Consider the following 111301-nt stretch of genomic DNA (forward strand, 5'->3'; position numbering starts at 1 on the left):
CCCCTCCCCCCCCCCCCCCCGCCACTTTCCGAGGACATTATGGCAAATACCATCCACGTAGACGTGGTTTCGGCCGAAGAGCAGATCTTCTCGGGCGAAGCGACCTTCGTCGCCTTGCCGGGCGAACAGGGCGAGCTGGGCATCTACCCCAAGCACACGCCGCTGATCACCCGTATCCGTCCTGGCGCGGTGCGCATCCAGGTGCCGGGCCAGGCGGAGGAGGAATTCGTGTTCGTCGCCGGCGGCCTGCTGGAAGTCCAGCCGAACGCCGTGACGGTGCTGGCCGATACCGCCATCCGCGGTCACGACCTGGACGAAGCCAAGGCTGCGGCCGCCAAGAAACTGGCGGAAGAAGCCCTGGCCAACACCAACACCGGCATCGACTACGCGAAAGCGCAAGCCGAACTGGCCGCCGCGATCGGCCAGCTGGCCGCCATCGCCAAACTGCGCGCCAAGCACTGAGCACAGCCGTAACACAGCAAAAAGGCAGCCGTTTGGCTGCCTTTTTTATGTCTGGCTCACGTTGGATGACGTGTGCGGCTCCGGAGACTTGCTATGTATCGCCAGTAAGATCTTTGGATGCTCGCGGGCGATCGCCAACACAGTGATAGCGGCACCGCTTGGCTGTTTGCGGCCTTGTTCCCACGCTCTCAAGGTACGCAGGGAGACGCCCAGCAATGATGCGAAATCAGCCTCGGACAGGCCGGTGTTTTTTCGTGCCGCGATCACTGGAGAGTAGACCACTTTGCCTCTGCCCGCTCGAATATCCGCCGCACCCTCCATCAGTTCAGAAAAAAGATCGCGTCCCGCCTCAAACTCAATCAGATCCTCGTCGCTCAGGGGGAGACCTTTCTTCGTATGCATGGCGTAGCTCCTTCAACTGTGCGCTGCTCAAAGTGGCGATGGATGACTTGGCGAACATGGTCAGCAGGATGACTTCGCCCGCCTGGTTGCGGACAAAATAGATAACCCTGACCCCTCCCAGCTTACCCGAACCTGCACGACTCCAGCGCACTTTCCTGACGCCTCCTGCTCCGGGCACGACATCTCTGGCTTCGGGGTGTGTGGCAATGAAGCTTGTGAACATATCGTGGTCCTCCTCCGACCAATAATTTGGCCAGAGGCGCTGGAATCTCGGTGTTTCTACGATAGTGAGCATCCATCGACGTTACGCCGACAGAAAATTTCGGATTTGTTTTGCCGCAAATGTGCGCTTAAGCGGATCGTGTGCAGCTGCGCCGGTACTCGGCTGGCGGCTGCCCCACCAGTTTTTCGAAGTCGCTGGTGAAGTGGGCCTGGTCGTAATAGCCCAGGCGCTGCGCCAGTTCGGACAGGTCGAGCTCGGCGCCGCTGGCCAGCTGGTCGGCCGCCTCGTGCAGGCGCTTGCGGCAGATGGCCCACTTCGGGCTCACGCCCACATAGTCCTGGAACAGCAGCTGCAGGGTGCGCACGCCCATGCCGGCGCGCTCGGCCCACTGCTGCACGCGCGTGACCGCCATATCGTCCAGCAGCGCCAGCACGGCGTTGATGCGCTCCACTTCGGGATCGGGCGCCGGCAGCACGCGGCGCAGGATGGCGCTGGCGGCCTCCACCATGGCGGCATCGTCCGCACCGGACAGCACCTGGCGCTCGGCCTCGCGGTCGTCGATGCCGAAGATGGGCGCCAGCGCCTCGATGCGGTCGGTGATGGTGTTCAGCGGCCGCCGCAGGACGGGCCGGAAGCCGCCCGGCCGGAAGCGCACGCCCAGCACCCGGCTGCTGCCCTCCAGGTGGTAATCGAAGGCGCCGGTCACCACGCCGAACACGCCGGTACGGGCCGGATCGAACGCCAGGTTGACGCAAGGGTAGGGCAGCACCCGCTGGTCGTGGCTGGCGCCGGCCGGGAAATGCCACTCCACTACCCAGAAGTGGTCGAGAAAGGGCGCCAGGTCCGGCTCCGGCAGATAGCGCGCGAGACGGAAGGCCTGGCGGGCGGCGGCGGGATGGACCACGCCCTTGGGACGTTCCGTGACTGGCTGCAGCGTGCTCATGCTTCTCCCCGCGTATGGTTTTTGCCACATTCGCATTTTTACAAGACGAATATCATAGCAAGGCTTATCGTGGCGTTTTGCCTTTTTCGATGGAGATGACGCGATGAGCAAGCACGTGACCCTGTTCCACTGCACCCACTCCCGCTCCGGCGGGGTGCTGGCGCTGCTGGAGGAACTCCAGGCCGACTACGAGCTGCGTGTGCTGGACATGCGCGCAGGCGAGTTGCGCCAGCCGGAATACCTGAAGATCAACCCCATGGGCAAGGTGCCCGCCATCCTGCACGACGGCGCGCTGGTGACGGAGCAGGTGGCCATCTACATTTACCTGGCCGACCTGTACGCCGAGGCCGGTATGGCGCCGGCCATCGGCGATCCGCTGCGCGGTCCCTACCTGCGCTGGATCGCGTTCTATGGTTCCTGCTTCGAGCCGGCCCTGATCGACAAATCGCTCAAGCAGGTGCCGCCGCCTAGCATGTCTCCTTACGGCGACTACGATACCGTGCTGGCCACCTTGACCGGCCAGCTGGAAAAAGGGCCCTACCTGCTGGGCGATACCTACAGCGCGGCCGACGTCCTGTGGGGCTCGGCGCTGAACTGGACCACCATGTTCGAGCTGGTCCCGAAGACCCCGCTGATCGCCGCCTATATCGAGCGCGTCACCCAGCGGCCCCGCTACCAGGCCTCGGTGGCCAAGGATGCCGCGCTGCTGGCCAGGCAGGGCTGACGGCTGCGGTTAGTGCGGCATTTGCGCGATTGGATCTTGGCGTGATCAGGTTCGGGGTATGTTATACACTTCCCGATACCGTCTTCACGAGGCCCGTCATGCACCGAGTCGCTGTCGAATTGGATGATCCAGAGATGCAAAAGCTAGGGCAATCCCTTCGTGCGCGTCCCTTACGAACTCCAGGGTGGCGAAGCCGTCAACATACAGCCGCTACCGCCGGAAATTTAGCGCAGCGGCTTGGCGGTGCTGGTAAGGGTCAGCGCGCCCGGCGCTGCGCGGTATGCGTGTCGCTGAACGAGGGCCGCAAGCCAGCTTCTATGTGAGCGAGCGCTAACTCAGGCTGGGCACCGCCACACATGAAGATATCCACCGCCGCAAAGCCGTGCTCCGGCCAGGTGTGGATGGAGATGTGGGACTCGGCCAGCAGCACCACCCCGGTCACCCCGGCGCTCTCGCCGAAGCCGTGGAACTGGCTGTGCAGCACGCGCGCGCCGGCCGCCGCCGCCGCGTCCCGCAGCAGCGCTTCCAGCGCCACGCAGTCGCCCAGTTTGCTGACATCGGCGATGCCGCTCAGGTCCGCCAGCAGATGCAGGCCGGCCGGCTGGTGCAGGGACAGCGGCAGGGTGTCGTGCTTCATATTGCGTGCTTCATGTTTCGCGCTTCATTTGTGGCCCCCGCCGCCGCCCGAACCGCCGCCATAGCTGCCGCCGCCACCGCCCGTGTGCGAGCTCCAGGTGCTGCCGCGATAGCCGCTGCTGCTGCTGCCGGTCCCGCCGCTGAAGGCGCGTATCCAGCTGGCGCCGGAGGTCAGCACGCTGACCACGATGGCGTAGACCAGGTATTTGCTCATGATTTGTCGTCGTTGGTATCGAGGAACAGGGCAGGGAGGTAAATCGCCAGCGCGCCTATCGCGCTGAGGAACCAGGTGCCCTGGAAATTGGCCAGCAGCGGAATGGCGTTAAACGCCAGCATCACCATCATGATGGTCTTGGCGGTGCGCTTGTAGCGTCCATCCTGTGCCAGCTTGCGCTGGGGTGGCGCCTCGCCGCTGAATTTGTCGCCGAACCAGGCCCGCATCTGGTCGAACGGCACCGGCGCCGAGCGCGACCAGGTCAGCTCCTCGGCCGTGCCTTCGGCAGCCAGTTTGGTCTGGCCGTTTTCATATTCGCTGACCTGCACGGTGTCGCCCATCGCCACCTGCCAGTTGAAGGCGCCGGCCGCGAACGTCACCCGCGCCTGGTAGTCGTACAGCTTGCGGAAGCTGGCCGGCCCCAGCTGCACCACCGGCGCGCCCGGTCCCTGCGACAGCGGCCACATATCGAGCACGCTGGAGCGCGACCATCCCTCATCGGTCTCCACCAGCCAGGTAAAGCCGGCGCGCACGCCGTACAGCAGGTATTCGGTCCACTGCGTGCCCTCGTCGTCGGCGCGGCGCATCACGCCGATCACGGTGTATTCCTCGGCATTCAGGGTCGATTGCGCGCCCAGCTCCAGCGAGGTGCGCACCGCCGCCACCCGTTCGCCGGCCTGCAGTACCTCGACCTTGGGACTGGCCGCATCGAGCTGCGCGCCGCACGAGGGACACAGCAAATGCGCCGTCATCCCCGGCAGGTACTTGATGGCGCCGCCGCAGGACGGGCAATCGAGCGCGGTCAGCTTGCCGCGATAGCGCCCGGCGCTGCGCTGTATGGCGTCGTCGTCGCGCAGCAGCTGGCACTGCAGCGCCTCCAGCGTGACGGCGCTGCCGCTGTAGGCCTTGGGCGGACCGTCGTCCGAATAATCGAGGGTGAGGAACTGGCCGCCGCTGCGCAGGTCGGCCGTGCGGGTCTGGTAGCCTGCGCCCACCTTGAACGGCAGTTCGCCCTGGCCGCCTATGCACTCGGCCACGCGCACGTCGGCCGCCGTGTAGATCAGGCCATCGAGCACTACGTTGCGGCCGGGCGCCAGCTGCTCGAAGGCGGGCAGGGGGCCGGACAGCTGGCGCTCGGCAGTGACCATGTACTGGCCGGAAGCATCGCCCAGCCAGCCGCTGGCGCCGTCGTCGAACAGCAGATGCCATTCATTCCACATGCCGGCCGGGTAGCGCAGCTGCAAGCGGCCCACCACGGTGAACGGCCGCCCGCCCAGCACACCGGAGGTGCCGATTTGCACCCGCGTGTAATCCTCCAGCACGGACGACATCCTGCCCAGGTCCTTGACGCCGTCGGCATCCTTCAATACCCCGGTGCCGCAATACTCGCACACGGCCATGACCGAGGCGTGCGAGCGGAACGTGACTTCCGCGCCGCAGCTGGGACAGGAAACAGTCTGCATGTATGCGCGCTTAGCCTATCAGTTTCTTGAGCAGCTCGGCCTTGGTGCTGTCGTAGTCGGCGGCCGAGATCAGGCCCTTGTCCAGCAGGCCTTTCAGCTTGGCCAGGCGCGCTTCGATGGAGTCCTCGGCGGGCGCCGCAGCAGTGGTAGCAGGTGCGGCTGCAGGAGCTACACCGGGCGCCAGGCCGGCCGCCATGGCCTGGCCCATGGCTTGTCCGATGCTGACGCCGGCCCCCAGGCCCGCGCCCAGGCCGGCCACGCCGCCTTCGTTCTGGGCCGCCAGCGGAATCGAACTGGCGACCTGGAACTGGGTGTAGCCGGCCAGCTTGTCCTTGCCCAGGCCGCCCTTCATGCCGGCCGAGATGCGCTCGTCCAGGGCCGCCTGCAGTTCTTCCGGCAGGCTGACGCTGGAGACGTTGAATTCATCGAGCGCCACGCCGTAGCGGGCGAAGGCCGTCACCAGGTCGGCCTTGACCTGCTGCGCCATCAGGCCCTGGTTGGCGGCCATGTCCAGGAACGGCACGCTGGAGGAACCCAGCGAACTGGCCATGCTGGCCATCAGGATGCCGCGCAGCTGTTCCTCGACCTGCTCGCGGGTGTAGATTTCGCGCGTGCCGCTGATCTCCGTGAAGAAGGCGCGCGCATTGGCCACGCGGTAGGCATACATGCCGAAGGCGCGCACCCGCACCATGTCGAAATCCTTGTCCCGGATGGTGATGGGTTGCGGCGTGCCCCATTTGCGGCCGGTCTGGATGCGGGTGCTGAAGAAGTACACGTCCGACTTGAACGGCGAGGCAAACAACTTGTCCCAGTTTTTCAGGTTGGTCAGCAGCGGCAGGGTATGCGTGGTCAGGGTGTGGGTGCCTGGGCCGAACACGTCGGCGATCTGGCCTTCGTTGACGAACACCGCCACCTGCGACTCGCGCACCACCAGCACGCCGCCGTTCTGGATCTCCTGGTCCTGCATGGGATAGCGCCAGGCCAGCACGCCCTCGGTATCCTCGTTCCATTCCAGTACGTCGATAAACTGCTTCTTGATAAAGCTGCCGATACCCATGATGAATCCTCGCAGAAGAATGAGCGAATTAAGAAACGCAGGCGCCGTTGATCAGGCCGACCGACAGCGAAATCGCGCCCAGCAGGCCGCCGAAGGCGCAGTTATTGGCCTCGATATGGTCCTTGGACATGCGCAGCAGCCGCGTGGTGACGGCGTACACCACGATTTGCGTGGCCATTGCGCCGGCGGCCCAGCCAAAGAATTGCTGGTAGTCGCCGGTGTGCACCAGCGCCGAGGCGATGGTGGCGGAAAAGCCCAGCAGCGCCCCGCCCAGCGAGAGCGCGGCCGCGTGGTTGCCCTGGCGTATCAGCAGCACCTCGTCGAACGGCGTCACGCGCGTGTAGATCTTGAAGAAGACCATGAGCATGACGGCGGCGGTCAGCAGGTGCAGCAGATAATTTAGGATGGCGGGCACGGCGCACTCTCGGTTAAAGTGGTGAACTTGATAACGCAGCAAGCATATTAGTGCAAAAGAGGCCAATGAACAAAAAGATTCTGATACTGTCCGTGTTCGTGGTGGCTTCCTGCGGACTGGCCTACGAACTGATCGCAGGCGCACTGTCCAGCTACCTGCTGGGCGACTCCATCCTGCAGTTCTCCACCATTATCGGGTGCTACCTGTTCGCCATGGGCGTCGGCGCCCACGTTTCCAAGTATGTGAAGGACGAGGACGTGCTGTCGCGCTTCGTGGACATCGAACTGGCCGTGGGCCTGGTGGGCGGCGTGTCGGCGGCGGCCCTGTTCCTGACGTTTTCCTGGATGGCGGCGCCGTTCCGCACCCTGCTGTACGTGATGGTGTTCCTGGTCGGCGCCCTGGTCGGCATGGAGGTGCCGCTGGTGATGCGCGCCCTGAACGCGCGCCAGACCGCCTTCAATGAACTGGTCAGCAAGGTGCTGACCTTCGATTACCTGGGGGCGCTGGCGGTCTCGCTGCTGTTCCCGCTGGTGCTGGCGCCGTATCTCGGGCTGGTGCGCACCGGCTTCCTGTTCGGGATGCTCAACGTGGGCGTGGCCCTGTGGACCATCCTGGTGTTCCGCAGCGAGCTGAAAAACGCGGCTGGCCGCATGCTGCGCGCCAGTGCCGTGCTGTGCGTGCTGGTGCTGGGCTTCGCCCTGGCCGACCGCATGACGCACTGGGGCGAACATGGCCTGTTCGGCGACGAGATCGTGTATTCCACCACCACGCCCTACCAGCGCCTGGTGATCACGCGCTGGCAGGACGATTTGCGCCTGTACATCAACGGCAACCTGCAATTCTCCTCGCGCGACGAGTACCGCTACCACGAGGCGCTGGTGCATCCGGTGCTGCAAGCCCTGCCATGGGCGCGCCGGGTGCTGGTGCTGGGCGGTGGCGACGGCCTGGCCATGCGCGAAATCCTGCGCTATCCGAACATCGAGCAGGCCACCCTGGTGGACCTGGACCCGGCCATGACGCATGCCTTCGCCACCCGCGCGGAACTGGTCAGACTGAACGCCAATTCGCTCAACGACAAGCGCGCCCGCGTGATCAACGCCGATGCCGCCATCTGGCTGGAGCACAACCGCGAGATGTTCGACGCCATCATCATCGACTTCCCCGATCCATCCAGCTTCGCGCTCGGCAAGCTGTATTCGGTGCCGTTCTACGGCATGGCGCGCAAGCACCTGGCGGCCAACGGCTTGCTGGTGGTGCAATCGACCTCACCCTTCTTTGCGCCGCACGCCTACTGGACCATCAACGCCACCCTGCGCGAAGTCGGCATGCGCACCTGGCCCTACCATGCCTATGTGCCCTCGTTCGGCGAGTGGGGCTTCATCCTGGCCTCGCCGCAGGCCGACTACCAGCCACCCACCAGCTACCGCCTGCCCATGCGCTACCTGAACGCCGACACCACGCGCGAAATGTTCATCTTCCCGCCCGACATGCAGCCGCTGGCCATGCCGCCCAACCGCCTCAACACGCAGTCGCTGGTGCACGAGTTCGAGCAGGACTGGCGCCGGGTGATACGCTGATGCTGCGCCGCTCCTTCCTGCTGTGGGCCGGGGCCAGCGGCGCGCTGGCGGCGGGCAGCGTGGCCGGCTTCCGGCGCTGGCAGGAAATCACGCCGCAGCTGTCCTATCCGGGCCGCGACGAGGGCCACTTCCTGCGCGACCGCAAGGCGCTGCCGCCGCCTTCCCAAACCTTGCGCGCCGACGTGGTGATACTGGGCTCCGGCGCGGCCGGCATGGCGGCCGCGTGGAAGCTGAAGCAACTGGCGCATACCGATGTGCTGATGGTGGACGGCCCCCAGCCCTACGGCAACGCGGCCGGCGGCGTCTACGGTGAGCTGGACGAGTTGGCATATCCGACCGGCGCCCACTACCTGCCGATACCGTCCATGGAGTCGACCCATGTGCGCGAGATCCTGGCCGACATCGGCGTGATACTCAAGGACGCGCAATCGGAGACGCCCTACTACGACGAGCGCCGCATCGTGCACGCGCCCGAGGAACGGCTGCTGTATCAGGGCCGCTGGCAGGAAGGCCATGTGCCCACCGAGGGCGTGGCGGCCTGGGAGCTGGCAGAGCACCAGCGCTTTTTCGCCGAAATGAAGCGCTTGCGCCAGCTGCGCGGCGGCGACGGACGGCGCGTGTTCGCGCTGCCGTCCGCGCTGTCCTCGCAGGATGCCGAGTGGCTGGCGCTGGACCGCATCACGCTCAAGCAATGGCTGGCGCAGCAGGGCTACCGCGCGCCCACGCTGCACTGGTATCTGAACTACTGCTGCCGCGACGATTACGGCACCAGCTACGACCAGGTCTCGGCCTGGGCCGGGTTGCACTACTTCTGCAGCCGTGGCGGCCACGCCGCCAATGCGGGAGAGGGCGCGCTGCTGACCTGGCCGGGCGGCCTGCAGCCGCTGCTCTCGGCCATGGAACAGTCGGCGGCCATCAAGCGCGCCAGCGGCACCGCGGTCTCGCTGAAGGAAAGCGACGATGGCGTGGAGGCGCTGTGCTTCCGGCTGGAGCGCGGCCAGCCGGTCAGCTACCTGGTGCGGGCCCGCAAGGCAATCTGCGCCATGCCGGTGTACGTGGCGGCGCGCGTGGTGGAGAACATCGCCGCGTATGGCTTCGATGCGCAGCGCGACCTGCCCGAGTACGCGCCCTGGATGGTGGCCAACTTCCTGCTCAAGCGCTTTCCGGACGAGCTGCCGGACCAGCCGCTATGCTGGGACAACGTGGTCTACCAGGAGCCGGGACTGGGCTATGTGGTGTCCACCCACCAGGACATCCGTGTGCGGCCGCCGGAGCGGTCCGTATTCACTTCCTACGTGGCGCTGTCCGACCGCAAGGCCGGCAGTGCGCGCCACTGGATGGCGTCGGCCAGGCCGGAAGAATTGCTGGCGCTGGCCAGCGCCGATCTGCAGGCCGCCTATGGCAAGCAGTTTGCCTCCTGCGTGGAACGGATCGACATCACCCTGCGCGGCCACGCCATGGCGGCGCCCTGGCCCCACTTCCGCAGCAACGCCGGCATGCAGGCGCTGCGCGAGGCCGATGGCCCCATCCTGTTCGCCCATGCCGATTTGTCTGGCTTCTCGGTGTTCGAGGAAGCCGCCTGGTGGGGCTGCCGGGCCGCGCAACTGGCGGCCGGCTAAAACCCGTCACTCCCGCGACGGCGGGAGTCCATGCTGAGTTCGCGTCGACGCGACGCATAGTCAGCATAGGCTCCTGCCTCCGCAGGAGCGACGCTGGTCGAGGACATCTGGTAGTCTGGCGTTTTTGCCTCAGGGACACTTTATGAAGGTACGTGAGATTTTCCGCGCCGCGCCCAAGCTCAAGCTGCGCGAGGAGGACGCCGGCCGCCGCCTGGTGGGCGCCGCGCTGCATCCCGGTAACGCTGAACTGGGCAAGAGCGAACTGAAAACCCTGGACCGCGAGCAGACCGCGACCCTGATCGGCCGCATCGCCCACCTGCAGCAAATGCTGTACGCGGAACACGGCCGCAAGGTGCTGCTGGTCCTGCAGGGCATGGACACCTCCGGCAAGGATGGCACGGTGCGCGCCATGTTCGCCCAGATCAATCCCATGGGCGTGCGCGCCGCCGCCTTCAAGGGACCGACGAGCGCCGAACTGGCGCACGACTACCTGTGGCGCGTGCACCAGCAGGTGCCGGGCAAGGGCGAGATCGCCATCTTCAACCGCAGCCATTACGAGGATGTGCTGATCACCCTGGTGCAGGGCTGGATCACGCCCAAGGAGGCGCAGCGCCGCTATGCCCACATCCGCGATTTCGAGCGCATGCTGGCGGAAACCGGCACCACCATCGTCAAGGTGTTCCTGCACATCTCCAAGGAAGAGCAGCGCGAGCGCCTGCAGGCGCGCCTGGACGATCCCGACAAGCAGTGGAAGTTCGACCTGGCCGACCTGGAGCAGCGCAAGAAGTGGGACGAGTACCAGCGCGCCTACGAGGCCGCCATCCGCGAGACCGACGCCGGCCATGCGCCGTGGTATGTGGTGCCGGCCAACTCCAAGACCCACCGCAACCTGGCCATCGCCCACATCCTGCTGGAGACGCTGGAGGGCATGAAACTGTCCTTCCCCAAGCCGACCGAAAAGCTCAGCAGCATCAAGGTGGACTAAAAGGGCGTTTCAAAATGGCCATGGCGTTGTTGCAGCTCCTCGCCGTGCAGGCGCACTGTCTTCGTCGCTGCGCCTAGCCACGCCCATTTTGAACACCCTTTAACTCCGCTATCGTACATCGGCGTGTTGGACCCTGTGGCATAGTCGGATTTTCCACCTGTGTTGGAGCATCCCATGCCACAGCTGAAAGACCCCTCCCTGCTGCGCCAGCAGGCCTACCTCAACGGCGTCTGGAGCGACGCCGACGGCGGCGCCACCGTGCCCGTCACCAATCCCGCCACCGGCGAACAACTGGGCAGCGTTCCGCGCATGGGCGCGGCCGAAACCCGCCGCGCCATCGAGGCCGCGCAAGCCGCCTGGCCGGCCTGGCGCAAGAAGACCGCCAGGGAGCGCGCCGCCATCCTGCGCAAGTGGAATGACCTGATCCTGGAAAACACGGAAGACCTGGCCCAGCTGATGACGGCCGAGCAGGGCAAGCCGCTGGCCGAGTCGCGCGGCGAGGTGGCCTATGGCGCCTCCTTCATCGAATGGTTTGCGGAACAAGGCAAGCGAGTGGCGGGCGACACCCTGGCCACGCCGGCCAACGACCGCCGCATCATCGTCACCAAGGAACCCATCGGCGTGTGCGCCGCCATCACGCCGTGGAACTTCCCGATCGCCATGATCACCCGCAAGGCCGGCCCGGCGCTGGCGGCCGGCTGCCCCATGGTGCTGAAACCGGCCGAGGCCACGCCCTTCAGCGCGCTGGCGCTGGCGGTCCTGGCCGAGCGCGCCGGGGTGCCGCCCGGCGTGTTCAGTGTGGTAACCGGCCCGGCCAAGGAGATAGGCGCCGAGATGACGGCCAATCCCATCGTGCGCAAGCTCAGTTTTACCGGCTCGACCGCCGTCGGACGGCTGTTGATGGAGCAGAGCGCCGCCACCATCAAGAAGCTGTCGCTGGAACTGGGCGGCAACGCGCCCTTCATCGTATTCGACGACGCCGACCTGGACGCGGCCGTGGAGGGCGCCATCGCTTCCAAGTTCCGCAACTCCGGCCAGACCTGCGTGTGCGCCAACCGCATCTATGTGCAGGATGGCGTCTACCAGCAGTTCGCCGAAAAGCTGGTGGCGGCCGTCGCCAAACTCAAGGTCGGCAATGGCGCCGAGCCGGACGTGGAACAGGGACCGCTGATCGACGTGAAAGCGGTGCAAAAGGTCGAGCAGCACGTGGCGGACGCCCTGTCCAAGGGCGCCCGCCTGCTGCTGGGCGGGGAGCGCCATCCGCTGGGCCACAGCTTCTTCGAGCCCACCGTGATCGCCAACGTCACTGGCGAAATGCTGCTGGCGCGCGAGGAAACCTTCGGCCCGCTGGCGCCGCTGTTCCGCTTCCATACGGACGAGGAGGCCGTGGCGCTGGCCAACGACACCGAGTTCGGCCTGGCCGCCTATTTCTATTCGCGCGACGTGGGCCGCATCTGGCGCGTGGCCGAAGGGCTGGAAACCGGCATGGTGGGCGTCAACACAGGGCTGATCTCGAACGAGATCGCACCCTTCGGCGGCGTCAAGCAATCGGGCCTGGGACGCGAGGGCTCGCACTATGGAATCGACGACTACCTGGTGATCAAGTACATCTGCCTGGCCGGTTTGTAACACCCGTGCGGGGGCGCGTGCTTTGGCATAGAATGAAAATCTCACCAACTCCCACACGCCCTTCGCCATGTCCAAGACCATAGCCGCACTGAGCCTGATTTCCTCGCTGTCCCTGATGGCCGCCATCCCCGCGCCTGTCCGCGCGCAGGCGCCGGCGCCGGCTGCCGCCCCTGCGGCGGGCAGCTGCCCGGCCATCCTCAAGCAGACTTTCAACCGCCTGCAGGACGATGCGCCGCAGGACCTGTGCCAGTACGCCGGCAAGGTGGTGCTGGTGGTGAACACGGCCAGCTACTGCGGCTTTACCAACCAGTACGAGGGACTGGAGCAGCTGTACGCCAAGTACGGCAGCAAAGGCTTGGTGGTGCTGGGCTTCCCGTCGAATGACTTCGGCAAGCAGGAACCCGGCAGCAGCAAGGAAATCGCCGACTTCTGCTACAACACCTATGGCGTGAAATTCCCCATGTTCGCCAAGTCGGTGGTATCGGGTCCGAACCCGAACCCGCTGTACGCCAACCTGATCAAGATCACCGGCAAGGCGCCGGGCTGGAACTTCCATAAATACCTGATCGACCGCAACGGCAAGGTGGTCGACAACTTCCCCAGCAAAGTCACGCCCGCCGACAAGCAACTGGTCGGCGCCGTGGAGAAAGCGCTGGCCATGTAAGCAAAGGAGAACGTCATGCCCTACGTTGATGGATTCGTGATTCCCGTCCCCCGGGACAAGTTGGAAGCGTACAAGACGATGGCGCTGGCCTGCGCCGCCGTGTGGAAGGAGTACGGCGCGCTGGAATTCCGGGAAAACGTGGCGGATGACGCTCCCCCAGGCAAGCTCACCTCCTTCCCCCAGAGCGTGCTGCTGGAGGAAGGGGAGGTGGTGGTGTTTTCATGGATAGTCTACGAGTCGCGCGCCCGCCGCGACGAGATCAACGCCAAGGTCATGAACGATGTTCGCGTGAAGGACTACATGGACCCCAGGAACATGCCGTTTGACGGCAAGCGCATGATCTATGGCGGCTTCGAAATGATGATCGATCAGTAGATCAACCGGGCCGGTATGGCGCCGCGCAAGGCATTGCACAGCACGACTTCCTGCGCCGCCAATAACATCTCGCGGGTAATCACGGTCTCGCTGGCGTTCCACTGCGCCAGCAGCACGCCGCGCATCACGCCCGGCAGCAGGCCGCTGGACAGCGGCGGCGTGTGCCAGTGGCCGTCCAGCTTGACGAACACGTTGCTGCGCCCGCCCTCGGTCAGCTCCCCGCGCTCGTTGAAGAACAGGGTGTCGAAGGCGCCCCGGGCGTCGGCGTCCTGCCAGGCGGCGTCGTAGCGCTGGCGTATGCTGGTTTTGTGGCGCAGGAACAGGTCGTCCGCCCGGGTGGCGTCCGCCGCCAGCAGCACGCCCACCGGCGACTGCGCCAGCGGCGCCAGCACCGCCTGCTGCACCGAGAACGCGCCGGAGGGCTGCAGCGACAGCTTCAATCGATAGGCCGGCTGCGCCGGGTCCAGCATGGCGCAGGCCGCGTCCAGGTAGGCGTGGGCCGCTCGTTCATCCCAGGGGAAGCCGAAGTAGGCCGCCGACGCCGCCAGCCGCGCCAGGTGGCGCGCGCGGTGGCGTATGCCATCGGCCGCCGTGGCGTACATGGTTTCGAAAATGTCGAATTCGTTTTTCAGCCCGGTCAGGAAGCGCGCCTTGAGGCTGCACTCGGCATATTCGGCCTGGGCGCCGCTGTCGTGCACGATGCCGGCGCCCACGCCCATCTCGCCATGGCGCAGGCCCAACGCGGAGTCCGGTGCGGACAGGGCCAGGGTACGGATAGGCACCGACAGGCAGAAGTCGCCCACGCCTTCCTCGGTGGGCGCGAACCAGCCGATGGCGCCGGTGTAGATGCCGCGCGGCGCCGCTTCCAGCTCGGCGATGATTTCCATGCTGCGGCGCTTGGGCGCGCCGGTGATGGAGCCGCAAGGGTACAGCGCATCGAACACCTGCGCCAGGGTGGCGTCCGTGCGCAGGCGGGCCTGCACGGTGGAGGTCATCTGCAGCACCCTGCCGTAGCGGCGCACCTCGAACAGCTCGGGCACTTGCACCGTGCCGGTCTGCGCGATGCGGCCCAGGTCGTTGCGCAGCAGGTCGACGATCATCAGGTTTTCGGCGCGGTTCTTGGGGTCGTTGGCGAGGGCCTGGGCGCGCTCGCGGTTCTGCTCCTGCTGCTCCGGACCCGGCGGCGCGGCCGGCGCCGTGCCCTTCATGGGACGCGCGGTCAGCATGCCATCCGCGTGGCGCGCAAACAGCTCGGGCGACAGCGACAGCACGGCGCTGCCATCCTCCAGCGCCACCAGCGCGCCGTAAGGCACCGGCTGGCGCGCGCGCAGGCGGGCGTACAGCGCGTGCAGCGAGCCGTAGGCGTCGAAGCGCAGGCGCAAGGTGTAGTTGACCTGGTAGGTGTCGCCCGCTTCGATGTAGCCGTGGATGCGCGCCAGCGCCTGCGCGAATTCCTGTTCGCTGACGTTGGCGCGCACGTTGGCGATGCCGGCCGGGCGGTCGATGGGGAAGGAGCGCGCCGCCAGCCAGTCGCCCACCTCGGCCGGCGACAGCAGCCGGCAATCGCTGAAGACCAGCACCTGCGCCAGCGGACCATCGAGCTTGGGCACGGGTAGCTGCTGCAGGCCCGCGCCCAGTTCGTAGGCGCACAGGGTGACGGCGTGGCGGCCCAGGGCCAGCTCCTGGCGCATTTGCTCCAGCACGCCGGGCCAGGCGGCGATGTCCTCGCAGCGCAGGGTGGCGAGGTGGCCGGTGTACAGGCGCGAGCGCGGCGCCTCGTGCGCATCGGTGCTGGCGTCATCCAGCAGGGCGAAAACGTCGGTGTTCATGGTGCGATCTCAGGCCAGCAGCATGGCCAGCTGCAGTGCTGCGTCGTGGGTGGGATGGTGGTGGAAACCGCTGCGCGCGTAGCGGTGCCAGCGGCCCAGCACAAAGCTGAGCAGCAGCGAGGCGCGCGCCACCACTTGCGCTTCGTCGCCATGGCCTTCGCTGGCGGCCAGGCGCAGCGCCTGTTTCAGCCCCAGCTCGACGCGGTCATAGAACTGGTTCATGCGCGCCTGCAGGCGCTCGTCCTCATTGAGCAGGGCGTCGCCGGTCAGTACCCGCGTCATGCCAGGGTTCTGGGCCGCGAACTGCAGCAGCATGGCGGTGATATCACGCGCCTGCGCCAGGCCGTCGGCCCGGCGTTCGGCGATCTGGTTGACCAGGCCGAACACGCTGGACTCGATGAACTCGATCAGTCCCTCGAACATTTGCGCCTTGCTGGCGAAATGGCGGTACAGCGCGGCCTCGGAGCATTCCAGCCTGCGCGCCAGCGCGGCGGTGGTGATCTTGTCGCCCTTGGGCTGTTCCAGCATCTCGGCCAGGGCCTGCAGGATCTGCAGCCGGCGCTGTCCGGGCGGTGTGCTTGCCATGTCGGTGTCCTGAAAGAGTTAGCGTAGCCGGTGCAGGGATGCGTGCAGCTGCCGGACGGATTTTACTTTGACATCGACATAAGCGGGGCGATTCATGCGCTGCTGCGGCCTTGCCAGTCCGGCCACGTCGCCCGGCTTCAGGTACTGCGTGACCCAGGCCGTGCCCATGCCCAGCTGGTGCGCCGTGCGCAGGTTGGCCAGCGTATCCTCGACCAGGATGCAGCGCCCCGGTGTCAGGCGGTGATGGCGCATCAGCTTGTGCAGCAGCAGCTTGGACGGCTTGGGCCGCATCTGGCGGTGCACCCGCATCGATTCCACCGCCACATGGTGGCTGAACTGGCGCTGCAAGCCCAGGTGGCGCAGCACGCGCGACGAATACTGGTGCGGCGCATTGGTCAGAAGGATCTTGCGGCCGGGCAGGCGGCGCAGCGCAACCCGCAGGCCGCGCTCCGCGCGTATCAGGCTTTCCAGGCTGTCGAAGCGGTGGGTCTCGGCCAGGAAGTGCTCGGCCTTGACGCCGTGGTGCTTCACCAGTCCCAGCATGGTGGCGCCGTAGCGCTGCCAGTACAGGGTGCGCGCCGCGTTCACCGCTTCCTGGCTGGCCGGCGTCACCCCGTCGCCCAGCACCCGCGCGATGTAGGTGTTCATCTGCGCCATGATGGAGGGGAAGATGGCGTGCGAGGCATAGTGCAAGGTGTTGTCGAGATCGAACAGCCACACGGGCGCGGAGCGGGTAAGATGCAGCACCGGTACCACCGATTCAAAGAGTGAAGGAAGACATGCGCCAGATTATAGTGATGTTTGTCGGTTTGTTCTGCTTTGCCCTCGGCCAGGTCCGGGCCGAACCCGGCGGCGCAGCCCAGGTCCAGCCGCCACGCGGCGCGCTGTTCCAGGTCACCCAGGACGGCCACACGCTGTACCTGTTCGGCACCATCCACGTGGGCGCGCCGGATTTCTTCCCGCTGGAGCCGCGCCTGACGGCGGCGCTGGAGCAAAGCAGGGTGCTGGCGCTGGAAATCGATCCGCTTGGCGACGAGACCCGCATGGCGCAGGCCATCCAGCGCCACGGCATGGTGGCGCGCGGCGCCCAGCGCAGCGAACTGTCGGCGGCCTACCGCGCGCGCCTGGCGCGTTTGCTGCAGCAGTACCGGATCTCGCCGGAGTCGGTGGCGATGATGAAGCCCTGGCTGCTGGCTAGCCTCCTGACGGTGAACGAGTTCGCGGCCCAGGGCTACGACGTGACGCTGGCGGTGGACGCCTGGCTGGCGCGCCAGGCCCACGAGCGCAAGCAGCAGGTGCTGGAGCTGGAATCGCCGGACAGCCAGATGGCCCTGTTCAACCGCATGACCTCGTCCGAGCAGCTGCGCTTCCTGGAAGAGTCCATCGATGGCATCGATGACAAGGAACAGGCCGACCAGGCGCGCCAGATCGCGCAAGCCTGGCGCAACGCCGACCGCGCCGGCCTGGATGCAGTGGCGGCCAAGGCCGAACAGGACCAGACCTTCTCCGGACGCTTCGTGCAGCGCGTGCTGCTCGATGGCCGCAACCCTGCGCTGGCGGACGGCATCGCCAGGCTGCTGCAACAGGAGAACATCAGCGTAGCGGCGATCGGCGTACTGCATCTGCTGGGAACCAACAGCGTGCCGGAACTGCTGCGCAAGCGCGGCCTGACGGTGGAGCGTGTGTACTAAGCGGGGGAGGGTGAAACAGGAGTGGTGCCCTTGACGTGGATTGAACACGTGGCCTCTCCCTTACCAAGGGAGTGCTCTACCACTGAGCTACAAGGGCATTTGAAACGTGGCGATACACCGTTGAACAGCTAGCGAGTGCATCGCCGTTTTTTCAGTGAGACCGGATCATAGTGCCAAAAGCCTGTTCGGTCAAGACCTCCAGCAACAAAGAGTGCTCGATGCGGCCATCGATGATGTGGACCGTGTTCACGCCCGACTTGGCGGCGTCCAGCGCCGACGAGATTTTGGGCAGCATGCCGCCCGAGATGGTGCCGTCGGCGAACATCTCGTCGATCTCGCGCGCGGACAGGTCGGTGACCAGGTTGCCGTTCTTGTCCTGCACGCCGGCGATATTGGTCATCATGATCAGCTTTTCCGCTTTCAGGATTTCGGCGATCTTGCCGGCCACTACGTCGGCGTTGATGTTGTAGGCCTGGCCATCCTGGCCGAAGCCGATCGGCGAGATGATGGGGATGAAGGCGTCGTCCTGCAGGGCCTTGACCACGGCCGGGTTGATGGCGTCGATCTCGCCGACGAAGCCGATGTCCAGGTACTGGCCCGGATTGTCCTTGTCCGGCATGGACATCTTGCGGGCGCGGATCAGGCCACCGTCCTTGCCGGTCAGGCCCACGGCCTGGCCGCCGTAGTGATTAATCAGCATCACGATATCCTGCTGCACTTCGCCGCCCAGCACCCATTCCACCACTTCCATGGTTTCCTCGTCGGTGATGCGCATGCCTTGCACGAAGGTGCCCTGCTTGCCGATTTTCTTGAGCGCGTTGTCGATCTGCGGACCGCCGCCGTGCACCACCACCGGATTCATGCCCACCAGTTTCAGCAGGATGACGTCGCGCGCGAAGCCGTGCTTGAGGCGCTCGTCGGTCATCGCATTGCCGCCGTACTTGATGACGATGGTCTTGCCGTGGAAGTTGCGGATGTACGGCAGGGCCTCGGCCAGGATCTGGGCCTTGATCTGCGGCGCCACCGCGGTCAGGTCGTCGTTCATGCCGAGATTCAGGTTGGTCAGTTGGGTCATGGCGGGTCCGGGGTAAGAAATGTGTGCGATTTTACAGCCAGCTGCTGCAATAATGTAGGCATTATAGGGCTATACCGGCGTATTTTCATGAGCACTTGCACGCGCTGCGGCGCCACCTTCCACTGCGGCATGGCCGATGCGGCCGATGCGGCGAACAGCCAGCCGTGCTGGTGCGCGGCGCTGCCGGCGGTGCTGCCCGTGCCGGATGCGGCGGCGTTGTCCGAAGATCAACCCAGGCCGGGCTGCTGGTGCCCGGCCTGCCTGCAGCGCTTCATCGAGACCAGGCGCTCGCTTTAGAACCCGTTTCAACATGAGCAGGGCCGGGCGCGGCGACGCCATGGCCTTTTTGAAACGGTTTCTTAGCGTAGGGTGGAGAAGAAGCGCAGCATCTCGCGGCTGGCGTCCGGCCCCTTGCCGTCGGTGTAGCTGCCCGAGGCGCTGCCGCCCGACCAGGCGTGGCCGGCGCCGTGCACCACCCAGTGTTCGCCCAGCGTGCTGCCGTCCGGGTGGCGGTGCGTGGTGCGGGTGTACTGGTAGCCGTCCGGCACCGCGCCGGACGACACCGAGGGCCTGGCCTTGCCGCCGTGGCGCCCCAGGCCCTGCTCCATCACCTGCTCCCCGTTGAGCGGATGGACGGTGCTGTCCTGGTCCCCGTGGAACACAATGATGGGCAGCGCCTTGCCGGCCGGCTGCTGCGCGTGTGCGGCGCCGCGCTTCATGGCGCCCAGCGCCGACGGCAAGTCCTTGGCCGAGGCGAACGGCAGCCCCGAATGCACGCCCACCGCCGCGAAGATGTCGGGATACAGGGTGCCGACGATGACCGCCATGGCGCCGCCGGCCGACAGCCCGGCCACGTACACCTGGCGCTCGTTGACCGGGTATTCGTCGATTACCTGCTGGGCGATGCCGGCGATGATGGACGGTTCGCCCTGGCCGCGGGTCTGGTCGATCTCGTTGAACCAGTTCCAGCACTTGGAATGGTTGGCCTGGCGGTTCTGCTCTGGATACACGACGAAGTATTGCTGCTCCTCGGCGATCTGGTTCATGCGGGTGCCGGCTGCGAAATCGTCCGGGTCCTGGGTGCAGCCGTGCAGCATCACCAGGAGCGGCATGGCCTGGCCATGGTAGCTGGACGGGATGTACAGCTTGTAGGCGCGGCTGCCCGCGTGGTTGACATAGCTGCCGCTGATGAATTGCGCGCCTTCCGGCAGCGGCGCGGGCGGCGTGGCCGGGTTCTGCATGCCGGGCAGGTCCAGCCCGGAAAAATCGAAGCGGGGCAGTTCGAAGCCAGCCGGGATGCCATTCGGTCCCGGCCGCAGTCCGGGGGGCAGGGCGGCCTCCATGCTGGCCTGCAGGTTGATGTTGATGCCCATGCGGTTCAGCATGTCCTGCGCCATATCGGTCGGATGCGGCGCGGCGGCCGCCGTTTCGGTCCGGGCCTGCGGCCCGGATGGCGCCGGTCCCTGCCGCTCAGGTGCGGGTTGAGGAGGTGCGGCTGGCCGAGGTGCGGCTGGCGGAGTTGCTGGGGGAGGCGTCGCTGGCGACAGTGGCTGCTGGGCCGCTTGCGGCGGCGGGTTGATGTCGCGCATGGCCGGCCCGGGGGCGGGCGGCGCCGCCTTGGCGCGCTTGCCGAGATTTTCCTGGATGGCCGCCGTGGCGGCCACGGGGCCGCGCGAGAGCAGCTGCTGGGCCGCCTCGCGCATGGTCTTCAATAGCGGTATCTTCATGTGTGCCCTTCGTGTCTGCGTACGGGCAGCAGCCCCGCCGCGTTAATGGATGCGCTGGGCCAGGGCCGTCTTCAGCACGGCGCTGGCATGCAGCGAGCCCAGTACAAAAATGGATTCGATGGTGGCCAGCGCCAGTTCCACCGAGACGTCGCTGGCAATGCTGGCCAGTCCCAGTACCTGTATCTGCAAGCGTTCCCCGGCGGCCTGCAGCGCCTCCAGGTCGGCGCGCGAATAGTGCTGCATGCCGAGCACCAGGCTCTTGCGCGCCACGGTCTGTTTCACCACCTCCGCGTGGCCGTTCAGCTGGTTGCGGATCGCGGTGCGTATCAGGTCGGTGCGGTTGGCGTAAAAGCCTTCCTGTACCAGCAGGTCGATCTGTCCCAGGTCGATGGGGCCCAGGTTGATGGTAATCTTTTCCGACTCGCTGGTCTTGAGCTTGAGTTCTTGCTTGGCCATTGTCTCCATCCATTCGCCATCCATATGGATGGTGAGTATAGGCTCATGGGCGGCCCGGTCAAGCGCGTTTCGCTGGCTATGTGGTTTCGCGCGCATAATGCCGGGATTGCTGTCGTGACTCCGCCCTATGAATATGAATGTTGAAACCCCGGTCCCGTCGCCCTGTGTCAGCCTGTGCAAGATGGACGAGGACAGGCGCTATTGCATGGGCTGCCTGCGCACCCTCGAGGAAATCCGCAACTGGCGCAATGCCGACGACAATTACAAGCGCGCCGTGTGGTCGCAGCTGGCCTGGCGCCGCGAGCAAGTGGTGTTTGAAAGAGAGTGAGCGCTCACAAACGTTGAATGGAGTCCATCCTCTAAGATAAGTACGATCGTACTATTTATAATGGCCCGGTTCACCCCACCCGAAAGCGAGTACGCCATGGCCCTGCCTGCAGCCCTGCAAAACCTGTCCCTCCCCGTGATAGCCTCCCCGATGTTCATCGCCAGCGGCCCGGCCCTGGTGGCGGCCCAGTGCAAGGCCGGCATCGTCGGCTCCTTCCCGGCCTTGAACGCCCGCCCGGCCGAGCTGCTGGACACCTGGCTGACCGACCTGCAGGCCGAGCTGGCCGCCTGGCAGGCCGGGCATCCGGAACAAAAAGTGGGACCGATCGCCGTCAACCAGATCGTGCACCAATCCAACACCCGCCTGGAGCATGACGTCGAAGTCTGCGTGAAGCACCAGGTGCCCATCATCATTTCCTCGCTGCGCGCGCCGCCGAAGGAGATGCTGGACGCCATCCACAGCTACGGCGGCATCGTGCTGCACGACGTGATCTCGATCCGCCACGCCGAGAAGGCGCTGGAAGCCGGCGTGGATGGCCTGATACTGGTGGCGGCCGGCGCCGGCGGCCATGCCGGCACGCTGTCGCCGTTTGCCCTGGTGGGCGAGGTGCGCAAGTTCTTCAGCGGCCCCGTGGCGCTGTCCGGTTCCATCGCCACCGGCGACGCCATCCTGGCGGCCCAGGCCATGGGCGCCGACTTCGCCTACATCGGCTCGCGCTGGCTGGCCACCCAGGAATCGAATGTCTCGGACGCCTACCGCGACGCCATCCTGGAATCGGCCGCCGCCGACGTGGTGTACACCAATCTGTTCACCGGCGTGCACGGCAACTACCTGAAGAAATCCATTGTTGCCGCCGGCCTGGATCCGGACGCGCTGCCGGAATCGGACAAGAGCAAGATGAGTTTTGGCGACGGCACCGCCAAGGCCTGGCGCGACATCTGGGGCGCCGGCCAGGGCGTGGGCCTGATGGACGACGTGCCGACCACGGCCGAGATGGTGGCCCGCCTCAAGGCCGAGTACGACGCCGCCCGCGCCCGCCTGAATCTGCGTTAAACGCTGCGCCAGGCTATTTTTTGCCCCGGCCCGGCCCCAGCAGGCTGGCCGGGTAGTGGCGCCGGTATTCCTCCTCCACCTCGCCCGATTCCGCAACGGCGCGCAGCTGCTCGGCCAGCACGCGCCGGTCTTCCGGCGTAAGCGACTTGCGCGACAAATACACCCCGCTGTGGCGCGCCGGCAGTTCCGGCAATACCTCGATGCGCAACTGGTCCAGCAGCGGCTTGACGCGCGCGTCGTCCTTGATGGCCTCGCCCAGCGTGGTGGGGGTGAGGATGGCGGCGTCGGCCATGCCGCCGCCCAGCAGCCGAGCCACCCGCAGTGGATCCGGTTCCTGGTACAAGCGGCCCTGGCGGGTCAGCTCGGCCACGGCGGCCTGGTAGGCTTCGCCGTAATCATTCCCGCGCACCACCGCCACCCGCAGTTCGCGCCGCTCCAGGAGCTCGGCCAGCGAGCGCACCGGCGCGCGTTTTTGGTCCACCGATACCAGCATGGCGCGCGAGGTGGCCAGGGAGATGAATTCGCCCAGCTGGTCGCGGTGCGGCGTCTGGCTGGCCGGCGCCAGCATATCGGCAAGACCCAGCTCGAACATGGATTCCAGCCGCGCGCGCGGCACCACCGAGGTCTTGAATTCGCAGCCGGTGCGCGCCGTGATGGATTTCAGCAGGCGCGGGTAGATGCCGCCCAGCTTGTCGCCATCCACGGTGACGCTGATCCCCAGCGGCGACATGGGCACGACCAGCGCGCGGCTGCAGCCGGCCGCCGTGGCTGGCGCGGCCACCGCCAGCAGCAGGCCCACGAGCGCGCCACGCAGCGGTAATGGTAAGCAAGTCAACATGGCCGGTATCGTGACAGGAGTTGAGCCGCTAGGCAACAGCCCGTTAGCTAGTGCTATGATTGCAAAATCGGCCATGTTAACGGAGAGGTAAGCCATGTTGAAGACCTTGCTGGCGCTGCTGTGCGCCGCCATGCTGGCCGCGCCGGCCGGCGCCGTCGTCCTGGGCAACCCTGCCTGCCAGGCCTTGCTGCAGGAAGGCCGCGCCCTGGCCGCCAGCGGCCGCTTCAAGGAAGCGATGGACAAGTTCATGGCCGCCAAGAATGCCGATCCCAGCGCGTCCGCACCGCTGGCCGCCGTCGGCCACCTGCTGTGGATGCTGTCCGAAGACAGCGCCAACCCCAATGCCGCCAAGGCGCGCCAGCAGGCCGAACTGTCGATACAGATGGCGCTCAAGCTCGATGCCGAGGATCCGCTGGCGCAGGAAGTGCAGCGGCTGATGAGCGAAGAAAAGCCGGCGCCGCTGCACCAGCCCAGCCGCGAGGCCAACGCCGCCGCCGCCGAGGGCGAAGCGCTGTTCCAGGCCGGGAAATATGCGGAGGCGCTGGTCCGCTTCCAGCGCGCCGCCGAGCTGGACCCGGCCTTTTCCACCGCTTATGTGTATGCCGGCGACTGCTATTTCGCGCAAAAGCAATATGCCCCGGCCGAAGCCCTGTTCCGCAAGGCCACCGAGGTCGAGCCGCTGAACGGCCAGGCCTGGCGCTTCCTGTCGGATGCGCTGGCGCTGCAGGGCAGGATGGAAGCGGCGCAGCAGGCGCTGCTGAACGGCATCGCGGCCCAGCCCAGCCAGCGCCCCAGCTGGGACAAGCTGGCCTACCTGCGCAAGGCCGCCGGCAAGCCGCTGCAACCGCTGCAGCTGGTGCGCAAGGTGCGCCTCAAGCAGGACGGCGACAGCGGCAAGTACAGCATGGTGCTCGACGCCAGCCTGGCGGACAAGGACCAGGCCAGCACGCCCGACAGCGCCCTGTGGATCGCGCTGGGGGCCATCGAAGCCAACCTGCGCAACCAGAAGGATGGCCCGCCGCTGTCGCCCTACCAGCTGGAACTGGAATCGTGGCGTAAAACGATGACGGTGGCCGACGAGCTGAGCGTCAAGCCGGACTTCAAGCTGACCGATCCCGGCCTGCTGCACATGCGCGAACTGGCTAAAGCCGGCCAGCTGGAAACTGCCGTGCTGCTGCTGCTGTACAAGGAAAGCTACCGTCCCGAGCTGGAAGCCTGGAAGGCCGCCAACCCGAACGGAGTGAAAAAATTCATCGACACGGTTGCGCTGCGGCCCTGAGGGCCCGGGCCGCGCTCAGTTCTCGGTGCGGATGGCCCACAGGCCGGGCAGGTTGCGCCAGTAGCCGTAGGCGTCCATGCCGAAGCCGACCACGAAGCGGTTGGGGATGGTGATGCCGACAATGTCGGCGTAGCAGGGCTTGGCCTTGCCGATGTCCTTGTCCGCGAACACGGCCAGTATCACTTCCCTGGCGCCCATGTCCAGCAGGCGTTGCTTGACGTGGGCCAGGGTTTCGCCCTCGTCCAGGATATCGTCCAGCACGATCACGGTGCGGCCCGCCACGTTCGAGCGCGGCACCACTTTCCACACCACCTGGCCGCCGCGGTCCTCGTCGCCGTAGCGGCTGACGTGGATGTAGTCGAACTCCAGCGGGAAGGCCAGCTGCGGCAGCAGGTTGCCGGTAAAGACCACGGCGCCGCCCATCACGCCCAGCACCAGCGGGAATTCCTCGCTGTCGTCGGCGTTGAAGCGGGCGTTCAGGGTGTCGGCCATGCGGGTGACGGCCTGGTCCACCTGTTCCTTGGTGTAGAGTTCTTCGGCGCTGGCTAGCAGGGCGCGGGCGCGGCTGTGATGGAAGTCTTGCATGGTTCGCTACGGGGTCTGAAACGGAAGGGAGCGCTATTATCGTCCATATCCCGGCGCCGTGCTCGCAGTTGGGTTTACGCCACAGGCCGGATTTCGCGCTGCAGCTTGCGGGTCAGCTTGGCAAACACCAGTTCGTAGGAGCGCTTGAGCAGCTCGGCCGCCTCGGCGTCGCTGACGGCGTGCAGGTCCGTGATGCGCACCCATTTGGCGCGCGCCAGGTAGGGCGAGGGTACGATGCCGGGCCGGTCGGTCAGTTCCAGGAAGCGCTCGTCGTCGACCTTGAAGCTGATGCCGTCGGCATCGTCGCCGTTGCCGGTGACGGCAAACATCTTCTGGCCGACCGAGAACACCAGGTCGGCGCCCCATTTCACGTCCTCGGTGGCGCCCGGCAGGGAACGGCATAGTTCCTTGGCCTTTTTCAAATTCATCGCAGCTCCTGCATGAAAAAGCAATCGCGGTATCATAGCAACAATCATGACGACTTCCTCCCCCCACGACGTCGCGGAGCGCCTGGCGCGGCTGCGGCTTGCGATGCGCACGCATCAGGTCGACGCGCTGCTGGTGCCCTCGGCCGATCCCCATCTGTCCGAATACCTGCCGCCGCGCTGGCAGGGCCGCGAATGGATTACCGGCTTCACTGGCTCGGTGGGCACCTTCATCATCACGGCCGATTTCGCCGGCGTGTGGACCGACGCGCGCTACTGGACCCAGGCTGAACGCGAGCTGGAAGGCACGGCCGTGCAGCTGATGAAAATCCCGTCCGGCGCCAGCGTGATCTACATAGCCTGGCTGGCCGCCCATCTGCAGGCAGGGCAAACGGTGGCGGTTGACGGCGCCGTGCTGGGCCTGGCCACTGCGCGCCAGCTGGCGCAGGCGCTGGAGACGCGCGGCGTGGCGCTGCGCACCGGGCTCGATCTGCTGGACGGGGTGTGGGACGGCAGGCCCGCGCTGCCGGACGCGCCTGTCTACGAACACCTGCCTCCCTACGCCGTCCAGTCCCGCGGCGACAAGCTGGCGGCGCTGCGCGCCGCCATGCGCCAGCATGGCGCCAGCCACCATGTGATCTCCACACTGGACGATATCGCCTACCTGTTCAACCTGCGCGGGTCGGATGTGAGTTTCAATCCCATCTTCCTGGCGCACGCGCTGGTGGCGCCCGATCGCGCCACGCTGTTTGTCGCCGATGGCAAGATCGCGCCGGAACTGCGCGCCACGCTGGCGGATCAGGGCGTCGATCTTGCCCCGTATGCCGGCGCCGCCGCCGCGCTGGGCGCGCTGCCGGCGGACGCCGTCCTGCTGCTGGACCCGCGCCGCATCACGCATGGTACGCGGCAAGCCGTGCCGCCTGCCGTCAAGGTGGTGGAAGCCATCAACCCGACCACCTACGCCAAGTCGACCAAGAGCGAGGCCGAGGCGGCCCACGTGCGCGCCGCCATGGAGCAGGACGGCGCCGCCCTGTGCACATTCTTCGCCTGGCTGGACGCCGCCCTGGCCGATACCCGGCGGGCGCCGCTGACCGAACTCGATATCGACGTCCGCCTGACCGCCGAGCGCGCGCGCCGGCCCGGTTTTGTCAGCCGCAGCTTCGGCACCATTGCCGGCTTTGGCGCCAACGGCGCCGTGATGCATTACCGCGCCACCGCAGCCCACCACGCCGTGATCGAGGGCGACGGCCTGCTGCTGATCGATTCCGGCGGCCAGTACCTGGGCGGCACCACCGACATCACGCGCGTGGTCGGCGTCGGCAAGGTCAGTGCGCAGCAGCGCCGCGACGTCACCCTGGTGCTGAAGGGGATGATCGCGTTGTCGCGGGCCCGCTTCCCGCGCGGCACCCGCTCGCCCATGCTGGACGCCATCGCCCGCGCGCCGCTGTGGGCCGAGGGGCTGGACTTCGGCCACGGCACCGGCCACGGGGTCGGCTACTTCCTCAATGTGCACGAGGGGCCGCAATCGATTTCGCCCTCGGCCATGCCGGAACCGCACACCGCCATGGAACCCGGCATGATCACCTCCATCGAGCCGGGCCTGTACCGTCCGGGACAGTGGGGCATACGGATAGAAAACCTGGTGCTCAATTGCCCGGCGGGACAGACCGAGTTCGGCGACTTCCTGCAGTTCGAAACCCTGACCCTGTGCCCGATCGACACCCGCTGCCTGGACGCCTCGCTGCTGCGCGCGGATGAAGTCCAGTGGCTCAACGCCTACCACGCCACGGTGCGCGCGCGCCTGGCGCCCCTGCTGTCCGGCCCCGCGCTGGACTGGCTCCACCAACGAACGGAGGCCTTATGAGCGCACGCTCGACCCGCGCCTCGAACGCCGTCGACCGCCTGAAAAAACGCAGCGGCAACGGCAAGTACAGCATGTCCATCACCGGCAGCGGCCACTTCTTCCTGACCGAGGGCGCCGGCCAGCCGCCGCTGTGCGCGCCCATGGAGCTCGATGATTTCGTCGCCTACGTCAACGGCTTGGGGCCGCAGACGCCCAGGCGCGTCAGCAAGCTCGATGTGGCGTTCGAAAAGCAGCTGGTCAAGAAAAGCTGACGCCGCGCCATGCCCACGCTTGAATTCCTGACCGCCTACTGGTCTCACGGCGAACTCGCCACCAATGGCGTGATCCTGCTTAACCTGCTGGGGGCGCTGGCGCTGGGCCTGCTGGTCGGCTACGAGCGCTCCTACCACGGCCGCGCGGCCGGCATGCGTACCTATGGCCTGGTGTGCATGGCCTCGGCCGCGCTGACCGTGATCGGCGGCTATCCGGCCCACTGGTTCGGCGGCCATGTCTCGCAATACCTGGTCAGCTCCGACCCGACCCGCATCGTGCAGGGCATCGTGACCGGCATCGGCTTTTTGGGCGCCGGCGTGATCATGCGCGAGGGCTTCAACATCAGCGGCCTGACCACGGCGGCCTCGATCTGGGCCTCGTCCGTGATCGGCGTGATGGTGGGTGTGGGCTTCTACATGGGCGCCATGGGGCTGGCGCTGCTGTGCGCCTTTTCCATGATCTATATTTCGAAGCTGGAAGCCTGGCTGCCGTCGCGCCACGCGGTGGCCATCACCATGCGCTTCAAGCCCGGCTTCCTGCCCAAGGAGCAGGCCCTGCGCGCCATGGCGCTGGAGCGCGGCTACGAAATCGCCGGCGGTTCGCTGATGATCGCCTGCGACCACGGCCAGCAGGAATGGCGCTTCGTCGCCATCGCCCTGGGCAAGCGCAGCGGGGCGCCGCTGTCGGCCCTGTCGGCCGAACTGAACGCCTTCGAAGGCATCGCCAGCTTCCAGCTGACCCATGCCCGCAACTGACAGGAGAGCGCCATGAACGCACAGGCACGCGAGGTGCTGGATTTCTGGTTCCCGGACCCGCAGCCGCAACGCGCCTGGTTCGTGAAGGATGAACAGTTCGACCACCAAATACGGCAGCGCTTCGGCGAACTGGTCGGGCAGGCGCTGGCGGGCGGCCTGCAATCCTGGGATGCGGAAGGCCCGCCATCGGCGCTGGCGCGCATCCTGCTGCTGGACCAGTTCACGCGCAATATCCACCGCGGGACCCCGCTCTCGTTCGCCGGCGACGCCCAGGCCCTGGCGGCCGCGCTGGACATGGTGGACGCCGGCCGCGACCTGGCCCTGCCGCCGCTGCAGCGCGCCTTCGTCTACCTGCCGCTGGAGCATGCTGAGGACCTGGCCATGCAGAAACGCTGCGTCGCGCTGTTCTCTCGCCTGGCCGGGGAGGAGGGTGGCGAACACCTGGCCGGCATGCTCGATTACGCGCGCCGCCACTGCGACGTGATTGCCCGCTTCGGCCGCTTCCCGCACCGCAACCGCATCCTGGGCCGCGCTTCCACGCCCGAGGAAAGCGCCTTCCTGCAGCAACCGGGATCGTCGTTCTGATGCCCACCCTGAACCTGATCGGCGCCGGCCACGTGGGCCGGGTGATGGGCCGCTTGTTTGCCGCCAGCGGCGCGTTCCAGCTGCAGGACGTGCTGACCCGCTCGCCGCAGTCGGCCGCCGACGCGCTGGATTTCATGGGCGCCGGGCGCGCCGCCGCCTCTTGGTCGGACTTGCGTGCCGCCGACGTGCATCTGCTGGCCGTGGGCGACGACCAGATCGCGCCGGCCTGCGCCTCGCTGGCGGCGGCCGTGCCGCTGGACGGCAGCATCGTGTTCCATTGCAGCGGGGCGCTGCCGTCCGCCCAGCTGCAAACGGCGCGCGAGGCTGGCGCGCTGCTGGCCAGCGTCCACCCCATCCGCAGCTTTGCCGATCCGGCCGCCGTGGCTGAGCGCTTCCACGGCACTTTTTGCGGCGTCGAGGGCGACGCGCAGGCGCTGGCCGTGCTGGTCCCGGCGCTGCAAGTGATAGGCGCCGAGCCGGTCGCCATCGACGCCGCCGCCAAGACCGTGTACCACGCGGCCGCCGTCTTTGCCAGCAATTACCTGGTCACGGTGCTGGACGCCGCCCTGCGCGCCTACCAGGCGGCCGGCATCCCGGAAGCGGTGGCGCGCCGCCTGGCCGAACCCCTGGCGCGCGAATCCATGGACAATGTGTTCCGCCTGGGCGCCGCCGCCGCCCTCAGCGGCCCGGTGGTGCGCGGCGACATGGCCACGGTGGCGCGCCAGCAGGCCGCCGTGGGCGCCTGGGACCCGGCCACCGGCGAGCTCTACCAGAACCTGGTGCCGCCCACGGCGGCGCTGGCGCGACGGAAAAACCACAGCTGAGCGGCGCGCTGCGGCCCCGCTTGCGGTTTGCGGGATTAAAACTATAGTTGATGATGTTACTGACAGGATTTTGTTGGCCTCAGGACACAACTCGGCACACAAATGTCCCGGTGCTTATCGACAAAGCGCCCAAGAAGCAATAAGCTTGACTCTCAGAATCTTTTCTTCAAGAACTATAAGCCGCGGTAAAGATAGGGGTAAGAACCATGTTATTTTTGAAATCGACGACCGTCACCAAGGCGCCTGGCATTTACGATGTGGACGTAGCGGCCAAGCCGCCGGGCAAGACCTACGGCGTGTTCATCGCTACCGACCCCGATCATCCGCCCACCGACGTGCTGACCGCGCTGGCCAACCTGGGCTTCGTCAACACCCACAGCTCGGGTTACACCCACAAGGACCGCGGCAAGGTGCTGGACCTGCACTTCCACAAGGATGGCACCGACCTGTTCAAGGGCTGGAAGGCCGAGGAATGCGAGGCCAACCTGGCCGCCATCAATGCCCTGTTCAATGGCGTCGGCATCACCATCACGCCGCGCGTAATGTCCCTGGCCGAAGCCTACGCCTGAGGGCGCCCTCTGCGGGCTCGGGCCCGGAGTTCGCTCAGGCCTGTATCTCGATGTAATACAAGCCCCACGGACAGCTGCCGTAGCGGTCCGGCAGGGGCTTGTTTGCCATTTCCGGTATCGAGTCCGGTTCATACACGGCCCATAGCGGCCCCACCCCGCCCAGCGCCATCGGTTCGCCATCCATGCTGGCTGCCACGATGTAGCGCAGCGCGCGTGCCTGGGCCACCGTCAGCGCCGCCACATAGCCATCCACGGCGCGCATCAGCAGCGTGGCCTTGTCGGGCGGGACCTTGCCGGTGGCGGCCGCCACCACGTCCAGCAGCAGCGGCCCGCGCAGGGTATGGCGCTTGCCGTCGTATTCCAGGGTGGGCTTGATGGTCACCGCCGGCAGCGCCTGGATGGCGGCATAGTCGAACACGTGGGCGCGCTCGAAAGTCACCTTGTGCTTGGCCATCATCTCGTCGCGGCCGGGATCGAACTTGCCCCGGTTGGGCTGCACGCTGGCGCCGCTGATGGTCAGCAGCACCGGGCCGGACGGCTTGGCCGCCGCCCGCGCGACCAGCGGCAGCGGCAGGGCGCCGGCGGCGGCGAGGGTGGTCAGGAACTGGCGTTTTTTCATGTCACTTTGCGGAAGGTGAGGTTGATGCGCTGCTGCCCGGTCAGCGGGTGCTCATCTTGTTTGAGCGTCAACACGCCATGGAAGTATAGCCGCGCCGGGCCGCCCCAGACCACGATGTCGCCATGAGACAACGGAATTTTCACCACGGGATCGCTGCGACGCGCGCCGCCGAACTGGAAGGTGGCCGGCACGCCCAGCGAGACCGAGACGATGGGATGGCGCAGGTCGCGCTCGTCGCGGTCCTGGTGCAAGCCCATTTTCGCGCCCGGTTCATAGCGGTTGATCAGGCAGGCGTCCGGCTCGAAGCCGGGGAAGCCGGCGGCGTCGGCCGCCGCGCGCGCTAGGCCGCGCCAGTCTTCCGGCATGGGCGGCCACGGCATGCGTGTCAGGGGATCGAGGGGATCGTAGCGGTAGCCGGTCTTGTCGCTGACCCAGCCAACCAAGCCGCAATTGCTCATCGCCACCGACATGGCGCCGCTGGCGGTCTGCATGTGGCGGAACGGCGCCACCTGGGTCAGGCGCCCGACGTCGGCCAGCAAGCCGGGCGCTTGCTGGCGGGCGTGGCCGCGCAGCACCACCGCGCCATCGGTGATGGCTTGCTGCCAGGGCTGGTCGTCAAACAGGTCGCGAGTCATTATCGGAGTACCATCAGGTGCTCCGATTATAGCTGCCGCCGTTAGCGGTAGCGCGCGGCCGGTTTGGTGCCGGACAAATCGTTGGCCATGGCCAGGCGGGCGTTGTTGAAGTTGTCCCACAAGCCGTCCGGCAAGGCCGGCACGGTGACCAGCTCACCCAGGTCCAGGCCGGCCAGGGCGGCGTCCACCATGTCCTCGGCCGTCATCACGATGGCGCTGGGCAGGTGCTGTACCGGCAGCCCGGCGCGGTCCCAGAACGGGGTGCTGGTGGCGCCCGGCAGCACGGCCTGCACGCGCACGCCCTTGTCCTTGAGCTCATGGTGCATGGACTGGCTCAGCACCATCACATAGCTCTTGCTGGCCGAGTACACGCCATTGAGGATTTCCGGCGCCAGCGCGGCAATGGAGGCGATGTTGATGATGGTGCCGTTGCGGCGCGCGGCAAACTCGGCCATCGCGGCGTGGCCCAGGCGGGTCAGGGCGGTGACGTTGATGTCGATCAGGGTGGACATGGCCTCGGCCGACGATTCCAGCAGCGGCTTGGTGGCGCCCAGGCCGGCGTTGTTGACCAGCGCCGTGATGGAACTGTCCTCACGCAGGCGCTGCTCGACCACGGCCAGGTCGGCCGCGCGGGTCAGGTCGGCGCGTATGGTGCTGATCTTGCGCCCGGTTGCCGCCTGGCGGGCTGCCACCTGTTCCAGGTTGGCCTGGTCGCGCCCGGTGAGTATCAGGTCGTAGCCGCGCGCCGCCAAGCGGTCAGCGTAAACGGCGCCGATACCCGAAGATGCGCCAGTGATCAATGCAGTACCGAGGTTTTTCATGATGTTCTTCCTTCTGTGGTTGAGTTGACAGGAAGCAGTGTAGGCCCCTAAGCTATGGCCTGTGTGACATAGAAACCTCGAATTGGGACATCATGAGCAAATCCGTCGCGTTTATCGTTTTTCCCGGCTTCCAAGTGGTGGACATGGCTGCCGTGACCGTCTTTGAAATGGCCAATACCCTGCCGGGCGGCCCGGTCTATGACATCCTGATGGTGTCCGAGCACGGCGGGCCGGTGCGCAGTTCGGCCGGCATCGCGGTCGATACGCTGCCCTTGGCCCAATTCGAGGGCCAGGCTTTCGACACCGTGGTGCTGTTCGGCGCCAGCGACGAGGACATCGATTGCACGCCCGGCCTGGTGGACCTGCTGCGCATCCATGGGGCCCAGGCTCGCCGCACCGCCACCATCTGTACCGGCGCATTGTTGATGGCCAGGACCGGCCTGCTGGAAGGCCGCCGCGTCACCACGCATTGGGCGGCGGCGCGCGGCCTGCAGCGCAATCATCCGAAAATACGGGTGGAAGAGGACAGGATCTTCATCAATGACGGCAAGTTCTGGAGTTCGGCCGGCATGACGGCCTGCATAGACCTGGGCCTGGCGCTGGTCGAGCAGGACCTGGGCGTGCAGGCCTCGCGCATGATCGCCAAGAAAATGGTGGTCTACCACCGCCGCAGCGGCGGCCAGTCGCAGTTCTCCGCGCTGCTGGAGCTGGAACCCAAGTCCGACCGCATCCAGACCGCGCTCAGCTACGCCAAGCAGAACCTGCGGCGCGAACTGTCCGTCGACGAGCTGGCCGATGCGGCCAACCTGAGCCGGCGCCAGTTCACGCGCGCCTTCCGCCTGGAAACGGGCCAGTCGCCGGCCAAGGCGGTCGAGACGCTGCGGGTGGAGGCGGCCCGCTACATGATAGAAAGCAGCGCCCATTCCATCGAGGTGGTGGCGCGCGAGACCGGCTTTACCGATACGGAGCGCATGCGGCGCGCCTTCCTGCGCGCCTTTGGCATGCCGCCTCAGGCCATCAAACGGGCGGCCAGATTGCAGTTGGCCTGAAACGAGGTTTCTATGTCCTTCAGGACATGGTGCTTGGCCGTATTCTGTCTCCATAGCCAACCAACTGGAGCACACCATGCAACTGACCGACAACACCATCTTCGTCACCGGCGGCACCTCCGGCATAGGCCGCGCCCTGGCCGAGGCCTTCCATCGCCTGGGCAACCGCGTCATCATCGGCGGCCGCCGCAAGGCATTGCTGGACGAGGTGACGGCCGCCAACCCCGGCATGGCCGCCATCGAACTGGACATCGAGGACCCGGCCAGCATACAGGCCGCCGCAGCCCGCCTGAAAGCCGAACACCCCAGCCTGAACGTGCTGGTCAACAACGCCGGCATCATGCGCTTCGACGATGCGGCCGGCCAGATCGACGAGGCCACCATGCTGTCCTCGGTGGCCACCAATTTGTTGGGCCCGGTGCGCCTGACTTCGGCCCTGATCGAACACCTCAAAGCCCAGCCGCGCGCCGCCATCATCAACAATACCTCGGTGCTGGCCTTTACGCCGCTGGCGGCCACGGCGGTGTACTCGGCCACCAAGGCCGCGCTGCACTCGTACACGCTGTCACAGCGCTTCGCCCTGCGCAATACTTCGGTCCAGGTGCGCGAGATCGCGCCGCCGTGGGTGAATACGGATCTGATCAAGAAAAGCGACGATCCTCGCGCGATGCCGCTCGATGCCTTCATCGAGCAAACCCTGGCCGGGCTCGCGGGCGATGCGGAGGAAGTGGTGGTGGAGGCCGCGCGTCCGCTGCGCGACAACGCCGGCCCGCATGAACACGCTCTCGTGAACGGATTCAACGAGGCGCTGGTGGCCGAGCCTATCCCTGCCTAAGCCTTTAAGTTTCGCTTAAGTCTGCTAATTTCGCCCTATATGGGGTCAACTTCGTCCAGTTCGACCCCCTTTACATCTCGTCACACTTCTTACTGAAAGCATGAGGACGTGGGTTTCCAAAAGCGCTATCTTGGCTCCATCGCACTTCCTCGAACGAATTGCGATCCCTGGCAAGTCTGTTAAAAACCAACAAGCTGAGAGATCCATATCATGAAAAAAATCATCCTTGCAGTCGCTACCGCCGCTTCCGCCCTGTCGGGTATTTCCCTGGCCCATGCTGACGAAGCCGGTACCGGCTATGTCGGCGTCGGCATCGTGGGCAGCCGCTTCAAGTACGACGTGCCCGCCACCGGTGGCGACGACAACAGCGTCAACAAGGCCGGCGGCAAAATCTACGGCGGCTACAACATCGACAAGACCTGGGCCATCGAAGGCGGCTATACCGACTTCGGCAGCAAGGGTTACAACTACAACCTGAACGGCGCCAATGGCCGCATCGAAAGCGATGCGCACTCGTTCTACCTGGCCGGCAAGGGCACGGTGCCCGTCAACGAGCAATTCAATGTGTTCGGTAAGCTGGGCGTGGCGCGCAACCACAATAGCGTGGACGCCACCGGCGCCGCCGCCGGCCTGGGTGGCAGCGGCAACAAGAACGCCCTGTACGCCTCGGTGGGCGGCGAATATGCGATCAACAAGCAAGTGTCGCTGTCGCTGGAGTATGAACACTACGGCAAGAACGACAACGACCTGGGCCGCAAAACCGGCGCCATCACTGGCGGCCTGCGTTACAGCTTCTAAGGCTGCCTAGCTGCGGTCCGATGCGCGCGGAAGCCCAGTCACTGCCTGGGCTTCCGCTTTTGTCTCAAGGGATTTCGTCGATGCGGGTGAACAGTATCTGCGGATCGGACGCCAGCGGTGTAAAACCGTATTTCCGGTAGAAGCCAGCTTGTCCGTCTTTGGCATCGACAAATAGCAGTACATCACCATTTCCGGCGGAAACCTGTTTTATACGCTGCATCGCTTCTTTGAGCAGCAGGGCGCCGACTCCTCTTCCTTGTGCCGTGAGATCGACAGCCAGACGGGCCAGGAGCGCCGTGGGTACATGGACCGGAAATTTTTCTAAAAATTCATCGGGAAGCAAGCTGGTTGGAAAAGGCCGGCGCGCCACCAGCGCGTAGTAGCCCTTCACGACTTGACGCTGGTCGGCAATCACATAGGTCATCGAGCGTCCTTTGCTTGCCGCTTGGCCTGCCTGTGTTTTGAGCCAGACGTTTAGCGCGGCAACGCCGCAATCGAACTGCTCGATGTCATGCCGTTTTTGCTCTTTGTCCAGCGGTTCCGTTAAGTAGCTCATTCTTGTCTACTTCCTTGTAGCGCTCGAACAGATCTACCAGCGCTGGATTAGGCTGCGCTGGTCTCTCCAATGCCTTCATTATTAAATCAGCATCGGCATCGGTAATCTTGATAAAGCGCTCCCTGTCGAGGATACGCTGCGCCTTTTCCAGCGATGCTTGAACGATAAACTGGTTGAGCATCACGCCGCTCAACTCGGCTGCTTCCTTCAGGGTTTCTTCTACGGCTGCAGTAACCCTGGCCGTAATCCGGCCGCGCTCAACTGTGGGATTAGCCATTTTTAATCCTTCCGGCGAGGGTCGCCTATGTTGGCCACTATAGGCTTGCCGAATGCTGGTGTCAAGTTGACACCAGGGAGTCCCGGGCACAAAAAAGCCCGGTCCTTGACCGGGCTTCCGTATGCTTACACCGTGAGCGGCTTGTAGCGGATGCGCTTGGGTTTCGCGCCTTCCTCGCCCAGGCGTTTTTTCTTGTCCGCCTCGTATTCCTGGTAGTTACCGTCAAAGAAGGTCACCTGCGAGTTGCCCTCGAAGGCCAGGATGTGGGTGGCGATGCGGTCCAGGAACCAGCGGTCGTGGGAAATCACCATGACCGAACCGGCGAATTCCAGCAGCGCATCTTCCAGCGCGCGCAGGGTTTCCACGTCCAGGTCGTTGGACGGTTCGTCCAGCAGCAGCACGTTGCCGCCCTTGAGCAGGGTCTTGGCCAGGTGCAAACGGCCGCGCTCACCGCCGGACAGGTTGCCGACGATCTTTTGCTGGTCGCCGCCCTTGAAGTTGAAGCGGCCCAGGTAGGCGCGCGAGGGCATTTCGAAGCGGCCCACGCTCAGCACGTCGGCGCCGCCGGATACGTCCTCGAACACGGTCTTGCTGTCGCTCAGCTTGTCGCGACTCTGGTCCACCAGCGAGATGCGGGCGGTCTGGCCGATCACCACTTCGCCGCTGTCCGGCTTGTCGATGCCGGCGATCATCTTGAACAGCGTCGATTTACCGGCGCCGTTGGGGCCGATAATGCCGACGATGGCGCCCGGCGGGATGGTGAAGGACACGTTATCGAGCAGCAGGCGGTCGCCAAAGCCCTTGGTCACGTTCTTGAACTCGATCACTTCATTGCCCAGGCGCTCGGCCACGGGAATGAAGATTTCCTGGGTTTCGTTGCGCTTCTGGTATTCGTATTCGCTCAGCTCGTTGAAGCGGGCCAGACGGGCCTTGGACTTGGCCTGGCGCGCCTTGGGATTCTGGCGCGACCATTCCAGTTCCTTCTGCAGCGCCTTCTGGCGCGCCGATTCGGTGGCTTCTTCCTGCTTCAAACGGGCCTGTTTCTGGTCCAGCCAGGACGAGTAATTGCCTTTCCACGGAATGCCGTGGCCGCGGTCCAGTTCCAATATCCATTCGGCCGCGTTGTCCAGGAAGTAGCGGTCGTGGGTGATGCCGACCACGGTGCCAGGGAAGCGCACCAGGAATTGCTCCAGCCATTCGACTGATTCGGCGTCCAGGTGGTTGGTGGGCTCGTCCAGCAGCAGCATGTCGGGCTTGGACAGCAGCAGCTTGCACAGCGCCACGCGGCGCTTTTCACCGCCGGACAGCACGCCGATCTTCTGGTCCCAGGGCGGCAGGCGCAGCGCGTCGGCGGCCATTTCCAGCTGCAGGTTGAGGTTGCCGCCATCGGAGGCGGCAATGATGGCTTCCAGGCGCGCCTGCTCGGCGGCCAGGGCGTCGAAGTCGGCGTCTTCCTCGGCGTAGGCGGCGTACACGGCGTCCAGCTTGGCTTGCGCCTCGAAGGCTTCGCCCAGGCCGGATTCCACTTCCTGGCGCACGGTCTTTTCCGGGTCCAGCTGCGGTTCCTGCGGCAGATAGCCGATGTTCAGGCCCGGCATCGGGCGCGCTTCGCCCTGGATGTCGGTATCGATGCCTGCCATAATTTTCAGCAAGGTCGACTTACCGGAGCCGTTCAGGCCCAGCACGCCGATTTTCGCGCCCGGGAAGAAGGACAGCGAGATATCTTTCAAAATCTGGCGCTTGGGCGGGACGATTTTGCCCACGCGGTTCATGGTATAGACGTAATTTGCCATTGAGAATCTCGGTTGATGATAAAAAGACAGGGAAGGACGACAGGATACGATAAATCCCGCCCCCCGCCCACTATTTAGCCTGGCGCGCGACCCACAGGCCTTCGGCCATGTACAGCAGCAGGGCGGCCCAGATGATGACAAAGCCCAGCAGCCGTGCCGGCGGGAAGGCTTCGTGGAAGAACCACACGCCCAGCAGCGCCTGCATGGTGGGCGAGATGTATTGCAGCAGGCCCAGCACCGCCATGGGTATCTTGCGTGCGCCGGCCGCGAACAGCAGCAGTGGGATGGCGGTGATGGGGCCGGCGGCCGCCAGCAGCCAGCGGGTGGTGTCGGACGGTGTGTTGAGGAAGCTGTTGTTGCCGTTCGAGCTCAGCCACAACACATAGGCCAGCGCAGCCGGGAACAGTATCATGGTTTCCAGCGACAAGCCTTCCAGCGCGGCCAGGGCGGCGGTCTTGCGCAGCAGGCCGTAGGCGCCAAAGGTGAGGCCCAGGATCAGGGCAATCCACGGCACCTGGCCGGCCTGCCAGCTGAGCCAGGCCACCCCGGCGGCCGCCACCATGATGGCCATCCACTGTCCCCGTCGCAGCTTTTCCTTCAGCACGAGCAGGCCCAGCAGCACATTCACCAGGGGATTGATGAAGTATCCCAGGCTGGCGTCGATCACATGGCCATTGTTGACCGACCAGATATACACGAACCAGTTGGTGGACAGCAGGATGGCGCTGGCCGCGAAACTGGCCAGCACCCGGGGAGTGGCCAGCACGCGCGGCAGCCACTTCCATTGCTGGCGCACGGTCAGCACCACCACCAGGAAAGCCAGCGACCACAGGATGCGGTGGCCGAGGATTTCCTGGGGCGGCACGCCGCTGATGGCGTGAAAGTACAACGGGAACAAACCCCACAGGAAGAAGGCGAGGGCGGCGTAGAGGATACCTGGATTCATGCGGTGCGTGCGGCGTATGCGGGGAAAAGCCTGCCATTATCTCCCATCCGGACGCTACCTGCCGGGAACGCACCGCATGCTGTCTTTTTGCCATGGAGCGGGCGCTCGGCGTACACTGCGGCTATCGGCCCACAGGACCTGTCAGGCATGCCAAAATATTCTTGCTATTTGCGAAAACCTATCCTATTGTGCAATGCACCAAAACAACAACAGGTGCAATCTTGACCGCGCAACACAAGAAAAGCAGTCTCGCCGCGCTCACGCTGGCGGCCGTCGGCATCGTCTACGGCGACATCGGTACCAGCCCCCTCTACACCCTCAAGACCATCTTCGACCCGGAACACGGGCTCGCGCTGAACACCCCCAACCTGCTCGGCATCGTGTCCCTGATCTTCTGGGGCCTGACCATGATCGTCTCGCTCAAGTACGTGACCCTGGTGCTGCGCGCCGATAACCGCGGCGAGGGCGGCATCATGGCGCTGATGGCGCTGGCCCTGAATTCCGTGCCCAAGCGTTCGCACTGGTCGTACACCCTGATGCTGCTGGGCGTGTTCGGCGCCACCATGTTCTATGGCGACAGCGTGGTCACGCCGGCCATCTCGGTGCTGGGCGCCATCGAGGGCCTGGAAGTGGCGGCGCCGGGGCTGGAGCAGTACATCGTGCCGCTCACCATCATCGTGCTGGTCACCCTGTATTCCGTGCAGCGCCACGGCACGGCCGGCATCGGCCGCTTCTTCGGCCCCATCATGGTGGTGTGGTTCGCGGCGCTGGCCATCATGGGCGTGATCAACATCGCCAAGTCGCCCGAAATCCTGACCGCTTTGAATCCCCTGCACGCCTTCCGCTTCATGCTGGAAAACCGCTACACCGCCTTCGTCGCCCTGGGCGCCGTGGTGCTGGCCTTCACCGGCGCAGAAGCCCTGTATGCCGACATGGGCCACTTCGGCAAGACGCCGATCCGCGCGGCCTGGTTCCTGATCACCTTCCCGGCGCTGGCGCTGAACTACCTGGGCCAGGGCGGCCTGCTGATCGCCCACCCGGATGCGATTTCCAATCCCTTCTTCCAGCAGCTGGGCGCCTGGAGCGTGTACCCGCTGGTGATCCTGTCCACCATGGCGGCGGTGATCGCCTCCCAGGCCACCATTTCCGGCACCTTCTCCATGACCAAGCAGGCCATCGCCCTGGGCCTGCTGCCGCGCATGCGGGTGCTGCACACCTCCGAGAGCGAGATCGGCCAGATCTACATCCCGGTGGTGAACTGGCTGCAGCTGATCGTGGTGCTGATTGCCGTGGTCGGCTTCGGCTCGTCCGACCGCCTGGCCGGCGCCTACGGCATCGCCGTCACCGCCACCATGCTGGCCACCACCTTCATCACCTTCTTCGTGGTGCGCTTCCGCTGGAACTTCCCGCTGTGGGTGGCGCTCAGCGCGACCGGCTTCTTCATCGTGATGGACATCATGCTGTTCTCGGCCAGCACCCTGAAGCTGTTCCACGGCGGCTTCTTCCCGCTGCTGCTGGGTTCCATCCTGTTCACCATCATGCTGACCTGGAAGCATGGCCGCAGGCTGGTGTTCCAGAACCTGCAGAAGCACGCCATTCCGCTGGAGGAGTTCCTGTCCTCGCTGTTCGTGGCCCCGCCCACGCGCGTGTACGGCACCGCCATCTTCCTGCGCGGCGAGAGCGACGGCGTGCCGCATGCGCTGCTGCACAACCTGTCGCACAACAAGGTGCTGCACGAGCGGGTGGTGTTCATCACCGTGCACATCGTGGAAGAGCCCTTCGTGGTCGAGGCCGAGCAGGTCAAGGTGACCGACCTGGGCCACCAGTGCTACCAGCTCAACGTCTACTACGGGTTCAAGGACGAGCCGGACATCCCCAAGGCCCTGCGCCTGTGCGAATGCCTGGGGCTGCCCTTTGAAATGATGGAAACCTCGTTCTTCATCGCCCGCCAGACCGTGATCTCGACGCCAGGTTCCGGCATGGCGCCGTGGCGCGAGCACTTGTTCGTGGCCATGTCGCGCAACGCCCGGGCGGCGGCCGATTACTACCAGATTCCGCCCAACCGGGTAATCGAGCTGGGCACCCAGGTCGAAATCTGACACTAAAATATGTAACCGAATGTAGTGGCCGGGAGGCCGGCGTGACGTTCTGCTAAACTTCTGCTCCGAATGGCGCGCAGGAATGCGGGCGGAAGAGACCAAACAGACAAAGGTAACCATGAAATCGATGTTCCAAGTTATAGCTGCCGTGGCGTGCGCAGTGGTCCTGGCGGCCTGCGGCGGCGGCAGTTCCAAGACCAGCACCGGCACCACCACGACGGTAGCGCAGCCGGCCTTCAAGACCATCGACACCGTGACCGGCACCGGCCTGACGGCGTCCTACGGCGACGTGCTGGTGGTCGATTACGTGGGCTACCTGTACGACGCGACCAAATCGGACTTCAAGGGTTCCAAGATCGACAGCAGCATAGACCGCGCCCAGCCCGAGACCTTCACCCTGGGCGTGGGCGCGCGCCTGGTGGGCTGGGACCAGGGCATCGTCGGCATGCTGGTGGGCGGCAAGCGCACCCTGATCCTGCCGTCGTCGCTGGCCTACGGCGCCACCGCGCGCACCGCGCTGGCCTCGGTCAACGGCAACACCTATGCCCCGATTCCGGCCAATTCGCCGGTGGTGTATGACATTACCCTGATCAGCGTGGTGAAAGCGACCACGCCCGTGACCGTGCCGCCGCCGACCGCGTTGCTGATCCATGACGATACCGTTGGTACCGGCGACGAAGCGGTTGCTGGTAAAACCGTCACGATCAATTACGCCGTATGGCTGTATGATGGCACCCGCGCTAACCTGAAGGGTACGCAAATCGATTCGAGCACCACTTCTGGCGCTTTCACTTTTGTTGTGGATGCAAGCCCGCTGGGCGCGATCGTCGGTGTGAACACAGGCGTGAAAGGATTGAAGGTAGGTGGTACCCGGACCTTGACCATTCCTTCCGACCAAGCTTACGGTACTACCGGTAACAGTTCTGTTCCGCCTAACACAGCGCTGATCTTCACGATGACGCTGACGGCTGTGAAGTAATTGCCGGATCTGCGCAAAAAAAAGCGGCCTGGGCCGCTTTTTTTACGCCTGCAAACCGTCGTGCAAACCGTCGGGGTCAGATCTCTCGTTAGTACATGAGTCCGCTTCTGCTTTGGGATGGTGGATAATTCGGCTGACAGTTTTATAGGAGATGCCAAAATGTGCCGCGATTTCGCGCATCGAGTACACGGTTGAGAGATATGCGTGGACAATGGCTTCGTTCCTGTCTGGATAGCGTAATTCGTATTCCGGCAGTGATAATGCCATGCTGCGGCGCTGTGAACGCGCAACCTCGAATGGCGCGGGCGGCTCGGGGTGTGCAAGATATCGAGCGCAAAAAGCCTCATCCCCAAGCAAAAGCTGGTGGCGCATGGCGCGCAGCGGACTGGGGCGTCCGGAGCCTGCGCGGACAAAATCGGTATATACCGCCCGCGCCGCCGCCGTATCCTGGCTGAACTGCGCCCATATCCATTGCTGATCCAGCCATGACGGAAGGTGCCTCCCATGCAGGGCCAGGTAGTGGCTGCTCCAGCGCCAGTCATCTGCCGAGCACACCAGCTGAGCGCGGACGGGATTCAGAGCGATATAGCGTATCAGCTCCAGCAGGTAAGTCTGCTTTTGCACCAGTATCGCCTTATAGCGGCCCTGGAAAAGATGGCCGACGACTTTATGGCGCCGGTTGAAGTACTGGGTGTAGGCGCCGTTCAGGTCGCGCATGGCACGTGACAGGTTTGCTTCCGGCGTTTCGAGTAGCAGATGGTAGTGATTGGTCATCTCGCAATAGCTGTAGATGATCAGGTTGTGCCTGAGGCACATGGTGTCGAACATCTCTAGCCATCGCTTGCGATCGGCATCATCGCGATAGATTGCGTCTTGCCGGTCGCCACGTGAGGTAACGTGGTAGACGGCATCAGTACATTCGAGTCGGAGTGGACGGACCATCCCGCCATCATATGGAAAGGCCTGCTGGACCTGTTTGATAAAGCTCAGCAGGCGTCTCCAACGGTCTCATGTACTAACGAGAGATCTGACCCCGGTGTTGTCTTAGTCGCGCAGGGCAGCGGCAGGAGCGATGCGTAGCGCGCTCAAGGTGTGGCGGGCGGCGGCCAGTGCCACCACGGCGATGGCGGCCAGCAGGGTCACGGCGATCGGCCACCAGCCCAGCGGCGCGCGTTCGGCAAAGCCGGCCAGATAGCGCTGTACGGCCACCATCGCCGGCGCCAGGCCGAGCAGGGCGGCGGCGGCCGTCAGCCACAGGAATTCGCGTCCCAGCAGCAGCGCGATGGCGCGGCGGCCGGCGCCGTGCAGCTTGCGCATCACGATCTCGCGCGCGCGGCGCTGCACTGCCTGCGCCGCCAGCACATACACGCCGCAGGCCGCCAGCGCGAACACCACGCCGCTGGACCAGGCCAGCAGGCGCGCCACCCGCACATCTTCCGCATAGCCCTGAGCAAGATAGCTGGAGGCGTGCTGCGCCGCCAGCGGCTGGCCGGGAAAGTGGCGCTGCCACGCCGCTTCGATGGCGGCCAGCGCCGCCGTATCGCGGATGTCGGCCATGCGCAGCGTCAGCGTGCGGTCGCCGCTGCCTATCCTGTACATGGTGGGTCGTACCGGATCGCGCAGGGTCTGCCAGCGCAGCTCGGGCGCCACGCCCACGATCTGCAGTTCCCTGCCGTTCAGCCATGTGCCGAGCGCCTGCAGCGGCGACGCGATCCCCAGCGCCCTCACGGCCGCCATGTTGACCACGATGCCGCTGGCGCTGGCGTCCCGCTCGATGCGCGTATCGAGCATGCGCCCGGCCAGTGGGCGCACGCCGTAGACGCCGAAGAATTCCGCGCCCACCTGGCGTATCGACATCGGCACGGCGCGGCCATCCGGACCTTGCACGGTCTGGCTGGCGCGGGTGCCGCCATCCTCGTCGCGGCCCGGCACGGTGCGGCTCAGCGCCGCGCCCAGCACGCCCGGGACGCGGGCCGCGGCCTCGCGCAAGGCGCCGTTGGCGGCGTCGTCGGCCTGCCGGGGCAGTTCCAGCACCAGCAGCGGCGCCGGATCGAAGCCGGCCGGCGCCTGGCTCGCATAGCGCGTCTGCCAGGCGATGGACAGCGCGATGCTGCCCAGCCCCATAGCCGCCGCCAGCTGCAGCACCGCCAGCGTGCGGCGCAGGCGTGCGCCGCCTGGCGTGTCGCCGCTGCGGCGCGACAGCGCCTGGAGCATGTCCACGCCGCGCGCCAGCCAGCCGGGATAGGCGCCCGCCAGCAGGCCCACTGCGGCGCCCAGCAGCAGGAAGAGGGTCACCGCACCGGGGGTGTACAGGCCATCCAGCTGGCGCTCCACCAGCGCGGCAAAGGAGGGCAGCAGCAGCCACGCCAGCAGCATGCCCAGTACAGTCGCGCACAGCGCCACCAGCAGGGCCTCGGCCATGAATTGCGCCAGCAGCTGCGGGGCCGAGGCGCCCAGAACGCGGCGCATGGCGATCTCGCGCTGGCGCCGCAGCGTGCGCACCGCCGCCAGGCTGACGTAGTTGAACACCGCCAGCGCCAGTATCAGCAAGCCGACCGCGCCCAGGCCCAGCACCACGCGGCGGTCGCCGCGCTGCCCGGCGCCTATGGTGTTGGCGACCGAGGTGTCGAAGTAGGCGTCCTTGAGCGAGCCGAGTCCGATGTCCACCAGCTTGCGCCCGCCCAGCCCCACGCGCTGCTCGGGCGGAATGGCGCTCTGCCACGGCGCGTGGTCGGTGGCGTTCTGCAGGGCGGCGGCCAGCGCCTCTGCCGTCAGCCCGGGACCGGCCTTGAGGTAGATCTTGCCGTTGATGCCCATCCAGTTGGCCAGCGCCGCATCGCGCTCGGCAGCCGGCCATAGCGATGTGCCCATGCCCACCAGCGCCGTGTAGGGCACGACGGTGTTGGACGGCGGATCGTGCAGGATGGCGCGCACCCGCAGCAGCTGCCGGTCCAGCTGCACGGTGCGGTCCAGCGCATCAATGCGGCCGAACAGGCGCAGCGCGGCCTGTTCGGTGAGGGCCAGGCCATCCGGCCGGGTCAGCGCCGCATGCAGGTCGCCGGCCTTGGCGCGCAGCCCGAAGATCTGCTCGAAAGCGGGATCGACCACGGTCAGTTCCGCCTCCTGCTCGCGGCCATCCTGCCGCAGCGTGGCCTTGCGCGGCCAGTACGCGCTGGCTTCCAGCGGCAGGCCGCTGCGCAGCGCCACCTCGCGCAGCGCGAACGGGGTGTACTCCAGCCACTGCGGCTGCGGGATGAAATTGAGCCTGTGCTTGACCACGTAGATGCGCTCGCGTTCCGGCACATGCTCGTCGTAGCTGTAGCAATAGCGCACATAGCCGAGCAGCAGGAAGCAGACCGCAAACCCCAGCGCCAGTCCCAGGATGGCGATGGCGGAAAACGCCGGCTGCTGCCTGAGCAGCCGCCAGCCGATACGAAAATCGCGTAAGTGCATGTTCTCTCCTCTGTTCAGTCGCGCAGGGCCAGCGCGGGAGACAGCCGCAGCGCGGCCAGCGTGTGCCGTGCCGTGGCCAGCAGCGCCACCAGCATGGCCAAGAGCAGCGCCGCCGCCAGCGACCAGTGGCCGGCGGGCGCGCGCTCCACGAAGCCGTCCAGGTAGCGCTGGATGGCGGCCGCCGCCAGCGGTAGTCCGAGCAGCGCGCCCATACCCACCAGCAGGGCGAACTCGCGTCCTACCAGGCGCGCGATGGCGCCCTTGCCCGCGCCGTGCAGCTTGCGCATCACGATCTGCCGCTCCTGGCGCTGTACGCTGCTGGCTGACAGCACATAGATGCCGAATGCCGCCAGCACGATCGCAAGCGCGCTGCCGACCGCCAGGATGATGGCCAGTCGCCGGTCCTGGTCGTACTGCGCGCCCAGCAGACCCGCTTCCGTGTGCAGCTCCATGATCTGGTCAGGAAAGTGCTGCCGCCACAGCGGTTCGATGGCGTGGTACAGCTGCGCCGCACTGGTACTGCTGCGTATCGTCAGCACGTTTTGCTGCTCCAGCCTGTACATGATGGGGCCGCCGGCCTGGCGCATGGACTGGAAGCGGATTTCCGGTGCGATGCCGATGATGGTGCTGCCGTCTCGCGCCAGCTTGCCGACCGCCTCGTATGGCGTGGCAAAGCCCAGCAGCCGCGCGGCGGCGGCGTTGAGCACCACCGCCTTGCTGTCTTCCCGGTCCTGGTCCGGATCGAACAGGCGGCCGGACACGGGATGCAGCTGGTGCTGGCTGAACCAGGAGGCGCTGACCGACTTGTATTCGAGCCGGACGTCGCGTCCATCGCGCGTGGTCAGGCTGCCGATCATCTTCAGGCCGTCGCGCCCCACCGCATCGGAAATCGAGGCCACGCCTTGAATGCCGGGCAGGCGCTCCAGCGCCCGCTGGAAGGCCCGCGCCTGCTGGCGGCTGGCGTCCGACAGGTCCGGCGGCAGGTCCAGCACCAGCAGTCCGGCGGGATCGAAACCGGGTGACGCAGTACTGGCATACCAGGTCTGCCACCCCACCGCCAGCGTGGTGGCGCCGAGCGCGATGGCGGCCGCGAACTGCGCCACGGTCAGCGCGCGCCGCAGCCAGCGCCCGCTGCCGCGCTCCGCATTGCCGCGCCCTGCCAGCGCCAAGCCGGGCCATATGCCCAGCGCGCACCAGGCCGGATAAGCGCCCGCCAGCATCCCGGTCAGCAGCGCCGCCAGCAGCATGGCGGCGCAGTGCTGCGGGGTGAAAATGCCGGCCAGCGGGCGCTGCACCAGCTCGGAAAGCAGCGGCAGCGCCAGCCACGCCAGCAGCAGTCCGGCAACCACCGCCAGCAGCGCCACCAGCACCGACTCCGCCAGGAACTGCCGCACCAGCGGCCCGGTACCCGCGCCCAGCACCTTGCGCAGGGCGATCTCGCGCTGGCGCCGCAGCATGCGCACGGTGGTCAGGTTGACGTAGTTGATGGCTGCCAGCGCCAGTATCAGCAGGGCCAGCGCGGCCAGGCCGTAGACGGTGGCGCGCTGGCCGTGCTGGCCGGCGTTGCGTCCCGTGGCCAGGCCGGGATCGAAGTACAGCTGCGCCAGCGGCAGCAGGGCGATATCGGTCACATTGCGCTCGCCCAGCGAACGGCCCATGGCGGAGGCGCGCGCCTGGCGCTCGTGCGGCGTATCGTTCAGGGCTTGCTGCAACAGGCGCGTGAGGGTGGCGGCATCGGCGCCCCGGTTCAGCTTCAGGTACAGCGTGGCGCGGCCATTGCCCTCATATGCCTGGGCGCGCTGCGCTGCAGGCCACAGCACGCTGGCGCTGCCCACCAGCGCTTCGTAGGGTATCGATGTGTTGGCCGGATGGTCGGGCAGGATGGCGCGCACCTGCAGCGCCTTGCCGTCCACGTGCAGCACCCGGCCCAGCGGTGGTGCGGACCCGAACAGCCTGGCGGCGGCAGAGCGCGTCAGCGCCACGCCATCGGGACTGGCCAGCGTGGCGCGCAGGTCGCCCTGCAGCGCGGCGACGCCAAAGATATCGGCGAAATCGCCATCGACCATGCGCAGGTTCAGGCGCGACAGGCGCCCGCCATGGCGCACCGGCTGCTCCACATCCCGAACGATGGTGCTGGCCTCCACCATGCCGCTGCGCTGCGCATCGCGCTGCACGGACAGGAAGGCATAGTTCTGCCAGTCGGGACGCGGGAATACATTGATGCGCTGCGTGACCGCGAACACGCGCTCGCGCTGCGGCACCTGGCTGTCGTAATCCAGGCAGTAGCGCACATAGCCCAGCAGCAGGAAGCAAGCGGCAAAGCCCAGCGCCAGGCCGCACAGCACCACGGCCGTGTAGGCCGGCTGCTGCACTAGCTGCCGCCAGCCGATGCGGAAGTCGGACAGCCTCATGCCGCTTGCAGGGCGTCGACCATGATGCGGCCATCCAGCAGGCGCAGGGTGCGCGAGGCTTGCGCCGCGTGGTCCGGCGAGTGCGTCACCATCACCACGGTGGTGCCTTCGGCGTTGATGTCGCGCAGCAGGCGCATCACCTCGTTGCCGTGGGCCGTGTCCAGGTTGCCGGTCGGTTCGTCGGCCAGCAGCACGGCCGGACCGGCCACCAGCGCGCGCGCGATGGCCACGCGCTGCTGCTGGCCGCCGGACAGCTGCGAAGGACGGTGCCCGGCGCGGTGCGCCACGCCCAGCTTGTCCAGCATGGCCGAGACCCGCTCGCGCCGCTCGCGCGCCGGCGTGCCGTTGTATTCCAGCGCCAGTTCCACGTTCTCGAACACGGTCAGTTCCTCGATCAGGTTGAAGCTCTGGAAAATGAAGCCGATGCGGCCGCGCCGCAGCGCGTTCAGGCGCGATTCGCTCCAGCCGGCCACGTTCTGGCCTTCGAACCAGTAGTCGCCCTCGGTCGGCACGTCGAGCAGGCCGAGTAGCCCGAGCAGCGTCGATTTGCCGCAGCCGGAAGGGCCGGTGATGGCGAGGTATTCGCCTGCCTCGATATCCAGGTCGATGCGGTCCAGCGCCCTGGTCTGGATTTCCCCTGCCTGGTGGATTTTGCTGACGCCTGCGAGTTTGAGCATGTGCTGAGCCTCTGGTTGGTAGTGGGTGAGAATTTACTGTGTAATCTGCAGCCTGGGTGAATTTCCGTAGGCCGCGTAGCTGGACAGGATCACCTTGTCGCCCGGCGCCAGCCCTTGCAGCACTTCGATCTGCGCGTTGTTGCGGCGGCCGGTGCGGATCGCGCGCCGCACCACCTGGCCATCGCCTTCCAGCACGTAGACCCAGGCGCCGCCGCTGTCGTTGATGAAGGCCCCATTGGGCAGCAGCAGGGCGGGCGAGGGCTGGCCCAGCGTGACCTGCGCATCCAGGCTCTGGCCGGGATTGAGCACGGGCGGCTGGCCGGCCGTGAACACCAGCTCCACGGTAAAGCGGCCGTCCTTGATCTGGGGGTAGATGGTACGCACCTCGACCGGGTAGCTGCGGCCATCCTGCTGCACGCTGCCGCGCCGCCCGATGGCCACGCGGTTCAGGTAAAACTCGTCCACCCTGGCGGACAGCTTGAAACGCGCGGGATCGTCGATGCGGCCCACGTTCTTGCCGGTGGCGATGGATTCGCCCACCTGCAGGCGGAAGTCGGTCAGGCGGCCCGCGACCGGCGCGCGCACGGCCAGCGCATCCACGGTGGCGCTGACCAGCTTCAAGCCGGTGCTGAGGCCATCGATGGCGGTCTTCAACTGGCGCAAGGCGTCGCGCCGCACGCCGGATTCGGTGCATTCGGCGCGCACTTCCTGGTCCAGCACATGCTGCTGCTGCGCCAGCCGGTCGCCGGATTCTTCCAGCGCGACGGCGGAGATAAACCCTTGCGCCGCCAGCCGCACGTTGCGCGCGTGCTGCTTGCGCGCCTGCTCCAGCGCAAAGCGCAAGTCGTCCAGGCGGCGCTGGTGGTCGCTGCCGGACGCCTCCTGGGCCACGCGCAGGTTGGACAGGTTGGAAATCTGCTGCGCATGCTCGGCCTGGCGCGCCAGCAGTTCCAGGTTGCGCTGCGGGTTGGAGATGCGGAACAGCAGTTGTCCCTGTTTCACCAGTGCGCCATCGCTGGCATAGACTTCCTCGATGCGGCCCGATTCCACCGAATCGAGTATCACGGAGCTGAGCGGCTCGGCGCTGGCGCGCACCACGATATCGTCCACGAACACGCCGCGCTCGGCCACGCCCATGCGCAGCTCGGCGGCAGGCACCTGCAGCCCGCGCGGCATGGCTAGCCATAGCGCGTAGGCGGCCACGCACAGCGCGACGACGCCGGCCGCCGCCAGGGCGATGGCCTTGCCGCGCTTGCGCGGCACCACGGTATCCATGGCGGCGCCGCTGGCGGGAGGTGGAAGCTTGGGGTGCGGTGTGCTCATGGCCGCTGTTCTGCAAGGCCTGTGCCAGGGCCGAAAAGCCCGTATTTGCGGGCGTTGCGTGGCGCCGCTGTTCATTTCCGGACACTAGCGGCACCGGCCCGATGTCCGCTGTCGAACACACGGCAAAAGCCCTGTCACAAGCGCAAAAGCTGCTGCTAGAATGCGTCACCAACCACCCGCAAGCACACCGATGGCCGATGCATCTTCCCACGTTCTGATACTGGACGACGACGCCGATGTCGCCTGCGCGGCCCAGCTGCTGCTGCGGCGCCGCCACGGCAAGGTGGAGACGCTGAGCGATCCGGCGCGCCTGGCCGCGCTGCTGGCGCAGACCGTGCCGGACGTGGTGCTGCTGGACCTCAATTTCACACCCGGCCTGATCGACGGCGCCGAAGGCCTGGCGCTGCTGGACCTGCTGCGCGGCCGTCCGCATCCGCCGGCCGTGATCGCGATGACGGCGTATGCCGGCGTGCCGCTGGCGGTGGAGGCGCTCAAGCGCGGCGCCAGCGATTTCATCACCAAGCCCTGGGACAATGCGCGCCTGGTTGCGGCCGTGGACAGCGCGCTGGCGCGCCGCGCAGCCACCGCCGGCGCGGGCAAGGCGATACCGGAGCTGATGGGCGATGCCGCCCCCATGCGCGAGCTGAAAGCCATGATTGCCAGCGTGGCGCCGACCGAGGCCAATGTCATGGTGCTGGGCGAGAACGGCGTCGGCAAGGAGCTTGTGGCGCGCGCCATCCATGCCGCCTCGCGCCGCGCTTCCGGCACGCTGCTGGCGGTGGACATGGGCGCGCTGCCGGAATCGACGTTCGAGAGCGAGTTGTTCGGCCACCGCAAGGGCGCCTTCACCGACGCGCGCTCGGACCGCGCCGGACGCTTCCAGGCCGCGCGCGGCGGCACGCTGTTCCTGGACGAGATAGGCAACATGCCGCTGGCCGCGCAAGCCAAGCTGCTGACGGCGCTGGAGCGGCGCGAAGTGACGCCGGTCGGTGCCGACAAGCCGGAAGCCATCGACGTGCGCATCATCAGCGCCACCAACCTGGAGGAGGCGCGGCTGTTCGATCCGTCCGTGTTCCGCGCCGACCTGCTGTTCCGGCTCAACACCATCGTGCTGCGCGTACCGCCGCTGCGCGAACGGCGCGAGGATATCGCCATGCTGCTGCGGCATTACCTGTCGCTGTACGAGCAGCAGTACCAGCGCCCGCCGCGCGGGATCGATGCGGCGGCGCTGGCCGCGCTGCAGCGCCACGACTGGCCCGGCAACGTACGCGCGCTGCGCCATGCCTGCGAACGCGCCGTCATCCTGGGCCGCGATGCGCAATACGTCATCACTGATTTCGGCCTGCCCGGTGCGTCACTGTCATCTGCTGGTGTCACTGCACCGGAAGACATTCCTGTTTCGACCGCTGCCGAAGTCGCCCATGTCCTGCGCGCCGACCAGACGCTGGATGCGCTGGAGCGCGACGCCATCGCCGCTGCGCTGCGCCAGTTCAACGGCAATATCAGCCATGCCGCCAAAATGCTGGGCATCAGCCGCGCGGCGCTGTACCGCAAGCTGGAAAAGCATGGCATCTGAACGCGGCCTGAAGTCCGCCATCCTTGGCAGCGCTGCCGCGATGGCGGCGGCGGCTGGCGGTGCAGGCTACTTCATCGCACTGTCCTCTCCGCGCGCCGCCGTGCTGTGCGGATTGGCAGCGCTGCTGCCGCTGCCCCTGCTGGCCCGCGCCCTGGCCGGTCTGAGCGTGCGCCTGCCGCGCATGGAAGATGGTCCATCGCCAGTCCGTGTTGAAGACGCCCAATCCGCGAGTGATACGGCAGCTTTGCTGGAAGCCACGCTGGAACATGCTCCCATCGCCTTGTTCCGCATTGAGGCCGCCGGCGCCGCCACCGCTCCCGCCGCCACCGCCGGCACTGCTATCGCCACTGCGGACCACGGCACCACCACCATCGGCACGGCCAACACCAGCATGGCCAACACCAGCATGGCCACCACCACTGCCACCACCACCGTCGCGCCGCTGAATACCAGCGCGCGCCGCCTGCTGGCGCCCGGGCGCGCCGCCGAGCCGCAAGCCCTGTACCAGCTGTTGTCCGCCCAGCCAGCCGGGCAGCGCACCCTGGTCAGCTTCGACACCGAGCGCGGCGTCGAGCGCGCCCTGCTGGCCGTTTCCGCCTTGAGCGTGCAGGGCAGCGCCCAGCGCCTGGCCGCGCTGATGCCGGTGGAAAGCGAGCTGGAAGCGGAAGCGATGAACGCCTGGCGCGAACTGGTGCAGGTGCTGACCCACGAAATCATGAATTCGCTCACGCCGGTGGCTTCGCTGTCGCGCACCGCGCGCGACCTGGTGGAGGAAATCAGGCCGCAGCTGCAGCCGGACTTGCACGCTGACCTTGATACCGCGCTGGACGCCGTCGCGCGCCGCGCCGCCAGCCTGGTGGACTTCGTGGCGGGCTACCGCAGCCTGTCGACGCTGCCGCCGCCGCAAGCAGAGCCGGTGCGGCTGGAACACCTGTTCCAGCGCCTGCACGCGCTGCTGGCGCCGGAATGGCTGCAGCGCGGCGGCCGCCTCGGCTTCTCGGTGGAGCCCGCGTCACTGGAATTGATGGCCGATCCCGGCCAACTGGAACAGGCCCTGATCAACCTGCTGAAGAATGCAGCCGACGCCACCCAGGCCGTGGCCCAACCCATGGTCAGCGTGAGTGCGCGCCTCGTCCGGGGCGGGCGGCTGCGCATCGAAGTGCTGGATAACGGGTCCGGCGTGCCCGATGCGCTGGCTTCGCACATCTTCACGCCCTTCTTCTCGACCAAAAAGCAGGGCCGGGGCATAGGCCTGGCGCTGGTGCGCCGCCTGGTGCACGGCAATGGCGGCACGGTGCGCTACGCGCGTTCGGTCAGCGCCGGCGCGCGCTTCCTGCTGACGTTTTAATCGGCCGCGCGCAGCATATCGATGTGCATGATGCCGTCCTCATCGTACGGTTCCGTGACGGTCACGAAGCCGAATCCCTGGTAGAACTTCTCCAGCCGGTGCTGGGCGCCGATGCGGATCGCGTGGCCGGGATACTGCGCCACCGCGCGCCGTATGCCCTCGGCCACCAGCTGGCGGCCGATGCCGGTACCGCGCGAGGAAGCGGGCGTCAGGATGCGGCCCAACGACATTTCCTCGTATTTCAAGCCGGGCGGCAGGCAGCGCAGGTAGGCGGCCAGTTCGCGCTTGCCCTCCACTTCGCGCCATGCCATCAGGTGGTGGCAATGCGGATCGAGGCCGTCCATGTCGGGATACAAGCAGGTTTGCTCCAGCACGAACACCTGCTGGCGCTGCAGCAGGACCTCGTACAGGTCGGATGGGGAGATGTCGTTGAAGGCGAGCCAGTGCCAGGAGATCATGGGCGTTCCGCGCGTGAGTCGAAACGCCCATTGTAAGGCACGGCCCCGGGGAGGGGCCGGATGTGTTGCTTAGACGATGGTCAGGGTCACGTCGATGTTGCCACGGGTGGCGTTCGAGTACGGGCACACGATGTGGGCGGCGTCCACCAGTTTCTGGGCGGTTTCGCGGTCCACGCCGGGCAGCGAGATTTTCAGTTCGGCTTCGATGCCGAAACCGGTCGGGAGCGGGCCGATGCCCACGGTGGCTTCGATCGAAGCATCGGCCGGCACGGCGATCTTGTCGCGGGCGCCGACGAATTTCAGGGCGCCGATGAAGCAGGCCGAGTAGCCGGCGGCGAACAGCTGTTCCGGGTTGGTGCCGACCGCGCCGGCGCCGCCCAGTTCTTTCGGGGTGGTCAGTTTGACGTCCAGCACGCCATCGGACGAGACGGACTTGCCTTCACGGCCGCCGGTGGAGGTGGAAGTTGCGCGGTACAGGACTTTTTCGAGCGACATGATGAATCTCCTTTTCGGGGTGAGTGTCTGACTACTTAGGTTCAGCGCCGTGTTTGCAGCGCCCATGTGCACACTATAAATCGCTCACAATTGAATAGCAAGCGATTTATATATGAATTTTTACTATGGCAAGCATAGCCTTTTGCTACTGGAGTTCAATGCCTCTTTGGTGGGGACTTGCGCGGGCGGAGCAAACGTAGCAACATGCCTACATGAACGACAGGGCGAGAGGCATACATGACCATTACGACGCTGTCCAGCCGCGAGCTGAACCAAGACGTGGCGCGCGCCAAGAAGGCGGCCAGGGATGGCCCGGTCTTCATCACGGATCGGGGCAAGCCGGCCCACGTACTGCTGACCTTTGAAGATTACCAGCGGCTTACCGGGCAGCGTCGCAATATCGCGGATGCCTTGGCCATGCCTGATGCCGCAGACATCGAGTTCGATACTCCGCCCGTCGATCTCGGCATCCGTGCTGCTGATTTCTCATGATGTACGTTCTCGATACTAACGTCGTATCGGAGTTGCGCAAGGTCGCGGCAGGCAAGGCCGATCCGAATGTAAAGGCTTGGGCTGAAAGCGTTGACGCCAGCCAGCTGTACATATCCGCTATCACCGTCATGGAGTTGGAGCTCGGGGTCCTGGCGCTGGAGCGCAAGGACCCAGTCCAGGGGGCTGTTCTTCGAACATGGTTGGAGCGGCATGTCCTGCCCGAGTTTGTAGGGAGAGTAGTCGCGGTGGATACTGCCGCGGCACAGCGCTGGGCCAGGCTGCATGTTCCCAATAAGCGTAGTGAACGGGACGCCTTGATTGCCGCCACGGCGCTGCAGCACGGCATGACGGTTGTCACCCGCAATGTCGGCGATTTCCTGTCCACGGGCGCGGCCATCCTCAATCCGTGGGACCAACAACTTTGATGCGCATCCGCCCAGGAGTAATCGATGCTGAAACACTGGTTGTGCGGCTTGTTGGCGTGCGCCGGCTTGTGTGCTGCCGCCAGAATCAGCCGCATTTCATCAAACAACGCAACAGGAGAACAGAGTGGGCTTGATTCAGGAACAACTGGTGCTGCGCAAGTGCGCACTGGCGGTGGGCATGGCGCTGGCGGGCATGGCGGCGGCGCAGGAGCAGGTGGTGGTGACGGCGCAAAGCCGCAGCCAGCAGATACAGAACGTGCCGATCGCGGTGCAGACCATGAGCGGCGATTCGCTCAAGGACATGGGCATCTCCAGCCTGGCCGACGTGGACGCCTTCGTGCCCGGCCTGGCCATCGACACTTCGCAATCGACCCGGCCCCAGGTGTTCCTGCGCGGCGTGGGCACCGAGGACTTCGGCATCGGCACCGATTCGCCGGTCGGCATCTACACCGACGGTGTCTACGCCGGCAAGACAGGCGGCTCCCTGCTGAACTTTAACGATATCAAGCGCGTCGAAGTGCTGAAAGGCCCGCAGGGCACGCTGTTCGGCCGCAATGCGGCGGCCGGCGCCATTTCCATCGTCACCAATGCGCCGGTCGACCGGGTCGAGGCCAGCGCCTTGCTGCGCCTGGGCGACCGTGGCACCAAGCATGCGGAAGTCATGTATAACACGCCGTTGTCGGACAGCGTGGCCTTCCGCCTTTCGGCCGTCAACCAGCAGGACGACGGCTGGGTCACCAACGCCTACAATGGCATGCGCATGGGCGACGACGGCGACCGCGGCCTGCGCGCCGCGCTGCGCTGGCATGGCGAGCAAGCCTCGGCCACCCTGAGCTGGGAGCATGAGGTGATGCGCGCCGCCGGTCCGCCCATCCTGTCCGTCACGGGCGGAAAGATCAACTTCGGCTCGCCCACCACCTGGAGCAATCCGCTGGCCCAGACCCTGTCCAACGACGCCGCCGTCAACGCCCAGTCGCGCACCTTCGACGGCGTGACCTTGAAGGTGGAAAAGCCGCTGTCCTTCGCCACCCTCACCAGCACCACGGCCTACCGCCGCTTCAACACCAGCAACTACCAGGACGCCGACGCGTCCTCCAACCCGGCCACCTACCTGGCCCTGGGCCACACCGAGGCCGACACCACCTGGCAGCAGGAATTCAAGCTGAGCGGCCAGACCGGCGCCTTCGACTGGGTCAGCGGCGTGAGCGCCTTCCGCGAGCGCGCCGACGACATGCAAAGCCTCTCGGTCACCACCACTTCGCTGGACACCATCTTCTCCAACGCGGCCGGCTTGAAGCCCTACGCCACCCTGACCCAGCTGGTGCAGGGCGTGGGCAAGGCCACCGGCAACAGCGCCCTGCAAGCCATGAACCTGGGCGGCCTGCCGTGGACCGAGGCCATGACCGACCGCGGCGAATACCGCGCCTACGCCGCCTATGGTGACGTGATCTGGCACGCCACGCCCAGCACCAACCTGACCCTGGGTGGGCGCTACACCCACGACCAGAAGAGCTTCAGCTGGTACAACCCGCCGCGCACCGCCGGCGCGCTGGACACCCAGCTGGCCGCGCTCAAGGCCGCCAACCTGTACACCACCCTGGTCGCCATGAAGCTGCTGACCGCCACCCAGGCCGCCACCTTCCAGAGCGTGATGGCCAACAACCTCAACTTCAACAACCCCGGCTCGAGCACCAAGCCGTTCACCTCGTCCAACAGCTGGAACAACTTCAGCCCGCGCGTGGTGCTGGACCATCACCTGGCGGCCGACCACATGGTGTACGGCTCGTGGAGCAAGGGCTACCAGGCCGGCGGCTACGACGCCGTGGGCGTCAACGGCCACTACGACGAGGAACTGGTGACCAATGTGGAGCTGGGCGCCAAAGGCCAGCTGCGCACGCTGGGCCTGAGCTACGGCGCCTCGCTGTTCCGCTACGAATATACCAACCTGCAAAGCCTGACATTGATCCCGGCCAGCGCCAGCACCGGCATCCCCAGCTATCAGATCGTCAACAGCGACCAGCGCGCCACCGGCATCGACCTGGAAGCGCAGTGGAAGCTGAACCGCATCTGGCGCCTGAACGGCGCCGTGGAATACCTGGACCAGACCTATTCCAGGTACACGGCGCCGTCCGGCGTCAACCTGCGCGGCCAGCCGGCCGGCGCGCCTTACCTGTCGGCCTCGGTGGGCGTGGCGGCCAAGTGGCCGGTGCTCGACGGCCAGGGCGACTTCAACCTGATGTACGGCTACCAGGGCGAAAAGCGCTGCAACGCCGATACTCGCGGCGACGGCACCTGTTTGCAGAGCAACGGCGTCGGCGCCGGCGCCCAGCGCGAAAAGGTCGACGTGCGCCTGGGCTGGAGTGCGCCCACCGGCAACTGGGGCGTGGCCCTGGTGGTGAACAATGCGCTCGACAAGCAGTACGTGTCCATCAGCAACCTGGGCAGCGCGGTCGGTTCGCCTTACGCCTATGTCACCAAGCCCCGTGTGATCGCGCTCGAACTGCGCGGCCGCCTGTAAGCGGGGGGCGACGGCATGCGTAGGCTGGCCAAGACCGGCTGAGGGGCCAGGCACGGAGCAGCGGCGAAGACGGCGCGCGGGCAAGGCGCGGCGCCGACAGCGACGCCATGGCGCCTCAGGCGGCCGCCCTACAGCGCGGTCTCGTAGCCTTCCAGCACGTTGACCACGTTCACGCCCAGTTCCTTGACCGCGTAGCCGCCTTCGAAGATGAAGGCGGTGGGCAGGTTGAGCCAGGCCAGGCGCTCGCCCACCTTGAGGTAATCGGCGCTCTGCAGGGCAAAGCGCGACAGCGGATCGCCGGCAAAGGTATCCACGCCCAGCGACACCACCAGCGCATCCGGCGCAAAGCTGCCGATGCGGATGCAGGCCGTCTCCAGCGCCGCGAACCAGGCGCTGGCCGAGGTGCCTGCCGCCAGCGGCAGGTTCAGGTTGCAGCCCAGGCCCGCGCCCGCGCCGCGCTCGTCGGCATGGCCCAGGTAGAACGGATATTCGTGGCGCGGATCGGCGTGGATGGAGATGAACAGCACGTCGTCGCGGCCGTAGAAGATGCTCTGGGTGCCGTTGCCGTGGTGGTAGTCGATATCGAGGATGGCGACCTTGCGCGCGCCATCGTCCAGCATGTGCTGGGCCGCCAGCGCCGCATTGTTGAGGAAGCAGTAGCCGCCGAAGAAGTCGGCGCCCGCGTGGTGGCCCGGCGGGCGGCTCAGCACGAAGGCGGCGCGCTCGCCCAGGCGCAGCGCGTGGGCCGCGTTGACGGCGCAATCGGCGCCGGTCTTGGCGGCGGTCCAGGTGCCGGCCGTCAGCGGGGTGCCGCTGTCCATGGAATACAGGCCCAGGCGGGCGCAGAAATTCTCCGGCTCCACGTCGTCGCGCAGGGTGCGCACCGGCCACACGGCGGGAAAGGCGTCCTTGCCGGCGTTGGCCGGGTCCAGCGCCAGCCATTCGCTCCAGGCGTTGCGCAGGAAGTGCAGGTAGCGCGGGGTGTGGATGCGTTCCAGCGACATCAGGGGCACACCATGCGGCGTGACGATGCGGCCCAGGCCGCGCCGTCCCAGCTCGGCCAGCACGGCGTCGGCCCGCTCCGGCTTCTCGAAGCAGGGTACCATCTCGCCGCGGAAGATCTCGTGGCGGCCCCGGTGTTGGGCGTGCTGTTCGTTATAAAAGGTAAGCACGCGGGCCTGGTCCGTTCAATGGCAGTCGGGCAGCGATTTGCACAGGTTGCTGGCGCGGTAGGCCGCCACGTAATCGTCGAAATCCGATTGCGGTTCCGCTTCCATGGCGGCCTGCTGGGCCAGCGATTCTGCCGCCTGGCGGTCGAAGTCGGCCGCTTGCTCCGCCGTGGGCGGATGGCTGCGGAAGTAGGCCGCGTGGCGCTCGCTCTGGGCCAGGCCGAAGGCGGCAAACGAGCCGCCATGTTCGCGTTGCAGCGTGTCCAGCACGCGCGCCGAGGGCGTCAGGGACGGGTCGGCCAGCTTGGCGGCGGCGGCGGCCAGCGCCTCGGCGTGCTCGCTGCCGCCGCGCCGTTCGTCCAGCAGGGCGGCCACCGGCGCCATCAGCTCCAGCAACTGTTCGCCCCACTCGCGCAGGCCGATGTCGCGCTCGCCGTTGTGCAGCATCAGGCCGGGACGGCGGCCTTCCTTGACGGTGCGGCCGAAGTTGGCCAGGAACAGCCGGCCTTGTTCATCCGTGATGGACGGACTTTCGCGCAGGGCGCAGAACAGCAGGAACACGTCCAGGAAGCGGCCGGTGGCCACGCTGATGCCGACCGGCTCGAACGGGTCCACGTCCATGCAGCGCACCTCGATGTACTGCACGCCGCGCGCGCACAAGGCCTGGATGGGACGCTCGCCGGTGCGGATCACGCGCTTGGGGCGGATGGTCGAGTAGTACTCGTTCTCGATCTGCAGCACGTTGGTGCTCAGCTGTATCCACTCGCCATCCTTCTTGGTGCCCAGCCTGGCGTAGGGTTCATAGGGCTGGTTGACGGCGCGCGTCAGGGTGGCGACATAGCTGTCCAGGCAGTTCTCGCGCGGGATCAGGCCGGACTGGGCGTCGTTCTGGTAGCCCAGGTCGCTCATGCGCAGGCTGGTGGCGTAGGGCAGGTACAGGGTGTCGTCCGACAGGCGTTCCAGCTTGTGCGGCTTGCCGCGCAGGAAGCCGGCGTCCAGCGCCGGCGAGGCGCCGAACAAATACATGAGGAACCAGCTGTGGCGGCGGAAGTTGCGGATGGTGGCCAGGTAGGCTTCCGACTGGTAGGACATGGGCGTCAGGCGCTTGCCGCTGACCTCGTTGGCGGCCAGCACCTTCCACAAATCCTCATTCAGTGAGAAGTTGTAATGGATGCCGGCGATGCATTGCATGGCCTTGCCATAGCGCAGCGCCAGGCCGCGCCGGTACACATGCTTGAGCGTGCCCAGGTTGGACGTGCCGTACCAGGCGATTTCGATTTTGTCTTCAGCGGGCAGCGCGCAGGGCATGGACTGGCTCCACAGCAGCTCGCCGTCCAGCTTGCTGTAGGCGTAGCGGTGGATGCCGTCCAGTTTGGCGATGGTGGCGGCAATGTCGGGCTCGGCCGGGGTGATGAATTCCAGCAGCGTCTCGGCATAGTCGGTGGTGATCTGTTCGTGCGTCAGGGCGCTGCCGAGTGCAACCGGGTGCGGCGTGGCGGCCAGCTGCCCGCGCGCATCGACGCGCAGGGTTTCCCGTTCGATGCCGCGCAAGCCTCCCAGTACCGCACGGTGCTGTGGCTGGGCCAGCAGGGCCAGGCGGCGTTTCAAAAGATGGGGCACTGGACTTTCCTTTCTTGTGCAGCAAATAAATGTTTGGTGCAGAGAGTAACCGAAAATCGCCAAGCGCGCCGAAGCGCCGCAAAACCCGCATTTTAGCAAAGGCCGGGGCCGCGCCCCGCCCCGCAAGACCAGGGAGGTCAGGCCAGCCGGCCGCCCGTGACACGCTCGATGCCGGCCAGGTCGCGCCAGCTTTGTACCTCGCCATAGCCCAGCTGGACCAGTAGCTCGCGCACGGCGGCGGCCTGGTCGTAGCCGTGCTCCATCAGCAGCCAGCCACCCGCCAGCAGGTGGGCCGGGGCGCCGGTTGCGATGCTGCGCAGGGCCGTCAGGCCGTCGGCAAAATCGGTCAGGGCGCCGGACGGCTCATAGCGCAAATCACCTTGCGCCAGGTGGCTGTCGCCGGCCGCGATGTAGGGAGGATTGGACACCACCAGTTGGTAGCGCTGGTCCGCTTCCAGGGCGCCATACCAGTCGCTGCGCAGGAAGCGCACGGCCGCGCCGTGGCGGGCGGCGTTGCGGGCGGCCACGGCCAGGGCTTGCTCGCTGACGTCCAGGGCCGTGACGGACGCGTCCGGGCGGCTGTGCGCCAGCGAGACGGCGATGGCGCCGCTGCCGGTGCCCAGGTCCAGCACCCGGCCGCGCGGCGGCAGCCGTTCCAGCGCCAGTTCCACCAGCAATTCCGTATCGGGGCGGGGGATCAGCACTGCCGGTCCGACCTCGAACGCCAGGCCGTAGAACTCGCGGCTGCCGGTCAGGTAGGCCACCGGCTCGCCGTCCAGGCGGCGCTGCAGCAGGGCCGACAGGCGCCCGGCCTCGTCCGCCGTCAGCACCCGCTCCGCTTGCGTGATCAGGGCCACGCGTGGCAGGCCCAGCGCGTGGCAGACCAGGATGCGCTGGTCGACCGGGTCGAGCAGGGGGCGGCGCTGCAGGGCGCCCAGGGTGTCGCCGGCTTGGACCAGGGGCCTGCTCATGCGCGGCGGCGGCGCACCAGCAGCCATACCAGGGCCACGCTCAGCAGGCCGAACCACAGGAACGACCACTGCGGGATGGACAGGCCGAACCAGGGCGCGGTGGCGTCCTCGCACAGGCCGTCGGCGCGGAACAGGGACGGCAGCAGGGTGGCGGTGGGGATCTTGTTAAGGAAGGTTTCCATGGGGTCGATGCCGCACGACAGGCCGGGATGGGCCAGCACCCACAAATGCTTGCCGGCCGTGCCCAGGCCGCCCAGCGCCGCCAGCAGGGCCAGGCCGGCGGCCGTGCGCGGCTTGCTGTAGGCGCCCACCAGGCAGATCACGCCCACCGCGATGAACAGGTAGCGCTGGATCACGCACAGCGGGCAGGGCAGCATGTCCAGCCCGTGTTGCAGGTAGAGGGCGACGCCGATCAGGCCGAAACAGGCCACGGCGATGGTCAGCAGCAGGGAGCGGTGTTGCGTCATGGGGGTGTCCGGTGGGTTGAATCGGGCGATTTTCGCATAAAGTTGCCAACATCGCCTTAGGCCGTGGTTAAGAACCCGTTTCAAAATGAGCAGGGCTAGGCACGGCGATGAAGACAGTGCGCCTGCACGGCTAGGAGCCGTAACGACGCCATGGTCATTTTGAAACGGGTTCTAAGCCGCAGGCCTCGGTCCCTTGCTCAATCACCGAGGGCGGCCAGCATCTCGGCCTGGTGCTCGGCCTGCAGCGCCGTGGTCAGCTCGGCCAGGTCGCCGTCCATGATGAAGTCCAGCTTGTACAGGGTCAGGTTGATGCGGTGGTCGGTCATGCGGCCCTGGGGGAAGTTGTAGGTGCGGATGCGCTCGCTGCGGTCACCCGAGCCGATCAGGCTCTTGCGGGTGGCCGCCTCCTTCGATTGCTGCTCGCGCAGCTGCACGTCCTTGATGCGCGCGGCCAGCACCTTCATGGCCTGGGCCTTGTTCTTGTGCTGGCTGCGGTCGTCCTGGCACTCGACCACGATGCCGGTCGGCAGGTGGGTCAGGCGCACGGCCGAATCGGTCTTGTTGATGTGCTGGCCGCCGGCGCCCGAGGCGCGGAAGGTGTCGATGCGCAGATCGGCCGGGTTGATGTGCACGTCCTCCACTTCATCGGCTTCCGGCATCACGGCCACGGTGCAGGCCGAGGTGTGGATGCGGCCCTGGGTCTCGGTGGCCGGCACCCGCTGCACGCGATGGCCGCCCGATTCGAACTTCAGCTTGGAGTACACGCCGTTGCCCACCAGGCGCACGATCACCTCGCGGTAGCCGCCCAGGTCGGACGGCGATTCGGACACCATCTCCACCTGCCAGCGGTTGCGCTCCGCGTAGCGGGTGTACATGCGCAGCAGGTCGCCGGCAAACAGGGCCGACTCGTCGCCGCCGGTGCCGGCGCGGATTTCCAGGAAGATGTTGCGCTCGTCGTTGGCGTCCTTGGGCAGCAGCATTTTCTGCAGGTCCAGCTCCAGGCCCGCCATGCGTTCTTTTGCTGCCGCGACTTCCTCCTGGGCGAATTCCTTCATGTCGGGATCGGCCAGCATGTCCTGGGCGGCGGCGATGTCGGCCTCGGCCTGCTGGTAGTCGCGGTAGACCGCCACCAGCGGGCCCAGTTCGGCGTGCTCGCGCGTCATCTTGCGGTAGTTGTCCATGTTCGCGGTGGCGTCCTCGGACATCAGCAGTTGATCCAGTTCGACCAGGCGGTTCGCCAATTGGTCCAGCTTGGACAGCATAGAAGGTTTCATAGCATTCCGGTGTGTCAGTGTTCGGGAGGGATGCCGCGCGCGGGCGGCTGCCGCAAAGGGAGACGGCGGGGCAGGGCGGCAGGGCCGCTAACGGCGGCTGCGGAACAGCTGCGGCAGCAGCTGGGCCAGCTGGGCGCGCTCTTCGCCCTGGGCCCGGTGCAGGGCTTGCTGCGGGCCGTGCATGAACTTGGCGGTCAGGCCGCGCGACAGGGCTTCCAGCACGGCGTCCACGTCCTCGCCCTTGGCCAGCATCTTGCGGGCCCGCTCCAGTTCCAGCTGGCGCAGTGCCTCGCCATTCTCGTGCAGGCTCTGGATCACCGGCACCACGGCGCGGTCGTCTATCCAGTGCATGAACGATTGTACCCGGGTCTCGATGATGGCTTCGGCCTGGGCCACGGCGGCCTGGCGGTTTTCCAGGCCCGTCTGGACCACCTTGCCCAGGTCGTCCACGGTGTACAGGAAGGCGTCGTTCAAACGGCCCACTTCCGGTTCGATATCGCGCGGCACGGCCAGGTCGACCATGAACATGGGCTTGTGGCGGCGCGCCTTGATGGCCCGCTCCACCATGCCCAGGCCGATCAGCGGCAGCGAGGAGGCGGTGCAGGAAATCACGATGTCGTAGTTGTGCAGCTGGTGCTGCAGGTCGGCCAGGCGGATGGCGCGGCCGTTGTAGCGGTGCGCCAGCTGCTCGCCGCGCTCCAGGGTGCGGTTGGCGATGGTGATGGACTTCGGGTTCTGCGCCGCGAAGTGGGTGGCGCACAGCTCTATCATTTCGCCGGCGCCGATGAACAGCACGTTCTGGGCCGAGATCTTGTCGAAGATGCGCTGCGACAGGCGCACGGCGGCGGCCGCCATGGACACGCTGTGGGCGCCGATCTCGGTGGTGCTGCGCACTTCCTTGGCCACCGAGAAGCTGCGTTGGAACAGCTGGTGCAAATAGGTGCCCAGGCCGCCGGCTTCGTCGGCGGTGCGGATGGCGTCCTTGATCTGGCCCAGGATCTGGGTTTCGCCCAGCACCATGGAGTCCAGCCCGGAAGCGACGCGGAAGGTGTGGCGCACGGCGTCGTGCTGGGGCAGCAGGTACAGGTGGGGGCGCAGCTCGGCGTGGTTCAGGTGGTGGAAATCGGCCAGGAAATGGGCCGCCGCGTCCAGTGGCTGTGGCGCCTCGCTGGCCGCGTATAGTTCCGTGCGGTTGCAGGTGGACAGGATGGCGGCTTCCTCGCCGCCACGGCCGTCGGCCCGCTCGAACCAGGCCCGGGCCGCGCGCACCGCCACACCGAGCTGCTCGGGCGCGAACGCCAGCCGTTCGCGCAGGGCGACCGGAGCGGTATGGTGGTTGAGGCCGACGGCAAGGAGTTGCATTTCGGAACGTGTTTGGGTGGGATAGGGCGCATTATACCGTGATCTCCGCCCATCTTGCCCGAGCATTGCCCTAAGGTATAGCTCGCTATCCCTATATGGGATATCAGTTTGGGGACCGGGTATGCGGACTCAGGCGCCGAGTTTTTCCAGCCGGTAGCCGTAGCTGTAGACCGGCACCAGGCGGAAGCCGTTCTCGGGCTTGAGCTGCAGCTTGTTGCGCACGCGCGAGACGTGGGTATCCATGGTGCGCGAGGGCACGGCGGTTTCGCGTATCCATACCGCCTCATGGATGTAGGCGCGCGACAGCGGACGGCCGATGTTGCGGAAAAACAGCAGCGCCAGGTAGAACTCCTTGTGCGTGACATCCAGCACCGCGCCATCCATCAGCAGCCGCCCGGGCCGGGTCTCGAACACGTATTGGCCGAACTGGAGCTGCTCGGCGCCGTTCTGGGCCGGATAGGCAATGCGCAGCAGGGCTTGCACCCGCGCCACCAGTTCGCTGCGCCGCAGCGGCTTGATCATGTAATCGTTGGCGCCGGCCGTCACGCCGGCCACGATGTCATCCTCGCCCGAGGCGCTGGTGAGAAACATCACGGGCGCCGTTTCCGGCAATCTTTCGCGCGCGCGCTTGAGGACTTCGGACCCGCCCATATCTGCCACCTGCCAGTCCATGATCAGCATGTCGTAGCTTTCCTTGCGCAGCTGCGCCAGCAATTCCTTTCCAGTGGCGAAAGTGTGGCACACGTGACCGGCGGAGCCCAGCACCTGGCTGATCAGTTCAGCCTGGCTGCGGTCGGTATCAAGGACGGCGATTCTCATGGCGGCATTGTTAAGGAATAGTCACTTTGAATATAACAGAGATTTACATTCTTAGTTAGCAAATTGGCCAACTATTTTTCCTCTGATACACAAATTTACCACAAGATACAACAGTTACACTGCGCCGGCCACTGATGCCGTTCCACGGTACACTGGAAAAACGCTTAATTCAATCAATAAGCTGGACGCAGGCAACATGCCCGGCGTCCGTGCGCGGGAGGATGGATATGCCGAAAAAAGACACAGTCTGGACCCTGGTTCCGGCCTCGCAGGCGGAGATCGATGCGGTGCGCGCGCGCTGCCGCGACCTGGTGCGCAAACGCGCCCTGCTGTCGGCCGGCGTGGCGGCGGTGCCCATCCCGGGCCTGGACGTGGTGTCGGACCTGCGCCTGTTCGTCGAGCTGATCGAGGACATCAACCGCGAGTTCGGCCTGACGGAGCAGCAGATCGAGCGCCTGCATCCGCGCCTGCGCATCCTGGCCTACCAGGCGGCGGTGGGGGCCGGCAGCGTGCTGATCGGGAAAGTGGTGACGCGCCAGCTGGTGTGGCAGCTGATCAGGCGCAGCGGCGTGAAGATGCTCACGCGCCAGGCCGGCAAGCTGGTGCCGCTGGCCGGGCAGGTGGCCTCGGCCGCGCTCGGCTATGCAGCCTTCCGCAAGATAGGCGACCAGCACGTGGAGGCTTGCGCGGCCGTGGCCGGCGAACTGCTGGCAGCCGGCGCGCCGCAGGCGGCGGCAGCGTCTTAGGGCTAGCGGCGCACCATGGCCGGCGTTGCCTCAACGCAGGCGATCTCCTCACGCCGGCGCTGCACCGGCCGCAGCGGCGCGGCGGCGCCTACGCCGCGGGCCGCGCCCGGGGCCACAAGCGGCAACGCCGGCGTGAGGCCGGCGTTGCTGGAAGGAGGAAGACGGCGCTCAGGCGTCCGGCAGCACCACGTTCACGTCCAGCACCTCCAGGTTGCCCTGGCGGTCCAGCGAAATCTTGATGTCGTCGGCGTTGACCTTGGTGTACTTGGAAATCACTTCGATCAGCTCCTTGTGCAGGGCCGGCAGGAAGTCGGGGCCGGCGCGGCCGCTGCGTTCGCGGGCGATGATGATCTGCAGGCGCTCCTTGGCCGCGTTGGCGCTCTTGGCCTTGGGCGGGAACAGGAAAGACAGCAATGCCATGTCACTTGCCTCCAAAAATGCGCTGCAGCAGGCCGGGCTTTTCGTAGGTGGTGAAGCGCAGCGGCACGTCCTGGCCCAGGAAGCGGCTGACCACGTCCTCGTAGGCGGCGGCCACGTCGGTACCCTTGAAGTGGATGGCCGGATTGCCCTGGTTGGAGGCGTGCAGCACCGATTCCGACTCGGGGATGATGCCGATCAGCGGGATGCGCAGGATGTCCTTGACGTCGTCGTAGGACAGCATTTCGTCGGCCTCGACCCGCTTGGGCGAGTAGCGCGTGATCAAGAGGTGTTCCTTGACCGGCTCGCCGCCGCTCTGGGCGCGGCGCGACTTGGCCTGCAGGATGCCCAGGATGCGGTCGGAGTCGCGCACCGAGGACACTTCCGGGTTGGTCACGATCAGGGCCTCGTCGGCAAAGGTCAGCGCCATCAGGGCGCCGTGCTCGATGCCGGCTGGCGAGTCGCAGATGATGTATTCGAAGCCCATGTTGATCAGCTCGTGCAGCACGGCTTCCACGCCTTCCTCCGAGAGCGCGTCCTTGTCGCGCGTCTGCGAGGCCGGCAGGATGAACAGGTTGTCGCAGTGCTTGTCCTTGATCAGGGCCTGGTTCAGGGTGGCTTCCTTGTTGATCACGTTGATCAGGTCGTACACCACGCGGCGTTCGCAGCCCATGATCAGGTCCAGGTTGCGCAGGCCCACGTCGAAGTCGATGACCACGGTCTTGTGGCCGCGCAGGGCCAGGCCGGTGGAGAAGCTGGCGCTGGTGGTGGTCTTGCCCACACCGCCCTTGCCGGACGTTACTACAATAATTCTTGCCACGAATAATCCTTTAAAGAGTAGGAACAGCAGACTGTCTTAAGTGCGGGTTGGTGGATTGACAGATGATATATCGATTCTGTCACCAGCCAAACGAATTTGCGTGGGTTTGCGCGCGTGTTCGGCCGGGAAACCATCCTCGAAAGTACGGTAGACACCAGCGATGGACACCAGTTCCGGCGCCAGGTCCAGGCCGAAGATGCGGGCTTCGGCATTGCCGGAGGCGCCGGCCAGGGCGCGCCCGTTCAGGGTGTTATAGATGTGGATGCTGCCGTCGGCGATGATCTCGGCGCCGTGGTTGACCACGGCCGTCACGATCAGGTCGCCGCCGCGCGCATAGATGCGCTGGCCGGCCCGCACCGGGGTGTCGATGATGGTCACCGGCGCCACATGAGGCGTCGGGGTGGGCGCATTCACGGCGGCGGCGGGGGCCGGGGCCGGCCGGGGCGCGGGCGCCTCGGCTTCCTTCTGCGGGCCGGTGGCCGTTTCCAGGCTCAGGCCGTGGGCGGCGATGGCGGCCGCCATGGCCACCGGGGCGTTGCGCACCGCCACCGGGTTCAAGCGGTATTTCTTGAGCAGGGCGATCAGGCCGGCCCAGTCGATATCGGCGCCTTCCGGCAGCGCGGCGACGTCGATCACGGTCAGGTCATCCTCGAAAAAGTCGTTGCTGCCGCCGGTCATTTCGGCCAGGGCCGCGTCCAGCGCCAGGCGGTCGGCGGTGGACAGGATGGCGGAGACGGCGACAACGGTGGAAATCTTGATCTCTATGGGCTTTTGAAACAGGCTTTTGGACATGGGCGACCGTAGTAATGGTTAGCAGCGCAGGGCGCTAGCATTTTACTGTGGAATATACCTGCCGGGGAGGGCGTGCAAGCGTGCGCGTGGCCGGGCATCGGGCGTAACCATTGTCATTTTGCTGTCATCCGCATTTCATATTGATACGCTAAAGTATGCAGCGTATTCATCTATAATCAAAACGCAAGCATACGCGCTTCATCATGAAAACCATTCAACCACATGCTTGAGATACGCCACCTGCGCACCCTGAGCGCGCTGCGCTCGGCCGGCAGCCTGGTGCGCGCCGCCCAGCTGCTGAACCTGACACAGTCGGCCCTGTCGCACCAGATCAAGCTGCTGGAGGACCGCTATGGCGCGCCGCTGTTCGAGCGCAAGTCGGTGCCGATCGGCTTCACCGCCACCGGCGCCCGCCTGCTCAAGCTGGCCGACCTGCTGCTGCCCGAGATCGAGGCCGCCGAGCGCGAGGTGGCGCGCCTGAGCCAGGGCGACCACGGGCAGCTTCGGGTGGCGCTGGAATGCCATGCCTGCTACGACTGGCTGATGCCGGTCATGGACCAGTTTCGCCAGCGCTGGCCGGAAGTGGAGACCGACCTGGTGTCCGGCCTGCCGGGCGAACCGGCTGCGCTGCTGCGCCAGGGCGAGGCCGACCTGGTCATCGGCGCCGCCCACGGCCCGGATTTGGCCACCTTCCCCCTGTTCCGCTACGAAACCCTGGTGGCCATGGCGCCCCGGCACCGGCTGCAGGCCCGGCGCCGCCTGGCGCCGTCCGACTTCGAGGGCGAAACCCTGATCACCTACCCTGGCCCCGAGCAGGGCGTGGACCTGATACGCGAGGTGCTGCAGCCGGCCCGCATCCACTACCGGCGCCGCACTGCGGAACTGACCGTGGCCATGCTGCAGCTGGTGGCCAGCCGGCGCGGCATCGCCGCCCTGCCCAGCTGGGCCATCAGGCAGCATATCCAGGACGACTACGTGGCGGCCCGTCCGGTGGGCGAGCAGGGCTTGTGGAGCGACTTGTTCGTGACGGTGCCGGAAGCCCTGCGGCACCAGGCCTACGTGCTGGATTTCGTCAATGTGATACGGGAACAGTGCGCGGCATCCCTGGATGGTATCAAATTATTGTCGTGACAAATTGATACTGTTTCTTCAGAATGGTGATGCTGCTTTTGATATAGGTCAAAGGCAACAGTGTTTACCGCGCTTACGATGAGCTTGTCCATTCATCCACTTTGAGGAGCATCAACATGTTCTACTTTGCGGAATCGTACGCCCGCGCCGCCGCGCTGCTGCTGCAGGCGCCTTTGCAAGCGCTGCAGGCCTGGGGCGCTGTCCTGGCCGATGGCGGCCTGGAAGCGGCCGAGCGCCAGCGCGACGCGCTGCTCACATCACTGGCCTGTGGCACGGTTGCTGCTAAGGAGTTATGGGCCGGTCCTGGTGGCAGCGCACAATAGGAAACCCTGGCCCGGCCCCACGCCACGGGGGTATGATCGGGAACTTGCAACAAGGTTTGTGCTTGAGTTTTGCTTAACTAAGCCGGCTTGCCGGCGTACTGGAGAAACACATGGATGATGTAGTTATCGTGGCCGCCGGCCGCACCGCGGTCGGCAAATTCGGCGGCAGCCTGGCCAAGATCCCCGCTTCCGAGCTGGGCGCGCACGTGATCAAGGGCCTGCTGGCCAAGACCGGCATCGATCCCAACCTGATCGGCGAGGCCATCCTGGGCCAGGTGCTGACCGCCGGCGTGGGCCAGAACCCGGCCCGCCAGGCCGTGATCAAGGCCGGCCTGCCCAACACCATCCCTGCCTACACCATCAACAAGGTGTGCGGCAGCGGCCTCAAGGCCACCCATCTGGCGGCCCAGTCCATCAAGTGCGGCGACGCCAACATCATCATTGCCGGCGGCCAGGAAAACATGAGCGCCTCGCCGCACGTACTGAACAATTCGCGCGACGGCTTCCGCATGGGCGACGCCAAGCTGGTCGACACCATGATCGTGGACGGCCTGTGGGACGTGTACAACCAGTACCACATGGGCATCACGGCCGAGAACGTGGCCAAGAAATACGAAATCTCGCGCGCCGAGCAGGATGAATTCGCCCTGCAGTCGCAGCTGAAGGCCGAGGCGGCCCAGAAGGAAGGCAAGTTCAAGGACGAGATCCTGCCGCTGGAAATCGTGCAGAAGAAGGGCAGCGTCGTGTTCGACACCGATGAATACGTCAAGCCCGGCTCCACCCTGGAAGCCCTGTCCGGCCTGCGTCCCGCCTTCAACAAGGAAGGCACGGTCACCGCCGGCAACGCTTCCGGCATCAACGACGGCGCCGCCGCCGTCATCATGATGTCGGCCACCCAGGCCAAGGAACTGGGCCTGCCGGTGCTGGCCAAGGTGAAAGCCTACGCCTCGTCCGGCCTGGACCCCGCCTTCATGGGCATGGGCCCGGTGTCGGCCACCAAGCTGTGCCTGAAAAAAGCCGGCTGGACCCCGGACGACCTGGACCTGATGGAAATCAACGAAGCCTTTGCTGCCCAGGCCATCGCCGTCAACAAGGAAATCGGCTGGGACACCAGCAAGATCAACGTCAACGGCGGCGCCATCGCCATCGGGCACCCTATCGGTGCATCGGGCGCGCGCATCCTGGTGACCCTGCTGCACGAAATGGTGCGCCGCGACGCCAAGAAAGGCCTGGCCTCGCTGTGCATAGGCGGCGGCATGGGCGTGGCCCTGGCCGTGGAACGCGCCTGAGTTGGATAAGCCCGCCGCCGCGCATGGTTAGCGGGGCGGCGGGAACGGTTTTTACTGCAGTGACTTAGTTTGAGGGGACAATAATATGGCAAGAGTTGCATTGGTAACCGGCGGCATGGGTGGTTTGGGCGAAGCGATTTGCTACAAACTGGCCGCGCTGGGCTATAACGTGGTAACGACTTACTCCCCTGGCAACCCCAAGGTGGAACAATGGCTGGCCACCACCCGCGATCAGGGCTATAACTTCCGCGCCTATCCCTGCGATGTGTCCGACTACGAGTCGGCGCAAGCCTGCATCGCCGCCATCCAGAGCGAAATCGGTCCGGTGGACGTGCTGGTGAATAACGCCGGCATCACCCGCGACATGACCTTCAAGAAAATGGACAAGACCAATTGGGACGCCGTCATGGGCACCAATCTGGATTCCGTGTTCAACATGACCAAGCCGGTGTGCGACGGCATGGTGGAGCGCGGCTGGGGCCGCATCATCAATATTTCGTCGGTAAATGGCCAGAAGGGCGCCTTCGGCCAGACCAATTATTCGGCCGCCAAGGCCGGCATGCACGGCTTCACCAAGGCGCTGGCGCTGGAAGTGGCGCGCAAGGGCGTGACCGTCAACACCATCTCGCCCGGCTACATCGGCACCAAGATGGTGATGGAAATCCCTCAGGACGTGCTGGACACCAAGATCATCCCGCAAATCCCCATGGCCCGCCTGGGCAAGCCGGAGGAAGTGGCGGGCCTGGTGGCTTACCTGTCCTCGGACGAAGCGGCCTTCGTGACCGGCGCCAACATCGCCATCAACGGCGGCCAGCACATGTCCTGATACGGACTGCTGTCCGCGAGACCAGCACCGCTGCGGCGGTGCTTTTTTTATGCTGCAACGCGGCACACTGGAAAATCCAGCCGCGCCTGTGTACATTGCAGCCACCCAGACCACACGAGGACCGCCATGAGCATCGCCCCCACCGCCCTGTTTCCCCCCATCGCCCCGCTGCGCCAGGGCATGCTGCCGGTCGATGAGATCCACACCCTGTACTGGGAGGAAGTGGGCAATCCCGATGGCGTACCGGTGATCTTCCTGCACGGCGGCCCCGGCGCCGGCCTGTCGCCCCGGCATCGCCGCTTCTTCGATCCCCGGCATTACCGCGTGATCCTGTTCGACCAGCGCGGCGCCGGCAAGTCCACCCCGCTGGGCGAAACCCGCGCCAACACCACCCAGCTGCTGGTGCAGGACATCGAACGCCTGCGTGTATTGTTTGGCATCGAGCAATGGCTGGTATTCGGCGGCTCCTGGGGCTCGACGCTGGCGCTGGCTTACGGCCAGGCCCATCCCGAGCGCTGCCTGGGCTTCGTGCTGCGCGGCGTGTTCCTGTGCACCAGGGCCGAAATCGACTGGTTCATAGACGGTATCCGCTGGTTCTATCCCGAGCTGCACGAGGAATTCGCCAACGCCATTCCCGAGGCCGAGCGCGGCGACCTGCTGCAAGCGTATGTGAAACGCATCCTCAGCGACGATCCGGCCGTATATTGGCCGGCCGCGCGGGCCTGGAGCCGCTTCGAGAACCGCCGCGTGTTCCTGCTGCCGCAGCCCGAGGAAGCGCCGTCCGACAGCCTGGACCTGGGCGTGGGCCGCCTGGAATCGCACTACATGGCCAAGCTGGGCTTCTTCGAGGAAGGCCAGCTGCTGCGCGATGTCGGCCGGATTGCCCACCTGCCTGCCACCATCGTGCAGGGCCGCTACGACGTGATCTGCCCGCCGGTATCGGCCTGGGAGCTGCACCGCGCCTGGCCCGGCTCGGTGCTCCACATGGTGCCGGACGGCGGCCACGGCGCCATGGAGCACGGCATCGCGGCGGCGCTGGTGGCGGCCACCGAACAGTTCAAGCGCAGCGGGTCCTTCAGCGCCGCCTAGAAGCTGTTTAAAAATGAACGGGGCGAGCCGCCGCAACGACGCCCTGGTCTTCTTTGAAACAGCTGCTTAAACTTTGGGACGGCTGGTCCGGGCTGTTACACTGTCGCCTGGAGCAGCCCATGTCCACAGAGGCGCGTATCAAACCCAGCTTACATACCCTGATGAATATCCAGATCGGCGACATCGGCCACATCATCCAACTGGCGATCGCGCCGGTTTTCCTGCTGACCGGCGTCTGCACCAACCTGACCGTGCTGACCAACCGCCTGGCGCGCATCATCGACCGCTCGCGGGTGCTGGAGGACCGCCTCGACATAGGCTATAACGACAACTACCTGAACGAGCTCGATGTGCTGTACCGGCGCTCGCACCTGATCAATGTCGCCATTGCCTCCTCGACCGCCTGCGGCCTGCTGATCTGCCTGGTGATCGCCATGCTGTTCCTCGGCGACATCACCAACATCGGGCTGGATAAATACATCGCGGGCATGTTCGTGGTGGCCATGGTCTGTTTGATTGCCAGTTTCGTCTACCTGCTGCGCGAAATCTTCATCGCCTCGGCCTCCATGCGGTCGCACCGCCACGTGCGCCAGCCCACTCCACGCTAATTCCGGACCTATCATGCACGACTATCAACGCCCCCCCACCCTGTACCGCTACGGCGTGCGCGAAGACCTGGAACTGGCCCTGGCCCAGGGCCAGTTCGTGCTGCGCCCGGCCGCCGGCTGCCTGACCCTGAGCTTCTCGCAAGCCTGGGAACCCAAGCTGTTCGAACTGTTCAACGCCGACGCCTGCCTGATCATCCATAACACCGAGGAATTCGGTGAGCGCATCCACCGCGCCGTGCAGCGCGCGCTGCCGGCCTGGGCCGGCATCGATGGCGCGGTCGAATACGGCGCCCGCGCGGCCCTGGGCGCGGCCTTCACCAAGACCGCCGCCGAAGCGGTGGAACAGGAATGGCAGTTCGCCTGGCGCGCCATGCAGGGCACCAAGCTGAGCTTGAATCCGCTGATGGTCAAGATCGGCAGCATCGAGCAGTACGCCGAGCTGCGCGCCCGCGATACCTATCTGGCCTAACTGCCTGGCCTCGCTTATCTGGCTGGCGCCGGCGCCGGCTTGGCCGCATCGCCGTCGCGCCGGTCCAGGCGCGCCAGCACGGCCGCCATCATGCGCTCGATATCGTGCCGTATCATCTTCGCGCCCAGCATGCCGGGCACATAGAAGTTGGGCACCATCTTGCCGCTGTAGACCACCTTGGTGCCGCCCGTTTCCGGCACCGGCACCAGTTCCCAGCGCGATTCATAGTGCTTCATGTCGCCCGAGATCAGCGCAATATCGATCGACGATACCGGCTGCTCCGTGGCCCGCACGATCAGGTGGATGGACTTGGACATGAACAAAAAGCGCGCCACCCCGAACTGCTCGATGATGGCCTCATTGCCATTGCGCGACAGGACCTTGCACGATTCCAGGTCCGGCACGAACTCGCTCATGCGCTCGTAGGTGGTCAGGATGCGCCACACGGCCGGCGGCGAGGCCGCCACCGTGCCGACCGCGTTGACCTCGAACATATGCTGCGAGTCCACGTCCACCCGGTTGACCGATACCTCCAGCTTGGGCAGTTCAGGCTTGGGAGCCTGGGCCCACGCCGGTGCCATTGTGGCAAGCAACAGTAACAGGAGGAATTGCGTCATGGAGGCCAGCGTACGGGAAAGGGTGGCAGAATACAAGAGCGGCACTTTAGTGGCCGAGGTCTAGGATTTTCGGGTTTTAATCCGGCCACCATTCCTCCATTACTGGCGCTCAAGCTGATAACGACTATGACCACCGCGAGCTACCCCCACCTGCTGGCGCCCCTGGACCTGGGTCACACCACCCTGCGCAACCGCGTCATCATGGGTTCCATGCACACCGGCCTGGAAGACCGCTATTACAACTACGGCAAGCTTGCCGCCTTCTACCGCGAGCGGGCGCGCGGCGGCGTGGGCCTGATCGTCACCGGCGGCATCTCGCCCAACCGGCAGGGCTGGCTGCTGCCCTTCGGCGGCACCCTGAACATGCGCGGCGACCTGCGCAACCACCGTCGCGTCACGGCCGCCGTGCACGAGGAGGGCGGCAAGATACTGCTGCAAATCCTGCATTCCGGGCGCTACGGCTACCAGCCGCTGGTGGTGTCGGCCTCGGCGCGCAAGTCGCCGATCTCTCCGTTCAAGCCGCGCGCGCTGAGCGAGGCCGGGATCGAATCGACCATCCGCGACTACGTGCGCTGCGCGCGCCTGGCGCGCGATGCCGGCTACGACGGCGTGGAAGTGATGGGCAGCGAAGGCTATCTGCTCAACCAGTTCCTGTGCGCGCGCACCAACCACCGCACCGACCGCTGGGGCGGCGCCATCGAGAACCGCATGCGCCTGCCGGTGGAGATCGTGCGCCGCATCCGCGCCGAGGTGGGGACGGACTTCATCATCATGTACCGCCACTCGCTGCTGGACCTGGTCGACGGCGGCAACAGCTGGGACGAGGTGGCCACGGTGGCGCGCGCCCTGCAGCAGGCCGGCGCCAGCATCCTGAACACGGGCTATGGCTGGCACGAGGCGCGCGTGCCCACCATCGTCACCTCGGTGCCGCGCGCCGCCTTTGCCGGTCTGGCCGGGCGTCTGCGCCAGGAGGTCAGCATACCGGTGGTGGCGTCCAACCGCATCAACATGCCGCAGGAAGCGGAGGCGGTGCTGCAGCGGGGCGAGGCCGACCTGATCTCCATGGCGCGGCCCTTCCTGGCCGATGCGCACTTCGTCGCCAAGGCGGCGCAGGGCAGGGCGGACGAGATCAACACCTGCATAGGCTGCAACCAGGCCTGTCTGGACCACACCTTCGCCAATAAGCGCGCCAGCTGCCTGGTCAACCCGCGCGCCTGCCATGAGACGGAGCTGGTGTATGCGCCTGCCGCCCGTCCACGGCGAGTGGCCGTGGTGGGCGCCGGACCGGCCGGCTTGTCGGCCGCCACCGTGGCCGCCGAGTGCGGGCACGATGTCACCCTGTACGAGTCCGGCGACAGCATAGGCGGCCAGTTCAAGGTCGCCATGCGCATCCCCGGCAAGGAGGAATTCGCCGAAACCCTGCGCTACTTCGGCCGCAAGCTGGAAACCACGGGCGTCAAGCTGCGCCTGGGCGTGCGCGCCACGCGCGAACAGCTGCTGGCCGAAGGCTATGAGGAGGTGATCGTCGCCACCGGCATCCAGGTGCGCAAGCCGGCCATTCCCGGGATAGATCATCCCAAGGTGCTCAGCTACCTGGACGTGCTGCGCGACGGGGCGCCCGTGGGCAAGCGCGTGGCCATCATCGGCGCGGGCGGCATCGGTTTTGATGTCGGCGAATTCCTGCTGCACGACCCCCGGCACGCGCTGCCGCTGGCGCCGGACCTGTGGGCCAGGGAATGGGGCGTGGACCTGCGCGGCGAGCACAATGGCGGCCTGCTGCCGCCGGCCGCGCCGCAGCCGGTGCGCCAGCTGTATCTGCTGCAGCGCAAGACCAGCAAGCCGGGCGCGGGCCTGGGCAAGACTACCGGCTGGGTACACCGCGCCACCCTGGCGCGCAATGGCGTGGTGATGCTGTCCGGTGTCGAGTACCGCAAGATAGACGACGCCGGCCTGCATATCGCCGTGAACGGGGAAGAAAGGCTGCTGGCAGTGGATAATGTGGTCATTTGCGCCGGCCAGGACAGCCTGGCGGAACTGATGCCGCCAGAAGGCCAGCAAGGCGGCCCGCGCTTCCACAAGATAGGCGGGGCCGCGCTGGCTTCGGAGCTGGACGCCAAGCGGGCCATCCGCGAAGGGGCGGAGCTGGCGGCGCGCTTATGAGGATGACTAATGAAAAGTAGGGGTCTGGTCTATTCGACCGAAGTGGGGCGCACCTGTCCCGAATGCCGCCAGGCGCTGGCGCAGTGCGTGTGCAAGGCCCGGGCCCAGTCCGTGCCCAGGGGCGATGGCGTGGTGCGGGTAGCGCTGCAGACCAAGGGGCGCGGCGGCAAGGCCGTCACCCTGGTCAAGGGCGTGCCGCTGGACGCCGTCGCGCTGGCGGCCCTCGGCAAGCAGCTGCGCAGCGCCTGCGGCAGTGGCGGCACCGTCAAGGATGGCGTGATCGAGATCCAGGGCGACCACTGCGAGCGCGTGCTGGAAGCGCTGAAAAAGCAGGGCTACGGCAACGCCAAGCGGGCCGGAGGCTGAGGCGTGGGCATTGCCGGCGTCATATTCGATAGCGATGGCACGCTGGTGGACAGCGAGTCGCTGTCGGCGCGCGTCCTCAGCGACATCCTGCGCGAGGCCGGGGCGCCCCTCTCTGCCGAAGCGGTGCTGGAGCGCTTCCGCGGCTGCCGGTTCGCGGCGTTCGCGCAATCCATCCTGGCCGAGTACCCGGTCATGGGCATGGATGAACTGACCTTGGCGTTCCGCGAGCGCGGCGCCGAACTGTATGCGCGCGAATTGAAGCCCATGAACGGGGCCGTGGAGCTGGTCAGCTCCCTCGCCATCGAGAAGTGCGTGGCGTCCAACGGACCCCGCTTCAAGATCGAGCAGTGCCTGGAGCTGACCGGCCTGCTGCCTTACTTCACCAACCGCATCGCCAGCGCCTACGAGGTCCAGTCCTGGAAGCCGGCCCCCGGCCTGATCCTGCACGCGGCCGCCATGATGGGCGTGGCGCCAGAGCGCTGCCTGCTGGTGGAAGACAGCCTGGCCGGCGTCCAGGCCGGCTTGGCGGCTGGCGTGCAAGTGGTGGGCTACCGCTTGGCCGCAGATGCCGTGCGCATGCTGGACCGCCAGGTCCCTGTCATCCAGGAACTGGCCGACATAAACCAATTTATACAGGCCAGTTGACATGAACAGCCAGAAGATCAGAAGCAGCATGGGCGGCGCCCTGGGCGTGGGCGCCGGTTCAGCCATCTACGATGGCTACTACCACGGCTTTTCAGGCATAGCCTGGACCAAGGCCGGCATCGTGGCCGCGATCGTCCTCATCATCTCACTCCTGCTGGCCAAGATGCGTCCGCCAAAACCGTGAGGGTCAACCGTGAGGGGCAGATCTGCCATTAGTACATGGGCTCGCTGCAACCGTGAGGGTCAGATCTGCCATTAGCAACCGTGAGGGTCAGATCTGCAGCAACCGTGAGGGTCAGATCTGCCATTAGTACATGGGCTCGCTGCGAAAAGGCGGCCTCATGTACTAATGGCAGATCTGACACCGGGGTGTAGACACCGAGGTTTATCAGGACTGCCCGGCCACCCACACCAGGTTCCACAAGTGCCCGTCCAGGTCTTCGAAGCCCTGGTCATACATGTAGCCGTTGTCTTCCGGCGGGTGGGGGATGCGGGCGCCGGCGGCGGTGGCTTTGGCGATCAGGCTGTCCAATTCCTCGCGGCTGTCGCAGTTCAGGCAGATCACTACCTCATTGGCTTGCTTCGCTTGCGCCACCGGCTTGCCGATCAGCGACTGGAAGAAGTCTTCCGTGCTCAGCATGGCCTGTATGCTGTCTTCCACGATGACCATGAAGGCCGCTTTTTCATTGCTGAATTCGGTCTTGAAGCTGAAGCCCAGGGCCGTGAAGAAGGCCTTGGACTTGTCCAGGTCCTTGACCGGCAGATTGAAGATGATCTGTTTTTTCATGGCGTCTCCTTGCGGGAAAATGGTTGGGGTGCTTCATCCTGACGACGAACGATGATGCCTGAATTCGACACGCGCACGAAAAATTAATTTGCCCACGCGATGGCGGCCAGCAGGCTTTCCAGTTTCGCCGCGCGTCCCGCGTTCACCATCTTCACATACGATACCCGCCCCGCCAGATAGGCGCGGAAGTCGGCATGGCCGCCGCGGTTCTGCGACGCCGGGCCGTGGCGCACGCAGTTGCTCAGCGTCGCCTTGAGCTTGTCGTACTCATCGCGCGCGATGTTGGGATGGGCGTTGACCACCACCCCGGTCACCTGCTGGCGCACGCCGGCGCGCATCACCCGCGTCTTGCGCGTGTTGACGCGGAAGCCTTCCTCCAGTGCGATGGCAGCCACCTGGATGTGGAAGCGCTGCGCCGCACGCGCCAGTTCAACACCGCCGGAAAACGCCAGGTCGTCCGCATAGCGGCTGTAGGACGCGCCCAGCGACTCGGCCAGCGACTGCAGCCGCATGTCGAGGCGGTAGGCGCACAAATTGGCCAGCGCGGGCGAACAGGGCGATCCCTGCGGCAGGTGCGGCGACTTCAAAGCTTGCCGCTCGCTCCACGCCAGCCCATCGTGCATGGCGCCGCGCGGCGTGCGGTTGCTGCACAGCCGCGCCAGCGTGCCCGCCACCAGGGCCGGATAGCCGAGCTTTTCAAACAGCGCGTGGATGCGCGACAGCGGTATGCTGGGGAAAAAATCCTTGAGGTCCATGCGGATCACGACCTGCCGCCCGCTGTGCTGCGCCGCGTGCGTGACGCAGGAATGGCCGCGCCGGAAGCCATGCGCGGCCGCGTGCGGCGGCACCCGGTCCAGTATCTGGCGCAGGATGCGGACCTGGATGCGCCGCAGCCGCTCCTTGGGAATTTCGATCAGCCGCAGGCCGCCGCTGCGCTTGGGCACCCAGCGGTAGTGGTAGTGCTGCAGCGGTGAGGCCGCGTCGCCCGCCAGGCGCCAGCGGTCGGCCAGCCAGTCCAGCGCGGCGGCCGGCTCATCCAGCCAGGCAGCCAATGCTCCCACCGAGGACAGTTCCGGCAATTCCAGCGCCGCCAGCCAGGCCGGCCGGGCGGGACGCAGCGGCGCATCGAGGCTGTAGCGCCGCACGGCCGGAAAGGTGACGAACACCGGCCCCGTCTCGGCGTCGCCCTCCAGGTCGCAGCATTCCAGCAGCAGTGCGGCCAGTTCGTGCCGGCTGAAATCATGAAAATGCTCTGCGGTGCGCGCCAGCAGCGCGGCGCACAGGGCGGGCGCCCACGGCAGGGTGGCATCGAATACCCGCTGGCAGGCCGCGATGACGCTGGGCAGACTGCCATCGGTGGCCAGCATGGTATCGGCCAGGGCCAGCGCGGTGAGTTTCTGGATATGCATGCGGGATGTCAGGGGGCGGCGTATCTTCAACGAGTCTCGTGATGCGTGAGCAGTCTTGCGCGGCAGCGCAACGCCGCTCATGCGGTGAGTGAGCAACAATCAATCTCCCACGGGGTAACCCCGCAGAGCCGTCCCGGCACGCGGCCGGGACTGGCAGGCTTGAAGGCGCCGCCCCGCCATCACAGTAGGGGAATTTTGCCGAAAGGTCAACACGCTGGCTGGCGCTGCCCGCCGCGCATCCGTGCCAGAATACAGACGGGAGATCGTAATGACACAGGAACTCGTCTGCACCATCGGCCATTCCAATCGCAGCATCGAGGACTTCATCGCGCTGCTGCGCGAGAACGGCATCGCCTGCCTGCTGGACATCCGCACCGTGCCGAAGTCGCGCCACAACCCGCAGTTCGGCCAGGACCAGCTGCCGGCCTCGCTGGCGGCAGCCGGCATCGAATACCGCTATCTGCGCGGCCTGGGCGGCTTGCGCCGTCCGCGCCCTGATACGCCCAACGCCGGCTGGCGCAACGAGTCGTTTCGCGGCTATGCCGACTACATGCAGACCGAGGAGTTCGCGCGCAACGTGGATACCGTGGTCGAACTGGGCCGGCAGAAAGCCTGCGCGCTGATGTGCGCCGAGGCCGTGCCGTGGCGCTGCCACCGCTCGCTGGTGGCGGACGCCCTGCTGGTGCGCGGCGTGCTGGTGGACGACATCATCGACGATCGCCAGCGCAAGCCGCACAAGCTGACGCCCTTTGCCCAGGTCGACGGGCTGCGCATTAGCTACCCGCCGGAGCAGATGCAGCTGGAGCTGTAAGAACCCGTTTCAGGCGACCCTGCGCCGCCTTGCCGTGCAGGGCGCACCGCCATCGTTGCCCCAGCCTGGGCGCGCCCGCCCTGATCCTGAAACGAGCAAGCTCAGTGGTGCTGGCCCTGACCCTTGGCGTCCTCGAAAGTTTCCAGCACATATTCCGTCATGCCCTTGGCCAGCTCCTGCTCGCCCATGAACACCTGGCCGGCGCGCTCGCTGCGCAGCAGTTCCGCTTCCTCGTCGCTGTGGGTGCGCACCACGGTCTTGATGGCGGGATTGAGGGCGCGCGCCGTTTCTATCATGGCGCGCACGTGGAAGGTGTCCGGCGTGGCGATCACCAGCATGCGGGCGCGCGCGATGTGGGCCTGGATCAGCACCGCCGGCTCGCCGGCATTGCCGGCCACGGCCGGCACGCCTTCCTTGCGCAGCTGGTCCACCAGCTCGCGATTCTGCTCCGCCACCACATAAGGGATGCCGCGCTCCTTCAGGCTGCCTGCGATGCGCTTGCCGACCCGGCCATAGCCGACCAGCACCACCTGTCCGGCCAGATGGGTGTGCGGCACCGACATGGGCAGCTCGGCCAGCGGGTCGGTGCTGCGTTCAAATTTGGCGGCCAGCGATTTATTCCTGGCCAGCCAGTTCTCCAGCGGCTTGGTGATGGCGAACACCACCGGGTTGAAGGCGATCGAGATGATGGCGCCGGCCAGGATCAGGCTCTGGCCTTCCTCCGGCATCAGCTTGAGCGACAGGCCCAGCGCGGCCAGGATGAAGGAAAACTCGCCGATCTGCGCCAGGCTGGCCGAGATCAGCAGCGCGCTGCGCACCGGATAGCGCAGCAGCAGCACCAGCAGGAAGGCTGCCACCGACTTGCCGACCACGATGATGGCCACCACCGCCAGCAGCTTGAGCGGCTGCTGCAGGATGATGGCCGGGTCGAACAGCATGCCGACCGAAACGAAGAACAGCACCGCGAACGCATCGCGCAGCGGCAGAGATTCCTCGGCCGCGCGGTGGCTCAGCTCCGACTCGCGCAGCACCATGCCAGCAAAGAAGGCGCCCAGCGCGAAGGACACGCCAAAGAAGTGGGTGGAGGCATAGGCAATGCCGACCGCGGCCGCGATCACGCACAGGGTGAACAGCTCGCGCGAACCGGTGCGCGCCACCTGCCACAGTATCCAGGGGAACAGCTTGCGGCCCACCACCAGCATCAGGGCGATGAAGGCGCCCACCAGGGCGAAGGTGACGGCCAGGGTTTGCCACAGGCTGCCGCCACCGTCGGCGCCGTGGGCCGCGTCCGCCACGCCGCCCAGCGGCACGGCCAGCGGAGGCAGCAGCACCAGCACCAGCACGGTGACCAGGTCTTCCACCACCAGCCAGCCAACCGCGATGCGGCCGTTCAGGCTGTCCAGGATGCCGCGCTCCTCCAGCGCCCGCAGCAGCACCACGGTGCTGGCCACCGACAGCGCCAGCCCGAACACCAGGCCGCCGCCCAGGGACCAGCCCCAGAAATGCGCCAGTCCCATGCCCAGCAGGGTGGCGACGGCAATCTGCAAAATCGCCCCGGGCAGGGCGATCTTGCGCACCTCCCACAAATCGTCGAGGGAAAAATGCAGGCCGACGCCGAACATCATCAGCATCACGCCTATCTCGGCCAACTGGCTGGCCAGTGCGGTATCGGCCACGAAACCGGGTGTGGCCGGACCCAGCAGGATGCCCGCAGCCAGATAGCCCACCAGGGCGGGCAGCTTCAAGCGCGCCGCGATGAATCCGAACAGGAGGCCGAACCCGAGGGCGGCCGCGATGGTGGTGATCAGGCTGATGTTGTGGGGCATGCGTGCGGGTCTCCTTCGCTGTTTGAGAATAAAACAGCACAAGAGTAGCACATCAGCCCGGAAAGTCCCTCAAAAAGGACTCATCTTGCTTGCATCTTTACAGCTTGCGCAGCACCACCGCGCCGATGGAATAACCGGCGCCAAACGAGCAGATCACGCCCAGCGCGCCGGACGGAAGGTCGTCCGAATACTTGTGGAAGGCAATGATGGAGCCGGCCGACGAGGTGTTGGCGTATTCGTCCAGGATCACGGGCGCTTCCTGCGGCTCGGCGTCGCGCCCCAGTATCATGCGGCTGATCAGCAGATTCATGTTGAGGTTGGCCTGGTGCAGCCAGTAGCGGCTGATCTGCGGCACGTCCAGGCCGGCGGCGGCAATGGTGTCCTTGATCATCTCGGCCGCCATCGGGCACACATCCTTGAATACTTTCCTGCCCTGCTGGCGGAACAGCTTGTCCGGCTGGCCCACGCCCGTTTCGTCGAAGCGGTTCAAAAAGCCGAAGTTGTTGCGGATGTTGTTGGAGAAGCTGGTTTTCAGCTTGGTTTCCAGGATTTCATAGCGCTGGCTGGATACGGCGGTGTCGGCCGCTTCCACCACGATGGCGGTGCAGGCGTCGCCAAAGATGAAGTGGCTGTCGCGGTCGCGCCAGTTCAGGTGGCCGCTGGTGATTTCCGGGTTCAGCACCAGCACGGCGCGGGCCTGGCCGCTCTGCACGGCCGCCACGGCGGTCTGTATGCCGAAGGTGGCCGAGGAGCAGGCCACGTTCATGTCGAAGCCATAGCCCTCGATGCCGAGCGCGCCCTGCACCTCGACCGCCATGGCCGGATAGGCGCGCTGCATGTTGGAGCAGGCCACCAGCACCATGTCGATGTCGGCCGGGGTGCGGCCGGCGCGCTCCAGCGCCTGGCGGGCGGCGGCCACGGCCATCTCGGCCTGCAGCGAGATTTCCTCGTCGGCGCGCTCGGCGATGCGCGACACCATGCGCCTGGGATCGAGTATGCCTTCCTTCTCCATCACGTAGCGGGCCTTGATGCCCGAGGCTTTTTCGATGAAGGCCACGCTGGACGGTTCCAGCGCGGTGACGGCGCCGGACGCGATGGCGTCGGCGTTATCGGCGTTGAACTGGGCGACGTAGGTGTTGAAGCATTCAACCAGTTCCTCGTTGCTGATGGACAGGGCCGGGGTGTACAGGCCGGTACCGCTGATGACGGCTTTTTTCATGGTTAAACTTTCAAATTAAGCAAGGGCTCGTGGCCGTAATCAGCAGATTCTACACAAAGGCGGAGCGGGCGATGTAAATATAGTTAGAGGGTTTACACGCTCGGTATGGATAGCCGCGCGTGCGGCAATGACGTGCAGCAGTGGCAGGCCGTAAGCTGTGTCCGAGGGCGCCAGACCGTCATTGCCACGAAAGCGGCAATCCATGCGGCGCCTGCATCGCGGCAAAAAAAAACGGCGCCGGTGGTGGGCGCCGCAGCTGGTTGAAAACAGTTTTATTTTTTTGGTGTGGTATCGGTCTGCACCAGGGTAGGCTCCTGCTTGGCGGTCTGCACCGGCAAGCCTTTCAGGTGGTTCAGGGCCTGGGCCAGCTGGAAGTCGTCGGCGCTGCCGTATTCGAGCGGCTTGCGCTTCTTCTCCTGGGCGATCACCTTCATTTGCTCTTCCAGCTCGTCGCGGGGGTTGCGGGCGACGGCTTCCTTGTCGCGGTCGTTGGACAGGTGCTTGTCCAGGTCGGCCTCGCGGGTGCGCAGGGCGTTCAGGCCGTCGCCGTCGGCGTATTCATCCACCATCACGTCCGGCAGGATGCCCTTGGCCTGGATCGAGCGGCCATTGGGCGTGTAGTAGCGCGCCGTGGTCAGCTTGACGGCGGTGTCGGCGGTCAGCTGGCGTATGGTTTGCACCGAGCCCTTGCCGAAGGTCTGGGTGCCCATGATGGCGGCGCGCTTGTAATCCTGCAGCGCGCCGGCCACGATTTCCGAGGCCGAGGCCGAACCGGTATTGACCAGCACCACCATCGGCACTTTCTTCACGGCTTCCGGCAGCTTGGCCAGGGCGTCGCTCTCGCCATGCAGGGCGTAGTATTCGGCGCGGCCGTAGAAGATCTGCTTGGAATCGGGCAGCTGGCCATTGGTCGAGACGATGGGCGAGTCTTTCGGCAGGAAGGCCGCTGCCACGCCGATGGCGCCCTGCAGCACGCCGCCGGGGTCGTTGCGCAGGTCCAGCACCAGGCCTTTCAGCTTGGGATCCTGGCGGTACAGTTCAGTGATCTTGGCGGCCAGGTCATCCACCGTGGGTTCCTGGAATTGCGAGATGCGCACCCAGGCATAGCCGGGCTCGACCACCTTGCCCTTGACGCTTTTCTGGATGATTTCCTCGCGCGTGATGTTGAACACCAGCGGGTCCGGCACGTCCTTGCGCATCACGGTGAGCGTCACCTTGGAATGCGGCTCGCCGCGCATCTTCTTGACCGACTCGTCCAGGCTCATGCCCTTGATGGAAGTGGAGTCCAGGCGGGTGATCAGGTCGCCCGGCTTGATGCCGGCGCGCCAGGCGGGAGAATCCTCGATGGGAGCGACGATCTTGATGTAGCCATCCTCGGCGGCGCCGATCTCGATGCCCAGGCCGACGAACTTGCCTTGCGAGCCTTCGCGCAATTCCGCGTAGGCTTTCTTGTCCAGGTAGGCCGAGTGCGGGTCCAACGACGCCACCATGCCGGAGATGGCTTCCGTCAGCAGCTTCTTGTCCTCGACCTTTTCCACGTAATCCGATTTGATCAGGCCGTAGACGTCTGCCAGCTGGCGCAATTCTTCCAGCGGCAGGCCGGGATCGACCGGCTTTTGCGCCATCGCGGAAAACTGCAGGGAGACCGCGATGCCGGCCACCACACCCAGGCCCACCAGCCCGGAATTCTTGAGTTTCTTGCCCATGTATCACCTACCTGTTTTCTAACGTTTACCCAACAACCACAAGGTGCTCTGCCGTGGTCCAGTATAAACCTGATTATCGGCAAACGTAGTATCCAAGCCGTAATCCTTGTCATGTTTGCGAGGTTTTACATCCACATCGATCATGTCGCTTATTGTGTCGTTATGTATCAGGATAAAGCTGTCAAAGTTGCAGAAATGATGGGAATGTAAATCCGTGTTCAGACGGGTAAGGATTTGTAAGACTCCCGTCGCGGGCCATTTTCGCCGCTACACTAGGCCTGTATTTCTCTCTACCCTGAAGTGGTTTTTTGCCAGCGCCCCAAGCGCTGGCTTTTTTTTACCTACGGAGTCCGTATGTCGCTTCTCCCGAAATTGTTCCGCGCCGGCGCGCGCCGCCTGTGCGCCGCGCTGGTGTTCAGCCTGGCCGCCGTGCCCGCCTTTGCCGTTCCCATCATGGACATGAACCTGGAAGACCTGATGCCCATGATTGCCGACTTCAAGAAGTCGCTCAACCTGAACGCCAATCAGTCGCTGCTGTGGCAGCAGACCGAGGGCCGCACCCGCCAGCTGCTGCGCGACCGCAAGGCGCGCCGCGAGCATTTGCAAAGCGCCACCCGCACCGCCCTGGACGGCAAACAGGTCGAGCTGCGCGACCTGGTCGGCGCCGTCGATGCTGAAACGGCCGCCAGCGCGGCCGAGGAAAAGCAGCTGCGCGAATGGTGGCTGACCGTCAATGACGCCTTGAGCGATACCCAGCGCGCCGCCGTGGTGCGATTGCTGACCGAGCAGATGGAGCGCGTGGCCGAACCCATGGGCCGCCCCGGCGGCGGCGGCGAAAAACCGTCCGAGGGTGGCGAGCACCGTGGCGGACGCGGCGGCCGTGGCGGCGGCGGCCCTGGCGGGGTGGGCGTCGGCGTGGGCGCCGGTGGCGCCAGCATCAACCTGCCGGGGGGCGGCTGACGACGAGTCGTTTGAAGTGTTGTATGAAAGCGGCGGGTGTGTATCGTAAAGTAAAAAACGCCCTGCCTGGGAACTGGCCACTTGTCTGATCGGTAAAATATCGGCGCGGAAACATTCATTCCCGCCGACAAGACCGAACGACAGCCATGAACACAGTTAATACCACCTGCGCCTGCCTGGCCCTGCTGGGGGCCGCGGCAGGCGCAGGTGCGCAAACGGCCGCCGCCCAGACCGAGCCGGGTGCGGACGGCAAGCCGATACAGCAAGTCACCGTACAGGGCGGCCGCGCCAGCGACATGGACGAGCGCCGCAATTCCATCGCCGGCAAGCAGGTCTATGGCCGCGAGGAGCTGGACCGCAACGGCGACACCAACCTGGGCGACATCCTCAAGCGCCTGCCCGGCGTCACCATGGGCGGGCGGCCGGGACGGGGCGGCGGCGAAATCCGCATGCGCGGCCTGGGCAGCGGCTACACCCAGGTGCTGCTGAACGGCGAGCGCCCGCCGGCCGGCTTTTCCATGGACAGCCTGTCGCCCGACCAGGTCGAGCGTATCGAAGTCATGCGCGGCCCGGTTGCCGAGCACAGCACGCGCGCCATTGCCGGCACCATCAACATCATCCTGCGCGACGGCTACCAGCAGCGCGACAAGCAGCTCAAGCTGAGCGACAGCATCGAGCAGGGCCGCCACGCGCCCAACATCTCGCTGACGGCGCCGGGCAAGGCCGGGCAGCTCAGCTATTTGCTGTCCGGCTCCATCTTCGAGAACCGCCAGCGCGACCGGGCCGACACCGTCAACCGCGACACCCGCGCCGACGGCATCGTGCAAAAGGACGAAACCGTGGTGGATGATACGGTCCGCACCACCAGGGGCATCCACTTCACGCCGAGGCTGTCGTACAAGTTCGGCAATGGCGACACCCTGAACGTCCAGCCTTTCCTGATGAGCATGCGCAGCGACAGCGACGCCACCAGTGTGCTGACCCAGGGGCAGCTGGTGCCGCCGGCCATCCTGCAGGCGCCCGAATACAACTACGCCACCACCCGCGCCCACTCGGACTCCACCTTCCTGCGCGGTTTCGGCAACTGGGTGCACAAGCTCGACGGCGCCGCCAAGCTGGACGTCAAGTTCGGTTTCGGCAGCGGCCACAGCAGCAACGACTCGCTGCGTCCGCAGTACGACGCGGCCGGCGTGCTGCTGCAGCGCTATACGGACACCGATTCCACCCGCGACCGCGGCTTCAACACGGGCGGCAAGTACAGCTCGCCGCTGGGCCGCGACCAGAGCCTGGCGGCCGGCTGGGAAGCGGAATGGAGCCGCCGCGAACAGACCAAAACGTCAGTGGACAAGAATGGCAACGCCCAGTTCGCCGACTCGGGCGACAACCTGTCCGCCGACACCAGGCGGGTGGCCTTGTTCATCCAGGACGAGATGGACATCTCGCCGCAATGGTCGGGCTATGCGGGCCTGCGCTGGGAGGGCATACGCACCAGCAGCAGCCGTCCTGGCGGGGATATCGACAACAGCAGCAGCGTGTTCAGCCCGCTGCTGCATGCGGTCTACCGCATCCCCGGCAAGGAAAAGGACCAGGTCCGCGCCAGCCTGACCAAGAGCTACAAGCCGGCCAATGTGCAGGACTTGATCGCGCTGCCGGCCCTGTCGCGCCTGAACAGCGCCACCCGGCCTGACCGGGTCGGCAATCCCAACCTCAAGCCCGAGCTGGCCACCGGCCTGGATCTCGCCTACGAGCATTACCTGGGCCGCAGCGGCATCCTCACCGCCAGCGGCTTCATCCGCGACATCGACGACCTGATACGGCGCGAGCTGAGCCTGCAAGACACGGTCACCGGGCCGCGCTGGGTGTCCACCCCGGGCAATGTGGGCCACGCCCGCACCAGCGGCATCGAGCTGGAAGCCAAGTTCCAGCTGGCCGAGCTGATGGAGGATGCGCCGGCCATCGATTTCCGCTCCAACTACAGCCGCTTCTGGTCGCGCGTGGATGGCATCCCCGGCCCCAATAACCGCCTCGACCAGCAGGCCAGGCAGACCGCCAATATCGGCGCCGACTGGCGCGTCAAGCAGCTGCCGCTGACCTTGGGCGCCAGCCTGAACTGGACGCCGGCCATCACCGTGCAAACCTCCACCACCCAGGTGGTGGAAACGGGACGCAAGCGCCAGATCGACGCCTACGGCCTGTGGCGCTTCAACGCCGCCAACCAGCTGCGCATCTCGGCCAGCAACCTCGCGGCCGAGGACGCCTTGGGCAGCAACCTGGTCACCACCAATGGCCTGGTCCAGCTGGCCACCACCGTCAACCAGACCTACACGGTGTGGAGCGTGCGCTATGAAACCAAATTCTGATTTGCCTGCCGGCGGCGGCACCCCCGCCGCCGGCGCAACACCCGGCGCACGACCTGTGCGTTATCCTAGCGGTCGGCTAAACGCCGCCTTTCGATCCATGTTCCATAAGGACAAGCTGTGAAACGACATCTGATGAGCACCCTGGCCCTGAGCCTGCTGACCGCGTTTGCGGGTGCGGCCGAGGCCCCCAAATCCGGCATCGATACCCAGTACATCGACGCCAGCGTGCGGCCGCAGGATAACTTCTTCCTGCACCTGAACGGCCAGTGGCTGAAAACCACCGAGATCCCGGCCGACAAGCCGAGCTGGGGCTCGTTTGCCCAACTGCGCGACGACACCCTGCCGCAGCTGCGCAGCCTGATCGAGGCGGCCGAGCACGACAAATCCAAAAAGCCCGGCAGCGAGCGCGCCAAGATCGGCGACCTGTACGCCAGCTACATGGACGAGGCCAAGCTGGAGCAGCTGGGCGTCAAGCCACTGGCCGGCGAGCTGAACCGCATCCGCGCCGTCAAGGACAAGAAAGCCTTCCCGGCCCTGATCGCCCACCTGCAGCAGATCGGCGTCACCACCCCGTACGGCCTGTACGTGAGCCCGGATGCGCGCGAATCGACCAAGTACGCCGTCAGCCTGGGCCAGAGCGGCCTGGGCCTGCCGGACCGCGACTACTACCTGAAGAAGGATGACGCCAAGCTGGCCGACACGCTGGCCAAGTACGAGGCGCACGTGGCCACCATCCTGGGCCTGGCCGGCGACAAGAACGCCGCCGCCAACGCCAAGGCCATCGTCGGCCTGGAAACCGCGCTGGCGGAAATCCAGTGGACCAAGGTCGAGAACCGCGACCCCGTCAAGCGCTACAACAAGACCCCCGTGGCCGAGCTGGCCAAGGTCGCGCCCGGCTACGATTGGGGCCATGCCCTGGCCGCCGCCGGTGTCGCCAACAAGGTGGACTACGTGATCGTGGGCCAGCCCAGCTACCTGGCCGGCTTTACCGCGCAAGTGGAAAAAACCGACCTGGCGACCTGGAAAGCCTATTTCGAATGGCAGCTGCTGCGCAGCGCCTCGCCCTACCTCTCGAAAGCCTTTGCCGACGCCAGCTTCGACTTCTACAGCACCGTGCTGACCGGCGTGACCGAGCAGCCGCCGCGCTGGAAACGTGGCGTGGCCGTGGTCGAGCGCGCCATGGGCGAGGGCCTGGGCAAGCTGTACGTGGCCGAATACTTCCCGCCCGAGCGCAAGGCGCGCATGGAAGAGCTGGTCAAGAACCTGCTGGCCTCGTACAAGACCAGCATCGACGGCCTGGACTGGATGAGCCCGGAAACCAAGAAGGAAGCCCAGGCCAAGCTGGCCAAGTTCACGCCCAAGATCGGTTATCCGAACAAGTGGCGCGACTATTCCTCGCTGGCGATCGCCCGTGGCGACCTGGTGGGCAACATGCTGCGCGTGTCCAGCTTCGGCTACCAGCGCATGATCAGCAAGCTCGGTAAACCCATCGACCGCGAGGAATGGGGCATGACGCCGCAGACCGTGAATGCGTACTACAACGCGACCATGAACGAGATCGTGTTCCCGGCCGCCATCCTGCAGCCGCCGTTCTTCGACGCCAAGGCGGACGACGCGGTCAACTACGGCGCCATCGGCGCCGTGATCGGCCACGAGATCAGCCACGGCTTCGACGACAAGGGCAGCCAGTCAGACGGCGACGGCAACCTGCGCGACTGGTGGACCAAGGAAGACCGCGCCAACTTCAAGGCCAAGACCGACGCCTTGTCCAAGCAGTACAGCAGCTACAGCCCGCTGCCGGGCTACCATGTGAATGGCGACCTGACCCTGGGCGAGAACATCGCCGACAACTCTGGCATCGCGATTGCGTACAAGGCCTACAAGCTGTCGCTGGGCGGCAAGCCGGCCCCGGTGATCGACGGCCTGACGGGCGACCAGCGCTTCTTCATGGGCTTTGGCCAGGTCTGGCGCAGCAAGATGCGCGAGGCGCAGCAGATCGTGCAGATCAAGACCGACCCGCACTCGCCGGGCGAATTCCGCGCCAACGGCACCATGGTCAACCAGCCGGGCTTCTACGAAGCCTTCGGCGTGAAACCGGGCGACAAGATGTACCTCCCGCCCGAAGAGCGCGTGATCATCTGGTAAAGATGCAACAAAGGCTGCCGCTGGCAGCCTTTTTCTTATCGGCCATGCTAGAGTCGCGGCTTACATAAAAAACATCGGTGTCAGGTCTGCCATTGGTACATGAGTCCGCTTCGCAAGCGAACTCATGTACCAATGGCAGACCTGACACCGGGTTTACCGGGAGAGGGTATGAAGTTGAAACTGATGGCCGCCGCGGCGCTGGCCTGTCTCGCCATGGGCGGCGTCCAGGCCCAGGGGGGCAAGAAATCCGGCGTCGACCTGCAATACATCGACCAGGCGGTGCGTCCGCAGGACGATTTCTTCCACTACCTGAACGGCAAATGGCTGGCCCAGACCCAGATCCCGGCCGACAAGGCCAGCTGGGGCGCCTTTGAAAAGCTGGACGACGAAACCCAGGACCAGCTGCGCGCCGTCATCGAGCAGGCCGCCGCCGACACCCAGGCCGCTCCCGGCAGCGACACTCGCCGTATCGGCGACTTCTACGCCAGCTACATGGACGAGGCCAGACTGGAGCAACTGGGCCTGGCCCCGCTGCGCGCGGAACTGGAGCGCGTCGCCGCCCTGCGCGACAAGAAGGACATTCCGGCCCTGATCGCCCGCTACAACCGCATCGGCATCACCACCCCCTACGCCTACGCCGTCCACCAGGACAACAAGGATTCCACCAAGTATGTGGCCGACATCTACCAGGATGGCCTGGGCCTGCCGGACCGCGACTACTATCTGAAAAAGAGCGACGCCAAGCTGGCCGGCACGCTGGCGAAATACCGCCAGCACATCGCGCGCATGCTGGCGCTGGCGGGCCACGCCAACGCGGCGGCCGAAGCCCAGGCCATCGTCGCGCTGGAAACCGAGCTGGCCAGGGCGCAGTGGACCAAGGTCGAACTGCGCGATCCCGTCAAGGCCTACAATAAATTCGAACTGCCCAAGCTGGGCAAGCTGGCTCCCGGCTACGACTGGAACAGCTACCTGGCGCAGTCCGGCCTGCAGGGCAAGGTCGATTACCTGATCGTCAGCCAGCCCAGCTTCGTCACCGGCTTCAACAAGATCCTCAACCAGACCCCTTTAGCCACCTGGCAGGCCTACTTCCAGTGGCAGGCCATCAGCAGCCTGTCGCCCTACCTGAACAAGGATTTCGCGCTCGAGCACTTCGCGTTCTACGGCAAGGTGCTGGCCGACGTGAAGGAGCAGGAGCCACGCTGGAAACGCGGGGTGAAGGCCACCGACACGGCCCTGGGCGAAGTGGTCGGCAAGCTCTATGTGGAGCAGCATTTCCCGCCCGAGCGCAAGGCGCGCATGGAGGCGCTGGTCAAGAACCTGCTGGAAGCCTACCGCGAGAGCATAGACCAGATCAGCTGGATGGGACCGGATACGAAGAAGGAAGCCCAGGCCAAGCTGGCCAAGTTCACCACCAAGATCGGCTACCCCAACAAGTGGCGCGACTATTCCGCGCTGGAGATCCGGCGCGACGACCTGGCCGGCAACGTGCTGCGCGCGCGCGATTTCGCCTACCAGAAGGAGCTGGACAAGCTGGGCAAGCCCATCGACCGCGATGAATGGGGCATGACGCCGCAAACCATCAACGCCTATTACAACCCGGAGATGAACGAGATCGTGTTCCCGGCCGCCATCCTGCAGCCGCCGTTCTTCGACGCCGAGGCCGACGACGCCGTCAACTACGGCGCCATCGGCGCCGTGATCGGCCACGAGATCAGCCACGGATTCGACGACCAGGGCGCCCAGTACGACGGCGACGGCAACCTGCGCGACTGGTGGACCAAGGCCGACCACAAGAACTTCGCGGCCCGCACCAAGATGCTGGTCCGGCAGTACAAGCAGTTCAGCCCCATCAAGGGCTACAAGGTCGATGGCGAATTGACCCTGGGCGAAAACATCGCCGACAATTCCGGCGCCGCCATCGCCTACAAGGCTTACCTGATCTCGCTGCACGGCCAGCCGGCGCCGGTGATAGCCGGCTTGACCGGCCAGCAGCGCTTCTACCTGGGCTTTGGCCAGGTGTGGCGCGCCAAGATACGCGAGGCGCAAGCCATCGTCTACCTGAAGACCGACCCGCACTCGCCAGACCAGTTTCGCACCATCGGCACCTTGCGCAACCAGCCCGGCTTCTACGAGGCCTTTGGCGTGAAGCCCGGCGACAAGATGTATCTCGCTCCAAAAGACCGGGTCATCATTTGGTGAGCCCTGTGGTCGGGCATGTGATACAGTCGCAGACGCCCGTACCCCGGCTGGATTTTTTTCGTTAATCAGTAAGGATATCTTCGTGAAACGTCATCTGTTAAGTGCTATCACCCTGAGCCTGATCGCAGGCTTTGCTGGCGCCGCCGACAACGCCAAAAGCGCTGCGGCTCCCAGCGGCAAACCGACTTCTGGTATTGCGGTGGAATACATCGATCCCGCCGTGCGCGCCCAGGACGATTTCTTCACCCACCTGAACGGCAAATGGCTGGCCACCACCGAGATCCCGGCCGACAAGTCGAGCTGGGGCTCGTTCGCCAAGCTGCGCGACGATATCCAGCCGCAGCTGCGCGCCATCATCGAAGGCGCGGCCAGCAACCCCGGCAAGTCCCCCGACGCCCAGCGTATTGGTGATTTCTACGCCAGCTTCATGAACGAACCCCTGCTGGAGCAGCTGGGCCTGGCTCCGCTGAACAGCGAACTGGCCAAGGTCGCCGCCATCCAGGACAAGAGCGCATTCCCGGCCCTGATCGCCCACTTCAACCGCTCCGGTTTCGGCGCCCCCTACGCCATCGGCATCCACCAGGATAACAAGGACTCCACCAAATACGTGGCCGACCTGTTCCAGGCCGGCCTGGGCCTGCCCGACCGCGACTACTACCTGAAAAAGGACGACGCCAAGATGGCCGACGCCCTGGCCAAGTATGAAGTCCACGTGGCCAACATCCTGAAACTGGCCGGCGACGCCAACGCGGCTGCCAACGCCAAGGCCGTCGTGGCCCTGGAAACCGAGATCGCCAAGCTGCAGTGGACCAAGGTCGAACTGCGCGACCCGATCAAGGCCTACAACAAGGTCGAGATCAACAAGCTGTCCGAAGTGGCGCCCGGCTACGACTGGAACACCTACCTCAAGGACGCCGGCGTGGCCGGCAAGGCCAGCTACCTGATCGTCAGCCAGCCCAGCTACCTGAAAGGCCTGACCGCCCTGATCAACAGCGCCCCGCTGGAGAGCTGGAAAGCCTACTTCCAGTGGCAAGTGCTGCACGCCAGCGCGCCCTACCTGAGCAAGGTCTTTGTGGATGAAAACTTCGCCTTCTACGGCACCGTGCTGTCCGGCGTGACCGAGATGCGTCCGCGCTGGAAGCGTGGCGTCACCGTGACCGAAGGCGCGCTGGGCGAAGCCGTCGGCAAGCTGTACGTGGAAGAGCACTTCCCCGCCGACCGCAAGGCGCGCATGGAAGCGCTGGTGAAAAACCTGCTGGCATCCTACAAGACCAGCATCGACAAGCTGGACTGGATGAGCCCGGCCACCAAGAAGCAGGCCCAGGCCAAGCTGGCCAAGTTCACCACCAAGATCGGCTACCCCAACAAGTGGCGTGACTACTCGGCCCTGCAAGTGTCCAAGGATGACTTGATCGGCAACGTGCTGCGCTCCAACGCCTTCGACTACAACAAGGAAATCAACAAGCTGGGCAAACCCATCGACCGCGACGAGTGGGGCATGACGCCGCAAACCGTGAACGCCTATTACAACCCGGAGATGAACGAGATCGTGTTCCCGGCCGCCATCCTGCAGTCGCCGTTCTTCGACGCCAACGCGGATGACGCGGTCAACTACGGCGCCATCGGCGGTGTGATCGGCCACGAGATCAGCCACGGCTTCGACGACCAGGGCGCCCAGTACGACGGCGACGGCAACCTGCGCGACTGGTGGACCGCTTCGGACCACAAGAACTTCAAGGCCAAGACCCAGATGCTGGTCAACCAGTACAACCAGTTCAGCCCTCTGCCCGGCTACAACGTCAACGGCGAGCTGACCCTGGGCGAGAACATCGCCGACAACTCCGGCGTGGCGATTGCCTACAAGGCCTACAAGCTGTCGTTGAAGGGCAAGAAAGCGCCCGTGATCGACGGCCTGACCGGCGACCAGCGCTTCTTCATGGGCTTTGCCCAAGTGTGGCGCATGAAAATGCGTGAACCGCAGCAGATCGTGCAGATCAAGACCGACCCGCATTCGCCGGGCCAGTTCCGCGCCAACGGCACCATGCGCAACCAGCCGGGCTTCTACGACGCCTTCGGCGTGAAACCGGGCGACAAGATGTACCTGGCGCCCAAGGACCGCGTGATCATCTGGTAAGCTGATCCGCCACGGTGGCTGCGATGGTATCGCGCAGCCACCGGTGTCCGCCATCCCGGTGCAGGCGTTCATGCCACAGCATCGCCATCTCGAAGCCCGGCACTTCCACCGGCGCCTCCACCACCCGCAAGCCCTGACCCGCGCGCACCAGCCGCGACGGCAGCATCGCCACCATGTCGGTGGACGCCAGCACCTCCCTCAGGAACAGAAAATGCGGCACCGACAGCGCCACGCGCCGCTGCATCCCGGCCTGCGCCAGCACCTGGTCCGTCACGCCGCTGAAACCGCCGCCATCGTTGGACACCACCACATGGTCCAGCGCGCAGAACTGCTTGAGGGTAGGGCGGCGCTTTAGGCGCGGATGGCCGTCGCGCCCGGCCAGCACGTAGCGCTCCGTGAACAGGATACGGCTGCGCAGCCCGGCGGGCGCCCCGTCCGTGATGTGGAAGGCCAGGTCCACCTCGCCCTGTTCCGCCATGCGCGCCAGGTGCGCGGGCGCCAGCTGCGTCACCGCCAGCCGGGTGTGCGGCGCCGCGCTGCGCAGCCTCGCCAGGGCCGGCAGCAGGATGGCCGACTCGCCATAATCGGATGCCGCCACCTGCCAGGTCAGCCGGGCGGTGGAAGGATCGAAGGGCGCGGAGGGCGCCACCGCCAGCGACAGGGCTTCCAGCGCTACCCGCAGCGGCTCGCGCAGTTCGTTGGCGCGCGCCGTCGGCTGCATGCCGCGCGGGCCGGGCAGCAGCAGCGGATCGCCGAAGATCTCGCGCAGCCTGGCCAAGTGCACGCTCACCGAGGGCTGGGACAGGGCCAGCTTTTCCGCCGCGCGCGTGACGTTGTGCTCGGACAGCAGCACGTCCAGCGTCAGCAGCAGGTTCAGGTCGAGGCGGCGCAGATCGGTCGTGGAATTACTCATGGCTATACCTGGGATGTGGACAATTCATTTCCAATATACCTGAGCACAACCTAATCTGGGCGCATCCATCCACCGAAAGGAACGCCATGAACATCCTGATCGTCTACGCCCATCCCGAGCCGCAATCGCTGAACGGCTCGCTGAAGAACCACGCCGTGCAGCGGCTGCAGGCGGCCGGCCACACGGTGCAGGTCTCGGACCTGTACGCCATGCAGTGGAAGAGCACGCTGGACGCCGCGGACGGCACCCGCCAGCCGCCCGCACCGCGCTTCGAACCGTCGCGCGATTCCGCCTACGCCTACCAGCACGGCGTGCAAAGCGCCGACATCGCCGCCGAGCAGGACAAGCTGCGCTGGGCCGACGCCGTCATTTTCCAGTTCCCCATGTGGTGGTTCTCCATGCCGGCCATCATGAAAGGCTGGTTCGAGCGCGTGTACGCCTACGGCTTCGCCTATGGCGTGGGCGAGCATTCCGACCAGCGCTGGGGCGAGCGCTATGGCGAGGGCAATCTCGCCGGCAAGCGCGCCATGCTGGTGGTGACCACCGGCGGCTGGGAGCCGCACTACAGCGCGCGCGGCATCAACGGCCCCATCGACGACCTGCTGTTCCCCATCCAGCACGGCATGCTGTACTACCCCGGCTTCGAGGTGCTGCCGCCCTTCGTGGTGTACCGCACCGGCCGCATGGACGAGGCGCGCTACGCCGCCACCGCCGAGGCCCTGGACCAGCGCCTGGACACCTTGTTCAGCACCGCACCGATACCGTTCCGGCGCCAGAACGGCGGCGACTACGTGATTCCCGAGCTGACCCTGAAGGAAGACGTGGCGCCGTCCACCCACGGCTTCGCCGCCCATCTGGACGCGGCTCGGGTAAACTAGCGGGGCTATCCACTCACGAAACGACACCATGCGCCTGCTCCACACCGCGCCGCTGGCCCTGCTGCTCACGCTGGGCGCCTGCGGCGACCAGTACACGCCCGTCAACGTCTACATGGCCACCACGCCGGACTGCAAGACCTGGCAGGAAAGCTCGCGCTTCGCGCTGCCGCGCGGGATCAGCGTCTCGACCACGCCGCCCGTCACCCTGCCGGACGGCGGCGCCGAGTTCACCCTGGTGTATCTGCTGCCGCGCGGCGAGCGGGCGCGCTTCCTGAGCCGCAACTACAACGTCACCCAGCCCAAGGGTCCGGTGCTGGCCACGGCCGAACTGGTGACGCTGTACCAGCGCACCACCAACGCCCCGGCCAACATCGTCGAATCCATTCCGCGCGTGCCCGACATGCTGGTGGCCGGCGCCACCGGCGAGGAAACCATCTGGCGGGTGCGCCTGCGCGTCAAGGACAAGCTGCCCGAGCGCTTCGACCTGGTGCCGCCCGAAGTCGAGATCGCGCTGAAAAAATACCCGGTGCGCACCTTCACCTACCGCTATTTCGCGGACCGCAAGGCCTACGGACTGTGCTCCTGAGGCGGGCGTAAAAAAACCGGCCACGCGGGGCCGGTTGTTTGGTCGCTGCTTGCCGGTCGCGCCAGGGCGTTCGCAGGCGCATGGCAGGGGCGCTGCCGCCGAAGGGCGGCCGCCGGCGTGTTCGCCGGTGTCCGGCGGGCGCGGCAACCCGTGCTTGTTTTACTTGGCCGGCGCTGCGGCAGGTGCTGAGGCGGCGTCGGCGCCAGCGGCGGGAGCGGCTGCCGGAGCCGGGACTTCCGGCTCCTTGAACTTGGCGCCGGCCTTGTTGGCCATGTACACCACCACGCGCGCCACTTCGATATCGTCCAGGTCCGGATTGCCGCCCTTGGCCGGCATGGCGCGTATGCCCTCGATGGCGTGCTTGAGCAGCGTGTCGTAGCCCTGGGCGATGCGGGCCGACCAGGCGGCGGCGTCGCCAAACTTGGGCGCACCGGCCGCGCCGGAACCGTGGCAGGCGGCGCAGGTGGCCGTGTAGACGGCTTCTGCGGTCTGCAGCTGCTTGGGAGCGTTGACGTCCTTGAACGTGAATCCCTCGTCGGCCACGGGGCTGATGCGGGCTGCGACTTCCTCGGCCGACTGGCTGTTGGTGCCGGCCCCGGTCAGCTTCTGGGCGGTGACGTATTGCACCAGCAGTACGATGCCCAGGATGGTGACCGCGAAGAAGCCGACCACGGCGGCTGCCAGTTGCTTGGGGGTGCGGATGAAGGATTGATGTTCTTGATGTGCGTCGCTCATGATGTCCTTAAGTACGAGTCTCGAAAACCGGGTGGCGTTGCAAAACATTACAGCAGGCTGCCGTGTAGAACGCTGGCAATCGGAGGATTATAGGCACAAGAATGCAATCTTGGCACAATGTTGGTGCGTAAAACGACACTTTGCCATGGACGCAAGGCATGAAAACCGGTATGCTTCGTGTCACTTGCAAGTACCCCCCTCACGCGGCTGTAGCTCAGTGGATAGAGTATTGGCCTCCGAAGCCAAGGGTCGCTGGTTCGATCCCAGCCAGCCGCGCCACCCCCTCCTGATTCCGTCCCCAATTTTTTCATATCTTTTGACGTACATCAAAAAGTTCGTGGAAATAGATTTTCGCGCGATCTACTCAGTTATCTTCTCAAAATTGATAAGATAATGAGGAGATTTTGAGAGAGTAGTCATGGCCAAGCATGATCTTCCAATGGAAATTCTGGACTACCTGCGGCGGCAATCGGCTCACGGTGTACAGCGCTCGAGCGCCGAAGACATCACGTTGCATGTCAATGCCAGCCGGGCTACCGTGAACCGCCAGCTGGCCAGGATGACAGCGGCGGGCGAGCTTGGAAAAACAGGGTCCGGACCGGCCACCCGCTATCTCTTGCCTGCGGTACCCGCAATTCAGCCGCAAGCCAAGCTAGTTAGCGGTTTCCTGTTCTCACCCCAAAAGCAGGCCCTCATTGCCGAGTTGCGTGCTCCGATAGGAAGCCGCAAGCCTGTCAGCTATCAGCGGGGTTTCATCGACAGCTATGTGCCCAACCAAACCTCTTTATTGCCGTCAGCTTTGGCCGAGGAACTGTTCGCCCAGGGACGTGCGCGCGGCCAGCAGCCGGCCGGCACTTATGCGCGCAAGGTGCTTGAACAGCTGTTGATAGACCTGTCATGGCACTCGTCCCGCCTGGAAGGCAACAACAAGAGCCTGTTGGATACCCGGGAAATTTTCGCGCGCGGATATGCGGACGAGAATGATATCGATGCGCTGATGCTGCTCAATCACAAAGAAGCAATCGAATTCATGGTGGACGAGGTGCCCGGGTATGGCATGACGGAGACAGTCGTCCGCAATATCCAGGCCATATTGATGCAGGGCCTGGTCATCGGGCCCGGCGCACTGGGGCAAGCCAGGCGTACCGTCGTCACTATTTCGGATTCTGTGTATGTTCCAATGCAAGTGCCCCAGGTTCTGGATGAGATGCTTGCCGTCCTGGTTGACAAGGCCCGCAGTATCAAGAACCCCATCGAGGCCGCTTTCTTCTTCTGGGTGAATATCGCGTACTTGCAGCCGTTCGAAGACGGTAATAAACGCACCAGCCGCCTGTGCGCGAACCTGCCGCTGCTGCTGCAGAACTGCGCGCCTTTATCCTTCCTGGACGTGGAGCAGGCCGATTATGCGCTGGCGGTGCTGGCACTCTACGAGAGGCAGGACGTGTCCCTGGCTGTGGAACTGTTTGAATGGACCTACCGGCGCTCCATCCAAAAATATGGCGTGGTTCTCGACGCGATGGCGGCTCCGGACCTGTTCCGCCAGAGGTACCGGGAGATGCTTGGAGAAGGCGTCAGGCTGGTCGTTGCCGGACGAAAGCCCATGATGGCGGCATTGGAGCAACTGGCGGTGCCGATGGAAGACTTGCCTCCTTTTAGAGATCTCCTGCGGCAGGAACTGGAACACCTGGCATCCTATAACTGCGCCCGCTACCGGCTGGGGATCAGCCTGGCCGATAGCTGGATCAAGGACGGACGGCCAGGGCTGTAATGAGGCCGCTGCAGCGCCATGCAGGGCGCTTGAGCCAGGCGTACCGCGCCGTTCCCCGCCCCGGTGGCATAATGAATTCCCCAACCGGACTGGAGGATCGCGATGAAGGCCAAGCCTGCCTTACCCCGACGCACCTGCGGCACCAGCGAGGCGCATGCGCGCCTGTGCGAGCAGTATCCCGAATTCCGCGTTGCGCGCGGCAAGATCCACGCCGAGACGGCGGTCATGATACGCCGCGGCCTGACGGCCCGCGCCAAGGACGCTGGTCCCCTCACCATCCCGGTGGTGGTGCACGTGGTCTACCGCGACCAGGGGGAAAACATCAGCGACGCCCAGGTCCGGAGCCAGATCGACGCCCTCAACCGCGACTTCAACGCCGAGAACAAGGACAAGGCCAACACGCCCAAGGTGTGGGCTGGGCTGGTGGCCAATGTCGGCCTGCGCTTCGCCCTGGCCGACCAGGACCCCAAGGGCAAGGCCAGCAGCGGCATCGTCCGGGTGGCCACCAGCAGGGAGGAATTTTCCACCAATGACGATGTCAAATACAGCAAGCGTGGCGGCAGCGACGCCTGGCCCACGGCGAAATACCTGAACATCTGGGTCTGCACGCTGGGCGGCGGCCTGCTGGGCTATGCGCAATTCCCCGGCGGCCCGGCCGCCACCGACGGCGTGGTGATACTGAACACGGCCTTCGGCACCAAGGGCACGGCCGCGGCGCCCTTCAACCTGGGCCGCACCACGGTGCACGAGGTGGGCCACTGGCTCAACCTCAACCACATCTGGGGCGACACCAGCGACTGCTCCGGCACCGACCACGTGGAGGATACCCCGAATGCCCAGCTCCCCAACTACAACAAGCCCAGCTTCCCGCACGTCAGCTGCAGCAATGGCCCCAACGGCGACATGTTCATGAACTACATGGACTACGTGGACGACGACACCATGGTCATGTTCACGCCGGGCCAGAAAGAGCGCATGCTGGCCACCCTCAAGGGGCCGCGCAAGAACATCAAATGACGGATCCATCGCAACTGCACGGCCGCTGGCTGCACTCGCACGAGGAAGATACACCCGGCGCTCTGGTGTACCGCCCGGCTAGCTATCCCTTCCCGCGCGCGCGCGGACGCGATGGGCTGGATCTCAGTGCGGGCGGCGCCGCCACCACGCACGCCATCGCGCCCACTGACGGCACCCGCGCGCAGGCTGGCGGCTGGCGCCTGGAACCGGACGGCACGCTGGTGGTGCAGGGCGAAGGCGGCGGCGAGCGCCGCTACCGGGTGCTCTCGGCCGGCGCCGGCAAGCTGGTGCTGGCGCCCCAGGCGCCCTAGGCACCCTGGGCACCCTGCGCGCGGACGGCGCCACCGTCGGCGAAATATCCTTCGATTTCCTCCAGCATGCGGCCACGGTTCCGGGGCGGCAGGAGGGCAGCCGTCAGGAGATGCAGGAGGGGGCCGCCGGCGCCGCTGGGCGTGGCGCAGGTGGGCGCGCTGCCGCGCTAGCCGGACGCCGCCACAGGAACCGCCGGTGCGCGGGGAGGTCGAAGTGCTAGCCCCATGAGGCTAGAGGAGAGCACAATGACCATCAAGTATTTTCCTGTAACGGCGGCTGCGGCAACGCTGGCAGCCTTGACGGCGTGCGGCGGCTCATCGCCGGACGCCCCCACGCAAGCGGCCAGGCTGGCCGCGCAGGCGACGGCTTCCATGCCGTCCATCACGACGGCCGGCAATGTCGAACTGGCCGGCAACGCTTTCATCACCCAGTCGCCGGACGGCGCCAGCATAGGAGGCGGCGGCCTGGTGAACTGGAGCAGCTACGCCACCGTGGCCAGCACCTGGTTCCGCGTCAACGGCGCCGGGCCGGTCACGCTGGCGCTGGATGCCAAACTGGTGGGCGCCGATCCTGCCAGCCTGCTGACGGCCACCGTCAACGGGCAAACCTTCTACGTGCGCCTCGGCGGCAGCGGCACCCGCACCTACACCGTCGGCACGGTGCAGCTGGCGGCGCCGGGCTATGTGCGGGTCGACCTGCGCGGCGTCAGCAAGGGCGGCGCCTATTTCGGCGAAGTGTCGGCGCTGAAGGTGCAGGCCAGCGCCCCGCTGGCCTTTGCCAGCGATACGGCCAACTACTACTGGTCGCGGCGCGGCCCTTCCGTGCACCTGTGGTACGCGGTGCCGGCCAACACCGAGTACTTCTACAACGAGGTGACGGTGCCGGCCGGACAGGACCCGGCCGGTTCCTTCTACATGGCGAACGGCTTCAACGGCGGCTATTTCGGCTTCCAGGTCAAGTCGGCCTCGGAGCGCTGGGTGCTGTTCTCGGTGTGGGATGCGGACAACGGCGGCAAGGCCACGCTGGTGGGCAAGGGGCCGGGCGTGGTGGACAACAGCTTCGGCGGCGAGGGCACGGGCGGCCAGGCCTATTTGTCGTACAACTGGATCAGCGGTCTGACTTACCGTTTTGTCACGCAGGTGCGGCCGGATGGCGCCGGCGGCACGGACTACTCGGCCTGGTTCTACGCGCCGGAGGCGGCTTCCTGGCGCTATATCGCCACCTGGAAGCGTCCCGCCACCACCGCCTATCACACCGGGGTCTATTCCTTCCTGGAGAACTTCATCGACACCAACGGCTACCTGGGCCGCCGCGCCCAGTATGGCAACCAGTGGGCGCGCAGAACGGGCGGCGCGTGGAGCGAGGTGCGCAGCGCCTGGTACACGGGCGACGCCACGGCCAATAACGGACAGCGCCTGGACTATGCGGGCGGCGTCAGCGGCGGCCGCTTCTACCTGCGCAACGGCGGCTTCTTCTCCGACTACGTGCCGCTCAACCAGACCATCACGCGTCCTGCCAGCGGCACGCCGCCGGCGGTGAACGTGGCCGCGCTGCCGCGCTGAGCGCGGCCCGGATGACAGCAATGTCATCCGGCCGTCACGCTGGCGTCAGGTGGCGGACGCTACACTGCGGTTTTTTCCACCAAGGAGAACCCCATGCCGCGTTTCCGCCGCCTGATCCTGTCCCTGCTGCTGGCCTGCGCTTGCGCCGCCGCGGCGGCGGCCAATCCGATCAGCGTCCACATCCTCGACCTGCAGACCGGCAAGCCGACTGCCGGCGTCACCGTGACACTGGAACAACAGCAGGGCGACAGCTGGCGCATGCTGGCCAGCGCCGTCACCAATGCCGACGGCCGCATACCGGAGCTGTACCCGGCCGGCCAGGCCCTGGCCCAGGGCGACTACCGCATCGTGTTCCAGACCGGCGCCCACTACGCGCGCCTGAAGCAGGATACTTTCTTCCCCGAGATCCCGGTCCAGTTCCACGTCGAACGCACCGACCAGCATTACCACATTCCGCTGCTGCTCAGCCCTTACGGCTTTTCCACCTATCGCGGCAGTTGAACCTGCGGCTGCGGGACACCTGACAATTGTCATATCAAAGTGATGGCAATTGCTTCTGGCTGAGTCTCCCCCGGGGCGGCACACTGGCGCCATACCAACTCGGGGGAAAACCATGAAACCTTTGCTGTCCACTGTACTCTTGTCCTGCGGCCTGGGCCTGGCCCTGCCGGCCCTGGCCGACACTGTGCTGATACGCGACGCCCGTGTCTTCGATGGCGAGCAGCTGCACGCCAAACGCTCGGTGCTGGTCAAGGATGGCAAGATCGCCGATGCCGACTTTCGCGGCGCCGCCCCGGCCGGCGCCCGCATCGTGGATGGCGCCGGCCGCACCCTGCTGCCCGGCCTGATCGATGCACACGTCCACGCCTACCGCTACCTGGAACTGCCGCTGCTGTTCGGCGTTACCACCGAGATCGACATGTTCACCAGCGTGGAAGTGATGCAGGACATCAGCGGCAAGATGCGCCGCGGCGAGAACCACCACCAGGCCGACGTGTATTCCGCCGGCACCCTGGCCACCGTGCCGGGCGGCCACGGCACCGAATACGGCATCCCGATTCCCACCCTGACCCGTCCAGAGGAAGCCCAGGCCTGGGTGGACGCCCGCATTGCCGAAGGCTCCTACTTCATCAAGATCGTCATGGAGCCGGGCTACCCCGGCCATCCCATGAAGTCGCTGGATCTGCCCACCGTGCGCGCCCTGGTCGCCGCCGCCCATGCGCGCGGCAAGCTGGCCGTGGTCCACATCGGCAACCTGGCCGACGCCCGCGCCGCGCTGGAAGCCGGCGCCGACGGCCTGGCCCATTTGTTCCCTGGCGCGGCCCTGGGGCCAGCCGAGCTGGCTGCCTTCGTCAAGCTGGCGCAGGACAAGCGCGCCTTCATCGTGCCCACCATGAGCGTCCTGGAGAGCATGGCCGGCCTGCGCGAGGAGGATGTGCTGGGCGATCCGGCCCTGACCGCGCTGCTGACCAGGGAGCAGCTCACGGCACTCAAGGTGACCTACGGCCAGCAGCCCAAGGCCGCCATCCTGGCGGCGCCGCGCCAGCTGGTGGCGGCGCTCAGCCAGGCCCGCGTGCCGCTGCTGGCCGGCACCGACGCCGGCAACAACGGCACCCAGTACGGCGTCAGCATGCTGCACGAGGTGGCTGCCCTGGTGCAGGCCGGGATGACCCCGGTCCAGGCCATGGCGGCCGCCACCTCGGTGCCGGCCCGTATCTTCAAGCTGGCCGACCGTGGCCGCATCGCGCAGGGCTACAAGGCCGACCTGCTGCTGGTGCAGGGCGATGCCGGCACCGACATCGCGGCCCTGCGCAGCATCGTCGAGGTGTGGAAGGATGGCGAACCGGCCGGCGCGCTGCGCCAGGCCCAGCGCGACAAGGTGGCGGCCGAGCTGGCGCCGCGCGCCCGCACCCCGCTGGCGCTGCCCGATGGCGGCCGCATCAGCCAGTTCTCGGAGGCCAAGCTGGCCAGCCCGTTCGGCTTGGGCTGGGGGCCGTCCACCGACCAGGTCATCGGCGGCAAGTCCAGCGTCGCGTTCCAGGTGCTGGAGGCCGGGCCGGACGGCCAGCGCCCGGTGCTGGTGAAGGCGACCGTGGCGGCCGGCTTTGTCTATCCGTGGGCCGGGCTGTCCTTCCTGCCGGGCGCGCAGATGATGCAGCCGGCCGACCTGGGCGGCGCCAAGGTGCTGCGCTTCCGCGTCAAGGGCGACGGCCAGCGCTACAGCGTGGGCATCCTGTCCAGCGGCGTGACGATACCGGTCAACGTGCCGTTCGAGGCCACGGCCGAGTGGCGCGAGGTGGCGCTGCCTTTTGAGCGCTTCAAGGGGATAGACTTCAGCGCCGTGACCATGATAGCGTTCAATGCCGGGCCCGCACTGGGCGGCTACCAGTTCCAGATCGCCGATGTGCGGCTGGCGAGCGAATAAAGGGAAGGTCGACGATGAACAGGATAGGGAGCGCGCTGCGCGGGCCTTGGGTGCCGCCGTCCATGGGCAGGGCTCCGTATGTGTGGGTGCTGGCGCTGCTGTTCATGGGCTGGAAGTATTTCTACGCCGCCCCCGGCGCGCTGGAACTGGCCTTGCTGGCGCTGACGGTGCTGGTGTTCCTGCCGGTGTACTTCGTCAGCATGTGGCGCAACAACGGCGCGGTGCTGCCCTACGTGCTGTTCATGCTGGCGCTGGGCATGGCCTGGGCGCCCTGGAACGCCGGCGCCAGCAATTTCTTCATCTTCGCCGCCTCGCGCTGCGCCGGCTTCGAACGGCGCCTGTTTGCTTACCTGGGCCTGCTGCTGATCCTGCTGTGCGCCTGCCTGATCGCGCCCTTCGTTCTGCAAACCCTGAGCTTCCTGTTGCCGGTGCTGATCTTCGGCGGGCCGGTCGGTGTGGCCACCATCCTGGAAGACAGCCTGCGCCGCTCGCGCGAGGATCTGCTGCGCAAGCAGGAGGAGGTGGTGCACATGTCGCGCATCGCCGAGCGTGAACGCATCTCGCGCGACCTGCACGACTTGCTGGGCCATACCCTGTCCATGATCACGCTCAAGGCCGAGCTGGCGGGCAAGCTGCTGGAGCGCGATCCGGCGGCCTGCCGCAGCGAAATCGCCGACATCGAGCGCACGGCGCGCCAGGCCCTGGGTGAAGTGCGCTCGGCGGTGAGCGGCATGCGCCAGACCGGCTTCGCGCACGAACTGGCCACGGCGCGCGCCAGCCTGGCCGCCGCCGGGGTGGTCCTCAGCGAGCAGGTGCAGCCCTGCGCCTTGCCGCCGGCGCTGGAAAACGTGCTGTCGCTGGCGCTGCGCGAGGCCGTCACCAACATCCTGCGCCATGCCGGCGCCACCGAGTGCCGGGTGGCCATGGCGCTGGAAGCAGGCATGGTGGTGCTGCGCGTGAGCGACAATGGCAGCGCCCGCGCCGGCGCCGCCGCCCTGGCCAGCGGCAACGGCCTGACTGGCATGAAGGAACGCGCACTGGCGCTGGGCGGCCGGCTGGCCCTGCGCGCCGAGCGCGGACTGGCGCTGGAATTGAGCCTGCCCATGGGAGCACACGCATGACGACGATGATACGGGTGGTGATCGCCGAGGACCAGGCGCTGTTGCTGGGCGCCCTGGCCGCGCTGCTGAAACTGGAGGGCGACCTGGACGTGGTGGGGCGCGCCGCCAACGGCCAGGAGGCGCTGGCGCTGTGCCAGTCGCTGCGTCCCGACATCCTGCTGACCGATATCGAAATGCCGCTGATGACGGGGCTGGAGCTGGCCGCCGCGCTGTCCGGCAGCGCTCTGCCGACCCGGGTCATGATCGTCACCACCTTTGCCCGCAGCGGCTACCTGCGGCGCGCGCTGGCGGCCGGCGTGTGCGGCTATTTGCTCAAGGACGCCCCGGCCGAGACCCTGGCGGCGGCGATACGCACCGTGCACGCGGGCGGGCGCGCCATCGCGCCCGAGCTGGCGCTGGAAAGCTGGAGCGGGCGCCAGGACCCGCTCAACGAGCGCGAACGGCAAGTGCTGCGCCTGGCCGGCGAAGGCAAGAGCAGCGCCGACATCGCGCGCCAGATCAACCTGTCCGAAGGCACGGTGCGCAACTACCTGTCCGAAGCCATCAGCAAGCTCGATGCCGGCAACCGGGTCGAAGCCTTCCGCCTGGCGCGCGACGCCGGCTGGCTGTGACGGTACAAGCCGAAAGCTTTTCGCACCAGACCTTGTGATCGCTCATCAGCGCTGCGGGATGGAGCCGGGATACTTGTTTATCTTCCTGCTCCTTCCCGCAGCCATGGAACACAGCAACTACAGGATCGCTTTAAGCGCATTTATCCAGTCGATCAAGGCTGGAAAGACATGCCATGAGTATGCGTTGGAGGTCGGACCGACACCGCCCGTGCTGCAGCGCGTGGGCGTACCTGCACTGCCGATGTTTATCAGCGTGAAAGCAGTCGACAAATGCTACTTCGATCACGGTATTGGCGAAGCAACTCTTGCGCGCCTGTACGACCTGGTCTCCGCTCCAGCGGCGGTGTATAAGTCGGACTCTCCCCATCTCGACCATGCCCGGCTGCAGGCGATAGTCGTGGTGACAATCGAGATGAGGAATGGCGACCCGCTACTGGTCGCCATTCATGCAAACAGCATGCTGGGACGTCAACGGGTCAACCAGATCAAAAGCATCTATACCAAAAAAAGCGAGGTGGTGCGGAAGTGGCGCACCAAGGGGCTGATGCTGTGGCCGTCGGGAAAAAACTAAGCCCCCGCACTTCCACGACATTTTGGCTCCAATTGCCTGGTGTGGTACGAAAGTACGGGGGCGAGAACCACAATACCCTCAATCCGAAACAGCGTCAAGCGGGCTAAACAACGCTGTCCCACGGCGCCGACAGCCGCATAGCGCAGTTGATCAGGCCCACCATGGAATAGGTCTGCGGGAAATTGCCCCACATTTCCCCCGTGACCGGATGGGTGTCCTCGGACAGCAGGCCCAGGTGGTTGCGGGCCTGCAGCATGGTCTCGAAGATGGCGCGCGCCTCATCCTTGCGGCCTATGCGCGCCAGCGCGTCGATGCGCCAGAAGGTGCAGATGTTGAAGGCCGTTTCCGGCTTGCCGAAATCGTCAGGCGCCTCGTAGCGCCGCATGTAGGGGCCGTCGCACAGCGATTTTTCCAGCGCCTCCACCGTGGCCACGAAACGCGGATCTTTCGGATCGATGAAGTTCACTTCCGCCATCAGCAGCACGCTGGCGTCCAGGTCCTGGCCGCCCAGGCTTTCGACAAAGGCCTGGCGCTTTTCGCTCCAGCTGTCGCGCAGCAGCGGCTCGCGGATCTGGTCGGCGCGCTGCTGCCAGTGGGCGGCGCGGTCCGGCAATCCCAGCGCGTGGGCGATCTTGGCCAGGCGGTCGCAGGCGGCCCAGCTCATCAGCATGGACGAGGTGTGCACGCGGGCCCGGGTGCGCAGCTCCCACATGCCGGCGTCGGGCTGGTCGTGCACCCGGAAGGCTTGCTCGCCCACTGCCTCCAGGTGGTGGAACTCGGCGATGCCGGCCCGGTTGAACAGGCGCTGGTCGAGGAAGGCCTGGGCCGCGCCCAGCACCACGTTGCCGTACACATCGTGCTGGAAGTGCTCCTGCGCCTGGTTGCCCACCCGTACCGGGCGGTGGCCGCGATAGCCGGGCAGGTGCTCAAGGATGGATTCCGGCAGCTGCTCCTCCATGCCGATGCCGTACAGCGGCTGGATATGGCCGCCCTTGGAGCGCGCCACGATGTTGCTCAGCCAGCGCAGGTAGTCCTCCATGGTGCCGACCTCGGAGATGCTGTTGAGCGCCCGCACCACGAAGAAGGCGTCGCGCAGCCAGCAGAACCGGTAGTCCCAGTTGCGCTGGCTGCCGGGCGCTTCCGGCACGCTGGTGGTCATGGCGGCGATGATGGCGCCGGTGTCCTCGTACAACGACATCTTGAGCGTGATGGCGGCCCGTATCACCACGTCCTGCCATTCGTAGGGCAGGGCCAGGCGCCGGCTCCAGGTACGCCAGTAGCTGATGGTTTCCTTCTCGAAGCGGCTGCAGATGTCGGCGATGCCGTCGTTCAGGGTTTCGTCGGGACCCAGCGTGAAATTGAGTGCGCTGTTGACCAGGAACCAGTTCTCGGCCAGCACGTAGCTGAGCGAGGCGTCGGTGTTCAGTCGCAGGGTCTGGCTGGCGCCCACGTAGCGGATGTGGTGGCTGCCGCGCGTGATGGACGGCGCCTCGCGGCCCCAGTCGAAGCGCGGCCGCAGCCGCATGCGGATGCGCACCGCGCTGTTGAGGATGCGGATGCGGCGTATCAGCATCAGCGGCCGGAACATGCGGTCACGGCTCATGAAGCGCGGTGCGAAGTCGGTGATCTCGATGCCGTGGTTGTCGGCGTCCGTCAAGCGGGTGCGCAGCACGGCCGTGTTGGGATCGTAGAACTGCTCGGTCTTGACGCAGTTTTCCAGTTCTATGCTCCACAGGCTGCCGTTGTCGCTGTTGTCCAGCAGGGCGTTGAATACCGGGTCGCCGTCGAAGCGCGGCAAACAGCACCAGACGATGTTGCCGGCGCGGTCCACCAGGGCGCTGTAGGAACAATTGCCGATCACCCCGCAATCGAGCGAGGCCGGGGGCGTAACGGGTGCGTTCATATCGTGTCTCCTTGCGACATGGCGATGGCCGCTTGCGCCAGCTGGGCGCGCAGCGCCTGGGGGCTGTCCAGGCGCCGCAGCGCGATGCTGGGGCCGGGACCGATCTTGACGCCCACGCCGCCCGCCTGCTGGGCGTAGGCAAAGCCCGCTTCGTCGGTGGTGTCGTCGCCGGCGAACAGCGGACGGTGGCCGAGGAATGGCGCTTCCTGTAAAAAGTCGGCCAGGGCGCTGCCCTTGGTGCTGGCGGCCGGTTTCAGTTCCAGCACCATTTTCCCATGCAGCAGCACCATGCCGGGACTATCGGCCTGGGCCGCCAGCATGGCGTCCTCGCACACGGCGCGCAGCTCGGGCGCCTGGCGGTAGTGCAGGGCCAGGGCGCCGCGCTTTTCCTCCAGCAGCAGGGCCGGGTGGGCGTCCACCACGCGTTGCAGCAGGACGCGGGCGGCGGCCAGCGGCAGCGCCTCGGCGTAATGCAAATGGCCCTGGGCGTCGCGCCGCTCGGCGCCGTGCACGCCGGCCACGGCCAGCTTGAGCGGCGACAGCATGGCGTCGATCTGGGCGATGGGGCGGCCGCTGACGATGGCCAGGCGGCCCTCCAGCTTGTCGTGCAGCTGGCGCAGCACCTGCACCAGGCCGGGCGCAACCCGCACCGCATCCGGCGTGTCGGCCAGGTCGACCAGGGTGCCGTCGAAGTCCAGGAACAGGCTGCAGTTCATCCAGTCCGACAGCAGGAAGGCGGAAGCGGCCGCCGCGCCGGCCGGGGGCGATATGGCGTGGTTCATCATCGTTCACCCCACCCGGCGCAAATGGCCACGGCTGTGCGAGCGTATCTTCTGCATCACCTTCTCTCGCTTGCGCAGTCGGGCCGCATCCAGCAGCATGTGGCCGGCCCAGCGGTAGACGTTGAACAGGCGCACCCGGTCGCGCATGCTGCGCATGCGTTCGCGCTGCTCCACCGGCGGCATGGTCAGGCCGCGGTACAGGGCTTCGGCGCCCTGCTCGATATGGTAGGGGTTGATGATGAGGGCCTCGTGCAGCTCGCGCGCCGCGCCCGTGAACTGGCTCAGCACCAGGGCGCCGCGCTCGTCGTCGCGGGCCGCGATGTATTCCTTGGCCACCAGGTTCATGCCGTCGTGCAGGCTGGTCACCATGCACACTTCGCTGGCGCGGAAGTAGCGCTGCAGGTCGTTTTGCTCGTGGTGCTCGATCTTGAGCATGATGGGCGGGTAGGGTGCGTCGGCAAAGCGCTGGTTGATGCGGTCCGCCAGGCGCCGCACCCGTTCGTCGAAGTTCATGTATTCCTCCAGGTCGGAGCGGCTGGGGGCGGCGATCTGCACGAAGCTGAACTTGCCCACCATGGAAGGATGCAGCTCCAGCATGCGCTCCACGGCCTGGAAGCGCTCCAGGATGCCCTTGGTGTAGTCCAGGCGGTCGACGCCGAAGCCCAGCAGATGGTCTTCGGGGACGCCCAGCAGCTGGCGGATCTCGCTGCGGCACTGTTCCACCGGCTGGGTGTCCGGATAATCGGGCCAGGCGATCGAGATCGGGTAATCCTCGACCTGGGTCAGGTCGCCGCCGTAGGAAATGGTGGAGGCTTCCGGCTCGATGCGGGTTTCCAGGTAGCGGTCCACCGTGTCCAGGAAGTTCTTGCGGTGGAAGGGCGTGTGGAAGCCCAGGATGGTGCTGCCCAGCATGCCTTCCAGGATTTCCTCGCGCCACGGGCAGATGCCGAACGATTCCGAGTTGGGCCAGGGGATGTGCCAGAAGGTGATGATGGTGGCTTTCGGCAGCGCTTCGCGCACCATGCGCGGCAGCAGGGCGAAGTGGTAGTCCTGCACCAGCACCACCGGATTGTCGGTGCGCGCCTCGCGTATCACGGCGTCGGCGAAGCGGCGGTTGACCTTGACGTATTCCTCCCAGTCCGAGGAGCGGAACACGGGGCGCACGTGGGCGATATGGCACAGCGGCCACAGGCCCTCGTTGGCGAAGCCGTAGTAATAGCCTTTTTCCTCTTCCTTGGTCAGCCACACGCGGCGCAGGGTGTAGCTGGGGTTCTTGGGCGGCACCGGCACGTGGTCGTTGCGGTCCACCGTCTCGCGGTCGGCGCTGCCGGCGCCGTGCGCGATCCAGGTGCCGGAGCAGGCCCGCATCACGGCTTCCACCGCCGTCACCAGGCCGCTGGCGGGACGCCGCACCTTGACGCCGTCGGCGGTCTTCTCGTGGATGTAGGGCTCGCGGTTGGACACCACCAGCACCTGGTCGCCGGCCAGGTCCTGCTGCAGCAGGACCTTGAGCTTGTCCGGGGTCCAGTCGGCGGTGCCGCCGCCGGCGCTGCTCTGGCGCTCCTGGTGGTATTCTTCCAGCAGGCCGCGCAGCTCGCCGATCAGCGGTTCCATCTCGGGCGGCGGTGGCGAGTTGTCGGCCGGCTTGTCTGTTGCTGCGCGCGGCAGCAGTTCGCCGCGCAGGATGTCGTTCAGGCCGGCCAGCCAGCCGCGCCAGCTCAGGTGCGACACCACCAGCGTCAGGAAGGCAATCGCCAGGCCCAGCAGGGCAAAGAAGCCCAGCACGTATTTCTTGGTCTCGGCGCTGCGGCGCTCGATGAAGCTCATGTCGTGCACCAGTATCAAACGGCCGATGGGGGCGGCGCCCACACCGGCCGTGGCCGGGTCGTC

General features: G+C 66.0%; 109 protein-coding genes and 2 tRNA genes (1 of these 111 cut by a window edge). 59 read left to right on the top strand and 52 right to left on the bottom strand.

Annotated elements, in window-relative coordinates:
• The first annotated feature begins 39 nt into the window (after positions 1-39).
• Positions 40-462 (top strand): F0F1 ATP synthase subunit epsilon, encoded by a 423-nt coding sequence (locus ACLB1G_RS24580; protein WP_491629890.1) that lies wholly within the window; start codon positions 40-42, stop codon positions 460-462.
• Positions 463-507: 45 nt separating this feature from the next.
• Here ACLB1G_RS24580 and ACLB1G_RS24585 read toward each other — a convergent pair whose 3' ends face one another.
• Positions 508-864, bottom strand: coding sequence for a helix-turn-helix domain-containing protein (locus ACLB1G_RS24585; protein WP_491629891.1), 357 nt, complete (start codon positions 862-864; stop codon positions 508-510).
• Positions 865-1214: 350 nt separating this feature from the next.
• On the bottom strand, positions 1215-2030 hold the full coding sequence (locus tag ACLB1G_RS24590) for a DUF6597 domain-containing transcriptional factor (RefSeq protein WP_491629892.1): 816 nt from the start codon (positions 2028-2030) through the stop codon (positions 1215-1217).
• 103 nt (positions 2031-2133) lie between these two features.
• Between ACLB1G_RS24590 and ACLB1G_RS24595 the strand changes: the two genes are divergently transcribed.
• The gene (locus tag ACLB1G_RS24595) at positions 2134-2754 is read left to right on the top strand and encodes a glutathione S-transferase family protein (protein ID WP_491629893.1); all 621 of its coding nucleotides are present in this window, start codon (positions 2134-2136) and stop codon (positions 2752-2754) included.
• Positions 2755-3010: 256 nt separating this feature from the next.
• Here the strand turns inward: ACLB1G_RS24595 and speD are convergent, their stop codons facing one another.
• From speD to ACLB1G_RS24620, 5 genes are read right to left on the bottom strand one after another with little or no spacing between them, the layout of a single operon-like run.
• The gene (gene speD, locus ACLB1G_RS24600; RefSeq protein ID WP_491629894.1) at positions 3011-3391 is read right to left on the bottom strand and encodes an adenosylmethionine decarboxylase; all 381 of its coding nucleotides are present in this window, start codon (positions 3389-3391) and stop codon (positions 3011-3013) included.
• A gap of 24 nt (positions 3392-3415) precedes the next feature.
• A complete protein-coding gene (locus ACLB1G_RS24605) occupies positions 3416-3604 on the bottom strand; it encodes a hypothetical protein (RefSeq protein WP_491629895.1) in 189 nt (62 codons plus the stop codon).
• Complete coding sequence (locus ACLB1G_RS24610; protein ID WP_491629896.1) at positions 3601-5067, bottom strand: DUF4178 domain-containing protein; 1467 nt, start codon at positions 5065-5067, stop codon at positions 3601-3603. Before ACLB1G_RS24610 ends, ACLB1G_RS24605 begins: the two co-directional genes overlap by 4 nt.
• Before the next feature lie 10 nt (positions 5068-5077).
• Entirely contained in the window at positions 5078-6124 is a 1047-nt protein-coding gene (locus ACLB1G_RS24615; RefSeq protein ID WP_491629897.1) for an SPFH domain-containing protein, read from the bottom strand.
• A 28-nt stretch (positions 6125-6152) separates the two neighbouring features.
• Positions 6153-6539, bottom strand: a complete 387-nt coding sequence (locus ACLB1G_RS24620; RefSeq protein WP_491629898.1) for a DUF350 domain-containing protein — start codon at positions 6537-6539, stop codon at positions 6153-6155.
• 65 nt (positions 6540-6604) lie between these two features.
• Between ACLB1G_RS24620 and ACLB1G_RS24625 the strand changes: the two genes are divergently transcribed.
• From ACLB1G_RS24625 to ACLB1G_RS24650, 6 genes are all read left to right on the top strand, one after another.
• Positions 6605-8116 carry a polyamine aminopropyltransferase gene (locus ACLB1G_RS24625; protein WP_491629899.1) on the top strand — a complete coding sequence of 504 codons (1512 nt, stop codon included), beginning with the start codon at positions 6605-6607 and terminating at the stop codon, positions 8114-8116.
• Entirely contained in the window at positions 8116-9735 is a 1620-nt protein-coding gene (locus ACLB1G_RS24630; protein ID WP_491629900.1) for an NAD(P)-binding protein, read from the top strand. Before ACLB1G_RS24625 ends, ACLB1G_RS24630 begins: the two co-directional genes overlap by 1 nt.
• Positions 9736-9877: 142 nt before the next feature.
• Positions 9878-10720, top strand: coding sequence for a PPK2 family polyphosphate kinase (locus ACLB1G_RS24635; RefSeq protein ID WP_491629901.1), 843 nt, complete (start codon positions 9878-9880; stop codon positions 10718-10720).
• A 174-nt stretch (positions 10721-10894) separates the two neighbouring features.
• Positions 10895-12349, top strand: a complete 1455-nt coding sequence (locus ACLB1G_RS24640; protein WP_491629902.1) for an NAD-dependent succinate-semialdehyde dehydrogenase — start codon at positions 10895-10897, stop codon at positions 12347-12349.
• A 67-nt stretch (positions 12350-12416) separates the two neighbouring features.
• The gene (locus ACLB1G_RS24645) at positions 12417-13013 is read left to right on the top strand and encodes a glutathione peroxidase (RefSeq protein WP_491629903.1); all 597 of its coding nucleotides are present in this window, start codon (positions 12417-12419) and stop codon (positions 13011-13013) included.
• 15 nt (positions 13014-13028) lie between these two features.
• Positions 13029-13388: a DUF1428 domain-containing protein gene (locus ACLB1G_RS24650; RefSeq protein WP_491629904.1), complete on the top strand. Its 360-nt coding sequence runs from the start codon at positions 13029-13031 to the stop codon at positions 13386-13388.
• Here ACLB1G_RS24650 and pabB read toward each other — a convergent pair.
• The 3 genes from pabB to ACLB1G_RS24665 are packed head-to-tail and all read right to left on the bottom strand — an operon-like array spanning position 13382 to position 16558.
• Positions 13382-15217, bottom strand: coding sequence for an aminodeoxychorismate synthase component I (gene pabB, locus ACLB1G_RS24655; protein ID WP_491629905.1), 1836 nt, complete (start codon positions 15215-15217; stop codon positions 13382-13384). The two genes, ACLB1G_RS24650 and pabB, sit on opposite strands and share 7 nt — an antisense overlap.
• 9 nt (positions 15218-15226) lie before the next feature.
• Positions 15227-15802 (bottom strand): nucleoid occlusion factor SlmA, encoded by a 576-nt coding sequence (gene slmA / locus ACLB1G_RS24660; protein ID WP_491629906.1) that lies wholly within the window; start codon positions 15800-15802, stop codon positions 15227-15229.
• Positions 15803-15820: 18 nt separating this feature from the next.
• Positions 15821-16558, bottom strand: coding sequence for an HAD-IA family hydrolase (locus ACLB1G_RS24665; protein ID WP_491629907.1), 738 nt, complete (start codon positions 16556-16558; stop codon positions 15821-15823).
• A 23-nt stretch (positions 16559-16581) separates the two neighbouring features.
• Between ACLB1G_RS24665 and ACLB1G_RS24670 the strand changes: the two genes are divergently transcribed.
• Positions 16582-17493 (top strand): TraB/GumN family protein, encoded by a 912-nt coding sequence (locus ACLB1G_RS24670; RefSeq protein WP_491629908.1) that lies wholly within the window; start codon positions 16582-16584, stop codon positions 17491-17493.
• Positions 17494-17515: 22 nt separating this feature from the next.
• On the opposite strand, the gene ACLB1G_RS24675 is transcribed toward ACLB1G_RS24670, so the two are convergent.
• Both ACLB1G_RS24675 and argB read right to left on the bottom strand, forming a co-directional pair.
• Positions 17516-17590, bottom strand: a tRNA-Thr gene (locus ACLB1G_RS24675).
• A 54-nt stretch (positions 17591-17644) separates the two neighbouring features.
• Entirely contained in the window at positions 17645-18538 is an 894-nt protein-coding gene (gene argB, locus ACLB1G_RS24680) for an acetylglutamate kinase (protein ID WP_491630071.1), read from the bottom strand.
• Between the two features lie 117 nt (positions 18539-18655).
• On the opposite strand from argB, the gene ACLB1G_RS24685 reads away from it, so the two are divergent.
• Positions 18656-18865, top strand: coding sequence for a cysteine-rich CWC family protein (locus ACLB1G_RS24685; RefSeq protein ID WP_491629909.1), 210 nt, complete (start codon positions 18656-18658; stop codon positions 18863-18865).
• A 62-nt stretch (positions 18866-18927) separates the two neighbouring features.
• On the opposite strand, the gene ACLB1G_RS24690 is transcribed toward ACLB1G_RS24685, so the two are convergent.
• Together ACLB1G_RS24690 and ACLB1G_RS24695 are read right to left on the bottom strand one after the other, a co-directional pair.
• Complete coding sequence (locus ACLB1G_RS24690) at positions 18928-20295, bottom strand: extracellular catalytic domain type 1 short-chain-length polyhydroxyalkanoate depolymerase (RefSeq protein ID WP_491629910.1); 1368 nt, start codon at positions 20293-20295, stop codon at positions 18928-18930.
• 42 nt (positions 20296-20337) lie between these two features.
• Entirely contained in the window at positions 20338-20751 is a 414-nt protein-coding gene (locus ACLB1G_RS24695; RefSeq protein ID WP_491629911.1) for a CopG family transcriptional regulator, read from the bottom strand.
• A gap of 127 nt (positions 20752-20878) precedes the next feature.
• On the opposite strand from ACLB1G_RS24695, the gene ACLB1G_RS24700 reads away from it, so the two are divergent.
• Both ACLB1G_RS24700 and ACLB1G_RS24705 read left to right on the top strand, forming a co-directional pair.
• Positions 20879-21079: a DUF1289 domain-containing protein gene (locus tag ACLB1G_RS24700; protein WP_491629912.1), complete on the top strand. Its 201-nt coding sequence runs from the start codon at positions 20879-20881 to the stop codon at positions 21077-21079.
• Positions 21080-21175: 96 nt separating this feature from the next.
• Positions 21176-22132 carry an NAD(P)H-dependent flavin oxidoreductase gene (locus ACLB1G_RS24705; protein WP_491629913.1) on the top strand — a complete coding sequence of 319 codons (957 nt, stop codon included), beginning with the start codon at positions 21176-21178 and terminating at the stop codon, positions 22130-22132.
• Positions 22133-22145: 13 nt separating this feature from the next.
• On the opposite strand, the gene ACLB1G_RS24710 is transcribed toward ACLB1G_RS24705, so the two are convergent.
• The gene (locus tag ACLB1G_RS24710) at positions 22146-22970 is read right to left on the bottom strand and encodes a substrate-binding periplasmic protein (RefSeq protein WP_491629914.1); all 825 of its coding nucleotides are present in this window, start codon (positions 22968-22970) and stop codon (positions 22146-22148) included.
• A gap of 94 nt (positions 22971-23064) precedes the next feature.
• Between ACLB1G_RS24710 and ACLB1G_RS24715 the strand changes: the two genes are divergently transcribed.
• Entirely contained in the window at positions 23065-24249 is a 1185-nt protein-coding gene (locus ACLB1G_RS24715; protein WP_491629915.1) for a tetratricopeptide repeat protein, read from the top strand.
• Positions 24250-24264: 15 nt separating this feature from the next.
• Here ACLB1G_RS24715 and ACLB1G_RS24720 read toward each other — a convergent pair whose 3' ends face one another.
• Together ACLB1G_RS24720 and ACLB1G_RS24725 are read right to left on the bottom strand one after the other, a co-directional pair.
• On the bottom strand, positions 24265-24834 hold the full coding sequence (locus tag ACLB1G_RS24720) for a hypoxanthine-guanine phosphoribosyltransferase (protein WP_491629916.1): 570 nt from the start codon (positions 24832-24834) through the stop codon (positions 24265-24267).
• A 74-nt stretch (positions 24835-24908) separates the two neighbouring features.
• Positions 24909-25262, bottom strand: a complete 354-nt coding sequence (locus tag ACLB1G_RS24725) for an MmcQ/YjbR family DNA-binding protein (RefSeq protein WP_491629917.1) — start codon at positions 25260-25262, stop codon at positions 24909-24911.
• Positions 25263-25308: 46 nt separating this feature from the next.
• On the opposite strand from ACLB1G_RS24725, the gene ACLB1G_RS24730 reads away from it, so the two are divergent.
• The 6 genes from ACLB1G_RS24730 to ACLB1G_RS24755 all read left to right on the top strand — a co-directional run bounded on the left by ACLB1G_RS24730 (position 25309) and on the right by ACLB1G_RS24755 (position 30108).
• The gene (locus ACLB1G_RS24730) at positions 25309-27123 is read left to right on the top strand and encodes an aminopeptidase P family protein (protein WP_491629918.1); all 1815 of its coding nucleotides are present in this window, start codon (positions 25309-25311) and stop codon (positions 27121-27123) included.
• Complete coding sequence (locus tag ACLB1G_RS24735; protein WP_491629919.1) at positions 27120-27374, top strand: hypothetical protein; 255 nt, start codon at positions 27120-27122, stop codon at positions 27372-27374. The genes ACLB1G_RS24730 and ACLB1G_RS24735 overlap by 4 nt, the downstream gene beginning before the upstream one ends.
• 9 nt (positions 27375-27383) lie before the next feature.
• On the top strand, positions 27384-28130 hold the full coding sequence (locus ACLB1G_RS24740; RefSeq protein WP_491629920.1) for an MgtC/SapB family protein: 747 nt from the start codon (positions 27384-27386) through the stop codon (positions 28128-28130).
• Between the two features lie 12 nt (positions 28131-28142).
• Positions 28143-28715, top strand: a complete 573-nt coding sequence (locus ACLB1G_RS24745; protein WP_491629921.1) for a DUF924 family protein — start codon at positions 28143-28145, stop codon at positions 28713-28715.
• Positions 28715-29539 carry a Rossmann-like and DUF2520 domain-containing protein gene (locus ACLB1G_RS24750; protein WP_491629922.1) on the top strand — a complete coding sequence of 275 codons (825 nt, stop codon included), beginning with the start codon at positions 28715-28717 and terminating at the stop codon, positions 29537-29539. The genes ACLB1G_RS24745 and ACLB1G_RS24750 overlap by 1 nt, the downstream gene beginning before the upstream one ends.
• A 206-nt stretch (positions 29540-29745) precedes the next feature.
• Complete coding sequence (locus tag ACLB1G_RS24755) at positions 29746-30108, top strand: hypothetical protein (protein WP_491629923.1); 363 nt, start codon at positions 29746-29748, stop codon at positions 30106-30108.
• 34 nt (positions 30109-30142) lie between these two features.
• Here ACLB1G_RS24755 and ACLB1G_RS24760 read toward each other — a convergent pair whose 3' ends face one another.
• The 3 genes from ACLB1G_RS24760 to ACLB1G_RS24770 are packed head-to-tail and all read right to left on the bottom strand — an operon-like array spanning position 30143 to position 32183.
• Entirely contained in the window at positions 30143-30727 is a 585-nt protein-coding gene (locus tag ACLB1G_RS24760; RefSeq protein WP_491629924.1) for a putative pterin-binding protein, read from the bottom strand.
• The gene (gene alkB / locus ACLB1G_RS24765) at positions 30724-31362 is read right to left on the bottom strand and encodes a DNA oxidative demethylase AlkB (protein ID WP_491629925.1); all 639 of its coding nucleotides are present in this window, start codon (positions 31360-31362) and stop codon (positions 30724-30726) included. Before alkB ends, ACLB1G_RS24760 begins: the two co-directional genes overlap by 4 nt.
• Before the next feature lie 41 nt (positions 31363-31403).
• A complete protein-coding gene (locus ACLB1G_RS24770; RefSeq protein ID WP_491629926.1) occupies positions 31404-32183 on the bottom strand; it encodes an SDR family NAD(P)-dependent oxidoreductase in 780 nt (259 codons plus the stop codon).
• Positions 32184-32275: 92 nt separating this feature from the next.
• Here ACLB1G_RS24770 and ACLB1G_RS24775 point away from each other — a divergent pair, with 92 nt between their 5' ends.
• The 3 genes from ACLB1G_RS24775 to ACLB1G_RS24785 all read left to right on the top strand — a co-directional run bounded on the left by ACLB1G_RS24775 (position 32276) and on the right by ACLB1G_RS24785 (position 34865).
• Positions 32276-33232 carry a GlxA family transcriptional regulator gene (locus ACLB1G_RS24775; protein WP_491629927.1) on the top strand — a complete coding sequence of 319 codons (957 nt, stop codon included), beginning with the start codon at positions 32276-32278 and terminating at the stop codon, positions 33230-33232.
• Positions 33233-33308: 76 nt separating this feature from the next.
• On the top strand, positions 33309-34067 hold the full coding sequence (locus ACLB1G_RS24780) for an SDR family oxidoreductase (RefSeq protein ID WP_491629928.1): 759 nt from the start codon (positions 33309-33311) through the stop codon (positions 34065-34067).
• Positions 34068-34277: 210 nt separating this feature from the next.
• Positions 34278-34865, top strand: coding sequence for an outer membrane beta-barrel protein (locus ACLB1G_RS24785; protein WP_491629929.1), 588 nt, complete (start codon positions 34278-34280; stop codon positions 34863-34865).
• 64 nt (positions 34866-34929) lie between these two features.
• Here the strand turns inward: ACLB1G_RS24785 and ACLB1G_RS24790 are convergent, their stop codons facing one another.
• The 4 genes from ACLB1G_RS24790 to rarD form a co-directional block, all read right to left on the bottom strand.
• Positions 34930-35421: a GNAT family N-acetyltransferase gene (locus ACLB1G_RS24790; RefSeq protein ID WP_491629930.1), complete on the bottom strand. Its 492-nt coding sequence runs from the start codon at positions 35419-35421 to the stop codon at positions 34930-34932.
• On the bottom strand, positions 35375-35698 hold the full coding sequence (locus ACLB1G_RS24795; protein WP_491629931.1) for a type II toxin-antitoxin system TacA family antitoxin: 324 nt from the start codon (positions 35696-35698) through the stop codon (positions 35375-35377). Before ACLB1G_RS24795 ends, ACLB1G_RS24790 begins: the two co-directional genes overlap by 47 nt.
• Positions 35699-35823: 125 nt before the next feature.
• Positions 35824-37491 (bottom strand): energy-dependent translational throttle protein EttA, encoded by a 1668-nt coding sequence (gene ettA / locus ACLB1G_RS24800; protein ID WP_491629932.1) that lies wholly within the window; start codon positions 37489-37491, stop codon positions 35824-35826.
• Between the two features lie 70 nt (positions 37492-37561).
• Entirely contained in the window at positions 37562-38437 is an 876-nt protein-coding gene (gene rarD, locus ACLB1G_RS24805) for an EamA family transporter RarD (protein WP_491629933.1), read from the bottom strand.
• A gap of 221 nt (positions 38438-38658) precedes the next feature.
• Here rarD and ACLB1G_RS24810 point away from each other — a divergent pair, with 221 nt between their 5' ends.
• Both ACLB1G_RS24810 and ACLB1G_RS24815 read left to right on the top strand, forming a co-directional pair.
• Positions 38659-40536: a potassium transporter Kup gene (locus tag ACLB1G_RS24810; RefSeq protein WP_491629934.1), complete on the top strand. Its 1878-nt coding sequence runs from the start codon at positions 38659-38661 to the stop codon at positions 40534-40536.
• Positions 40537-40663: 127 nt separating this feature from the next.
• Positions 40664-41515, top strand: a complete 852-nt coding sequence (locus tag ACLB1G_RS24815; RefSeq protein WP_491629935.1) for an FKBP-type peptidyl-prolyl cis-trans isomerase — start codon at positions 40664-40666, stop codon at positions 41513-41515.
• Between the two features lie 42 nt (positions 41516-41557).
• On the opposite strand, the gene ACLB1G_RS24820 is transcribed toward ACLB1G_RS24815, so the two are convergent.
• From ACLB1G_RS24820 to ACLB1G_RS24840, 5 genes are all read right to left on the bottom strand, one after another.
• On the bottom strand, positions 41558-42457 hold the full coding sequence (locus tag ACLB1G_RS24820; RefSeq protein WP_491629936.1) for a transposase: 900 nt from the start codon (positions 42455-42457) through the stop codon (positions 41558-41560).
• Positions 42458-42559: 102 nt separating this feature from the next.
• Complete coding sequence (locus ACLB1G_RS24825; protein ID WP_491629937.1) at positions 42560-44968, bottom strand: ABC transporter permease; 2409 nt, start codon at positions 44966-44968, stop codon at positions 42560-42562.
• Positions 44969-44982: 14 nt separating this feature from the next.
• Positions 44983-47379: an FtsX-like permease family protein gene (locus ACLB1G_RS24830; protein WP_491629938.1), complete on the bottom strand. Its 2397-nt coding sequence runs from the start codon at positions 47377-47379 to the stop codon at positions 44983-44985.
• A complete protein-coding gene (locus ACLB1G_RS24835) occupies positions 47376-48056 on the bottom strand; it encodes an ABC transporter ATP-binding protein (RefSeq protein ID WP_491629939.1) in 681 nt (226 codons plus the stop codon). Before ACLB1G_RS24835 ends, ACLB1G_RS24830 begins: the two co-directional genes overlap by 4 nt.
• A 33-nt stretch (positions 48057-48089) precedes the next feature.
• On the bottom strand, positions 48090-49379 hold the full coding sequence (locus ACLB1G_RS24840) for an efflux RND transporter periplasmic adaptor subunit (protein WP_491629940.1): 1290 nt from the start codon (positions 49377-49379) through the stop codon (positions 48090-48092).
• Positions 49380-49569: 190 nt separating this feature from the next.
• On the opposite strand from ACLB1G_RS24840, the gene ACLB1G_RS24845 reads away from it, so the two are divergent.
• Entirely contained in the window at positions 49570-50955 is a 1386-nt protein-coding gene (locus ACLB1G_RS24845; protein ID WP_491629941.1) for a sigma-54-dependent transcriptional regulator, read from the top strand.
• Positions 50945-52303, top strand: a complete 1359-nt coding sequence (locus tag ACLB1G_RS24850; RefSeq protein ID WP_491629942.1) for a sensor histidine kinase — start codon at positions 50945-50947, stop codon at positions 52301-52303. Before ACLB1G_RS24845 ends, ACLB1G_RS24850 begins: the two co-directional genes overlap by 11 nt.
• Here ACLB1G_RS24850 and ACLB1G_RS24855 read toward each other — a convergent pair.
• Positions 52300-52761, bottom strand: coding sequence for a GNAT family N-acetyltransferase (locus tag ACLB1G_RS24855; RefSeq protein WP_491629943.1), 462 nt, complete (start codon positions 52759-52761; stop codon positions 52300-52302). The genes ACLB1G_RS24850 and ACLB1G_RS24855 overlap by 4 nt on opposite strands.
• 69 nt (positions 52762-52830) lie before the next feature.
• The gene (locus ACLB1G_RS24860; RefSeq protein WP_491629944.1) at positions 52831-53256 is read right to left on the bottom strand and encodes an organic hydroperoxide resistance protein; all 426 of its coding nucleotides are present in this window, start codon (positions 53254-53256) and stop codon (positions 52831-52833) included.
• 237 nt (positions 53257-53493) lie between these two features.
• Here ACLB1G_RS24860 and ACLB1G_RS24865 point away from each other — a divergent pair, with 237 nt between their 5' ends.
• From ACLB1G_RS24865 to ACLB1G_RS24875, 3 genes are all read left to right on the top strand, one after another.
• A complete protein-coding gene (locus ACLB1G_RS24865; RefSeq protein ID WP_491629945.1) occupies positions 53494-53748 on the top strand; it encodes a type II toxin-antitoxin system Phd/YefM family antitoxin in 255 nt (84 codons plus the stop codon).
• A complete protein-coding gene (locus tag ACLB1G_RS24870; RefSeq protein ID WP_491629946.1) occupies positions 53745-54173 on the top strand; it encodes a type II toxin-antitoxin system VapC family toxin in 429 nt (142 codons plus the stop codon). The genes ACLB1G_RS24865 and ACLB1G_RS24870 overlap by 4 nt, the downstream gene beginning before the upstream one ends.
• A 124-nt stretch (positions 54174-54297) precedes the next feature.
• On the top strand, positions 54298-56691 hold the full coding sequence (locus ACLB1G_RS24875) for a TonB-dependent receptor (protein ID WP_491629947.1): 2394 nt from the start codon (positions 54298-54300) through the stop codon (positions 56689-56691).
• Positions 56692-56819: 128 nt separating this feature from the next.
• Here ACLB1G_RS24875 and ACLB1G_RS24880 read toward each other — a convergent pair whose 3' ends face one another.
• The 7 genes from ACLB1G_RS24880 to ACLB1G_RS24910 all read right to left on the bottom strand — a co-directional run bounded on the left by ACLB1G_RS24880 (position 56820) and on the right by ACLB1G_RS24910 (position 64373).
• Positions 56820-57863, bottom strand: a complete 1044-nt coding sequence (locus tag ACLB1G_RS24880; RefSeq protein ID WP_491629948.1) for a histone deacetylase family protein — start codon at positions 57861-57863, stop codon at positions 56820-56822.
• A 15-nt stretch (positions 57864-57878) separates the two neighbouring features.
• A complete protein-coding gene (gene gshA / locus ACLB1G_RS24885) occupies positions 57879-59480 on the bottom strand; it encodes a glutamate--cysteine ligase (protein WP_491629949.1) in 1602 nt (533 codons plus the stop codon).
• Between the two features lie 137 nt (positions 59481-59617).
• Positions 59618-60451 carry a peptide chain release factor N(5)-glutamine methyltransferase gene (gene prmC / locus ACLB1G_RS24890; protein WP_491629950.1) on the bottom strand — a complete coding sequence of 278 codons (834 nt, stop codon included), beginning with the start codon at positions 60449-60451 and terminating at the stop codon, positions 59618-59620.
• Positions 60448-60918 carry a disulfide bond formation protein B gene (locus ACLB1G_RS24895; RefSeq protein ID WP_491629951.1) on the bottom strand — a complete coding sequence of 157 codons (471 nt, stop codon included), beginning with the start codon at positions 60916-60918 and terminating at the stop codon, positions 60448-60450. Before ACLB1G_RS24895 ends, prmC begins: the two co-directional genes overlap by 4 nt.
• 197 nt (positions 60919-61115) lie before the next feature.
• Positions 61116-62192, bottom strand: coding sequence for a peptide chain release factor 1 (gene prfA, locus ACLB1G_RS24900; protein ID WP_491629952.1), 1077 nt, complete (start codon positions 62190-62192; stop codon positions 61116-61118).
• Between the two features lie 87 nt (positions 62193-62279).
• A complete protein-coding gene (hemA, locus tag ACLB1G_RS24905) occupies positions 62280-63554 on the bottom strand; it encodes a glutamyl-tRNA reductase (RefSeq protein WP_491629953.1) in 1275 nt (424 codons plus the stop codon).
• 129 nt (positions 63555-63683) lie between these two features.
• Positions 63684-64373, bottom strand: a complete 690-nt coding sequence (locus ACLB1G_RS24910; RefSeq protein WP_491629954.1) for a response regulator transcription factor — start codon at positions 64371-64373, stop codon at positions 63684-63686.
• A 227-nt stretch (positions 64374-64600) separates the two neighbouring features.
• Between ACLB1G_RS24910 and ACLB1G_RS24915 the strand changes: the two genes are divergently transcribed.
• Positions 64601-65119, top strand: coding sequence for a hypothetical protein (locus ACLB1G_RS24915; protein WP_491629955.1), 519 nt, complete (start codon positions 64601-64603; stop codon positions 65117-65119).
• A 168-nt stretch (positions 65120-65287) separates the two neighbouring features.
• On the opposite strand, the gene minE is transcribed toward ACLB1G_RS24915, so the two are convergent.
• Genes minE through minC form a run of 3 tightly spaced genes read right to left on the bottom strand, consistent with a single transcriptional unit; the run spans position 65288 to position 67148 of the window.
• Positions 65288-65539, bottom strand: a complete 252-nt coding sequence (minE, locus tag ACLB1G_RS24920) for a cell division topological specificity factor MinE (RefSeq protein WP_491629956.1) — start codon at positions 65537-65539, stop codon at positions 65288-65290.
• A gap of 1 nt (position 65540) precedes the next feature.
• Positions 65541-66356: a septum site-determining protein MinD gene (gene minD, locus ACLB1G_RS24925; RefSeq protein ID WP_491629957.1), complete on the bottom strand. Its 816-nt coding sequence runs from the start codon at positions 66354-66356 to the stop codon at positions 65541-65543.
• A gap of 36 nt (positions 66357-66392) precedes the next feature.
• Positions 66393-67148, bottom strand: a complete 756-nt coding sequence (minC, locus tag ACLB1G_RS24930; protein WP_491629958.1) for a septum site-determining protein MinC — start codon at positions 67146-67148, stop codon at positions 66393-66395.
• A 222-nt stretch (positions 67149-67370) separates the two neighbouring features.
• Between minC and ACLB1G_RS24935 the strand changes: the two genes are divergently transcribed.
• From ACLB1G_RS24935 to ACLB1G_RS24965, 7 genes are all read left to right on the top strand, one after another.
• A complete protein-coding gene (locus ACLB1G_RS24935) occupies positions 67371-68279 on the top strand; it encodes a LysR family transcriptional regulator (protein WP_491629959.1) in 909 nt (302 codons plus the stop codon).
• 116 nt (positions 68280-68395) lie between these two features.
• Positions 68396-68602, top strand: coding sequence for a hypothetical protein (locus ACLB1G_RS24940; RefSeq protein ID WP_491629960.1), 207 nt, complete (start codon positions 68396-68398; stop codon positions 68600-68602).
• A 110-nt stretch (positions 68603-68712) separates the two neighbouring features.
• Positions 68713-69891: an acetyl-CoA C-acetyltransferase gene (locus ACLB1G_RS24945; RefSeq protein ID WP_491629961.1), complete on the top strand. Its 1179-nt coding sequence runs from the start codon at positions 68713-68715 to the stop codon at positions 69889-69891.
• 85 nt (positions 69892-69976) lie between these two features.
• Positions 69977-70717: an acetoacetyl-CoA reductase gene (gene phbB / locus ACLB1G_RS24950; RefSeq protein WP_491629962.1), complete on the top strand. Its 741-nt coding sequence runs from the start codon at positions 69977-69979 to the stop codon at positions 70715-70717.
• 126 nt (positions 70718-70843) lie between these two features.
• The gene (gene pip / locus ACLB1G_RS24955) at positions 70844-71806 is read left to right on the top strand and encodes a prolyl aminopeptidase (RefSeq protein ID WP_491629963.1); all 963 of its coding nucleotides are present in this window, start codon (positions 70844-70846) and stop codon (positions 71804-71806) included.
• Between the two features lie 161 nt (positions 71807-71967).
• On the top strand, positions 71968-72414 hold the full coding sequence (locus ACLB1G_RS24960; RefSeq protein ID WP_491630072.1) for a DUF2721 domain-containing protein: 447 nt from the start codon (positions 71968-71970) through the stop codon (positions 72412-72414).
• Positions 72415-72427: 13 nt separating this feature from the next.
• The gene (locus ACLB1G_RS24965; protein WP_491629964.1) at positions 72428-72883 is read left to right on the top strand and encodes a hypothetical protein; all 456 of its coding nucleotides are present in this window, start codon (positions 72428-72430) and stop codon (positions 72881-72883) included.
• A gap of 14 nt (positions 72884-72897) precedes the next feature.
• Here ACLB1G_RS24965 and ACLB1G_RS24970 read toward each other — a convergent pair whose 3' ends face one another.
• Entirely contained in the window at positions 72898-73464 is a 567-nt protein-coding gene (locus ACLB1G_RS24970; RefSeq protein WP_491629965.1) for an SRPBCC family protein, read from the bottom strand.
• 162 nt (positions 73465-73626) lie between these two features.
• Between ACLB1G_RS24970 and ACLB1G_RS24975 the strand changes: the two genes are divergently transcribed.
• Genes ACLB1G_RS24975 through ACLB1G_RS24990 form a run of 4 tightly spaced genes read left to right on the top strand, consistent with a single transcriptional unit; the run spans position 73627 to position 76855 of the window.
• A complete protein-coding gene (locus ACLB1G_RS24975; RefSeq protein ID WP_491629966.1) occupies positions 73627-75660 on the top strand; it encodes a 2,4-dienoyl-CoA reductase FMN-binding domain-containing protein in 2034 nt (677 codons plus the stop codon).
• A 9-nt stretch (positions 75661-75669) separates the two neighbouring features.
• On the top strand, positions 75670-76026 hold the full coding sequence (locus ACLB1G_RS24980) for a translation initiation factor Sui1 (protein WP_491629967.1): 357 nt from the start codon (positions 75670-75672) through the stop codon (positions 76024-76026).
• Positions 76027-76029: 3 nt separating this feature from the next.
• Positions 76030-76671 (top strand): HAD-IA family hydrolase, encoded by a 642-nt coding sequence (locus tag ACLB1G_RS24985; RefSeq protein ID WP_491629968.1) that lies wholly within the window; start codon positions 76030-76032, stop codon positions 76669-76671.
• A gap of 1 nt (position 76672) precedes the next feature.
• Positions 76673-76855 (top strand): hypothetical protein, encoded by a 183-nt coding sequence (locus tag ACLB1G_RS24990; RefSeq protein WP_491629969.1) that lies wholly within the window; start codon positions 76673-76675, stop codon positions 76853-76855.
• A gap of 204 nt (positions 76856-77059) precedes the next feature.
• Here ACLB1G_RS24990 and ACLB1G_RS24995 read toward each other — a convergent pair whose 3' ends face one another.
• Both ACLB1G_RS24995 and ACLB1G_RS25000 read right to left on the bottom strand, forming a co-directional pair.
• Positions 77060-77458 carry a VOC family protein gene (locus ACLB1G_RS24995; protein WP_491629970.1) on the bottom strand — a complete coding sequence of 133 codons (399 nt, stop codon included), beginning with the start codon at positions 77456-77458 and terminating at the stop codon, positions 77060-77062.
• 83 nt (positions 77459-77541) lie between these two features.
• Positions 77542-78867 carry a reverse transcriptase family protein gene (locus ACLB1G_RS25000; protein ID WP_491629971.1) on the bottom strand — a complete coding sequence of 442 codons (1326 nt, stop codon included), beginning with the start codon at positions 78865-78867 and terminating at the stop codon, positions 77542-77544.
• A gap of 268 nt (positions 78868-79135) precedes the next feature.
• Between ACLB1G_RS25000 and ACLB1G_RS25005 the strand changes: the two genes are divergently transcribed.
• Positions 79136-79678 (top strand): DUF488 domain-containing protein, encoded by a 543-nt coding sequence (locus ACLB1G_RS25005; RefSeq protein ID WP_491629972.1) that lies wholly within the window; start codon positions 79136-79138, stop codon positions 79676-79678.
• A gap of 101 nt (positions 79679-79779) precedes the next feature.
• Here ACLB1G_RS25005 and ACLB1G_RS25010 read toward each other — a convergent pair whose 3' ends face one another.
• The 3 genes from ACLB1G_RS25010 to ACLB1G_RS25020 form a co-directional block, all read right to left on the bottom strand.
• Positions 79780-81504 carry a cation:proton antiporter domain-containing protein gene (locus ACLB1G_RS25010; RefSeq protein WP_491629973.1) on the bottom strand — a complete coding sequence of 575 codons (1725 nt, stop codon included), beginning with the start codon at positions 81502-81504 and terminating at the stop codon, positions 79780-79782.
• A 97-nt stretch (positions 81505-81601) separates the two neighbouring features.
• A complete protein-coding gene (locus ACLB1G_RS25015) occupies positions 81602-82723 on the bottom strand; it encodes a beta-ketoacyl-ACP synthase III (protein ID WP_491629974.1) in 1122 nt (373 codons plus the stop codon).
• A gap of 272 nt (positions 82724-82995) precedes the next feature.
• Positions 82996-84429 (bottom strand): S41 family peptidase, encoded by a 1434-nt coding sequence (locus ACLB1G_RS25020; protein WP_491629975.1) that lies wholly within the window; start codon positions 84427-84429, stop codon positions 82996-82998.
• Positions 84430-84783: 354 nt separating this feature from the next.
• On the opposite strand from ACLB1G_RS25020, the gene ACLB1G_RS25025 reads away from it, so the two are divergent.
• From ACLB1G_RS25025 to ACLB1G_RS25045, 5 genes are all read left to right on the top strand, one after another.
• Positions 84784-85389 carry a hypothetical protein gene (locus ACLB1G_RS25025; RefSeq protein WP_491629976.1) on the top strand — a complete coding sequence of 202 codons (606 nt, stop codon included), beginning with the start codon at positions 84784-84786 and terminating at the stop codon, positions 85387-85389.
• A 146-nt stretch (positions 85390-85535) separates the two neighbouring features.
• On the top strand, positions 85536-87749 hold the full coding sequence (locus ACLB1G_RS25030) for a TonB-dependent receptor plug domain-containing protein (RefSeq protein ID WP_491629977.1): 2214 nt from the start codon (positions 85536-85538) through the stop codon (positions 87747-87749).
• Between the two features lie 132 nt (positions 87750-87881).
• On the top strand, positions 87882-89894 hold the full coding sequence (locus ACLB1G_RS25035) for a M13 family metallopeptidase (protein WP_491630073.1): 2013 nt from the start codon (positions 87882-87884) through the stop codon (positions 89892-89894).
• 168 nt (positions 89895-90062) lie between these two features.
• Positions 90063-92093 carry a M13 family metallopeptidase gene (locus ACLB1G_RS25040; protein WP_491629978.1) on the top strand — a complete coding sequence of 677 codons (2031 nt, stop codon included), beginning with the start codon at positions 90063-90065 and terminating at the stop codon, positions 92091-92093.
• An 82-nt stretch (positions 92094-92175) separates the two neighbouring features.
• A complete protein-coding gene (locus tag ACLB1G_RS25045; RefSeq protein ID WP_491629979.1) occupies positions 92176-94227 on the top strand; it encodes a M13 family metallopeptidase in 2052 nt (683 codons plus the stop codon).
• Here ACLB1G_RS25045 and ACLB1G_RS25050 read toward each other — a convergent pair.
• Complete coding sequence (locus ACLB1G_RS25050; protein WP_491629980.1) at positions 94217-95140, bottom strand: LysR family transcriptional regulator; 924 nt, start codon at positions 95138-95140, stop codon at positions 94217-94219. The genes ACLB1G_RS25045 and ACLB1G_RS25050 overlap by 11 nt on opposite strands.
• Before the next feature lie 86 nt (positions 95141-95226).
• Here ACLB1G_RS25050 and ACLB1G_RS25055 point away from each other — a divergent pair, with 86 nt between their 5' ends.
• Positions 95227-96018 (top strand): NAD(P)H-dependent oxidoreductase, encoded by a 792-nt coding sequence (locus tag ACLB1G_RS25055; protein ID WP_491629981.1) that lies wholly within the window; start codon positions 95227-95229, stop codon positions 96016-96018.
• A gap of 28 nt (positions 96019-96046) precedes the next feature.
• Positions 96047-96604 carry a hypothetical protein gene (locus tag ACLB1G_RS25060; protein WP_491629982.1) on the top strand — a complete coding sequence of 186 codons (558 nt, stop codon included), beginning with the start codon at positions 96047-96049 and terminating at the stop codon, positions 96602-96604.
• Between the two features lie 159 nt (positions 96605-96763).
• Here the strand turns inward: ACLB1G_RS25060 and ACLB1G_RS25065 are convergent, their stop codons facing one another.
• Positions 96764-97339 (bottom strand): c-type cytochrome, encoded by a 576-nt coding sequence (locus ACLB1G_RS25065; protein ID WP_491629983.1) that lies wholly within the window; start codon positions 97337-97339, stop codon positions 96764-96766.
• A 203-nt stretch (positions 97340-97542) separates the two neighbouring features.
• Between ACLB1G_RS25065 and ACLB1G_RS25070 the strand changes: the two genes are divergently transcribed.
• The 10 genes from ACLB1G_RS25070 to ACLB1G_RS25115 all read left to right on the top strand — a co-directional run bounded on the left by ACLB1G_RS25070 (position 97543) and on the right by ACLB1G_RS25115 (position 106726).
• A tRNA-Arg gene (locus ACLB1G_RS25070) sits at positions 97543-97618 on the top strand.
• Between the two features lie 139 nt (positions 97619-97757).
• A complete protein-coding gene (locus tag ACLB1G_RS25075; protein WP_491629984.1) occupies positions 97758-99107 on the top strand; it encodes a Fic family protein in 1350 nt (449 codons plus the stop codon).
• A gap of 102 nt (positions 99108-99209) precedes the next feature.
• On the top strand, positions 99210-100124 hold the full coding sequence (locus ACLB1G_RS25080; protein ID WP_491629985.1) for a zinc metalloprotease: 915 nt from the start codon (positions 99210-99212) through the stop codon (positions 100122-100124).
• Positions 100121-100435 carry a hypothetical protein gene (locus tag ACLB1G_RS25085; RefSeq protein WP_491629986.1) on the top strand — a complete coding sequence of 105 codons (315 nt, stop codon included), beginning with the start codon at positions 100121-100123 and terminating at the stop codon, positions 100433-100435. Before ACLB1G_RS25080 ends, ACLB1G_RS25085 begins: the two co-directional genes overlap by 4 nt.
• 246 nt (positions 100436-100681) lie before the next feature.
• Positions 100682-101998 carry a DUF3472 domain-containing protein gene (locus tag ACLB1G_RS25090; RefSeq protein WP_491629987.1) on the top strand — a complete coding sequence of 439 codons (1317 nt, stop codon included), beginning with the start codon at positions 100682-100684 and terminating at the stop codon, positions 101996-101998.
• 93 nt (positions 101999-102091) lie between these two features.
• The gene (gene uraH, locus ACLB1G_RS25095) at positions 102092-102499 is read left to right on the top strand and encodes a hydroxyisourate hydrolase (RefSeq protein WP_491629988.1); all 408 of its coding nucleotides are present in this window, start codon (positions 102092-102094) and stop codon (positions 102497-102499) included.
• A 112-nt stretch (positions 102500-102611) separates the two neighbouring features.
• Positions 102612-104423: a CIA30 family protein gene (locus ACLB1G_RS25100; protein WP_491629989.1), complete on the top strand. Its 1812-nt coding sequence runs from the start codon at positions 102612-102614 to the stop codon at positions 104421-104423.
• Positions 104424-104437: 14 nt separating this feature from the next.
• Positions 104438-105544 (top strand): sensor histidine kinase, encoded by a 1107-nt coding sequence (locus tag ACLB1G_RS25105; RefSeq protein ID WP_491629990.1) that lies wholly within the window; start codon positions 104438-104440, stop codon positions 105542-105544.
• The gene (locus tag ACLB1G_RS25110) at positions 105541-106155 is read left to right on the top strand and encodes a response regulator transcription factor (RefSeq protein ID WP_491629991.1); all 615 of its coding nucleotides are present in this window, start codon (positions 105541-105543) and stop codon (positions 106153-106155) included. The genes ACLB1G_RS25105 and ACLB1G_RS25110 overlap by 4 nt, the downstream gene beginning before the upstream one ends.
• Positions 106156-106228: 73 nt before the next feature.
• Positions 106229-106726, top strand: a complete 498-nt coding sequence (locus ACLB1G_RS25115; RefSeq protein ID WP_491629992.1) for a MuF-C-terminal domain-containing protein — start codon at positions 106229-106231, stop codon at positions 106724-106726.
• 103 nt (positions 106727-106829) lie between these two features.
• On the opposite strand, the gene ACLB1G_RS25120 is transcribed toward ACLB1G_RS25115, so the two are convergent.
• The 3 genes in view from ACLB1G_RS25120 to ACLB1G_RS25130 are tightly spaced (at most 3 nt apart) and all read right to left on the bottom strand, a layout consistent with a single transcriptional unit that may run on beyond the window.
• Positions 106830-108629, bottom strand: coding sequence for a glycoside hydrolase family 15 protein (locus ACLB1G_RS25120; protein ID WP_491629993.1), 1800 nt, complete (start codon positions 108627-108629; stop codon positions 106830-106832).
• Positions 108626-109414 carry a trehalose-phosphatase gene (gene otsB, locus ACLB1G_RS25125; RefSeq protein ID WP_491629994.1) on the bottom strand — a complete coding sequence of 263 codons (789 nt, stop codon included), beginning with the start codon at positions 109412-109414 and terminating at the stop codon, positions 108626-108628. The genes ACLB1G_RS25120 and otsB overlap by 4 nt, the downstream gene beginning before the upstream one ends.
• A gap of 3 nt (positions 109415-109417) precedes the next feature.
• A protein-coding gene (locus tag ACLB1G_RS25130) for an alpha,alpha-trehalose-phosphate synthase (UDP-forming) (RefSeq protein WP_491629995.1) crosses the window boundary here: on the bottom strand, positions 109418-111301 show its 3' portion. 411 nt of this gene lie beyond the right edge of the window; 1884 of the gene's 2295 nt are visible here — the last part of the coding sequence; its start codon lies off the right edge, out of view — the gene reads right to left on this strand; it ends in the stop codon at positions 109418-109420.

The sequence above is a fragment of the Duganella kummerowiae genome, assembly GCF_053572355.1.

Excerpts from the sequence above, each read along its gene's own strand:
- ACLB1G_RS24580 (WP_491629890.1), top strand. The coding sequence starts at position 40 with ATGGCAAATACCATCCACGTAGACGTGGTTTCGGCCGAAGAGCAGATC.
- ACLB1G_RS24585 (WP_491629891.1), bottom strand. The coding sequence starts at position 864 with ATGCATACGAAGAAAGGTCTCCCCCTGAGCGACGAGGATCTGATTGAG.
- ACLB1G_RS24590 (WP_491629892.1), bottom strand. The coding sequence starts at position 2,030 with ATGAGCACGCTGCAGCCAGTCACGGAACGTCCCAAGGGCGTGGTCCAT.
- ACLB1G_RS24595 (WP_491629893.1), top strand. The coding sequence starts at position 2,134 with ATGAGCAAGCACGTGACCCTGTTCCACTGCACCCACTCCCGCTCCGGC.
- speD (WP_491629894.1), bottom strand. The coding sequence starts at position 3,391 with ATGAAGCACGACACCCTGCCGCTGTCCCTGCACCAGCCGGCCGGCCTG.
- ACLB1G_RS24605 (WP_491629895.1), bottom strand. The coding sequence starts at position 3,604 with ATGAGCAAATACCTGGTCTACGCCATCGTGGTCAGCGTGCTGACCTCC.
- ACLB1G_RS24610 (WP_491629896.1), bottom strand. The coding sequence starts at position 5,067 with ATGCAGACTGTTTCCTGTCCCAGCTGCGGCGCGGAAGTCACGTTCCGC.
- ACLB1G_RS24615 (WP_491629897.1), bottom strand. The coding sequence starts at position 6,124 with ATGGGTATCGGCAGCTTTATCAAGAAGCAGTTTATCGACGTACTGGAA.
- ACLB1G_RS24625 (WP_491629899.1), top strand. The coding sequence starts at position 6,605 with ATGAACAAAAAGATTCTGATACTGTCCGTGTTCGTGGTGGCTTCCTGC.
- ACLB1G_RS24630 (WP_491629900.1), top strand. The coding sequence starts at position 8,116 with ATGCTGCGCCGCTCCTTCCTGCTGTGGGCCGGGGCCAGCGGCGCGCTG.
- ACLB1G_RS24635 (WP_491629901.1), top strand. The coding sequence starts at position 9,878 with ATGAAGGTACGTGAGATTTTCCGCGCCGCGCCCAAGCTCAAGCTGCGC.
- ACLB1G_RS24640 (WP_491629902.1), top strand. The coding sequence starts at position 10,895 with ATGCCACAGCTGAAAGACCCCTCCCTGCTGCGCCAGCAGGCCTACCTC.
- ACLB1G_RS24645 (WP_491629903.1), top strand. The coding sequence starts at position 12,417 with ATGTCCAAGACCATAGCCGCACTGAGCCTGATTTCCTCGCTGTCCCTG.
- ACLB1G_RS24650 (WP_491629904.1), top strand. The coding sequence starts at position 13,029 with ATGCCCTACGTTGATGGATTCGTGATTCCCGTCCCCCGGGACAAGTTG.
- pabB (WP_491629905.1), bottom strand. The coding sequence starts at position 15,217 with ATGAACACCGACGTTTTCGCCCTGCTGGATGACGCCAGCACCGATGCG.
- slmA (WP_491629906.1), bottom strand. The coding sequence starts at position 15,802 with ATGGCAAGCACACCGCCCGGACAGCGCCGGCTGCAGATCCTGCAGGCC.
- ACLB1G_RS24670 (WP_491629908.1), top strand. The coding sequence starts at position 16,582 with ATGCGCCAGATTATAGTGATGTTTGTCGGTTTGTTCTGCTTTGCCCTC.
- argB (WP_491630071.1), bottom strand. The coding sequence starts at position 18,538 with ATGAACGACGACCTGACCGCGGTGGCGCCGCAGATCAAGGCCCAGATC.
- ACLB1G_RS24685 (WP_491629909.1), top strand. The coding sequence starts at position 18,656 with ATGAGCACTTGCACGCGCTGCGGCGCCACCTTCCACTGCGGCATGGCC.
- ACLB1G_RS24690 (WP_491629910.1), bottom strand. The coding sequence starts at position 20,295 with ATGAAGATACCGCTATTGAAGACCATGCGCGAGGCGGCCCAGCAGCTG.
- ACLB1G_RS24695 (WP_491629911.1), bottom strand. The coding sequence starts at position 20,751 with ATGGCCAAGCAAGAACTCAAGCTCAAGACCAGCGAGTCGGAAAAGATT.
- ACLB1G_RS24700 (WP_491629912.1), top strand. The coding sequence starts at position 20,879 with ATGAATATGAATGTTGAAACCCCGGTCCCGTCGCCCTGTGTCAGCCTG.
- ACLB1G_RS24705 (WP_491629913.1), top strand. The coding sequence starts at position 21,176 with ATGGCCCTGCCTGCAGCCCTGCAAAACCTGTCCCTCCCCGTGATAGCC.
- ACLB1G_RS24710 (WP_491629914.1), bottom strand. The coding sequence starts at position 22,970 with ATGTTGACTTGCTTACCATTACCGCTGCGTGGCGCGCTCGTGGGCCTG.
- ACLB1G_RS24715 (WP_491629915.1), top strand. The coding sequence starts at position 23,065 with ATGTTGAAGACCTTGCTGGCGCTGCTGTGCGCCGCCATGCTGGCCGCG.
- ACLB1G_RS24720 (WP_491629916.1), bottom strand. The coding sequence starts at position 24,834 with ATGCAAGACTTCCATCACAGCCGCGCCCGCGCCCTGCTAGCCAGCGCC.
- ACLB1G_RS24725 (WP_491629917.1), bottom strand. The coding sequence starts at position 25,262 with ATGAATTTGAAAAAGGCCAAGGAACTATGCCGTTCCCTGCCGGGCGCC.
- ACLB1G_RS24730 (WP_491629918.1), top strand. The coding sequence starts at position 25,309 with ATGACGACTTCCTCCCCCCACGACGTCGCGGAGCGCCTGGCGCGGCTG.
- ACLB1G_RS24735 (WP_491629919.1), top strand. The coding sequence starts at position 27,120 with ATGAGCGCACGCTCGACCCGCGCCTCGAACGCCGTCGACCGCCTGAAA.
- ACLB1G_RS24740 (WP_491629920.1), top strand. The coding sequence starts at position 27,384 with ATGCCCACGCTTGAATTCCTGACCGCCTACTGGTCTCACGGCGAACTC.
- ACLB1G_RS24745 (WP_491629921.1), top strand. The coding sequence starts at position 28,143 with ATGAACGCACAGGCACGCGAGGTGCTGGATTTCTGGTTCCCGGACCCG.
- ACLB1G_RS24750 (WP_491629922.1), top strand. The coding sequence starts at position 28,715 with ATGCCCACCCTGAACCTGATCGGCGCCGGCCACGTGGGCCGGGTGATG.
- ACLB1G_RS24755 (WP_491629923.1), top strand. The coding sequence starts at position 29,746 with ATGTTATTTTTGAAATCGACGACCGTCACCAAGGCGCCTGGCATTTAC.
- ACLB1G_RS24760 (WP_491629924.1), bottom strand. The coding sequence starts at position 30,727 with ATGAAAAAACGCCAGTTCCTGACCACCCTCGCCGCCGCCGGCGCCCTG.
- alkB (WP_491629925.1), bottom strand. The coding sequence starts at position 31,362 with ATGACTCGCGACCTGTTTGACGACCAGCCCTGGCAGCAAGCCATCACC.
- ACLB1G_RS24770 (WP_491629926.1), bottom strand. The coding sequence starts at position 32,183 with ATGAAAAACCTCGGTACTGCATTGATCACTGGCGCATCTTCGGGTATC.
- ACLB1G_RS24775 (WP_491629927.1), top strand. The coding sequence starts at position 32,276 with ATGAGCAAATCCGTCGCGTTTATCGTTTTTCCCGGCTTCCAAGTGGTG.
- ACLB1G_RS24780 (WP_491629928.1), top strand. The coding sequence starts at position 33,309 with ATGCAACTGACCGACAACACCATCTTCGTCACCGGCGGCACCTCCGGC.
- ACLB1G_RS24785 (WP_491629929.1), top strand. The coding sequence starts at position 34,278 with ATGAAAAAAATCATCCTTGCAGTCGCTACCGCCGCTTCCGCCCTGTCG.
- ACLB1G_RS24790 (WP_491629930.1), bottom strand. The coding sequence starts at position 35,421 with ATGAGCTACTTAACGGAACCGCTGGACAAAGAGCAAAAACGGCATGAC.
- ACLB1G_RS24795 (WP_491629931.1), bottom strand. The coding sequence starts at position 35,698 with ATGGCTAATCCCACAGTTGAGCGCGGCCGGATTACGGCCAGGGTTACT.
- ettA (WP_491629932.1), bottom strand. The coding sequence starts at position 37,491 with ATGGCAAATTACGTCTATACCATGAACCGCGTGGGCAAAATCGTCCCG.
- rarD (WP_491629933.1), bottom strand. The coding sequence starts at position 38,437 with ATGAATCCAGGTATCCTCTACGCCGCCCTCGCCTTCTTCCTGTGGGGT.
- ACLB1G_RS24815 (WP_491629935.1), top strand. The coding sequence starts at position 40,664 with ATGTTCCAAGTTATAGCTGCCGTGGCGTGCGCAGTGGTCCTGGCGGCC.
- ACLB1G_RS24820 (WP_491629936.1), bottom strand. The coding sequence starts at position 42,457 with ATGGTCCGTCCACTCCGACTCGAATGTACTGATGCCGTCTACCACGTT.
- ACLB1G_RS24825 (WP_491629937.1), bottom strand. The coding sequence starts at position 44,968 with ATGCACTTACGCGATTTTCGTATCGGCTGGCGGCTGCTCAGGCAGCAG.
- ACLB1G_RS24830 (WP_491629938.1), bottom strand. The coding sequence starts at position 47,379 with ATGAGGCTGTCCGACTTCCGCATCGGCTGGCGGCAGCTAGTGCAGCAG.
- ACLB1G_RS24835 (WP_491629939.1), bottom strand. The coding sequence starts at position 48,056 with ATGCTCAAACTCGCAGGCGTCAGCAAAATCCACCAGGCAGGGGAAATC.
- ACLB1G_RS24840 (WP_491629940.1), bottom strand. The coding sequence starts at position 49,379 with ATGAGCACACCGCACCCCAAGCTTCCACCTCCCGCCAGCGGCGCCGCC.
- ACLB1G_RS24845 (WP_491629941.1), top strand. The coding sequence starts at position 49,570 with ATGGCCGATGCATCTTCCCACGTTCTGATACTGGACGACGACGCCGAT.
- ACLB1G_RS24850 (WP_491629942.1), top strand. The coding sequence starts at position 50,945 with ATGGCATCTGAACGCGGCCTGAAGTCCGCCATCCTTGGCAGCGCTGCC.
- ACLB1G_RS24855 (WP_491629943.1), bottom strand. The coding sequence starts at position 52,761 with ATGATCTCCTGGCACTGGCTCGCCTTCAACGACATCTCCCCATCCGAC.
- ACLB1G_RS24860 (WP_491629944.1), bottom strand. The coding sequence starts at position 53,256 with ATGTCGCTCGAAAAAGTCCTGTACCGCGCAACTTCCACCTCCACCGGC.
- ACLB1G_RS24865 (WP_491629945.1), top strand. The coding sequence starts at position 53,494 with ATGACCATTACGACGCTGTCCAGCCGCGAGCTGAACCAAGACGTGGCG.
- ACLB1G_RS24870 (WP_491629946.1), top strand. The coding sequence starts at position 53,745 with ATGATGTACGTTCTCGATACTAACGTCGTATCGGAGTTGCGCAAGGTC.
- prmC (WP_491629950.1), bottom strand. The coding sequence starts at position 60,451 with ATGAGCAGGCCCCTGGTCCAAGCCGGCGACACCCTGGGCGCCCTGCAG.
- ACLB1G_RS24895 (WP_491629951.1), bottom strand. The coding sequence starts at position 60,918 with ATGACGCAACACCGCTCCCTGCTGCTGACCATCGCCGTGGCCTGTTTC.
- prfA (WP_491629952.1), bottom strand. The coding sequence starts at position 62,192 with ATGAAACCTTCTATGCTGTCCAAGCTGGACCAATTGGCGAACCGCCTG.
- hemA (WP_491629953.1), bottom strand. The coding sequence starts at position 63,554 with ATGCAACTCCTTGCCGTCGGCCTCAACCACCATACCGCTCCGGTCGCC.
- ACLB1G_RS24910 (WP_491629954.1), bottom strand. The coding sequence starts at position 64,373 with ATGAGAATCGCCGTCCTTGATACCGACCGCAGCCAGGCTGAACTGATC.
- ACLB1G_RS24915 (WP_491629955.1), top strand. The coding sequence starts at position 64,601 with ATGCCGAAAAAAGACACAGTCTGGACCCTGGTTCCGGCCTCGCAGGCG.
- minE (WP_491629956.1), bottom strand. The coding sequence starts at position 65,539 with ATGGCATTGCTGTCTTTCCTGTTCCCGCCCAAGGCCAAGAGCGCCAAC.
- minC (WP_491629958.1), bottom strand. The coding sequence starts at position 67,148 with ATGTCCAAAAGCCTGTTTCAAAAGCCCATAGAGATCAAGATTTCCACC.
- ACLB1G_RS24935 (WP_491629959.1), top strand. The coding sequence starts at position 67,371 with ATGCTTGAGATACGCCACCTGCGCACCCTGAGCGCGCTGCGCTCGGCC.
- ACLB1G_RS24940 (WP_491629960.1), top strand. The coding sequence starts at position 68,396 with ATGTTCTACTTTGCGGAATCGTACGCCCGCGCCGCCGCGCTGCTGCTG.
- ACLB1G_RS24945 (WP_491629961.1), top strand. The coding sequence starts at position 68,713 with ATGGATGATGTAGTTATCGTGGCCGCCGGCCGCACCGCGGTCGGCAAA.
- phbB (WP_491629962.1), top strand. The coding sequence starts at position 69,977 with ATGGCAAGAGTTGCATTGGTAACCGGCGGCATGGGTGGTTTGGGCGAA.
- pip (WP_491629963.1), top strand. The coding sequence starts at position 70,844 with ATGAGCATCGCCCCCACCGCCCTGTTTCCCCCCATCGCCCCGCTGCGC.
- ACLB1G_RS24960 (WP_491630072.1), top strand. The coding sequence starts at position 71,968 with ATGAATATCCAGATCGGCGACATCGGCCACATCATCCAACTGGCGATC.
- ACLB1G_RS24965 (WP_491629964.1), top strand. The coding sequence starts at position 72,428 with ATGCACGACTATCAACGCCCCCCCACCCTGTACCGCTACGGCGTGCGC.
- ACLB1G_RS24970 (WP_491629965.1), bottom strand. The coding sequence starts at position 73,464 with ATGGCACCGGCGTGGGCCCAGGCTCCCAAGCCTGAACTGCCCAAGCTG.
- ACLB1G_RS24975 (WP_491629966.1), top strand. The coding sequence starts at position 73,627 with ATGACCACCGCGAGCTACCCCCACCTGCTGGCGCCCCTGGACCTGGGT.
- ACLB1G_RS24980 (WP_491629967.1), top strand. The coding sequence starts at position 75,670 with ATGAAAAGTAGGGGTCTGGTCTATTCGACCGAAGTGGGGCGCACCTGT.
- ACLB1G_RS24990 (WP_491629969.1), top strand. The coding sequence starts at position 76,673 with ATGAACAGCCAGAAGATCAGAAGCAGCATGGGCGGCGCCCTGGGCGTG.
- ACLB1G_RS24995 (WP_491629970.1), bottom strand. The coding sequence starts at position 77,458 with ATGAAAAAACAGATCATCTTCAATCTGCCGGTCAAGGACCTGGACAAG.
- ACLB1G_RS25000 (WP_491629971.1), bottom strand. The coding sequence starts at position 78,867 with ATGCATATCCAGAAACTCACCGCGCTGGCCCTGGCCGATACCATGCTG.
- ACLB1G_RS25005 (WP_491629972.1), top strand. The coding sequence starts at position 79,136 with ATGACACAGGAACTCGTCTGCACCATCGGCCATTCCAATCGCAGCATC.
- ACLB1G_RS25010 (WP_491629973.1), bottom strand. The coding sequence starts at position 81,504 with ATGCCCCACAACATCAGCCTGATCACCACCATCGCGGCCGCCCTCGGG.
- ACLB1G_RS25015 (WP_491629974.1), bottom strand. The coding sequence starts at position 82,723 with ATGAAAAAAGCCGTCATCAGCGGTACCGGCCTGTACACCCCGGCCCTG.
- ACLB1G_RS25020 (WP_491629975.1), bottom strand. The coding sequence starts at position 84,429 with ATGGGCAAGAAACTCAAGAATTCCGGGCTGGTGGGCCTGGGTGTGGTG.
- ACLB1G_RS25025 (WP_491629976.1), top strand. The coding sequence starts at position 84,784 with ATGTCGCTTCTCCCGAAATTGTTCCGCGCCGGCGCGCGCCGCCTGTGC.
- ACLB1G_RS25030 (WP_491629977.1), top strand. The coding sequence starts at position 85,536 with ATGAACACAGTTAATACCACCTGCGCCTGCCTGGCCCTGCTGGGGGCC.
- ACLB1G_RS25035 (WP_491630073.1), top strand. The coding sequence starts at position 87,882 with ATGAGCACCCTGGCCCTGAGCCTGCTGACCGCGTTTGCGGGTGCGGCC.
- ACLB1G_RS25040 (WP_491629978.1), top strand. The coding sequence starts at position 90,063 with ATGAAGTTGAAACTGATGGCCGCCGCGGCGCTGGCCTGTCTCGCCATG.
- ACLB1G_RS25050 (WP_491629980.1), bottom strand. The coding sequence starts at position 95,140 with ATGAGTAATTCCACGACCGATCTGCGCCGCCTCGACCTGAACCTGCTG.
- ACLB1G_RS25055 (WP_491629981.1), top strand. The coding sequence starts at position 95,227 with ATGAACATCCTGATCGTCTACGCCCATCCCGAGCCGCAATCGCTGAAC.
- ACLB1G_RS25060 (WP_491629982.1), top strand. The coding sequence starts at position 96,047 with ATGCGCCTGCTCCACACCGCGCCGCTGGCCCTGCTGCTCACGCTGGGC.
- ACLB1G_RS25065 (WP_491629983.1), bottom strand. The coding sequence starts at position 97,339 with ATGAGCGACGCACATCAAGAACATCAATCCTTCATCCGCACCCCCAAG.
- ACLB1G_RS25075 (WP_491629984.1), top strand. The coding sequence starts at position 97,758 with ATGGCCAAGCATGATCTTCCAATGGAAATTCTGGACTACCTGCGGCGG.
- ACLB1G_RS25080 (WP_491629985.1), top strand. The coding sequence starts at position 99,210 with ATGAAGGCCAAGCCTGCCTTACCCCGACGCACCTGCGGCACCAGCGAG.
- ACLB1G_RS25085 (WP_491629986.1), top strand. The coding sequence starts at position 100,121 with ATGACGGATCCATCGCAACTGCACGGCCGCTGGCTGCACTCGCACGAG.
- ACLB1G_RS25090 (WP_491629987.1), top strand. The coding sequence starts at position 100,682 with ATGACCATCAAGTATTTTCCTGTAACGGCGGCTGCGGCAACGCTGGCA.
- uraH (WP_491629988.1), top strand. The coding sequence starts at position 102,092 with ATGCCGCGTTTCCGCCGCCTGATCCTGTCCCTGCTGCTGGCCTGCGCT.
- ACLB1G_RS25100 (WP_491629989.1), top strand. The coding sequence starts at position 102,612 with ATGAAACCTTTGCTGTCCACTGTACTCTTGTCCTGCGGCCTGGGCCTG.
- ACLB1G_RS25105 (WP_491629990.1), top strand. The coding sequence starts at position 104,438 with ATGAACAGGATAGGGAGCGCGCTGCGCGGGCCTTGGGTGCCGCCGTCC.
- ACLB1G_RS25110 (WP_491629991.1), top strand. The coding sequence starts at position 105,541 with ATGACGACGATGATACGGGTGGTGATCGCCGAGGACCAGGCGCTGTTG.
- ACLB1G_RS25120 (WP_491629993.1), bottom strand. The coding sequence starts at position 108,629 with ATGAACGCACCCGTTACGCCCCCGGCCTCGCTCGATTGCGGGGTGATC.
- otsB (WP_491629994.1), bottom strand. The coding sequence starts at position 109,414 with ATGATGAACCACGCCATATCGCCCCCGGCCGGCGCGGCGGCCGCTTCC.